Source organism: Thermococcus paralvinellae, assembly GCF_000517445.1.
Lineage (GTDB): Archaea > Methanobacteriota_B > Thermococci > Thermococcales > Thermococcaceae > Thermococcus_B > Thermococcus_B paralvinellae.
Genome location: NZ_CP006965.1, coordinates 114,938 through 223,693 on the forward strand (window position 1 = coordinate 114,938; position 108,756 = coordinate 223,693).

Sequence of the window (108,756 nt, forward strand, 5' to 3'; positions counted from 1 at the left end):
CGTTTTTAATTAAAGCGGCAATTGTGCCAAATCACTTCTGGCTTCCGGAAGCTCATCCAGCAGCACCATCACCAATCTCGGCAGTCCTCTCTGGATTAGTCGTTAACGTCGGAGTTTATGCCTTGATTAGATTCCTCTACACGGTTTACGGTGGTGAACTCACACCGGGTCTGGCAAAAATCGTTGGAACCCTAGGGACAGTAGTCATAGCCCTCGGTGCGGTTTCGGCACTTTTCGGTGCACTCATGATGAACGCCCAGAGAGATGTTAAGAAGCTCATAGCTTACTCCACCATAATGCACATGGGCTACCTCTTCATGGCTGTTGGATTAGGAACCGAACTCGGACTTCAGGCGGCATTATTCCACATTATCAACCACGCAATTGCTAAGGCTCTCCTCTTCCTTGTTGCGGGCATGTTTATCCACGCGGTTGGTTCTAGGGACATCAACGATCTGGCAGGTCTCGGCAGACAGATGCCGACGGCAACTCTCGGACTCGCAATGGCAACTCTCAGCCTCGTTGGAATCCCACCGTTCAACGTGTTCTTCAGCAAAGTCCTCCTCTTTGATGCGCTGATGGAGAAGAGCTTAGCCCTGGCGATGGTTATCGTTGTCAGCTCTGTGACAGCACTCGTTGCCTACATGCGCGTCTTCTACAAGATATGGCTTGGAAAACCAGTCAAGAACGTCACCTTGAAGGAACCGGTAAGCATGGGTCTTGTGGTTCTCCTGCTGTCGATGGCGGTTATCGTGATAGGTCTCGCTGCACCAATGGTGCTTCAAAATTACATAGAACCTGCAGTAGCTCAGACAGTGAACTATAAACTCTACATTCAAACTGCGCTTGAATATGCGTTAAGGTTAAAACTTCCCTAACTTCTTAATTTTTGGAGGTGCTGAAATGAGCATTGAGGAGGCAAAGCGAAGGCTTTTCCAGCGTATAATGGAGTTCTACGGTGACAATCTGCTCTCTGTGGTCTTCTATGGGGCGCACCTGAAGGGTGAGCTGGATGAGATTGATGTCCTCGTGATCATTGACAAACCTTATGATCCAGTCAAACTCAACCGTGTGGCGGACTTCATAGAGAAGATTAAGGAGCCTGTTGAGAAGGAGTATGGTTACTTCATAGCTTTTGAACTCTACACAAGGGAGGAGGCGGAAAACTTTCACGCATCCTATCTTGATATTGCAAAAGCCTATGATGTGGTATATGACAAAGGTGACTATTTTAAGAACCTTTTGAAGAGAATGACTCATCCAGACACATCTATGGAGCATGTAAAGTATCTCACAACTATTGAGATTTTAAAGGACGAATAATTTTCGGAATTCTTATTTCTTTGTCTTGAACCTTTAGTTAAACACCTGCCGTTTTAAAAAGCGTTAAAAATTGGCATTTTAATTCTCATTTGATAATACGAAATTTAAAATCAGTAGCACGAATGGTGGTGAAATTTATGAAGAGTAACAAAAAATTTTTGACTTTGCTTGTATTGTTGGTTTTAGTTTTCAGCGTCTTCGGTGTCGGTTGTATAAATCAGAACTACTCAACAGATACAACAAGCAAAACTACAACTAAATCTTCTCCTACTCAAAGCCTTCAGGGGCAGAAAACCGAAACAACTACTAGCAAGGCCAAATATCCAATAACAATTACAGACTTTGCTGGGAGAACCGTAACAATAGAAAAGCCACCAGAGAGAGTTATTGTCCTTACGAGCTATTGGGCAGAGATTTTATGCATTCTTGGTATTCAAGACAAGATTGTAGGTATTGGAAAGTACATCCCTTACGACCCGTACCTTCCAGATGATGTGAAAAAGAGGCCTGTAGTGGGGAGCAGCTTCAAAGGCTTAAACTGGGAAACTGTTGCAAGTTTGAACCCAGATTTGATAATCGTGGACTGGTATGGAGGCAAATACAAAGACGCTGAGACAATTAAGAAAGCTGAAGAGCTCGGGATACCTGTTATAGCTCTGAGTGCAAAGAGTGTTGAGGACAATATCAAGGTTGTTGAGCTTTTAGGAAAAGTTTTCGGAAAGAAAGAGAAAGCTGAGGAACTTGCAAGCTGGATGAAAGAAAAGCTGGATGAAGTTAACAAAATAACCAGTCAGATTCCAGTAGATAGGAAAAAGAACGTTCTTCTTATAAGCGCTCCGAAAGATGTAGGCGGTCCAATCACTGTTTATGCAAAAGGAAGCGCATGGGCAAGCATTGTTGAATTCGTTGGCGCTCACAACTTGGCTTTTGACAAGGAGTTTGACACCCAGTGGCCAAAGCTCGACTTGGAGAAGATAATAGCCTACTGGGGAGACAAGGCTGATGTTATAATTGTAACCTCTTTCAGCCAAGACAAACTAGAGAAAGCTGTGAATGACATTAAAAATGATCCAAGATGGAGAGAAATTAAGGCTGTGAAAGAAGGTCATGTTTACGGCATTTTGGCCGGCTCTAAGGGATTCTTGGACTGGGGACCGAGAATAGTCGTTGGAGTTTACCAAATGGCTGGACTAATTTATCCGGAGTATTATCCAGAGTGGAAGCTAATAGCAAAAGAGCTGCTTGAGAACTTTTATGGGATTAAATACGAAGCTCCAGTAACTGTCATGGACTCAATGGGGAGAAAAGTAACTTTTGAAAAAGTTCCAGAGAGGGTAATCGTTCTGAGTAGCTACTGGGCTGAAGTTATGTACTGCTTGGGAGTTGCAGACAAGATAGTGGGAATTGATAAGTACACACCAAAGAATCAGTTCTTGCTTGAAAGCGTTAAAGAAAAGCCTCAAGTCGGAAGCACCTATAAGAAGGGCATAAACTGGGAGACTGTAGCGGGTTTGAATCCGGACTTAATAATCATGGGCAGATGGAAGGGAAGCTTCACTTCGGGGGAGCAGGATGTTATTGAGAAATCAAAAGAACTTGGCTTCAAAGTTCTGGCCTTTGGAATTCCTGACTCTAATGTAACTGGAACAAAAATGCCCTACGAAAACATTAGGATAATCAGGGTTCTTGGAAAAGTTTTTGACAAAGAGAGAAGGGCTGAAGAGCTTGCAAGCTTCTTAGAGAAGTATTACAACGAAGCTTTAGACATAGCAAGCAAGATACCAGCTGATAAGAAGAAAAACGTTCTAATAGTCTATGGTTCATCAATAGTTGGAAAATACGCGACTGGAGCTATAGGCATTTCATACAAAGGCTCAGCTTATGCTGAAACTGCTGAGCTTGTAGGGGCGCACAACGTTGCGTTTGACTACAACTTCTCAACTCAGTATCCAAAGCTTGACTTAGAGAAACTCATAGCATACTTTGGAGATAAGACAGACGTTTTAATAGTGGTTGATTGGGACCCAGATAGGCTCAATGAAGCTGTGGAAAAGATAAAGAGCGATCCAGCATGGCAGGAAATCAAAGCTGTCAAAGAAGGGAATGTCGTTGGAATATTGGTGAGCTCATGGAGAAAAGACGCCACCGCCCTCTATGGACCAAGATTCATCACCGGAATCTATGCCTTTGGACATGCAATTTACCCAGAATATTACCCAGACTGGAAGCCGATATACGAAGAGCTTCTCAAGAAGTTCTACGGCATGGAGGGCTGATTATGAAAAGGTTCCTCTTTCTTCTTCTTTTAGCTTCTCCAGTTTTTGCATTCTTCATAAGCTTATGCATTGGAGCTTATCACATCCCTCTCTCTGCTATTGTGGATATGGTGATGCTAAAAATCCTCCAGCTCATTTCTGGAATTTTGGCTAAAATAACTTTTGGAAGGATTGATTTTGTCATCCAAATCCCCTACCCAAGTGTTTATCAGACTATTCTTTTCAAAATAAGACTTCCAAGGGTTATCTTGGCGATGATTGTTGGATCTGCTTTAGCCCTCTCTGGAGCAGTTTTGCAGGCGATATTTAGGAATCCCCTTGTTAACAGCTATATTTTAGGAATCTCAGCGGGGGCTGCTTTTGGAGCTGCTTTGGCTATAGGACTTTCTCTGAGCTTGGGTGTTACTCCTTTGGCATTTGCCTTTGCTTTACTCGCTGTGTTCTTGACAACTTCTCTGGCCAAAATCGGTGGAAGAATAACTCCCGTTTCGCTAGTTCTTGCTGGAGTAATTGTTAATGCATTCTTTTCGGCCTTAACTTCTCTGTTGAAGTTTTTGATGGAGCATGAAAAGCTGGCGAGTGTTGTTTACTGGCTCATGGGAAGTTTTGCAGATGCTGACTGGCATTCAGTTAAGGTGGCTTTTCCTGTAATCTTTCTTGGATGTATGTTAGTGTATCTAATGCGCTGGCAGCTGAATGTCTTGTCTTTTGGAGAAGAGGCCAAAATTGTTGGAGTCGAAACTGAAAAGCTGAAGTTTGCCTTTATCATAATAATCTCCCTCATAACTGCTGTTTCAGTTGCTTTCTGCGGGATAATTGGCTGGGTAGGCTTAATGATTCCGCACATTGTTAGAATGGCATTTGGTCCAGATCACAAAACACTTATACCTCTAACAATAACTGTAGGGGCTTCATTTATGGTTTTAGCTGATACATTGGCGAGGTCAATTGCCACTTATGAAATCCCAATTGGTATCTTGACAACAATCCTTGGAATTCCATTCTTTGCGTATCTGCTAAGGAAGACGGGCGGTGGTTGGAATGCTTGAAGTCAAAGGCTTATCATTCAGCTACGGTGATTTCAGCGTTGAGGATGTCTGCTTTGAAGTGAGAGAGGGTGAGATTTTAACGCTACTCGGCCCGAACGGCAGTGGGAAAACAACGATTCTGAAAAGCATTTATGGTTTGTTAAAACCAAAGAAAAAATGTGTCTTCATAGATGGCAAAGACTTTCACTCACTCTCTTTAAAGGAAAGGGCTAAGTTAGCTGGTTATGTTCCTCAGTCTCACCACCCTCCCTTCCCCTATACGGTTTTGGACGTTGTGGTTATGGGTTTAGCTTCTCAGCTTGGAGTTTTTGAGAGCCCAAGGGAAGAGCACTATCAAAAGGCTTTGGAGAAACTCAAGCTCATAGGAATGGAGCGCTTTAAGGATAAGCCCTACACACAGCTGAGCGGAGGTCAGTTGCAGCTTGTCCTCATAGCAAGGGCTCTGGTTCAAGAGCCGAAGGTTCTTCTCTTGGATGAGCCCACTGCTCACTTGGATTTTAAAAACCAGGTGAAGGTTCTCGGAATAGTGAAGAGGTTAGCGAAAGAGGAAAGCATCTCTGCTATCATGACGCTCCACGATCCAAATTTAGCCTCGATGTATTCGGATAGAATAGCTCTTGTCAAAGAAGGAAAGGTCAGGGCTATTGGAAAACCGAATGAGATTCTAAGAGAGGAAATTCTTGGGGAAGTTTATGGTGTTCCGGTTCACATTCTGGAATTTAACGGTTTCAGGCTTGTCATGCCAAGAATGGGGGTGATTCCATGATTTGCTTCATATTGGGTTATGGGGCAAGGGCTTTGCCTTTGCTTCAGGAAATCCTTAGAGAAGAAGGGATAAAGGGGATTGTGCTCACTGATCAGAACTGTGAGAAGGAGCTGGATAAGGTAGAGAGGGCTGAGGTAATCTTCATCTATGCTCACGAGCTTCCCGAAATAGTGGAGGAGAAAATTAGAGAGAGTGAAGCTAAAGTCATCGCATGTGCTGGGCTTGAAAGCCTGACCAACGTTCCAGAAGAAATCCTAATCAAAGCGAAGACATATTATGTCCTTGGAGGCGGGAAGAATCTTAGGAATATGGCCAGATTTCTAGCAAGCTTATCTGGAGAGGCAATTGAATATGAAGAACCAGAAGAAGTTCCCATGCACGGCATCTATCACCCGAATTTTGGAGTTTTTGAGAGCTTGGACGACTATTTAATGGTTTACAAGAAGAGGCCGTTAGTTGGAGTTCTCTTCTGGAGGAGTGCTTGGCTTTATAAGGAATTTAAACCAATTGGAGAGCTCATTAAAGCCCTTGAAGAAGAAGGCTTCAGTGTGATTCCTGTCTTCACTTATGGGAAAGACTCAACGACAGGACTGGGGAGAGAGAAGAGCGAGGCTGTTAAAGAGTTCTTCATGAAAAATGGAAAGCCGATTATAGATGCCCTCGTGAGCTTAATTTCCTTCGGCACGGTTGATTTAAAGAATCTGCAAAAGCTCAACGTTCCAGTTTTTGCTCCGATAAGGTCTTACTACCAGTCCCTTGAAGAGTGGGAGAAGAGCGAACAGGGCGTTGACTATATGACTCAGGTTTATGGAGTGATAATCCCAGAAGTTGCGGGAGCAATTGAGCCGATTTTCATAGCTGGAACCAGAAACATTGAAGGCTACAAGGTTGGAGAACCTTACGAAGAGCACATGAAATATTTAGCCAAAAGAGTAAAGAAGTGGATCGAGCTCAGGAAGAAGCCAAAAAGCGAAGTTAAAATTGCTATAGTCCTAATAAATCCTCCATGTAAAGGGCTTGAGGCGAACATCGGTGTTGGACTTGGTTTGGATGTTCCGGAGAGCATCGTTAGACTTCTGCACAAGCTTAAGGGGGAAGGCTACTACGTTGGTGAAGATTTGCCAAAGAATGGGGAAGAGCTGATAAAACTAATTTTGAAGAGAAAAGCGATAAGCGAGTTCAGATGGACAAGCGTTGAGGAGATAGTCAAAAGCGGCGGAGCAATTGACTTTGTAGGCTTGGAGGAGTATCTGGAGTGGTTCAACGAGCTTCCGGAGGATTTGAGGGAGAGAATCATCAAGGACTGGGGAAGACCTGAGGATGTCTTAGCTGGGAAAGTGGACAAAGCATTGGTTGGAATGGTCTACGAAGGGAGATTTGTCGTTCCCGGGATAAGGTTTGGAAACGTCTTCATAACCCCTCAGCCAAAGTTCGGCTGTGCTGGAGCTAGGTGCGACGGAAAAGTTTGTAGAATTTTGCATGATCCAACAATAGTCCCACCGCACCAGTGGTGGGCAGTGTATAGGTGGATAACGCGCAAATTTAGGGCTGATGTAATGATACACTTCGGAACCCACGGCTACTTGGAGTTCAGACCCGGAAAAGGCGTTGGGCTTTCTCCTTCATGTGTTCCTGAGGCAAGCTTAGATGACGTTCCGCACTTATACGTTTATGTAGTTTCAAATCCAATGGAAGGTGTTATTGCTAAGAGGAGAGGCTACGCAACGCTTATAGATCACATCTATCCTCCAATGGCAATGGCTGAAGTTCTGGATGATTTGGATTCTCTCCTAACCCAGTATGCGAAGGCAAAGAGCTTGGGAGATGAGGCAAGGAGAAAGAAAATTTATGAACAGATTTTAGAAAAAGCTAAGGAAAACAAGCTGAGGATAGCGAATCCAGAAGATGAAGAGCAGACGATAGAGGAAATCCACCGATACGTTGAGCTGATGAGGGGTTCTCAAATAAATCTCGGCCTTCATATCTTTGGACATCCACCAAAAGACCCCAATAGATTAGCGGAATACATTGCTACAGCAATGGCTTATGATTCTTATGCTTCCCCTTCAATTAGGCGCGTTATAGCTGAAGCAGTAGGCCTAGACTACGATGAGATAAGGAAGAACCCCTTGGGGACGACAAATGGATTTACGAACAGAGAACTGTTGGAAATCTTCCACAAGATAGCCATCAAGAGCTTAGAGCGTTTGCTTAAGGGAGAAAGCTTTGAAGTTATTGAGGAAGAGATTGAAAAGTTTGGATTTAAAGTTAAGGAGAAAGAAAAGCTTGAAGAAACGTTTAGAAAAGCCCTTGAAGTTGCAGAGAAAATAGTTGAATGTGAAAAAGAATACGACGGCTTCTTGAAGGGACTGAGCGGGAAATACATCGAGCCTGGTCCGTCGGGAGCGATAACGAGAGGAAAGTTTGAGATTTTACCGACGGGAAGGAATTTCTATGCAGTTGATCCAAGGACTCTACCAACTAAAGCAGCATGGCAGATAGGAGTTGAAACTGCTGAAAAACTTTTGAAAGCTTACAAAGAAAAGCACGGGAGATATCCGGAGAGTGTTGGACAAGTTCTCTGGAGCATAGACGGTTATAAGGCTGATGGAGAGCAGATAGCCCAAATCCTCTATTTGATTGGAGTTAGGCCGGTTTGGAAAGGAGATGTAGTTGCTGGGCTCGAGGTAATTCCCTTAGAAGAGCTCGGAAGACCAAGGATTGACGTTCTGGTTAGAATAAGTGGAATCGTGAGAGATACTCTGCCAAACTACATCTACCTAATTGACGAGGCCATAGAAAAGGTTGTTGCGCTAGATGAGCCTTTGGAGATGAACTACATTAAAAAGCACTACATTGAGCACATTAAAAAGCTCATTGAACTCGGCAAGAGTTTTGAAGAAGCCCAAAGGTTTGCACGCTTTAGAGTTTTTTCAGCTCCACCTGGTGCCTACGGGGCTGGGGTAAATTTGGCAGTTGAATCATCGGGCTGGAGGAATGACGAGGATTTAGCTAAAGTGTGGGTTCAGTGGAGCGGCTATGCTTATGGAAAAGACGCCTTTGGCGTTGAAGCTCATGAATCATTGGTTTTGAACTTAAGAGAGGTGGATGTAATCAACAGAAACCACATAAGCGATGAGCACGACCCGACGAACTGTTGCTGCTATTTTGCACATCACGGGGGCTTTAAGACGGCTGTTGATGCCTTAACAGGCAAGAACGTTGAAGTGGTTCAGACAGACACAAGGGACATAAGCGATGCCAAAATAGTTGACATGAAAGTTGAGCTTGAAAGGGTCGTTAGGGCAAAGCTCCTCAATGATAGGTGGATTGAGGAAATGAAGAAGCATGGTTACAGAGGGGCTAGTGAGTTCTCCAAGAAGATTCTTCACTTATACGGCTGGGAAGCTACAACAAAGCTCGTTGAAGATTGGGTTTTTGACGAGATAGCACAGAAATACGTTCTAGATGAAGAAATGAGGAGATGGTTCGAGGAGCACAATCCCTACGCTATTGAGGAAATTGCAAGGCGTTTGATTGAAGCTTATGAGCGCGGCTTGTGGAAGACGAGTGATGAATTAATTGAAAAGCTCATGGAGGTCTATTCCGAGATTGAGGGAATTTTGGAGGAGAGTCTTGGTGAAGGGGAAGTTCAAGGCGGGACAATTGAAATCTACACAGCTGAGGATGACAAACACTGGAGTGAAAAAATTGGGGAGGTGGATAAAATATGGAGCCTCGTGAAAAACGCTTAGTCTTTCCATTCTCTGCAATAGTCGGGCAGGAAAAGGCTAAATTAGCTTTACTTTGTGTAGCCGTTAATCCGCTGATTGGTGGTGTCTTGCTTAAAGGAGATAAGGGAACGGGGAAATCGACCCTAGTTAGGGCTTTGGCTAACGTTTTGCCAGAAATTGAGGTCGTTGATGGCTGTCCTTTCAACTGCAATCCGAGGAATCCTTTGGAGATGTGCGACAGCTGTTATGAGAGATATGAAAATGGGGAAGAGTTGCCCATAGCAAAGAGGAAGATGCGCGTTGTGGATTTGCCCTTAAGCGTTACAATAGACAGGCTGGTTGGAACTGTAGATGTCGAGAGATTTTTAAAAGAAGGGAGAAAGGCATTACAGCCCGGAATTTTGGCAGAAGCAAACAGAAACGTGCTCTACATTGATGAAGTGAACCTCCTAGATGACTACATAGCCGATTCACTTTTAGATGCTGCAGCAATGGGATGGAATACAATAGAAAGAGAGGGAATTTCCTTTAGGCATCCAGCAAGATTCATCTTAGTTGGAAGTATGAACCCAGAGGAGGGTGAGCTTAGACCTCAAATCCTCGATAGATTTGGTTTATGCGTTGAGGTAAGCGCTCCAATGAATCCAGAGGAGAGAATAGAGATAGTTAGGAGAGTTGAAGAGTTTCATGAAGACCCGATAAGCTTCTATAAGAAGTTTGAGAGCGAAGAGAAAAAGCTTACGGAGAGGGTTGTTAAGGCAAGGGAGATTCTGCCGAAGGTCGAGATAAGCGACGATTTGCTAAAGCTTTTGGCTGAAACAGTCGTTAACCTGGGAATCAAAACCAACAGAGCTGAGATAGCCACGATAAAGACAGCCAAAGCAATAGCTGCCCTAAACGGAAGGAGAAGGGTCTCACTGGAAGACTTAGAAAAAGCTATGGAATTGGCTCTACCACACCGTTTGAGGGACAAGCCCTTCCAAAAGCCGCCGCAAATGAGGCCTCCAAAGCCTAAAGACGATAAGGAGCATAATCACGACCACAAACACGACCATAAACATGAACACAAGAAGGAAGAAAAAAATGAAAGGAGAAACCAGGGGTCTCAAAGTCAAGGGATTGGGAATTTAGAGCAGAATTTTCGCTCAAGCGAAGCTAAAATCCCAAGGATAGAGAGTAAAAACTTTGATGGAAGTGAATTCACAGGATACCGCTCCTCGAGGGATGTCAGCGTCACAGTGGTAAACTTTCCGAAAGGAATTCCAGTCTCTTACGTTCCCCCCAAAGGTGAAATAAGGGATGTTGATTTTTACAACTCGGTTATTTGCGCTGTATTGAATGGAAAAAAGCCTCCAATAAGGCTTGATTTAAACGACCTCCGCGTTAGAGTCAGGAAAGCAAAGGCACCAACGCTCTGGGTTTTGCTCTTGGATTCAAGCGGAAGCATGGCTGTGCAGAAAAGAATTAGCATCGCGAAGGGAATAGCAGAGAAATTGGTTGAGAACGGGTACATCAAAAAGTCAAAGATGGCTTTGATAGTTGCAAAAGGTAATCGAGCGGAAATATTCGTTCCACCTACTAAGAACTACTGGGAAGTGCTTGAGAAAATAGAGAGCGTTCCAACTGGAGGGAGAACGCCTTTGAGTTCGGCCCTCTATAATCTTCTTCTGCTTGCCGAACGTGAGAGGAGAAAAGACAAGTCCCTGAAAGTTAGGGCATTCTTGATAACTGACGGAAAGGCCAACGTCCCACTTTTTGGAAAGCGAATTAAGGATGAGATCATTGAGCTGGCAAAAGCTCTGAGGAAAAAGGGAATAGAACTTAACATTTATGACACGAGAGGAAGAGGAATAAATCCAGGAATTTCGTATGTTCCAGTTTTGAAGGAAGTTGCAAACGCTAAAGTTTACAGGACGTGAGAGCTTGGACTTTTTAAAGCTCTACATAATTTCGATGGCCTCAATTACTTTTGGGTATATTTTAGCCGAGACTCTAAGTGAGACTAACCTGATAAAGCTCATTGGGACTAAAACTTCCAAGATAGCAAAACTTGGCATTCACCCGGCTCTGACGCCAGTTCCGGCGCTGTATTTGGTCAGCCCGAGGGTTGCCCATGCAAATGCCTCTGCCTTGTTGAAAGAAGGGTTAATTGAGCCAATTGACCTTTACATAGCTATCCTTGCTTCAAATCTCCCGTTGAGAGTTATGTATATTTATCGCTATTATTTACCCGTGCTTCTACCTCTCTTGGGAATTGTAACGCTTTATTTCATTGGTCTGAGGATTCTCTTTGATTTTCTTCTTGTTTTTGTGGTTTTGATGATTGGACGTAGGAGATACAAGGGTGTAAAACTCAACGGCGAGAATAACAAAATTAAGCTTAACTTTTCAAGGAAAGCTTTCAAAAAGGGGTTAATCAAGGGATTAAAAGCCTCACTAAACTTTGCTTTAAGTTTACGCCTCTTTTCCTCTTGGTTGTCTTTATGCTTAAGTCAGGTATCTCAGATAAGATGACCCCTGCTTTATCTCCCATACTTGGAAAGCTTGGCTTAGACTCTTTGGGTATTACTTACATTACAACCGCCATCTTCAGCCCGAGGGCTGCTTATGGAATAGCTAAGGTGATGCTGGGTTACAATTATCCAATGCAAAAAGTCTTAGGTTGCATGTTCCTTGGGAATGGGCTGTTTGTTCTTCTCAATGAAAGCTGGGTTAGGATTCTGCCGTTTTACTCTGGGCTCTATCCGAGGGAAGTGACTTTAAGGCTCCTATTCCTTCAAGTTGGATTATCTTCTCTTTACAACATCTTTTTGGCAATTGTTTTACTTAAACTCTAAAATTCTGGTCCTGTTGGTAGTTTTCTTTTGTGTTTGCTCTTCTGTACTAGGTTTTCAACGTATTCAACCTTTTCAAGCGGAATACCCACTTCTTCGGCAATTTTCTCCTTGGGCATTTTCAAGTCAACTAATCTGTAAAGAATCTCGTCCAAGAGTTTGTAACTTATGCCAAGCTCGTTTTCATCAGTTTGTCCAATCCAAAGCCCAGCAGTGGGCTTCTTCTTAATAATCCTTTCTGGAACGCCCAACCTCTTGGCAATCTCCCAAACTTCCGTCTTGTAAAGGTTTATCAATGGGGCATAATCACTCGCACCATCACCCCACTTAGTATAATAACCCGTTAAAAGCTCACTCTTATTGCTTGTCCCCAAGACGAGGAAGTTATACTGGTTTGCATGAGCGTATAGAAGAATCATTCTTGCCCTAACCATTATATTGCCTTTGGTAATTTTGTCTGGTTCAAAATCAAGGCTTTCCTCAAAAGCATCAACAATTGGCTTGATGTTGATGATTTTGTAGTTAATTCCAAGAGTCTCACAAACTAATTTCGCATCTTCTACATCTTGATTCTCGTAGTATGGCATTATCAAGCCAAGAACTTTCTCCCTCCCCAAAGCCTTCACTGCCAAAAAAGCTGTTGTTGCACTATCAACACCACCACTAATTCCAATCACAACACCATTCACATTCGCCTCATCAACCCTCTCCCGAATAAAAGAAACTAGCTTTTTAATTACATCATCATAGTCAAGTTGCCTCATTGCAATCACCTCTATGGGGTATAAAATAAAAGAAAGCTTTAAACCTTTATATTTCAGCAGCAAGTATCTTCACGTGTTTATCTCTGTTTTTTATGAGCTCCTCGAAGCCTTTCTCTACTATTTCTTCCAGTTTAACCTTTGAAGTTATTAAAGGCCTAACGTCAACCCTCTTTGATGCAACTAAAGAAATTCCCCTGCAGAAGTCATCGGCACTGTGGGAGACCGATCCAATTATACTCTTTTCTCCAACTACAAGTCCTTTAGCATCGAAAGATGTCAGACATTTAAAAACTCCCAGAGCAACTGCTTTACCACCTTTTCTTATGCTTTCCACAGCAACCTTGAACGTTTCGTTTAGTCCAACACACTCAAAGCTGACATCAGCCCCAAGTTCTGTCTCTCCTCTTATCTCTTCGATAACCTCTTCAACACTTTTTCCACTTGGATTAATTGTTATATCAGCACCGATCTCCTCTGCCTTCTTTCTCCTAGCTTTGGAAGGCTCTACAACAATTATTTTCCCTGCTCCAGAAGCTTTTGCAACTAAAAGGACACATAAGCCAATGGGTCCAGCACCAATTATCACTACGCTGTCACCGGGCATCAGCTGAGCCTTTTTAACAGCTCTAACGCCGACTGAGAGTGGTTCAACTAATGCACCCTCTTCAAATGAAACGCTCTCTGGTATTTTGTATGCCTGATATGGCCTGACTAAGGCATATTCGGCAAAACCTCCGTCTTCACTTAACCCTGTTACTCCAAAGTTTACACATAGGTTTTCCATACCTCTCTTACAAAAGTAGCACTCACCGCAGTGAATTACTGGAAAGACGGCAACCCTATCACCTACTTCAAAGCCTTTAACTCCTGCTCCAATTTCAACAACCTCGCCAGCAAATTCATGACCAATGGTGACTGGAGCAGTTTTTCCTGTGAGAGGGTGGGGCTCTTTGGTTGGTATAAAAATTGGACCATTTAGATACTCATTTAAGTCTGTCCCACAGACGCCACAGGCTTTTACTTTGATTTTAATGAAGCCTGGTTTTATACTTGGCTCTCTAACTTCTTCGAGCCTTAGGTCTCTCTTCCCGTACCATCTAATTGCGAGCATTTTTCTCACCTGGCATTCATGAACAAAAATTCATGAATTTAATTCTTTCTCTTTAATTTTTGAAGAAATGACAACTCAACTTTTTTATACTCCTTGCCATGTATGGGAATGCGAGGAAGATGATAGCGGCAGTACTGGCTGGTGGGAAGTCCCGAAGATTTGGTGAGAATAAGCTACTTTACAAAGTTGATGGAAAGCCTATTGTTATGCACACCATAGAGCGATTACTGAAAGCTGAGAGTATTGATGATGTAGTAATCGTTACATGTCAAGAAAAAAAGAGAGATTTTGAAGCATTGGGGTTTAGGGTTCTGATTGATGACCTCTTAGTTGGACCGATTGGGGGTATTTTTGTGGCTCTAAAAGAGGTTGGTGATGCCTTCATTGCTGCTGGAGACATGCCGCTGATAAATCCAAAATTTGTAGATTACATTGTTGAGCGCTTTTATGAGAGTAAATCTTTGGCATGCATCCCAATATGGGCAAATGGATATATAGAACCGTTGCATGCTGTTTACTCCAAGGATTTTCTCCCAATTTTAAAAGAGCAGATAGAGAAAGGAGAGTATATGATTCGAAAAGCGATAGAGAGGGCAGATCCTTGTTATATTATGATTGATGACCTTCCTGAAGAATTTAAAGAGAGCTTCTTTAACATAAACACGAAGCATGATTTAAAACGTCTTTTGGGTTAAGCACGGAGGCATACCAATTATAGTGTCTTCGCAAGGATGATAAATCTGTCAAGGACTTTGGGCTTGAGAGTTTGAATTTTCTCAAGGTCTTTTTCTGAGATTGAAGTCCTAATCTCTCTAAATCCCACATCCTTCGCTCTACTTCCAATCTGCAGAATGAGTTTCTCAATGTTGTCTCCCCATGCATATAACGTTGCAATGTCTTTTCCAAAGAAGCTTCCCTCAAGAATGTAATAGCTCTCTCCAATTTGTCCGCTTTCGAAGTAAAGGGTATTGTCTACCCCAGCTATTTTATCCTTAAACGCTGTAAACCAGTGATGATAAGAGCTTTGGAATTTTCCAAGAGTCATTTCTTTGTCCTTAACTTCTTCCCAGGAGAACTCCCGAATATTAAGTCCTTTGACCTCTCTATTTGGAAGCGCTGAAAGGTCGAAACTAATGAAGCAACCCTTATGAAGGATGTCTTTAATTCCAACTTTTTCGTAAAACTTTACTGCCTCTTTTTCTGGTGTCACTGTTAAAAGCTCACATTTCTCTTTTCTTGCAAGCTCTTCAGCCGCTTTTACAAGTTCCCGCCCTATTCCTTGTCCTCTAAACTCTCTGTGAACTTCAAGGACGTCTATGTGGGCTATCTTCCTGGTTCTTTCATTTATGAGCTCTTCGCTTATGAACAGCTCCAATTCTCCAATAATTCTGCCTTCAATTTCCGCTACCAGTGGAATCTGCCCGTTAAGAAGGAGGTTATTCAAATGAATGGCACGTGTTTCAATACTCATCCAAGGTCCGCCATGTAGATACCTTTCTTTGAGAGTTAAATTATCGTAGGAATCTGGTTCTCTTCTCTGTCCATTTTCGTAGTGATACCACTCTTCTACATCGGAACAGTGGACTTCTACAATCCCATTAGTATCTTCAAGCCTGGCAATCCTAATATCCATTCCATCACCAGTGAAAATTGAAAAAAGGATCAAAGCTCAGCTTCGCCTAAAAATTCGAGTAAATCAAGCAGCCTTCTGTCTTTAACTTTAAGCACGGCCTCACTTACTTCTTCTCTTCCAACCTTGCCATCTTTGAACAGTGCAATTGCTTTAATGCCCTCAAAGAAGTCCTTCAGCTCTGGAACGGCATTGGCGAACATATCAATGTTGTTGTAAATTATCTCGAATTCATCTTCGATCATGAGCTGCCAGATTACGTCAATTAGTGCATCAAATGCAATATCGAAGTACTCCCCTTCCTTAGCTTCTATCATAGCATAGAGGCACTCCTGTAGAGCAGCTTCATAGTTGTCCTGCTCTTCAAATATTTCTTCAAATGCTAAGTGAATTTGGGCTTTGAGCTGGGGTTTGTCAAGAACCTTTGGCAAAATCTCGGCTAGTTTTGCTTTTGCTGTTGGAATATCTCCCTTCTCAAAAGTTACGTATGCTCTATAAATCTGGATGTGGAGAACATCTTCCTCTCTTCCAAGTTCTTTCAGAATCTCTTCTGCTTTTTCCATTAGTTCAAGTGCTTTATCGTATTCCATTAGTTCCTCATGGATAAGTGCCATATTGTAATAAATCTTTGCAATGTTCTCCTTGTTCCCTTTCTCGATTTCTTCCTCCAGCAACTGCCTGTAAAGATCAAGAGACTTCTCGAGATTTCCAATTAGGAAGTATAAATCTGCTAGATGATATTTAGCTTCGAATGTGTCTTCCTTTTCAGCGAGCTTTTCGAATTCTGATATTTTATCAATTTCAAGGAATTCGAGATAATAGTAAACAACCAACTTGTATAGCTCAGGATCTTTACACTCTAAGGCTAATTTCTCAGCTTTTTCGAGAACCTCTTTTAAGTCCTCTTCGCCGAGCTCGTCAACCTTATAGTACAAAAGGCGTGCAACCTTTTTGCAGTCCTTTTCTTCAATTGCTCTAAGAATCTCCTCCATACTTTCACCCCTAATATTTTTGGGGCTTTAGATATTTAACCTTATGGACTAATTCTTTGAGTTGTAGTTCAGAGCTAGATAGGCGATAACCTTTTTACCTCCCCTCCCTACTCTAAATCATGCTTGAAGTTATATTTTTGGGAACCGGCGGGATAATGCCAAACAGAGAGAGAAACGTTCCTTCAATAGCCCTACGTTATAAGGGCCAGATTATACTCTGGGATGTTGGTGAAGGAACTTTAAGACAGCTTAACACTGCTAAGCTCAGTCCAATGAGGATTGAAAAGATTTTCATAACTCACTTCCATGGAGACCACTATCTTGGCTTGATGAGCTTAATTCAGACGATGACTCTTTGGAACAGACAAAGGCCCCTCCACATTTATGGTCCAAAATACACCTTTGAATTTATACAAAACTATTTGAAGAGCGGCTTTTTTGCTCCGAGCTTTGAAATTCACGTCCATGAGCTTGGTGAGACAAGGTTAAAATTTGGGGATTATGAAATCTGGAGCTTTAAGGTTGAACACGGCATTCCAGCTTTGGGCTATGTGTTTAAAGAAAAAGACAAGCGTGGAAACTTTGATTTGAAAAAGATTAGTGAGTTCGGCTTAAAACCTGGCCCTTGGATGAAAGAGCTTGAGCTTAAGGGAAAAATCGAAATTAATGGGAGGATTATTCACCTTGAAGATGTTACTGGGGAGAGGAGGAGAGGAGTTAAGGTTGTTTACACAGGAGATACAGAGCCTTGTGGGAGAGTTAAGTTATTCTCAGAGAGAGCGGATCTGCTTATCCATGAGGCAACTTACCTAAGCGATAAAGATAGAGGAGAAAGTTATCATTCAACTGTGAACGAAGCCTGTGAAGTGGCAAAGAAAGCTAAGGTTAAGCTTTTGGCTTTGTTCCATAGGGCACCTAGGTACAAATACGATGAGTATTTCCAAAAAGTGAGGCAGTTATGTAACCATAAATTTATAGTCCCAAAAGATTTCGATAAAATAAGTTTAAAGGGTGAAAGTTATGAGCTATCTTCGATACGTTAAAGTCATTGGAACAATGCATGTCTCTCCAGAAAGCAGGGAGAGGGTTAGGAAAATAATACTGGGGGAAAAACCACATGCTGTAGCTATAGAGCTTGATAGAAGGAGATTCTATGCAATACGAAATCCCCAAAAGATGGCATTCGGAGATGCAATGAAGTACGGGAGGAAAGGAATTATTCAGTATATCCTAACAAAGGTTGAGGAAAAGCTGGGAGAAGAGTTTGGTATGATACCCGGTGGGGAGATGATGGAAGCAATAAATCTGGCGGGTCTTTTGGGAGTTCCTTTATATCTCATCGATGAGGATATAAATATTATAACAATGAAGATTCTCAAAGCACCTTTTAGAGAGAAGCTTTTACTTCTTTTAGAAAGCTTGGCAGTTTTTATACCCTTACCGCTTAAACGCGAGGAAAAGGATATTATTATGGATTTTAAAGTCATGATGACTCAGTTTAAAATGAGATATCCCTATCTGTATCGTGTTCTCGTTGAGGAAAGAAATGAAATAATGGCTAGGAATTTAATCGCTATTGTGGACAGTCTAAAAGCAAAAGGGATTAAAAAACCTAAAGTCATTGCAGTCGTTGGTTTGGGACATAAGAAAGGTATAGAGAGGATATTGAACTCACACAAGGCTTTTATATCGCCAAGGTAATGTAGTTTTGGTGATAATTATGGAAAGGCAACAGTTAAGATGCCCGTTATGTGGCGGAACAGATTTTCAAGTTGAGGAAGGTAAGCTCGACAGCAAATGGGGGTTTACGGCTCATAAAGTAAAGATAGTCATCTGCAAAAACTGTGGCTATGTCATGATGTTCTACAAAGGAAGAACTATCTGGGATTTCGATTAAAGCAAGTGTTAAGGTTTATATTTAGGCATCTCAATTTACTTTGGGGATGAAAAATGATTGAACGCTTAAAGCAGATGCTCCGCGTTGATGTTATAGACGTTGAGTACTCTGGGGACAAGATTATAGTGTATGTTCCAAAGGATCAGGTGAGAATTGCCGTTGGAAGTGGAGGTTCTGCCGTAAAAGCTGCAGAGCTTGTCTTGGGAAAGAAGATTGAAATCAGGGGGAGGTAATGTTGGTTCTTAGAGATTTTAGGAAGCAAGAGCTTGAAGATTTGGCGGTTTCGTATATAGTGCTGCTAATTCTGTTTTCAAACTTTGAGCTAAAGAACATGCCCTATGTTGCTTTAGCTGTTTTTACGGCTTTTGTTTTTCATGAATTGGCTCACAGGCAGGTTGCAAAGAAATATGGCTATATAGCGTTCTACAAGCGATGGGACACTGGGATTGTAATAGCTCTCTTGCTCGGTATAGTAGGGAAGGTAATATTTGGTCATGCAATATTTTTTGCCGCATTAGGTGCTGTTTACATCTATGCGCCTTATCAGTATTGGGAAGATAAAGAAGCAGAGGGATGGATAAGCTTATCTGGACCTTTGACAAACATAATAGTTGGAATAGTTGCTTTAATTTTGCTGAAGACGTTATCACTTCCACTTCATGCAATGATATCCTTATTCTACACTGCTATAGTGAACTTCTGGATAGCGTTCTTCAACCTTTTGCCGTTTCCACCTCTCGATGGCTACAAAGTTCTCAAGTGGAACGCTGGTTATTGGGCTGTTGCAATTGGGGTAGCGTATATTCTGAGGTCTCTGGTTTGATTTCTTTTTAACACTTTCAGTGATACACAAGGGAAAAATTAAAATACTTTCTGCATAAGCTATATTAGAGGTGATGCTGATGTACAAAGAGCCTTTTGGAGTTAAGCTTGATTTTGAAACTGGAATAATTGAAAATGCCAAAAAGCTAGTGAGAAAGCTGAGCGACATGAAAGGGTATTTCCTTGATGAGGAGGCATGGAAAGAGCTTGTAGAAAAGGAAGACCCAGTTGTCTATGAGGTCTATGCAATTGAGCAGGAGGAGAAAGAGGGGGATTTGAACTTTGCAACAACTGTTCTCTATCCAGGAAAAGTTGGAAAGGAATTCTTCTTCACAAAGGGTCACTATCATGCAAAGGCTGATAGAGCAGAAATATACTTTGCTTTGAAAGGAAAAGGTGGCATGCTCTTGCAGACACCGGAGGGAGATGCGAAGTTTATTGAAATGGAGCCCGGGACAATAGTTTATGTTCCACCCTATTGGGCTCACAGGACAGTTAATACCGGAAATGAACCCTTTATCTTCTTGGCTATCTATCCAGCTGATGCTGGTCATGACTACGGAACGATAAAGGAGAAGGGCTTTTCAAAGATAGTTGTTGAGGAAGATGGGAAAGTAGTCGTTAAAGACAATCCAAAGTGGAAGGAGTGAACTGTTTTGCTCTAAATTTTTCTTACTTTTTACCTAGGGCTATAGTTAAATTGCTAATATAACAGAAATATTTATATTATGACTTCTGCATTTAGTATTAATGAAACTTTCTCTTTGGGGGGAAATGAATGCGAAGAAGAATAGTAAGTTTGATTATTGGAGTTTTGTTTTTGATTGGCTTATCACAGAATAGCAAAATTTCAGCAGATTATGCATTATGAATACAGGGGGTATAGTCCATGAAAAAGTTAATGGTAGCATTGGTTTTTGTGTTTATTATACTTTTGCCTCTAAGTTACTCTTACTTAACCTATAAACCACCGTCAATTGACAAAATGAAAGATGAATTGGATTTGATAGCCTCTAAGGATATTGTTTGCAGTGAGACGGGTAAACTAATAAATCCCAACTTAACAATAGTGTATTATCACGAAGTTAAGAAAATTGGAAGCAATTACATTGTTTATAAAGATGCGAATTTTTCAACAGGACGTAGGCTTCAACTATACTTAACTTAACTATAAACAAAGGTAGGTACTCAGGATATATCCTAGTGAATAACACTGAGAAATATCCCTTAACAGATTCCAACTTTAAAGAATTCTATTTGATTCCTCTTCAAGAATACATTTCCTATATCGAGAATAATGGATGCATAATTGGATGGAAACGTGGACTCTCAAAGTTAACTGATGTTAAAGTTGTGTCTCCATCACGTCTTCAGTCTCTTACGGGTGTTAGAGAATATAGGTTTACTGCAAAATGGGGAAGTGCCAATGTTGAAATAACGACAACATCGGAGGGTATCCCTATAAAAATTGTTCAGAGATTTCCTGAGGGTTCATATATAGTATCAAGGCTATGCCTAATTAATGATGAGTCGGGTTAGTCTTTTTAGGTTCTTATTTTTTCCTCGAGATATCTAGACCATAACCTTTAATTATTTTTGTTCTTTGTAGTAATATTTGGTGACTTCAATGAAAAAAAGCTTAAAAGAGAAAATTAGGCTCTGGAAGAGTCTTTATGTTAACGCGTTTGAGAATGCAACTAACGCATTGCCGAGAGTTAGAGGGGTTCTCTTAGCTTACAACACCAACATTGATGCAATAAAATATCTTGACAAAGAAGACCTCGAGGAGAGAGTTGAGAAAGTTGGAAAAAAGAGAGTTTTTGAGCTGATGGAAAATCCTCCTGAGAAAGTTACTTCCCTCGAAGAGCTTTTCGCTGGAATTTTGAGGAGCATTAAGCTTGGAAAGGCTATGGAATGGTTTGTCGAAGACAGAGGCGTGCGCAATTATTTGAGGGAATGGGGCTGGGATGAACTTAGAATTGGTGGACAAGCAGGAATAATGGCTAATTTGTTGGGTGGAGTTTACAGAATCCCAACTATAGTTCATGTTCCTCAGAATCCAAAGCTCCAAGCTGAGTTATTTGTTGACGGTCCAATTTATGTTCCGGTCTTTGAGGAGGGGGAATTTAAGCTTGTCCATCCTAAAGAAGCCGTGAAAGAAAATGAAGAAGAGCTAATTCACTATATCTTTGAATTTTCAAGAGGATTCCAAGTGTTTGACATAGTTGCCCCAAGAGAAAACAGATTCATAGCAAATGCTGATGACTACAACGCTAGAGTCTATATAAGGGATGAGTTTAAGGAGCACTTCAATAAGATAGTCAAGAACGTTGATTTGGCGATAATAAGCGGTCTGCAAGTTTTAAAAGAATTCTATGAAGATGGCACGACTTACAAGGATGTCCTTAATGAAGTTGAAGCTCAGCTTGATGTGCTCAATGAGAGGAACATTAAGAGCCATTTTGAGTTTGCCTACACTGCAAACAAGAAAGTCAGAGAGACCCTTATTAACTTACTGCCAAAATTCACAAGTGTTGGGCTGAATGAAGTTGAATTGGCATCTTTGATGGAAATAATTGGGGATGAGGAGCTTGCAAGAGAAGTGCTTGAAGGCCATGTGTTCTCAGTTATAGATGCAATACATCTTCTCATGGATGAGACTGGAATTCAAAGAATTCACTTCCATACCTATGGTTATTACATGGCATTGACTCAGTACAGGGGGGAGAAAGTTAGAGATGCTCTGCTATTTGCAGCATTAGCAGCTGCAGCTAAAGCAATGTACGGCAACCTAGAAAACTTAAGCCAAATTAGAGATGCTCTAAGTGTGCCAACAAACGAGAAGGCATTCTTTATTGAAGAAGAGCTTGAGAAAGAGTTTGGTGAAGTTGAAAATGGAGTAATTGATATGACTGACAGACAGTTGACGTTTATACCAACGAAAATAGTTGCGTCACCGAAGAGCACTGTTGGAATTGGAGACACTATTTCAAGCTCAGCCTTTGTGAGTGAATTTGCGATAAGACAATGATTTCTTTTTCTTCTTTGGTAAATTTTATATACGCAAATTTACTAATAATTCATGGAGTTTAATTTACAGTTTAAAGGGTCTTGATGGGATTTCATTTTGTTCTAATCATCTGGAGGTGATAATTATGCTTTTAGAAGCTCCCGTTTACAAGGAAATATTTGGAGCTGTTAAGATTTATGAGCTGCAAAAGCTCCTCAAAATGGACACTGAGACAGAGGAAGTGCCGATGTTTACTGTCATGAACATTCCGAGGGAGGACATTTACCGCACACTGGGAGAGATGGCAGTTGTTGTTCCAATGAAAAACGAAAAGCTTCATTTAGTTGATGGTGTCCTCAAGGCAATACCTCACAAGTGCCCTATAATCATAGTCTCAAACAGCAAAAGGGAAGGTCCTAACAGGTATAGGCAAGAAGTGGACTTAGTCAGGCACTTCTACAATTTGACTCACTCAAAGATTATCATGGTTCACCAAAAGGATTCTGGAATAGCCAAGGCATTTGAAAAAGTTGGCTATACTGAAATACTTGATGGGAAGGGAAATGTTAGGAGTGGCAAGGGTGAAGGAATGGTCATTGGAATTTTACTTGCAAAAGCTATTGGTGCAAAATACGTAGGATTTGTTGATGCCGATAACTACATTCCTGGAGCTGTTAATGAATATGTAAAAGACTATGCCGCTGGCTTTCTCATGAGCGAGAGTGAATACACGATGGTTCGCCTTCACTGGAGGCATAAGCCTAAAGTTACAAAGGGTAGCTTATATTTCAAGAAATGGGGAAGGGTAAGTGAAATTACAAACCGCTACCTCAATCAGCTAATCAGTGAACAAACTACCTTTGAGACTACAATAATGGTCACTGGCAATGCTGGAGAGCATGCAATGACCATGAAGCTGGCTGAGATAATGCCATTCTCAACTGGTTACTCAATAGAGCCATATGAGATAGTTTATCTTCTTGAGAGATTTGGAAGATGGGAAGGGGTTGAGGAGTATCAAGATGTCTTTGATCAGGGGATTGAGATATTCCAAATTGAAACTCTCAATCCACACTTTCATGAAGATAAGGGACAGAGACATGTAAAGGAAATGATTTTGATGTCTCTGGCAACCGTTTATCACTCGACTTTGGCTTCAGAAAGTCTCAAGAAAAGGATACTAGAAGATTTGAGGATGCATGGCATAATAGGGGAAAGTGAAGAACCACCAAGGCCAATTGTAATGCCTCCGATTAAAGACATTGATATCAAAAAATGGATGAGAATTGTTGAGAACAACTCTGAAACCTTACTCAAACTTGGTCTGTAGGTGATTAAATGAGAGTGATATTCCTTGATCTTGATAAGACTCTAATTAGAGATGACTACTCTCCAGAACCAGCTAAAGCTGTAATTGATGAACTGAAAAGAAGAGGCTTTAAGATAATCTTTAATTCGTCAAAAACCAGAGCTGAACAGGAGTACTACCGGAAAGCGTTAGATGTTGATGATCCTTTCATAGTGGAGACTGGAAGTGCAATATATATTCCAAAGAAACATTTCCCATTCAGTTTCAATTTTACGAGGGAAGTAGGAAAGTACTTTGTAATGGAACTCGGTGGGAAATATGACGTCATTAAACAAGTGCTTGATGAGCTCAGCGAAGAGTTTGGCTTAAAATACTATGGAAATTCAAGTATTGAAGAGGTTATGGAGTTCACAGGGCTTCCGAGACATTTAGCAGAGCTTGCAATGATGAGAGAATACTCGGAAACTATCTTTCGTTGGAGGGATGAACAGTTCATTGAAGCAATTAAATCTAAAGGTCTTAAGGTTTCAAAGGGAAGCAGATTTTACAACGTTCATGGAAATACAGACAAAGGAAAAGCAGCGCACTTTTTGCTCCTCCTTTACTCCAAGTTTTTTGGAGATGTAGAAGCATATGCCGTTGGCGATGGACTAAATGACTTTCCCATGTTTGAAGTTGTTGATAAAGCCTTCATAGTTGGAAATCTGAAACATCCAAATGCTGTGAATATAAATTCAATAGAAGAGCTGCTGGAGGTGGTAAAATGAAAACGCTGATATTAGCTGGAGGAAAAGGAACTCGTTTATGGCCACTAAGTAGAGAATTAATGCCAAAACAATTTATAAGGATATTTGATGATACTTCGCTCTTTCAAAAGACAATAGAAAGAGCTTTGCTTTTCTCAAAACCCAAGGAAATTTTTATAGTAACTAATAAGGAGTATCGCTTTAGAGTTTTTGATGAACTTAGGGATATGGGCATAGAGATTCCAAAGGAAAATGTTCTTCTCGAGCCAATAGGGAAGAACACCCTTCCAGCAATTTACTGGGGGCTGAAAACCATTCATGAGAACTTTGGAAAATCGAAGGTCGCTGTTTTGCCATCGGACCATTTAATTGATATAAATGAAAAATACATTAAAGCATTTAAAACAGCAGAAAAGCTTGCTGAGAACTACTTTGTAACATTTGGAATCAAACCTACAAAGCCCCATACTGGCTACGGTTACATAAAGCCCGGAGAGAAATTGGAAGGCGGTTATAAAGTTGCCGAATTTAAAGAAAAACCGGACTTAGAGACTGCGAAAAAGTATGTTGAGGAGGGCTACTACTGGAACAGTGGAATGTTCATGTTTGACACAGAACTTTTCATTGAAGAGGTCAAAAGATTAGCTCCAGAAATCTACAATGCATTTGAAGAGGCCAAAAGCATCGAGGAAGCTTATGAATTAGTTCCAGACATCTCAGTTGATTACGGGATCATGGAAAAGACTGACAAAGCCGCAGTTGTGCCATTGAATGTTTATTGGAACGATTTAGGAAGCTTTGATGCAATCTACGATGCATTCGAGAAAGATGAGAACGGGAATGCAGTTAAGATTAGAGGATTAAAGGCAGATTACATAGGAATAGACTCAAAGAATAATCTCATCATGACCGAGCGCTTAACGGCAACAGTAGGAGTGAAGGACTTAATCATAATTGACACTGGAGATGCACTGCTCGTTGCTCACAGAGGAGAAAGCCAGAAGGTTAAGGAGGTCTACAAGAAGCTCAAAGAGAAAGGCGACGAAAGGGTCATCGTTCACAGAACGGCTTACAGACCTTGGGGAAGCTATACTGTCCTTGAAGAAGGAGATCGCTACAAAATCAAGCGCTTGACAGTTCTACCTGGCAAAAAATTGAGCCTCCAGATGCACTATCACCGCTCAGAGCACTGGGTCGTTGTTAGGGGAACAGCAAAGGTCATAGTTGGAGATAAGGAAATCCTTTTGAGACCTGGCGAAAGTACATTCATCCCTGCTGGGGTTAAACATAGATTAGAGAACCCTGGGAAAGTAGTTTTGGAAGTCATTGAGACCCAGATAGGCGAGTATCTTGGGGAAGATGACATAGTAAGGTTCCAAGATGACTTTGGAAGGGATTGAGGTGGAGCTTTTTTGCTTTTAGCCTTTTTATAAACATTAAAATCTAAGAAACTGCGAAAAGGTGGTGGAAATGGGAAAGCTGTTTGGAACATTTGGAGTCAGGGGAATCGCAAATGAAAAGATAACTCCCGAATTTGCTCTCAAGATAGGAATGGCATTTGGGACTCTATTAAAAAGAGAACAGCCGGACAAGGGACTTTGGGTTGTTGTGGGAAGAGACACAAGAGTGAGCGGTGAAATGTTGAAAAATGCTCTAATCTCTGGGCTTTTAAGTGTTGGAATAAATGTTATTGATGTGGATATTGCTCCAACTCCTGCAATTCAGTTCGCATGCAGATACTTTGGAGTCGATGGTGGGGCTGTGATTACTGCATCTCACAATCCTCCGGAATACAATGGGATTAAGCTCTTAGAGCCAAATGGATTGGGCTTAAAGAAGGAGAGAGAAGCAATTGTAGAAGATCTATTCTTCAAGGAAGAGTTTGATAGAGCAGAATGGAACGAAATTGGTCGTTTGGAGAAAAGGGACATAATAAGACCCTACATTGATGCAATAAAGTCTAAGGTTGACGTGGAGGCAATAAAGAAGAGGAAGCCCTTTGTAGTGGTTGACACTTCAAATGGTGCTGGCTCGTTAGTTTTGCCTTACCTACTTAGGGAGCTTGGCTGTAAGGTTGTCAGCGTGAATGCTCATCCAGATGGGCACTTCCCAGCAAGAAATCCTGAGCCAAACGAAGAGAACCTTCAAGGATTCATGAAGATTGTCAAAGCATTAGGGGCAGATTTTGGTGTGGCTCAAGACGGAGATGCAGACCGTTCAGTGTTCATTGATGAAAATGGAAACTTCATTCAGGGAGACAAAACGTTTGCTCTCGTTGTTAAGGCAATGCTTCAAGAGCATGGTGGAGGCTTGGTTGTTACAACAATAGCAACCTCACACATAATTGATGAGCTTGCAAAGCAGTACAATGGAAAAGTTCTCAAGACAAAGGTTGGTGATTTGATAGTTTCAAGGGCTTTGCTCGAGCACAATGGTTTGGTCGGCGGAGAAGAGAACGGTGGTGTAATTTTCCCAGACCATGTCTTAGGCAGAGATGGAGCAATGACTGTGGCAAAGATAGTTGAAATCTTTGCAAAGAGCGGAAAGAAGTTCAGTGAGCTTATAAACGAGCTTCCCAAGTTCTATCAGGTGAAAACAAAGAGACACATTGAGGGCGATAGGTATGCAATAGTTGAAAAAGTTGCTAAAATTGCAGAGCGGAAGGGCTTTAGAATTGACACAACCGATGGAACAAAGATTCTCTTTGACGATGGCTGGGTTTTAGTTAGGGCAAGCGGAACAGAGCCGATAATAAGAATTTTCGCAGAGGCAAGGAGTGAAGAAAAGGCTAAAGAATATCTTAATTTGGGACTGAGTCTTTTGGATGAGGCTTTGAAGGATTAATTTTTTGCAAACTTTTTTTATTCTACCAAAAACTTTTAGGGCGTATAATCAAATCTTTTTTCATATATTGTGGGGGAGGGAATTCAATGAATGTGACTACTGTATTTATAAATGCTTTAGCTGTTGTATGTCTGGTTTTTGCTTTAATAAAGGACCCTGCAAAAACAAAACAAGCACTAAAGATGGCAGTGATCTCATTCTTTAGAATCTTCCCAACTGTTTTGGCCATAATAATCATTATAGGCTTGCTTTCTGGTTTCGTGCCAGAAAGTCAAATCTCTAAGATTGTCGGTGAAAACGCGGGGTTTAAAGGAGTGCTCACTGTTGCATTTTTGGGAGCAATACTCCATATCCCTTCGTTGATATCCTTCCCGTTGGCAGCATCTCTCCTTGAAAAAGGGGCTTCGATTACCTCAGTTGCTGTCTTTATAACCACGCTGACAATGATTGGAATGGTCACTTTGCCTCTTGAAATAAGGATATTGGGGAAAAAGCTGGCGTTGCTTAGAAATGGGTTGAGCTTTATCATTGCAATTATCATCGGGCTTATCATGGGGGCGATATTATGAAAAAGATGATGTCGAAAGAGAAACAGAAAAAGGGACTCGTAAAAGATATGCTCTTTTTAGGGATTACATTAGTGATTGCAGTGGTTTTGCTATTAATGTTTCCCGAAAAGAGAGAACCCGTAATTTCATCTTCAAAAGGGTTCTTTGTGGAGATGATTCTGATACTGCCCGCCGTGATAATATTGATGGGACTTTTTGCAGTGTTTGTTCCGAATGATGTTATCGTAAAGTATTTGGGAAGAAGTTCTGGAATAAAAGGTATATTCCTTGCTATACTCATGGGAGCATTTCCTACAGGTCCCCTTTACGTGGCTTTTCCAATAGCCGCGGCTTTACTTAAAAAAGGCGCCCGTATCTCCAACATTATTGCATCTCTTTCAGCATGGGCATGCATCAAGATTCCTCAAGAGCTAGTGGAGCTCCAATTTCTTGGACTGAAGTTTATGATAACGAGACTCCTTTTAACTGTAGTCTTTGTAATTATCATGGGAATAGCGATAGAACAAATAATTTTGTGGAGCGAAAAGACAAACAAACATGAACAAACTTCATGAAGATGTTGCAAGGAAAGTTTGTTTGTGGGGAGATTCTTCTCCCCTTTCATATCTCAACCGAAGAAAGCACCCATCATATCCATCTGCTCTTCACTGAAGCTTTTTACTTTGAACTCTGGCATTTCTGGGATTAATCTCTCATAATCAGCCGGGCTTATCTTCTCAGCTTTACCCTCTTTGACTTTGAAGTACAGTCCAATTCCCTCGCTTTTGTAGGCAACTAGGAATTCTTCACTCTCAATGTCGCTCATCTTAACAAATATTGCATTTCCACCTGTGTAAGGCTTTTTACACTTAAATGGAAAGCTTGCCGAGTTCAACATAGCATCTCCAAGAGCCATGTTTGCCTTTTTGCCGTTAATTTCTGTCCAGAACTTGACTCCCTCAAAGTCTCCCTCAACGACAATGAGGAACTTTTCTCCATCGAGTTCTATTATTGGTGCTCCCTTCTTTTCCAAAATTTCAAAGAGCTGAGCTATTGTTTCTGCATTTTTTAAGCTTGCAACAAACCCTTCAACTTTCATTTTAAAGCCTCCCTTTATTCACTCTGAGCTTTTGAGTTGAAATACTTAAAAAGTTAGCTATCTTCTCTCTGGCATCTTCGAGGCTTTTTGGAATACCTAAGTTTAAGCTGAGAAACAGCTCAATGAGAGGAGGAACGTCTAGGTTGTGAGCTTTTAAGAGTCCCACATCTCCCAAAATTTCTTCTGGAGTGCCGACCTTAATTATCTGTCCCTTATCAATTAACGCAATTCTATCGCAGAGCGTTAAATACTCGGCTTCATGGGAGGCTAGGATTATTGTTTTTTCTCCTCTAAACTGCTCAATTAGTGTTCGGACTTGTTCTTTTCCTCTAAAGTCGAGGTTTGCAAAAGGTTCATCAAAGACCAGAATTTCCGGATCCATAGCCAAAACAGTGGCTATTGCAATTCTCTTCTTCTCCCCAAAGCTTAGATGCTTTATCTCTCTGCCAGCATAGCTTTCCATTCCAACAAATCTTAATGCTTTATAAACTCTCTCTTCGAGCTCTTTACCTCTCAATCCTAGGTTATAAGGGCCGAAGGCAACATCCTCAAAAACTGTTGGTGAGAAGAGCTGGTCATTTGGGTCTTGAAAAACTATTCCTACTTTCTTCCTAACTTCTCGTGGATTTTTAACTGGATTTAGCCCATCAATCAGAATCTCTCCCTTTTTGGGCTTTAATATCCCATTTAAATGCAGAATGAGGGTCGATTTCCCAGCTCCATTGGGGCCTAATAACCCAAAAACCTCTCCCTTCTTGATTTCTAAATTTATGTCTCTGAGTATTTCCTTTTCATCATAGGAAAAATGTAGATGCCTTATTTCTATCATATCAGCACACCTATCAGCGCAATTACGCTGAAGATTAGTGGTATGATGCTTTTATGTCTTTCGAATTTTGGAAATTCACCAAAGCATCTTGAAAGCATTGCTTTGTAAATTTTGTCATTTCTAATGTAGGCTCTCATAAAAATCTCGCTGAGTAATGCACCAAGCTTTTGATAATATTCTCTTTTTCCTATGCCGAAAGCCCTTGAATCTAAGGCTCGTTTCATTCTCAGTGATTCATCTTTAAACAAGTCAAGATAGCGGTAAGTGAATGCAAGCGTTAAAATTAATATCCTTGGAAATCTGAGCTCTTCCATTTCAGCCAAAAGCTTTGAGAAGCCTAAAGAGTTAGATGTCACAACAACAGCTGAAGAAGACAAGAAAGCCCTTCCTAAAAGCAGGAAGAATGAGTGGATTCCTTCTTTTGTTATAGCTCCAATTGGTGTGCTTACTAAAGGATCACCAGGATTGAAAAGTGCAAGAATGAATAATAAGCCCTCAAACCCAAGTAAAAATCCCAAGTGTTTAAAAATGCTCTTTTTTGGCCTTAAAAAGATAATCAACCCGATAAGGACTATCCCAAAATATGCAAGCTCACTCAAACTTTTTCTCGTGACAACTGCAAGGGCATAAATTAAAAGAAAGAGCAAATACAAGTTTAAACCCCCTTTACCAACTTAGCAAGCCCATAACTGAGTCCAAAGACTAAGACTATTCCAATTATTCCCATAACTACGCTCTGTCCCCATGTTTCTCCATAGTCGAGTGGTGCTTCATAAACTGGATGCTCCTCGAGTCCAACTTTTTCCATAGTTGCTTCTAATCCGTCGGGGTTATTTGAAGCGAATGGTAAAGCTATTGCCAGCAAGATGATAATGATAATTAATCCCTTGACTATTGTTTTCATGCAGGAACACCCCCTACCTCTGGAAGTTTGGCTCTAACTGCTTGAATAATTATTATGGTCAATATGGCTTCACCTATTCCAATTATTGCGTGGTAGCTTGCCATGAGTGTTAAAACCTTTCCAAAGGGTAGACTTTTGCTTATTCCAATTTCGATTGCTGCCAGAACTGCCGCAAGAAATACTGAGAGCCATGAAGCCACTCCAATCGCTACAATTTCGTTTATGCTCTTTAGCTTAGTGTAAACTGTATATCCTAAGAATGCACCGAGTATCCCCATGTTGAGTATATTAGCTCCAAGTGTTGTAATTCCACCATCTCCAAAGAGAAGTGTCTGGATTATGAGAACAGCAGTCATTATTAACACAGCAGCATAGGGCCCGAGTAATATTGCTACAAGCGTTGCTCCAAGCAAATGTCCGCTGACTCCTCCGATTATTGGGAAGTTCACCATTTGAGCTGCAAAGATTCCAGCTGCGAAAAGTCCAAGAAGGGGAATTTTGCTCTCTGGTAGGTTCTTAAGTTTCTTTGCTGAATATGCTACCACAGCTATCATTATGGCATACGTCACAACTATCACAGGCATGCTTAAAAGTCCGTCTGGGATGTGCAATACTTCCACCTCCGTGCTAAATTGTGCTATCTAAATATTAAATAGTAGCACCATATAAAAACCTTTTTGCAACTTTGCTTTGGCAACTGAAGGTTGATAAATTGGAAAAAGACTAAAAACATGGAAAATAGAATCTTACCTTGGTGATTAAAATTACGTGGGAGAGAAGGATAATAAACATTTGCAGATTCGTGGTTTTCATAGGGCTTCTAAGCGGTCTTATGTATATGCGCATTGATCACATTTATAGAAGTGGTGTTGCACTTATAGGTCTCTTTATCCCAGATATCTTTCAGAGAAAGTTAAATCCTTCAGAAAAGTTAAAGCCCTTCCTAAGTCCACTTTATAATGACAAAATTATCACAATCTTGGCAATTTTCATCGCCATTCACGTTTCTCTTGTGAATGTCCCCTTCACAACGATTGACCTATTCCATAAAGAGTGGACAAATGCTGACATGATAAGCCATTTTCTGGGTGGATTGACAGTTTGGGTAATGGTTGCTCACGTTTTAAATGAGCTCTCAAGGAAATACCCCATAGATTCAAAGCAAGTTGTTGTGTATTCCTTTTTGATTTTGCTTGTGGTAAGCATAGGATGGGAAATTGCTGAAAAGCTCAGTGAAAGTGAAATCACTTTTATCCATGAAACATTTGCTAACAAACTTAGAGATCTAGTGATGAACACTTTGGGAGCGTTAAGTGGTCTGTGGCTTGTTAAAACGAAAAAGTATCCTTTTGAGCTAAACTAACCCTCTAAAATGGATGTGCACTGAATAAATGTTATAAGGGATTTTCATTTACTCTCTTAGGTGATTGTGATGACATCAAATGTTCTAATACCTGACGTTGATACACTCGCTTACATTATCTTCATAGTTCTTGCAGTTGGGATAGCTTCGCTTTTGATCAGCAGAAAATTCAATATTTCTTATGTTCCTCTCTTTGTGTTCTTTGGAATCCTTGTAGGTCCAGTACTTAATTTCATAAATCGTAATCTCGCTCACGAGCTTTTTGACTATGTGAGGGTCTTTGGCTTGGTAATGATTCTCTTTACGGAGGGGCATACGTTAAGCTGGAGAATGCTAAAGAAGAATATCAAAACAATAGCAATGCTTGATACTCTAGGACTTCTTATAACCGCTCTGGTTGCAGGTTCTGCTTTCTCAATGCTTTTTCATACCCCATTCATTGTTGGCTTTCTCTTTGGTGCAATTATAAGCGCAACTGATCCTGCAACTCTAATCCCCCTGTTTAGGCAATATAAGGTAAGAGAAGACATCGAAACTGTAATCGTGACGGAATCAATTTTTAATGACCCTCTAGGTATTGTATTAACCTCGGTTGCAATAGCTCTTCTTCTGCCTCAAGCTCCAAGTGCCGCAGTTCTGGAATCAATTGCAAAGTATACCTCACTGTATCCGGCAGCTGTAATCTTTTTCCTCTATGAGCTAGTTGCATCCATAGGGATAGGCATTGTTCTTGGAGTCTTCGGATACTACGTTATAAAAAAGACTGGGATTAGGGGCTTCCCAGAAATTGAAGTCTTTGCTTTAATGCTTGCTTTTGGTGGCTTTTTAGCTGGGGAGTACGTAAAAGCTTCTGGTTATTTAGTCGCAACGGTTACAGGCATTGTTCTTGGAAATCACAAGGTATTTTTCAGAGATAATCCAGAAACCGTTAAGAGAATAATGAGGGCAATAGAAAAAGAAGTTCACTTTAATGAGACCCTAGCAACATTAGCAACAATATTCATCTTCGCTTTATTAGGAGCAAGCTTGGATTTAGAGACTATAAGTTCAAATCTTCTGCAGGACGTAATCTTAGCATTTGTCATAATTTTAGTTGCAAGACCAGTTGCAGCTCTATTAATTTTGCCTTGGTGGAAGCCAAAGGAATACCTCTTTATTGCCCTTGAAGGACCAAGAGGTGTTGTGCCTTCAGCATTGGCTAGCTTTCCTCTGACCCTCGGCTTAATGTATCACAACCCTCAAATGATCCAATGGGGTGAAATAATCCTTAGTGCAACTGTAATTACGGTATTGGTTTCTGTAATAGTAGAAACGCTGTGGGTTCCAATTTTGAGAGAAAAGCTCCTTGAGGTTGAAAGCATAAGGGAAAAGATGATAAGAGCAGGTTATACACCAAAATCATCTTGACAACATTCCGATTAGATAAAACATCAGCTTTGCTCCAGTTAGTGCAGTGATGTCCCCAAGTTCAGTTCCAGCAACTTCCATTATGTCAAATCCTACAACCTCTTTTTCTTTTGTTAGCCATTCTAATGCTTCTATCACCTCCCAGAATCTCAAGCCGCCTGCTTCTGGTGTTCCTGTCGAAGGAACCATTGATAAGTCAAAAACATCAATGTCAATTGAAATATAAACTGGTTCTGGCATGTCCTTTACGATTTCTCTAAACTTCTCAAGATTGTATTCTCTTGCATGAACCCATCTTATGTTTTTTTCTTTGGCATATTCGACTTCTTCTCTTATGCCGCTTCTTATTCCAAATTCTGCAATTTCTACTCCAAGCTCTGAAATTCTTCTTGCTACGCATGCATGATTCCAAGGATTGCTCTCATATTCGTTTCTTAAATCCAGATGAGCGTCAAAGACGATGTAACTCTTTGGTTTTAGAGCTCTCACTGAGGCATATGTCATTGAGTGTTCCCCACCCAACATTATTGGCATGGCTTTTGAGTTTGCTACTTTGAGCTCTTTTATTGTTTCTATTATTCTCTTTATCGTTTCGAGGGGATTTCCAGCCGCAATATCTATATCGCCGATATCTGCAATCTTTACATCAGCTAAATCAATGTCATAATCTAAAATATAGCTCTCTAAGTTTATTGTGGCTTGTCTTATTAGTGCCGGCCCAAATCTCGCTCCGGGCTTGTAAGATGTTGTCGAATCAAACGGCACACCGAATATTACAAAGTCAGCATTTTCTGCGTCGACTAATGGAAGGGCAGTTTTTATAGTGCCATATGTATAGAAAAACTCCATTTTCCCCACCGGAAAAGTGAGCACTAATTGTAGACTTTGAAGGAATGTAGTCCCCAAAAGAAAGACAAAAGAAAAAACTCACTCACTGCCCTTAATTTTCATGATTTTGATTCTTCCCAAGGTCTCCCAGTACTCGACGTTGATTCCTTCCTTGAGCTGTCCTTTAACTTCGTCATCGACGCCTGTTTCTATTGGGACATCAAAGATTTCATAGGTTTCCATATCCATAAGCTGGACTGTATCCGGAGTTATTGCAATTATTTGACCGGTTCTCTTGTCAATTATTGGAACATCAACTTCAGCGCTTGTAGGCTTAACAATGCTCCTTACTTTTCCATCAAAAACTCCAACTGCCTCAATTCTTGCCTTTGCTGAACCGTGCTTACCTGGGGATGAAACTGTAATGTTTACGATTCTGCACGGCTCGTCCTCGATTATGATGTACCTCCCGGGTTTAAGCTTGCTAACCTGAACTTTAGTTTTATCTCCCATTTTTCAAACCTCCAATAAGCGTTCTAAGTGGAGTTTGATTTGCTTGTTTAAAAAATTTTTGAAGAAAAAAAGATTTTGTTCACGTAACTTTCGGGCCGAGGAACTGTGTTGAGCGTTGGTTCAGGACTGTTAAGGAGCGGACAAAGCGCTTCTGGAATAATTTCAGAAGCAAAAGACTGGAGGAGGATTCACTGGTTTGTTTTCCTGTTTGCCTTCTGGTATAATTTTGTTCATTCTTTTTAGTATGGTCATTAGTGCATATTAGAGGATTACATGCTCGTAACTTATCACAACTTCGTTTACTATAGTCCAAGCCATTAATGGTTCTTTGTAAAGACTTATTTTCACTCCATCAACTTTACTCTTGAAGTCTCCATGAGGAAATCCACCCACAATAACTGCTGGTTCTTTAAACTGTTTCAAAAGCTGTCCGAAGTCTTTTGGTTTCATGAATTCTCCTTGCTCGTGCATTATAAAAACAGCATCTGGTTTGATTTCTTCTAAAAGCTGGCTGAGTGTCTTTTCTTCGAGCCTCAGAAGTTCGAGCTCTGGAGGAACTACTTTATTCTTAAACAAGCTCTCCATTAATCCAACAAATCTGTTGTAATTTCTTGGTATTCTCGTTTCTGGTTTTACATATATTACTTCATCGTTTCTAGTGTGAACGTAAACCTTAAGCTTGCCTTCCTTGTTGAGTATGCTTTCTAGAGCATTTATTAGGCAGAAGTGAACTATATCTGGTCTTCCCCTTCTGTTGCCGTCTTCAAGCTTTTTCAGTGCTGAATGATGATATGTTGAATCTAAAAGGACTTCTTCCGGTCTCTTTCCTCTTTTTTTGGCATAATTTATGACAGCTGGATGTTCCAATATGCTCTTTGGTACAAGCTCAAGTTCCGAATCTGCTATTATTAAATGTAGCATCTTCACCACCTTTTTATTATGATATCCCTTTCTTTCAGCTCATTGAGTATTCTTGCAAACGTATCAGCTCTCATCCCTAAAATCTCTGGGGGGATTACACCATAAATACAGCTTCCTTCAGCAACAAGTCTAGTAATTGCGGCAGCTGTAAAGCCTGTAACTCTAGCCATGGAAGTAAATCCAGCTTTGGCTTCGTCATAAAGGAAATAATGGATTTCCTTCTCTTCCCCATTAAATGTGCCCCTACCGTAAACTTCCATTATTGAAAAGTCATCGCTTTCATACTGCATTAAAGGAGCTATTACTTTCAGTGTAAATTCTACATTTTCAGGTTTGAAAAATCCGAGCTCTCTTAAAACTTTGATCCTTTCCAAGTGACCGGGCCATCTGAGTGTCCTCTCCTCTAAGTGTTCTGCTCTTATGTTCTCTAAGAGAGTTCTAAGTCCATCGCTCACAAATTCTTCAAACTTAAAATCTTTAATTTTGACCTTTTCAATCTTTTCGAGCGGATCAACTTCGATTATTTCTCCATTTTTGATTATCCTGGCTTTTCGTGTATATTCTTCAATTAGGTCATAGGGGGACCAAGTGATTTTGTAATATAAAGGAGGTTTAGCCACTTTTGGGAGTCCTCCAACTCTGATTATCCCTTCCCTAAGTTCATCAAGCTCTTGGTAAATCCTTCCCAGTAAGATGTTGCTTAATCCTGGAGCAAATCCGGCATCAACTATTATCGTCACTTGGGCTTTTTCCGCTTCATCTCTAAGCTCCATGGGATTTTCTGGCATAAAAGATATATCCACCATATCTCGTTGGGCTTTTATAGCAGCTTTCAGTGTTGTAAATCCGAACTTTCCCGGCAGTGCTCCAACTATTAGCTCAAATTTTCTCATAGTGTCTACTAATTCGTTAAAATTTGATGCGTCAACTTTGATGGGATTTGCAAAATCTTTTATTGCATTTAACCGCTCTTTGCTCTTGTCCCCAACCCACACTTCAAACTCTTGACTTAAATCATAGGCTATCGCTTTTCCAACATTTCCAGATCCAAGTACGAGAACCTTCATGTTCTCACCCGTTTCGAAGTATATCCAATAGATATATATAAGGCTGGTTGAAACTAGCGAATAATGAGGCTTAATTTACCAAGTTTTTTACGAAGGAATAAGTTGCCAGAGGTTTTGCTTGAGAATAAAGAGCATAAGATAATGCATATAAGTGACACTCCGGACAATATTTATCCATTTATCCTAAACCTGATTAAGAGAGTTAAGCCCGACTATATAATTCATACTGGAGATTTAGTTGATAACATAAAGCTTGAGAGAAAACCAGAACTCAGAAATAAGTATGAAAACTCTCTGAAAGAACTGCTTTTAATTCTTGAAAATTCAGGGGCCAGGGTATACATTGTGCCAGGAAATGAAGATGACATTGAAATTTTGAGACAGAATGTTAGAATTTCAAAAATAGTCCCTCCCGGAAGCGTGGTGGAAATTGAAGGAGTAAAGCTCGCCTTGGGACACGATTACAAGGATGTTGTGAAAATTAATGGAGTTGATTTCAAATTGTACGGTCATAACTTTCGACTGATTCCCGGAGGAATAAATGGGGTTCTTGGGGTTAACTTTATTCTCTTGCCAAGCAAAAAGATAGTGAGTGTCAAATACCCGGAGGGTACTAACTTTGAAAGGGGTTATCGACTTGCGAGGGGATTGTAATGAGGCTGCTTAGGTTTGGACCTTCAATTTTGTTTTTGAGAACTTCTGATATTAAAAAGACAGAAGAACAGATTTCTAAAATATTTGGAGTTTCTAAAACATCAACCAATGAGGCATTAAGAAAAAGCGGGGAGTTTGAGACTATTTTATTTATTACAGGCATTGAAGAAAAGAAAACAATCCCTCATGAAAATGCATTCTTAGTAAAAAAGAGAGCTCCTCTTGTTTTAAAAGAAATTCTAAATCGTGATGTTTTCGTTGAGAGAGTGGATATAGAATGTGCAATTCTTTTGATGAGGATACCAAAGAATCTAGAAAATGCCCTAAAGGTGATTTCAGAAAAGTATAACGGACGGATTGTGAGTTTTGAAAAGGGTCTAGTCGAGGGGGAGGAAGAGGACACCTTATTAGTTTTGACAGATAAAAAGCTTTCTTCTCCTATTGAGCTGAAGGATATAAGGGGTTCGATACTAGTTTCTGCTAAATTCTTAGAGTTTTATCGAGACCTTGTAATAGATCTCCCAATATTGTTGAACAAAATACTCCCTGACTGGAATGAAATAACAATTAAGCTTTATGATACAGCCAAGAGATATGAGCAACATATTGAGAGGCTTCTTTTAGTAATTGAGGACTTAGACTTAGGCTTTATTGTAAGTGAGGGCTGGGACTGGGATTATCCAAGACCCTTTATGCGTGTTCCGATTTACAAACTTAAACTCTTGACTTGGGAAGATCCCATGCGGGTTAAATTTCTGCTGAAAGGACTGGAATATAGGGAGTACACCAGACTAGTTGACATTGATGTTTTTGTCGAAAACAAAAAGATTTCATGGACAAAAGTTGCCAAAGGGTTTGACTCCAAGTTTAAGCTTGCAAAAGTTGCTAGAGAGGAACTAGAAAAACTGTTAAGTGATGAGGCAAAGAAAAGACTTTATAGTATAGAAACTAAACTTTTACAAGGAGAAACTCTTCAGCAGAGATAATAGAGTCTTCTCTCGTGCCATAAATTTTTCTCTTAACACTTACAATCTAAAAGCTTCGCCCTTTAGAGTGGAGAGGGAATTAGGTTATTCGAGCTTCTTAATCTTCGCAACAAAGAATCCGCTTGTACTGTGCTTGTCTGGATAAAAGCGCCGTGCTTTTGCAATTTCTTCACTCAATTTAATACCAAATGGCTTAACTAAAGCGGGCTCACCGTATCTGAGAGGTAATAGCTCAACTTTAAAATTATCCAAAACCCATTGAATTATAAATTCATTTTCCTCTGGCTCAAGAGAGCATGTAGAATAAACTAAAATGCCACCTTTCTTTAGATTCTCAAGGGCAACTTTAATTAGTTTCATTTGCAAGTTTTGACAGAATTTAACGTCATCCAGTGTCCTGTTGGTTTTTCTCTCCGGATTTTTGTGGATTGTTCCGCTTCCTGTGCAGGGAGCATCTAAGAGGATTTTGTCGAACTCAATTCCGAGTTCACTTAAATAAAGTGAAGATTTATGGAATACTATTGTATTTGTAACTCCTAGCCGGGATAAGTTGAGGCGCATCTCTTTCAATCTTTCTTCTCCAACATCAAAAGCATAAATCACTCCTTTGTTTTTCATAAGTTGGGCTAAATAGCTAGTTTTTCCTCCAGGAGCAGCTGCCATGTCTGCAACAATTTCTCCAGGCTGGGGTTCGAGGGCAACAGGTGGGTACATAGAGGATGACTCTTGAATGTAGAGAAGTCCGCTTAAATATTCGGGAGTTGAAGTTATTGAGAACGGCTCTCTCGTTAAGCAGAAACCTTCTCTTGCCCAAGGGACTCTCTTAAACTGAAAGCCCTTTTTGTTCAGCAGTTTAGTGAGCTTTGGGATTTCAATGCGAAGTGTGTTCACTCTAAAGCATCTTGGCAAAGGTTTTTCCATAGCTTCAGCTATTTTAACTGCTCGTTCTCCCCAAAGTTGATAGTATCGTTCAGCAAAAGTCTTTGAATAGCCGAGGCTGAATAATTTTTCGAGCATGGTTAGGTAATCTCAGCTTTTATTTATAGAAGTTTTGGAAAAGAAAAGAAGAAAATATCAAACCTTAATGCCACCCATAACCAAGGCTAAAGCTGCCTTTTGGGCATGTAATCTGTTCTCTGCCTGATCCCAGACAACGCTGTTTGGTGAATCAATTACATCATCGGTAACCTCTTCACCCCTATGGGCGGGGAGACAGTGCATAAAGATGTAGTCAGGCTTTGCGTGCTTGACTAACTCCTTGTTGACTTGGAATGGCTTGAATATCTTCCTTCTCATCTCAGCCTCAGCTTCCTGCCCCATTGAAGCCCATACATCTGTATAAATAACATCTGCATCTTTCACAGCTTTAACCGGGTCGTGTAAGAGTTCAAAGCTTCCACCACTTTCTGCTGCATTCTTTTCAGCCCACTTGATAACCTTCTCATCTGGCTCGTATCCTTCTGGTGTAGCAACCACAACATTTGCGCCGAGCTTCGTTCCGGCTATCATGAGTGAGTGAGCAACGTTGTTTCCATCGCCAACATAAACAACCTTAACTCCTTGTATTCTGCCTTTCTTTTCCCAGATTGTCATGTAGTCTGCTAAAGCTTGACAGGGATGGGAGAAGTCACTTAAACCGTTAATCACAGGAACACTTGCATATTTTGCCAAATCTTCAACATCTTTGTGGGCATAAACTCTCGCCATAATTCCATCAACGTATCTGCTCAATACACGAGCAGTGTCCGCTATTGTCTCTCCTCTCCTTAGCTGAAGGTCTTGGGCGTTCAAATATAGAGCATAACCCCCAAGCTGGTACATTCCAACTTCAAAGCTAATCCTTGTTCTTGTTGAGGGCTTTTGGAAAATCATTGCCAAAGTTTTGCCTTCTAAAACGCGGTGAGGTTTTCCTATTTTTTGCCAAATCTTCATCATCTTTGCTGTTTCGAGAATTGTTTCGATTTCTTCTCTTGTAAAGTCTTGTAAGCAGAGAATATCCCTCCCAGCTAAGCTAACTACCATTGGCAATCACCAAAAAGTGGTTATTTTATTAAGTTAATAATGGTTTCGCCAAAAAATATGCTAATAACTCGCAAAATTTTCTGATACCACCTGCTAAACCTGTATTTATGTCTTGAGTTTGTGATCAAGGTTAGTGATTCATTTTCCTTGCACTGGCTATTAAAATCATTATCAATGCGGAGACTATTGCTGGTAGAGGAATTGGTGCTCTTGTGATGCTTGAGAAGTGCCTGGTGCATTGTAGGTGATAGTGAGTTGCATATCTATACTCTCTGGATTTACTTCCCCAAATGGATCATTATAATCGCTAACGCTCATATAGAGGTTTAATGTACTACCTTCAATCTTTACCCTATTTTTGTCTAAATTAAAACTACCCTCTTGTGGAGGATCTGTTTCTGTAAAATGAGGGGATACACTGCCAATCTTACTTAAGTAGCTGAAGCTGGAATCATAATAAAATGTTGCCATATCATCCCCAATAGCTTTTGCTTTTAGTGTTATAGTCTCAATGTTACTTACGTTGATATATTGGGGTAAGACAAATGTTACCTTATAATGACTAGCGAAGGGATTATTACTTTGTATCTCAGTCAAGGTGTAATTGTCTACAGTTATCATCTCCTGTCCAGCATATACTGTATGGACTTCAATCAGCATGATAATGTTGTAGCCTTGATAATGCTTAGTTTAGTATTTCCCTGACTTACTGTTCCCGGTTATTTATGACCTTGCCCTTTTGAAGGTTGTACAAATCCCAATTTGCATTGACAAAGAATGGAAAAGGATTATAAAATGTGCTAGTGAACAATGGAGCATGGAGGCTCATAAAAAATTAATAATTTTGAGACTCTTTCTTCTATTGGGTCTAACTTTTGGTATGTATGTATTGTTTAGACCTATCGAGCAATTTTTAGTTAGACCTGTCGCTGAAGTTTCTGCATTAGTTTTATCCTTATTGGGGTATACTGTAGAGGTCATAAATACAACACTTATTATTAAAAATATTGTCAACATTGAAATTATTGGAGCATGTACTCCATTATTGCCCTTTTTGCTTCTTGTGTCTTATGTACTTATTTTTGGAGAAGGTGATGTTAAAGATGCCCTTTTCCTTTGTATGGGGTTTGTGTTTTTGTTTATTGTAGATGTATTCAGGATTGTAGGAATTGTTGTTTTGGCAACAAATGGAATTTCTGTGGATAGTGCTCATCAAATTGTTAGTTATTTGTTGATACCATTGGCATATGTGCCACTTCTTTGGGTTTACAACCAGTTCAAAAAGAATGTCCCTTGACATGTAGGTAATAAACCCAAAACTTATAATTGCTTAATTTTTGGTAGGATACCAAATTATTCAGAATGACTTTATCATTGAGGCTTGTGATGTTGATAAGAAGAATTACATCCCAGTTTATGCTAATGATGTGTTTATAGGATACCTGGAGAGAGGTTACAACAACAGATGGTCGACAACATTAATATCAATAAGAGACAAGGGAACCATATCGCAAATATTGGAAAAGGATCCTCATACAATTACAATGAGAGTAGTTCCAGACCGTAGTGATTGGGTTAAAATTGGAGATGCCAAGTTAGTTTTGGAGTATCGTACGTTAGGTAACAAGGAGGAAGAAGAAACAAAAACAAGTGCCCCAATTCCGGTACCTGTGTATCTTGTGGTTCTAGCTATACTATTGTACTTTATGTGCAAGCAGAGAGAATGATTTTAATATACTCTTTGTCAAAATTTTATCAAAACCCTAATAAATTCTTGCTTTCCTTATTTGATGGGGATTCTGATGGATAGGATAAAAGTTAGGCTTATCAATTACACGCCAAGACCTTTGGAAACAGTAACATGGGCTGCACTAATATCCTATTGGGATAAATGGGAAAGTGAAGCCTTTGAAAGAACAACAAGGGCTGATGTAGAGAAACACTTGCCAAAAGTTCTCTCATATGGGCATGAAAGCATCTTGGAGCATGCAGTTTTCACATTTGCTATTGAAGGAATTAGCAGGGTTGCGAGTCATCAGCTTGTAAGACACAGAATAGCAAGCTATACACAACAGTCTCATAGGTATATAAAGCTAAACCCTCAAGATGTTGAGGAAACGTTTTTAATCCCAGAGAGCATCAAAGAAAAGCCAGAGTTCTATGAGAAGTGGAAGAAACTCATGAGGGAAGCAATAGAACTATATGAAAAGACCTATGAGGATGGTGTTCATCAAGAAGATGCCCGCTACATTCTCCCCCAGGCCGTTAGAACTAAAATTGTTGTAACCATGAACTTGAGAGAACTTAAACACTTTTTTGGGCTTAGAACTTGTGAGAGGGCTCAGTGGGAAATTAGGGAGGTTGCTTGGAAAATGTTGGAAGAAATAGCAAAGGTTGATGAGTTGAGGCCAATAATTAAATGGGCAAGACTAGGCCCGAGATGCATTCAGTTTGGCTATTGTCCAGAGAAGGAATTGATGCCAGAAGGTTGCTTTAAGAGAACAAGAAAGAAGTGGAGTAAGATGACTGAAATTTAGCTTTTTTCTTCCTTTAAAACTTCTTCTAGAGCCTTTTTCAGCTCATCGTAACTCTCTTCTATTGCCTGTGGAATTACTTTCACGTCAGCTAAAACTGGCATGAAGTTTGTATCACCGTTCCATCTTGGAACGATGTGTAAATGAACGTGATCATCTATACCTGCTCCAGCAACTCTGCCTAAGTTAACACCCATGTTAAATCCATCGGGATTCATTGCTTTCCTTAGGGCTTTTATCATCAATTGAGAAAGCTTCATTATTTCTAAAAGCTCCTCCTCAGTTAAATCCTCCCACTTTCCAACATGTCTATATGGAGCAATCATGACGTGACCGGGATTGTATGGATAATTATTCATAATTACAAAAGCATGCTCTCCTCTATACAAAATTAACCTTTCTCTATCACGATTTTCCTTTGGAAAATCACAGAAAATACATCCATTATGCTTTGGCGAACGAATGTACCTGATTCTCCAGGGTGTCCATATGATTTTCAATTTTTCTCACCTCCATGAGAGGCAACACTGATAGATTAAAAAGCTTTTTCCTAGAAATCTTTAAGAAATCCTACTTCTAAACTTGGAGCAAAGATGAGGTGGTTGAAATGGAGAGGAAGGGAATTTTGATTATCATAGATGGTCTCGGAGACAGACCAATAAAGGAGTTTGATGGGAAAACACCACTAGAATACGCAAACACACCAAACCTCGATAAACTCGCTAAAATTGGAATCCTCGGCTTACATGACCCAATAAAACCCGGGCAACCTGCAGGAAGTGACACAGCGCACCTCTCAATCTTTGGCTATGACCCATATAAAACATACAGAGGGAGAGGATTCTTTGAGGCATTAGGCGTTGGTTTGGATTTGGATAAAGATGATTTGGCTTTCAGAGTGAACTTTGCAACCATTGAAAATGGAATAATCGTTGACAGAAGAGCTGGAAGGATTTCAACGGAAGAGGCTCATGAGCTAGCTAGGGCAATTCAAGAGAACGTTAAGCTTCCAGTTGAGTTTATATTCAAAGGAGCAACCGGACATAGAGCCGTTCTAGTACTTAAGGGAATGGCTAGGGGTTATCGCGTGGGAGATAATGATCCTCACATTGAAGGAGTTCCGCCTCTCAAATTTACATATGAGGATGAAGAAAGCAAGCGCGTGGCTGAAATTTTGGAGGATTTCCTAAGGCAAGCTTGTGATATTTTGAAGAATCATCCGGTCAATGAGAGAAGAAAGAAGGAAGGCAAGCCAATCGCTAACTTCTTACTCATAAGAGGTGCTGGAATATATCCAAACATTCCTAAACCCTTCCCGGAGCATTGGAAGGTTAAAGCTGTTGCTATCGCAGCTGCTGCCTTGGTTAAGGGTGTTGCAAGGGCTATTGGCTTTGATGTGGTTACACCAGAGGGAGCAACTGCAGAATACGACACCGATGAAATGGCCAAGGCTAAAGCAGCTGTTGAATTATTGAAGGATTATGACTTTGTGTTCCTACACTTCAAGCCAAGTGATGCTGCTGGGCATGACAACAAACCAAAGCTTAAGGCGGAGATGATTGAGAAAGCCGACAGAATGATCGGCTACATAATTGAGAACGTTGACTTGGAAAAGACGGTTATAGCTGTGACTGGTGACCACTCAACTCCATGTGAAGTTATGAATCACAGCGGCGACCCAGTGCCTCTGTTAATAGCTGGAGGAGGAGTTAGAACAGATTACACAGAAAGCTTTGGTGAAAGGGAGTGCATGCGCGGTGGCATTGGAAGGGTCAAAGGTCATGACATAGTTCCAATGATGATGGATTTGATGGGAAGAACAGAAAAGTTTGGAGCTTGATTTGATTTCTTTGTTGAGGTTTCCGCTTCATTTTCTTTACTTTGTATTTCCTGAGTCACCACGACATGGCATAATCAGTGGCGGCGCTTTTTCACCATTGTAGATGGCACATCCTTTAATTTTAACCGTTTTGTTGCCATAATTCACATGGAAAGTGATTCTATCTTTAAAAATTTCTTTGCGATGTTCTTTTATTATTTCAGAGGACACTATCTTTCCATGTGTGCCTTTATTTTTCAAGCAATTTATGATTAAAGTTCCATTGTCAAAGTTTATTTCCTGCACAGTTGAGTTCTCGGGTGGAAGAATTATTGCTATGGTTTCAATGTTAAGGGGAGAAGCGTGATAGATGTATCGTGGCGGTACTGTTGGCTGTCCGAGACCTCTCACTACATTGCAATACTTAATGGTTCCATTGGAAATCACAACAACCTGAACTTTGTCCTCATATCCATTTGGGAATTTAACAAGCTGCCTTATTTTGGTGAGCTTTAGAGAATTGCTCCCTGAAAGTTGCTCAAATTTAAAAAGTATACCAGTATTTTTGAGTTCGTAACTTGTGTACTTCACTTCGCCCGGGTAGTATAGAAAGACAGTAAAGTAAGCTGTCTTGTATGTTTCATTACGAGAAACTGAAACTGAGAAAGTTTGAGAAGATTGGGATGTTAGAGGAGGACTCTTAGAGTTATTTTCCCCTATGCATCCTACTACAGCAGTTATGACAATTAAGAATACAATGACTTTTCTCGTAAGCTTCATTTTTAACACAAAATAAACTTAGAAAGCCCGATCATAATAAATTTTAGGGTTGAGATATTACAATGAGGTTAAACAAAAGATAGAAAAAAGCATCACATAGTTGAGAGGATCTTTGTTGTGATATCGTTTCCTTGCTTGTCGTAAATTCTATAGTAGCATCTGTATGGAAACTTCATGTTGGCTCTTCTCATTGCCTCAAGGGCGAACTTGAGGTGTTGTCTGTTGACCCAAACAGTGAGGATTTTCTGGTCTTTTTTAACCCTTGCAGCAAGTCCAATGGGCTTTCCGAATGGTCTTCTCATACCGTTTCCGTAACGGTCTGCCTTTCTTCCTGTAGCCATCGGGTTCTCTCTGAGGACTTGGAATGGGTAAACCCTAATCTTAAAGTGGTAGTTGCTCCTACCAACGTTTTTCTGGAGGTATCTGTTGAGCTGAATTCTGACTGCTTCAAGGGCGTTTTGTCTTATCTGCATGGGCTGCTCTGCGTGAAGGCTGACCTCAAACTCAAAATCTCCAGCCGGGTTTCCCATGTCAAAGATTGTGATCTTTGGACCGGGAGCACCTCTTATGTACTCTCTCCTTGTGTAAGCGGGCTTATCAACATCTCTATCAATCTTTGCTGGCCTTAATGCCATTCAACTCACCTCCATAATGAGCGTAATCTAAACTTAGGAAACCCACTCAGCTTATAAAAGTTTTGGAATGCAGAGTTCTCAAGATTTTCAATCTATATAAATTTTTTGCAATCTGAGGAGTTACTACTTCTTGTCATTTATTTTTATCGCAATCCCAAAGAGCAGAAGCGATGCTGGGGCAAATATCAGCAGTGCAGCTTTTAAAACAATCCCCAATATTACAACTTCGCCCAGAGAGTAGGCAAATCCAAAAACTAATTGCCCAGTGGTTGTTGATAAATTCCTGACAGCGTTTATTCCACCAATAGCTGCTGAAGCTCTCCTCGCTGATGCTAATATGCTCCTTGAAATTGGCCTGAAGGTCTGAGCGGCAAATATTGCCATTAAAATACCTAAGGATACAGTAATTGGATTTTTGACTGCTGCTAAAAGTGGTGAAATTCCAGCTAAAACTGATATTGTTATGATAACTTTTCTTTCATTACCTAAATCGGCAAATCTTGAGGGAATATATGCTAAAAGTGTCGCTATGAAGCCAATGAGTCCAATCAGCGTTGCTGCAGTTCCTTTATCCAAGTTCAAAGTTTCAGCAACATAAATATAGGTTATCTCACCAAAGGTGAACGCTGAGAGGAGTGAAATTAAAGCTGACAACATTAGAATTTTCTTTGGATTTATTGGAGCTTTGTCTTCTTTTCCCTCTTTTTCCTTTTTAGGAACTATCTTCTCATAGAGGAGCCAGTAGGAGATCAACATGCAGAGGGCTGTTAGGAAAAAGAAAAATGATGCAAAATACATCTGTCCTTTTAATCCAAAGCCTTGAGTTAGAGCGTAAGTGTAGTTGCCCAAAAGTCCAGCAAAGTTTCCAAAGATAAAATACAAAGCTGTTACTCTGCTCCTAATTTCTTTTGGAGAGGAAACAGCAATTACAAATTGGGCAATTGGCCACGCAAGGCCGTTTAGAAAGCCGTTCATGAGCTTAATTCCCATGACATGGAGCCATGAGGAGGTAAAGGGATACAAATTAACAGCTAAGGCATTGCCAACCATTGCCAGAGCTCCAAGATAGACTAAGCTTTTCCTCTTTTCTAGGAGCAATCCACTGAAGAGAGCTGAAAATGAGCGTGCTAAAATGAAAGAGGCAGAGATTATGGAAAGGTACGCCATTGAGGCTTTGAGGATATCTCTGGTGTAAAATGCGACGGCAGGAGTTGCTAACCTAAACGCTAAGGTCCCCGTAAAAGCTGATGCAATGAGCAGGGCTATTCCAAGATATTGCCTTCTCATTGTTTCTCAACTAATCTGATTTGGAAGAATATTAAAACTTATCTCTTTGCGTTATGATGAGAATATAAACACATCCAAGAATACCTTTTTATACAATCTTCCCACACTATTGAGTGAGGTGGGGTTCATGCAGATGCAGTTTGAGGACGCTTACAAGGAAGTTTATGAGATTGTTAAGCCGAAATACAAGCTCTTCACAGCTGGACCAGTTGCATGTTTTCCAGAGGTTCTCGAGATAATGAAAGTTCAGATGTTTAGTCATAGAGCAAAGGAGTACAAGATAGTTCACATGGACACTGTTGAAAGATTGAAGAAGTTCCTTGAGGTTGAAAAGGGTGAAGTTTTGCTCTTTCCAAGCTCTGGGACTGGAATTATGGAGGCAAGCATAAGGAATGGTGTTTCTAAGGGTGGAAAAGTTCTTGTCACAATCATTGGTGCATTTGGAAAGAGATACAAAGAAGTTGTTGAGTCAAACGGGAGAAATGCTGTTGTCCTTGAGTATGAGCCCGGAAAGGCTGTAAAGCCAGAGGACTTGGATGAAGCGTTAAAGAAAAACCCGGATGTTGAAGCTGTGACAATTACCTATAACGAGACTTCAACAGGTGTTCTCAATCCTCTCCCTGAGCTGGCCAAAGTTGCTAAGGAGCACGACAAGTTAGTTTTCGTTGATGCTGTTTCAGCTATGGGTGGAGCTGACATAAAGGTCACCAAGTGGGGAATTGATGTAGTCTTTGGAAGTTCTCAGAAAGCCTTTGGTGTTCCGCCGGGATTAGCAATTGGAGCATTTAGCGAGGAGTTCATAGAGATAGCCAATAAGGCCGAGGAGAAAGGCTGGTACTTTGATGTCCCAAAGTACATTAAGTATCAGGATAAGAAACAAGGAACACCCTCAACGCCACCAGTTCCTCAAGTTTTAGGGTTAAATGTTGTCTTGAGGATTATTGAGAAAATGGGGGGTAAAGAAGAGTGGCTCAAGATGTATCAAAAGAGGGCTGAAATGGTTAGGAATGGTGTTAGAGAAATTGGCTTAGAAGTTTTGGCTGAACCTGGTTATGAAAGTCCAACAATAACTGCTGTCTTAACTCCAGAAGGAATAAAGGGTGAAGATGTTTACAATGCAATGCGTGAAAGGGGCTTTGAGTTAGCAAAGGGTTATGGTGAAGGAATTAAAGAAAAGACATTTAGGATTGGCCATATGGGATACATGACATTTGAAGACATTGAGGAGATGCTCCAAAACTTAAAAGAAGTTATAGAAGACCTGAAGAAGAAAGCTTAGCATACCTTCTCCAGCTTTATTTTTCCTCCTTCTTCAACTACTCTATAAATTGCATTAACCTTTCTAATCCCAGTTCTTATGTCACGATAGAGCTCAATTATCAGCTCGAACCTCTTTAAGGTCTCATCGTCTATCTTAAGCCAGTGTTTAACTTCACTCACGATGTCCCTTGAAAGTATGAGTGATGAAATTATGAATGCATAATCATCTACGAGTTCTTTCAGAATCAGAGGCACGTTAATTGTGTGGAGAGTGTCTATAACAACATAGTCGGGATTGAGCTTTTTGATTTCCTCAATTACTTCATTTGTCCTTGTTCTAACGCTCTTTTTATTGAATTCAGTGTTTATAACTTCGATATTTTCTTTGAAAGGCTTAAATTCATTGTAAGCTGTTACAACTGCTATTTTCCAGTCATCAGGAATTAGATGAACTATAGCCTCAATTAGCTTTGTTTTACCTGTTCTGCTTGCCCCGACAACTAAAATGTCGCTTTTTCTCAGAAGGGCATCTTTAATAGTCTCAAGCTGTTCTTTAGTTATGTTTCCATATCTGAGCAAATCCTCCGGAGTGAAGATGTAAACTCCCATTTTTGCCACCGTAGAATACTGTGGAAACAGATAATTATAACTGTATTGGTACACCAACGTTAGAGAAGGCCTCTGGGGATGCAAATACTTTTTGAAAGTCTCTTTTAAAATATCAATTTCTATCTAATTCTTTGTCAATTATTCAAAAATTCTCATATATAAATGCCAAAATTTGTCCAAATTTCAAAGTTTTTTGCATAAAAGACATAAACCATAAAAGTAGTGTCAAAAAATAGGTGATAAATATGAACGCTGTTCAATTAGTTAAAAGAGATATTGCGCCAGCTGTAGAGGTTCAAACTAAGGTTATTGAATATATGACAGGATTTTTCGTAGATAAAGGGTTCAAGTGGTTGCTTCCAGTGATGCTTAGCTCAATAACTGACCCTCTCTGGCCAGATCCAGCGGCAACTAGAGCCCTAAAGCCTCCAGAGATAGAAGCGTATGGTGGAAAGCTTAGATTAATGCACAGCATGATTCTGCATAAGCAATTGGCTGTGGCTATGGGGATAGACAAGCTATTCATACTTTCTCCAAACATAAGACTCGAAGGGAGAGAAGCTGATGATGGAAAGCACGCATATGAGTTTACCCAGCTTGACTTTGAAATAGCTTATGCAACCATGGATGACGTCATGAGCTTAATCGAAGAGGCAATTTCTGGGCTTTTCAAAGAGGCAAGAAAGTGGGAGATTCTTGAAGAACTGGGCAGAGAAGTTCCAAAGGCTAAGCCACCGTTTAAGCGGTTCACTTTGGAGGAAATCAAAGCAGAATTTGGTGATGAAGATAAAGCAAGTGAAGCTATGGATGAACCGTTCTGGATTACTGATATTGAAAGGGAATTCTACGATAGAGAAGATCCAGAGAGACCAGGACACTTCAGAAACTATGACTTATATCTGCCTTGGGGTTACGGTGAAGTCTCAAGCGGCGGTGAGAGAGAGTGGGAATACGATATAATTGTTAGGAAGATGAAGAAGGCCGGAATAAGCCTTGAGGCATTCAAACCATACCTAGAGGTTGCCAAAGCAGGATTGCTCAAGCCTACAGCAGGAGCTGGTATAGGTATGGAGAGATTAGTTAGATTTATTGTGGGGGCAAAGCACATAGCCGAAGTTCAGCCATTCCCAAGAATTCCGGGAATTCCGGCAATTATTTAAGGTGGTTTCCAAATCTGTTTAGATGCACCCTCTCCCACATTATTTCATCTTTTCTGTGCTCTGGTTTTTCTTCAGCTGGATACCCAATACCAATGATGCAAAGAATCCTTATATTCTTGGGAATTCCCAAGAGCTCTCTGACGTAATCTTCAGCAGTCTTATTGTCATCGTGCATCCTTTCATGTATATGGCCCCAGCAGGCACCTAAACCCAAAGCGGTTGCTGCCAATTGAATATGCTCAGCAGCTATAGAGCAGTCGTAAATCCATGCACTGCTTATCTGCTCATCTCCACCGACAACTATCGCTAAAGGTGCTGTTTCGAGAAACTTTACAGCAGGTCTTGTTTCAGAAAGCTTCTTTATCAACTCTCTATCTTTAACAACCACAAAGTGCCAAGGTCTTCTGTTTCTTGAGCTTGGGGAGTAAAAAGCAGCTTCGAGGATTTTCTCAATAAGTTTATCTGGAACTTCTTTATTTTGAAATTTTCTAATGCTTCTTCTTTTTCTTACAACTTCAAAGAACTCCATATCGTTCACCAAAATTATTAGAAATAAGGAAAATTTAAAGCTAAGCTTCCTTGCTTAAATATTCATGTATTGCTCTTGCGGCTTTTCTTCCGTCTCCCATTGCTAGGATTACGGTTGCTTCTCCTCTTATTGCATCCCCACCAGCAAAAACCCCAGGAATCGAAGTCATCAAATTCTCATCAACTATTATCCTTCCCTTACTGTCAACTTTTAAATCTGGAACTGTCTGGAAGAATGTTTTATTTGGAGTCTGCCCGATGGCAATTACTGCAGTATCAAACTCCATGATGAACGTTTCCCCAGTTGGAATTGGTCTCCTTCTTCCGCTCTCATCTGGTTCTCCAAGCTTCATCTTTTCAAGCTCTATTGCCTTTAAATTACCGTGCTCATCTCCTATAAAGCGCTTGGGTGAGACAAGAAACATGAAGTTTACTCCTTCTTCTTCAGCATGGTGAATTTCCTCTATACGAGCAGTCATCTCTTTTCTTGTTCTTCTGTAGAGAATCCAGACTTCAGCGCCAAGTCTTAATGCAGAACGAGCTGCGTCCATTGCTGTGTTTCCGCCACCAATAACAGCGACTTTCTTTCCAACTTTTATTGGAGTGTCATATTCGGGGAATTCATAAGCCTTCATGAGGTTGATTCTTGTAAGGAATTCGTTAGCTGAGTAAATTCCATTCAGGTTTATACCCTCCCATTTGACGAATCTTGGCGTTCCTGCACCAGTGCCAATAAACACGGCATTATACTCTTCCCTCAGCTCATCAAATGTAACTGTTTTCCCTACTAATGTGTTTGTCTCGATTTTTACTCCAAGCTTTTTGAGATTCTCAAGCTCTTTTTTCACGATTTCTTTTGGTAGTCTGAACTCTGGGATTCCATATATTAGGACTCCTCCCGGTTTGTGGAGGGCTTCGAAGATTGTCACTTCATAACCCATTTTTGCAAGTTCTGCAGCACAAGTTAAACCAGCCGGTCCTGCTCCGATGACTGCGATTTTCTTTCCGTTCTTCTTTATTCCTTTTATTTGTTCTTCTAGTAGTTCTACATCTATTTCGTGTTGTCTTGCGTAGTCTGCTACGAATCTTTCTAGTTTTCCTATGTTTATTGGGTCTCCTACTTTGCCCATTACGCAGACTCCTTCACATTGATCTTCTTGTGGACAAACCCTACCAGTAATAGCAGGCAAAGAATTACAAGCCCAAATAACTTCCAAGGCTCCCTTAATATCTTCTTCTTTAATTTTAGCTATGAAAGCTGGAATGTTGATGTTCACAGGGCAGCCTTTGATACAGGGAGCGTAAGTTTCAGGGCATTGTAAACAGCGTTCAGCCTCTTTCTTTGCAAGTTCAAAGTCATAACCAAGATTAACTTCAAAGAAGTCTTTGTTCCTCTCTTCTGACGGTCTCTCTGGAGTGGGAATCCTCTCTTTAATGAGCTTTCTCTTTGGCATTTAAACCATCCCCCTCTCGCGCTTCCACTTCTCAAAAGAAATCTTCTCTAAATCCTTGTAATAGTCTAAACGCTTCATCAGTTCATCCCAGTTCACTTGGTGTGCATCGAACTCTGGGCCATCAACACATGCGAACTTTATTTCTCCCCCTACTGTAACCCTACAAGCGCCGCACATTCCAGTACCATCAACCATAATTGGATTCAAGCTGGCAACTGTCTTTATGTCATATGGCTTTGTGAGCTCTGCAATAAACTTCATCATTATCGTTGGCCCAACTGCATGAACTAGGTCAATCTTTTTTCCTTCATCTATGAGCTTTTGAAGCGCGTGAGTAGTAAATCCTTTCATTCCATAACTTCCATCGTTTGTGGTTACTATGACTTCATCACTAACTTGTTTTAGCTTATCCTCCCAGAACACAAGCTCTTTTGTTCTAAATCCAAGAATTGAGATCACATAGTTGCCAGCTTCTTTCATTGCTTTTGCAACTGGGTAAATCTCTGCAACGCCAACTCCACCGCCTATCATTACAACTGTTCCGAACTTATCAATGTGACTTGGCTTTCCTAAAGGACCAAGAAAATCGAGAATATAATCTCCTACTTCATAAGTTCCCAGTTCATATGTTGTTTTTCCGACTTCTTGGGCAACTATTGTAACTGTTCCTTTCTCAGGATTTGTGTCCGCTATGGTTAAAGGAATTCTCTCACCTTTTTCGTGGAGTCTGAGAATCACAAATTGTCCTGGTTTAGCCTTTTTTGCGATTTTTTCAGCCTTGATTTCAAAGAGATTTATTCCGGGAGCTAATTTTTCTTTATGCAAAATTTCAAACATTTAAGCTCACCAAACACTAAATTTGTTTTGCTGATATAAAATTCTTTTCACTATTAGTTGATAACTAACTGTTGCAAAAATCCTTAAATCTGAAATTTGACAAATATAAACGGAAAAAATAATTTCAAAGGTGATTATCTTGAGATATGTAAAACTCCCATCTGAGAATTTTGAAGAATTTTTCAATTCTCTAAAAAGCTGGGGAACAGTTTATGCTCCAGTAAAACAGGGAAACATTTACTCTTTTAAGCAAGTTAATACTTTAGGAGAAGTTTCATTAAATTACACACGCACTATGCTTCCTCCAAAAAAGTTCTTTGTCCATCCAAAAGACACCCTTTTGAAGCTAAAAAACGGTAGATGGGAAGAAAGCAAGGAAGTTGAAAAGATAGTCCTCTTTGGGGTTCATTCATGTGACATTCATGGACTTCAAATTCTTGATAAAGTATATCTAGCTGAGCCCATTGATCCTTATTACAAAAATAGAAGAGAAAATGCAGTTATTATTGGGATTAGCTGTATGCCAGATGAGTATTGCTTCTGTAAGAGCCTAGGAACGCACTTTGCAATGCATGGATTTGACCTGTTTTTGCATGAGCTTCCGGATGGCTGGCTTGTCAGGGTCGGAAGTGTAAAAGGGCATGAAATAGCCTGGGCTAATGAAAGCCTTTTTGAGGAAGTTACGGAAGAGGACTTGAAGCACTTCAAAGAGTTCGAAGATAAGCGCTCTGCCTCATTCAAGAAGCATTTGAATAAAGAAGGACTAGCCGATATGTTGGATTTAGCATTTGATAGTCCAGTGTGGAAAAAATATGAGCGCATTTGTCTTGGCTGTGGAAACTGCAACATGGTATGTCCAACATGCAGATGCTATGAGGTCTGTGACTACTGGATAAATGCTTACGAGTCTGTGAGAGTCAGAAGATATGACTCATGCTTCATGGAGACTCATGGGCTCGTTGCAGGGGGACACAATTTCAGACCAACGCGTTTGGACAGGTTTAGGCACCGATACTACTGTAAAAGTTATTTCGATCCTTCTGCGGGCTTCAACTGTGTGGGCTGTGGAAGATGTGATGAGTTCTGTCCAGCGAAGATAGAGCATGTGAAAGTTCTTGATGAAGTTAGGGAGGAATTGAAATGAACCCATTTCAAACTTATGACGCGAGGATTTTAGAAATTAAGGAGCTCACCCCAAGAGAGAAGCTCTTCACACTGAGATTCGTTGATCCAGAAATTAACAAGGAATTTACATACAAGCCTGGTCAGTTTGTCATAGTTGATATTCGGGGCTTTGGAGAGTTCCCAATAAGCCTGTGCTCTTCTCCAACCAGAACTGGATACTTCCAGCTATGTGTCAGAAGGGTTGGAAGGATGACGAAATACATGCATAAACTTAAGGAAGGGGACATTATCGGCATTCGTGGCCCCTATGGCAATGGATTTCCAATGGAAGAAATGGAAGATTCAAACCTTCTCTTAGTTGCTGGTGGCCTAGGAATGGCGCCATTGAGGAGTGTCCTCTGGTATGCACTGGATAGCGGGAAATACAAGCAGATATATTTGTTCTATGGAACCAAAAGCTATGAAGACATTCTGTTTAGAGATGAAATTATCCACCTCTTGAAGCATGGAGAGGCCATGAATTGCAGAGTGAAGCTTGCTTATGAAGTTGAAAGTCCATCATGCATTTATCTGGAAAAAGGCTTTGCTCCCAAGGTCTGTAAAGGTGTTGTAACTGATTTATTTAGAGGGGAAGAGTTAGACGTAGAAAATACGTATGCTTTAATCTGTGGGCCTCCAGTGATGTATAAATTCGTGATAAAGGAGCTCTTGGACAGAAAACTTACTCCGGGCAGGATTTACATGACATTGGAGAGAAGAATGAGGTGTGGAATAGGCAAGTGCGGCCACTGTATTGTAGGAACGAGCACATCAATAAAGTATATTTGCAAAGATGGGCCGGTCTTCACTTATTGGGAAGCTCTTTCTACAAGGGGGTTGATTTAAATGCTCAAGCTGGGAGTTTTTGAGTTGACAGACTGTGGAGGCTGTGCACTTAACATACTCTTCCTCTATGACAAGCTCTTTGATTTACTCGAGTTTTATGAGATAAAAGAATTTCACATGGCCTCAAGCTTTAAGGAGCATGATCACCTCGATGTAGCCATTGTTACTGGAACGGTATCCTCTCAAAGAGATTTAGAAGTGTTGAAGCATGCAAGAAATTACTCCAACTACCTAATTGCTTTGGGGACGTGTGCAACTCACGGTTCTGTTCAGGGGGCTGTTGAAGGGAAGATTAGGGATAAGCTTGAGAAAGTTTACGGAACGAGGGCTAATCCAATGAAGGCTTTGGATTCAAAACCTGTGATTGAATACATAGCTGTTGACTTCGCTTTGCCCGGCTGTCCATATGATAAGATGGAGCTTTACCAACTCCTCATTGACTTGGCAAAGGGCATTGAGCCAGTGAAGAAGGATTACCCAGTCTGTATTGAATGCAAGCTCAATGAATATGAATGTGTCCTTGTGAAAAAAGGAGTGCCTTGTTTGGGTCCGATAACCCTTGGTGGATGTAATGCAGTGTGCATTAGATCGGGACTGGGATGCATTGGATGCAGAGGTCCTCTGCCGAAAGAAGCGAATCCAACAAGTGAATTTGAGATTCTCAGGGAGTTGGGATATGATGAGGAATACATACGAAAGAAGTTCAAGACATTTGCAAGGGGTGAGCTGAGATGGTAATTCTTGAAGTCGGTGAGTTCACAAGAGTTGAAGGAAACGGTAAAGCAGAGATTGTCATCGAAAACGGGGAAGTTAAAGAAGTTAGAGTAAAGATAGTTGAAGGGCCAAGGTTCTTTGAATTGCTAACACTCGGCAGGTATTATTGGGATGTTCCAGATTTAGAGGCAAGAATCTGTGCAATCTGTTATTTAGCGCATTCATTTGCCTCAGTTCTTGGAATTGAGAAAGCTTTTGGAGTTGAAGTTCCTGAGGAAATTCAACTTTTGAGAGAACTAGGCTTAATTGGCGAAGTCCTTGAAAGTCATGCACTACACTTATACCTCTTAGTGGCTCCAGATTTGTTTGGCTATCCTGATGCCATTAGGATGATGAGTAAGCATGGTAAACTCGTAAAAGAAGGGCTAACTCTCAAAAGCTTTGGAAACTACATTAGGGAGATAGTTGGGGGAAGAGAGATTCACGGTATTAACATAAAACCCGGTGGATTTGGAAGATTTCCAACAGTAGAAGAGCTTGAAAAAATCGAGAGAAATTGTGATGAGCTCTTGAGGATGGCAAAGAAGGCTGTCAACATTTTTGCAACTCAAGATGTTTTTGGAGCTGTGCCAAGGTATCACATTGCTACGGATGAATATCTCTATGGAGAAAAGCTAATTGCATCTGATGGGGAGAGGTTTGATTATCTTGAGCATATCGAAGAGAAAGCTCTACCATACAGTTTTGCGAAGCAGAGCAAATACAAGGGAGAAATCTTTATGGTTGGTGCACTGTCTCGATTAATGCTCAAAGCCGATAAGCTAACACCAATAGCGAAGGAGTTATTCGAGCAACATAAAGAAAAGCTTTCTCAATGCTATGTCAGCTTAAACAACTTGGCACAGGCAATTGAGCTTGTGTATGCAGTTGAGAGGGCAAAAGAAATTGTAAGTACGCTTTTAGATAAAGGGATTAAGGGGGAGAACGTTCCAATTGAGCCTAAAGAAGGAGAGGGAATAGGCTATGTTGAGGCTCCGAGAGGAGTTTTAATTCACCATTATAAGATTGATGAAAAGGGAAACATAACCTACTCGAACATAATAACTCCGACAGCTCTAAACCACGCTTTAATGGAGCTAAGCCTCTATGAGGAAACAAAGAAAAACTACGGCACTTTAGATGAGAACTCGTTGGTACATAAATTAGAAGAGACTGTTAGGGCATTTGATCCATGTATTTCATGCTCTGTGCATCTTGTTAGGCTTTAGTCTCTTTTCCTTTTCTTCCCTCAGAAAATCAAAATTATTATAAAACACCAAATGCTTCAATATAAATTAGTGAGAGCAATGAAAAGAGTGACTGGAAGTATAAAGAGTATAAGTCGAATTATGGACTCGCTAAAAATAGGGGAGACTGTATTGGTTATCTATGAGGAATCCTTGATTCCTGAGTTTTCGTTTTTGTTTTTCGTTGAATATGCCTCCAGAAAAGGCATACCGATTATTGTGGATGATATTCTTGACTCGCTTTATGTTGTCAAGCAGCATTTGGAGTTTACAGGGATTGATACGAACTTTTTTGATGATGTTGTTGTGGTGAAAGTTGGGGGCACAAATAAAGTTGGAAATGTCTACAAACATATACCTCTTGAAGGGGCTTACAGAGAAAAGTACCGTCTAGCAGTTAAAGAGTTGTACAAGAAAAAAACAAACATTCTAAACATTGTATTGGGCATTGAAAACCTCTTTTATCTATCTACAAAACCAACTGATGTCCTTGGAGTAGTATCTGAGCTGATATCTTTCTTAGGTAAAAAGAGTCGCATAGCAATATATATGATCAACAAAAATATAGCGGAAATGGCCCCTATAAATCCACTCCCATTCTTTGAGCGAACTGCGAGTACAGTTGTATATGCAGAACCTTATCCAAGAAAAGCCGTTATAAGAATTGGCAAGTGCTCGTCTCTTGACTTGGTTGGGAAATCCTTCATAGTAGAGCTTGAAGATGTACTTCAATATTGGGATGAAAATGGGACTTTTTAGAAAACTATTCAAAAAATCAGAAAGAGACATTGAGAAAATTGAAATAGTCTCAAGAAAGCCAGTTGGCAAGTTTAGGGTTCTCCAGGTTTTCCAAATTTTAGGAAGGCAGGTTTTAAGCGGAGAAGTTCTTGAGGGTATTATATATCCGGGATACAAGGTCAAGGGAAAAGACGTTGGAGTAGTAATGGCGATTGAAAAAGAGCATAGAAGAGTTGACTTTACAGTTTCTGGAGATAGTGTGGCGCTAATTCTCGAGAATAAGATGAGAGTCGAAAAAGGAGAGGTTCTTGAAGTTTACCAGTCCTAACTTAAGGCTTAAAAGTTCATAAGCTTAGCTCTTTTTGGTGGTGGAGGATGATAATCTTTGATAATCACTTTCACGTTGACCCTTATAAAGGGCTCTTCCTTGAGGCTGTTAAGCAGTTTCACAGAGCAGGTGGAACACATCTCAATGTGGTCTACAAAACAGCTCACGATTACGGCTTTGCTGGGATGAAAGCAGAGGACTTCATGAAAGCTATAGACTTCCATATAAAACTCGTTGAGAAAATAAACAAAGATACTCCAGTGAGGGCTTTTGCTGTTGTCGGAGTTCATCCAGCTGAGTTCGTATATTTAGCTGAAAAGAAGGGCTTGGAATATGCTAAGGATGAGGTCATGAAAGCTCTGGAATATGCCCAAAAGCTGTGTCTTGAGGGTAAAGCAATAGCCATCGGAGAAATCGGCAGACCCCATTTTGAGGTTAGCGAGGAGATTTGGGATGCGAGCATTGAGCTGATGAAGTATGGGATGGCTCTTGCTAAAGAAGCTGATTGTGCTGTTCAATTGCATACAGAGAGCTTCACAGAAGAGAAGTTCAGGGAGCTTGGAAAAATAGTTAGGGAAGTTGGAATAAAGCCGTATAAAGTTGTCAAGCACTATTCCCCACCTCTTGTGAAAATTGCAGAGGAAGTTGGAGTTTTTCCCTCAATTTTGGCGAGCAAAAAGGCTATGATGGAGGCTATAATGCAGGGCAATAGGTTTTTCATGGAGACTGATTATATTGATGATAAAAGAAGGCCTGGAGCCGTGTTAGGGCCAAAGACCGTGCCAAAAAGAACGAAGGCTTTCCTCCAGCAGGGAATCTTCACTGAAGAAGATGTTTACAAAATCCATGTTGAGAATCCAAAAAAAGTGTATGGAGTGGAGATGGAAGAGTAGTTAATTCCTTATCGCTTTTTCTGTCTTAGTGGATTAATATCAAGTTATACATAGAGAAGGAAAAATGAGCTTTGGTACTATTTGATATTATAGATCACAAAAACCTTATTAACCTACATTGGTAAAACATTTATGGTGAAAGTAGGATGGTTACTGTAAAAGTTTCCTCAAAAGGTCAAATTGTTTTACCAAAATCAATTCGAGAAAAGTTTGGGATAAAAGCAGGGGATGAAGTGGAGATATTAGACCTAGGGAATGAACTGATTATAGTACCTATTAAAAAGGACATAAAGCTCAGAGGACTTGTGAAGTTTGACAAACCGGTGACAGAAATTCTCAAAGAAGTTAGAGAAGAGGAAGAAAAGCTGGAGGCAAAGAAATGAAAATCGTTCTCGATAGCTATGCTGTTCTCGCATACATTGCAGATGAAAATGGAGCTGAGACTGTTGAGCGTTATTTAATGCAGGCAAAACAAGGAAAAATTGAACTTTACATGAATGCAGTTAATTTAGGTGAGGTTTATTACATCATAGCACGAAGAAAAGGAATTGAGGTTGCGGACTTAGTAATTGCATTGCTTAAAAGGGAACCTATAAAAATTGTACATGCTGATGGAAGAATTTCCCTAATAGCTGGGAGGATAAAGGCATTCCACAAACTCAGCTATGCTGATGCCTTTGCCGTAGCAACTGCAATAGACCTAAATGCAAAGCTCATTACTGGAGATAATGAGTTTAAAAGCGTTGAAGGTAAAATAGAGATAGAATGGCTCTAAACTTTTTTCACGACCCTGACTCTTCCTGGCTTTCCTACTTCTCCTTCAACTTCAAACACTTTTCCAAAGAACTGCTCGACAACCCAGACATTCGTGACCAAATGCTTTGTAATCTCGCTCACCCATATCTCACCACCGGCAAAAGCCAAGAATGGGATGAGCTGATCTCCAAGGAACTTATCCACGGCATGCATTGGCTTGAGCTGGTCTAAAAGCTCTTTTGCTGCTTCTTCACCCACTACCTCTGCAGGCTTCCCTCTCTTTCCAAGTGCGTCCCCACCTAGACGTAAAACATCAGTGTTTGCCCATACAACAATTCCACTTCCTGGACCTAAGTGGGGGTCTTTATCTCGTTCGTAGTACTCCTCTATAATATTAATAGGTATATTGGGATAAGCGTTCTCAATCACTTGCTTTGCAGCTTTTGCCTGCCTTATTGCAACGTGAGATGGTAGCTTTACTGCGTGGCTTATTCCCTCAAAACTCTCAATTTTTGTAAATCTTGTAGCTCTGAGCTCTCTTTTCTCTTCCCAAGGTTCAACTTTTCCAACAACAATCCCTCCACCTCTGGGATAGTGACCTCTCCTTTTTATTTCAATCTCCGCTTTAAGCCCCATTTTTTCGAGGGCGAAGAGCGTAACATTTTTGAGGTAATCAACCGGTGGTGACCAAGGGACATCTGTTCCTCCGGTTATCTCAAAGGTTACCTCTTTGTCAGCAAAAGCCATTGCAGGTAATAGGGCTTGTAGAACGAGTGTTATGCTTCCGGCAGTTTTTATTGGGACTTTAATGTGCTTTGGCTGAATTTTGCCAGGATAGAACTCCAAAACTTTTGAGCCCACTTCAGCTCCTCTAACTCTGGCGTTGCAGAGTTCTTTTAGTGCTAAAATTCCATGCAGATGTTGAGGTCTTAAGCCGGGATTAGGTCTGTTTGCCCTTATGTTGATGATTTTGATTGGCTCTCCTGTGATTGCTGATAAAGCTACTGCTGTCCTTAAAATTTGACCTCCGCCTTCTCCATAACTCCCATCAATAACTTTCATGATCTTCACCAATCATTATTACCAATGCTGTCTTTAAAAGCTCTGATGTTTCTCGCTCTGGATTTCTAAGCTTAAGCTTTTCAACAAGCCTTTTTAGGTTCTTAAGAGCTTTCATAGTTCTATATTCTCCGGAAAGTTGTTTAAGGATTGAAGTTGAACATTCAATGCCAAATTCTTTTAGGAAAAACTTTTTTAGCATTTCTTCATCAAAGATAGGGAACTTAATTCTCACTGGGAATTCCAAGCCTTTGTATTTATCAGCTTCTTTGGTTTCAACAATGAGGGTAAAATTGACAGGTATTTTATATTGTTTAACTCCTATCGGAAACTTTACGTATCCTCTATGCTTTATTCTTTTGAGCTTTTTAACAAGTTCAACAGGCGGTTCTGAAAGAATTAAATAGCCATGGTAAGCTTTCAAAAAGAGGGGCGCAGAGTAAACTTTATCCTCGACTTTTTTGAATTCAAACTCTTCTGTACTATCAACATAATAGTCCCAACAAATTACAGGAGTCTTTACTAAGACCCATTCTACCTGGGAAGTTATTTTTTCATGAATTTCCTCGTCAAAAATTTGTATTATGTTATCATGAACCTCTAGGTATCGTGGTATTTTTACTCTCCCTTTGATACATTTCTTGAGTATATTAGCCAAATCAACCTCCGCTTCGTTGATTATTATTGCATCCTCTCTGAGCTCTAAAAGCATTATTGAGTCTATGAATTCTTCGGGAACCTCATCTGTTATGGATTTTACATCAATATGAGGCTCAATTTCTGTAGCTTCAGGTTTTTCTTGATTGTCTTTTTGTCTTTTAATTTTCTTTAGCAGCTCCTTACTCACAGCAGTTATCTGATAAATTTTGTCCTTTCCTTCTAAGTATAATATGCCATTAGAAAGTAGCTTTAGTCCTAATCTAGCCAAATATGCTGAAAGTTCTTCTTCTGTCCTTGTACTTATTATTCTTTTGTCTCTAACATCTTCAAATCCTTCATCAACAAGAACGAAATCTGCCGGATGGAGATTCTTTTCGTTGAGAAAAAGATTCAATATATCAAGAGTTTTTTCTCTGTCCTCTCCATAAACTTTAATGAACTCTATTGTGCCATCTCGGTACATTCCAATAAAAATGAGAGAGTCATACCTTTCTTTGGGAATTAATAGCTCTTCCATATCTCCTACCTTTTTCTGTTTTGCTCCTAAAATTTATAGCGTTTTTCACTAAAGGCTCATGAAGCCAAGGGCCTCTTCTGTGTCCAAATTGATTATCTTGATTTCTCTCTTTTTTGTGTCAAGAAATGCAATGCTTTTAACTCCAGTGAGATATCCACATACTTCTCCGGGATTTACAAGTATGCTCCGTCCTGTTTCTCTGATTTCATATTTGTGAGTGTGCCCCCTTACTATCACATCATACAGTTGACTTCTTGCAAAAGCCTCAACTATTTTTTCATTTGTTCCATGAAGAACTATGATTTTCATTCCATCTGCATTAATTTCAAGTATTTCCTCTGAGATTCCTAGGGCCTTACTTAGGCCTTTTCTCTCTCCATCGTTATTCCCAAAAACTCCTTTTAATGGTGCTTTTAGTTTTGAGAGTTCTCTTTTAACGAAGGGGGCTACATAATCTCCTGCATGAATTACCAAATCAACCTTTTCCCTATTAAAAAGCTCAACAGCTTTCGCTATAGCAGGTAGATTGTCATGAGTATCGCTCATTATCCCAATTAACATGATTACCACCTTAGTCCTATTTTTCTTCAGGGTTTATAGAGTTTCCTGTGACAATGCTGTTTATGTGGGAAAGTTTAAGAAATCTTAACATCCACATAGTAGATGACACAATAGGTGATGCTCATGCTCACGGGTAGGGCTCTAGTTGCCGTAAAGTTGCTCAAACCTTTTGGTGATTGGAAAGCTGGAGATATGGTGTTAATTGAAGACTGGAAGGCTAAAGAACTATGGGAAAGTGGAGTAGTTGAGATAATAGACGAATCCGATAAAGTGATTATTGAACTTGAAAAAGCCATCACAGAAGAGAGAGAAAATAAACCATTAGCAGATATCGATGAATCCTTATATGAACGTGCAGAATTCTATATTTACTACCTCTCAAAACTCCTTCAAGATGGTCAGTCTTTACCTCCAGAGTCTTTAAAGGCTTATTTAGCTAAACTAAGCAATCTTAAAGAAAAATACGAAGAATTAAAAACTATACGATTTGGGAAGATTTTAAAAACTGTGATGTTGAGACCAAATAGCCTTGAGGTGTTATCAAAACTAGCCCCTGAGGAGAGAGAAATCTATCTTCAAATGTCGAAAATTAGAATCAAGTGGCTTGGTGAGGGCTAATGGATAAAGAGGAAATGATTAAAGGGTTCCTTGAGTTTTTTAATAGCTACTCTGATGAGAGAGGTAATAAAGTATACCTAAATAAGATAAAAGACTTATTAACAATTATCCCCAAGCGTTCACTTTCAATAAATTGGGCACATCTTAACTCTTTTAATCCGGAGTTAGCCAAATGCCTCATAAACAATCCCGAAGAGGTTATTTTAGCAGCTGAGGATGCTATCAGGACTATTCTTCAAGAAAAATTTATGGAAGAGGATTTGCATATCCATGCACGCTTTTACAACTTGCCGAAAACTCTTCTAGTTAAGGAACTGGGTAGTGAACACATAAACAAGCTCATTCAAGTTGAGGGGATTATTACTAGAATGAGTGAGGTCAAGCCGTATGTATCTAAGGCTGTTTTTGTGTGTAAGGACTGTGGAAATGAGATGATTCGTCTGCAAAAACCTTTTGCTTCCTTAATTAAGCCCACTAGGTGTGATCAGTGTGGAAGTAAAAACATTGAGCTCGATGTTGATAAGAGCAATTTCATCAATCTGCAGACATTTAGACTGCAAGATAGACCTGAAAGCTTGAAAGGTGGACAAATGCCTCGCTTCGTTGATGCAATTCTATTGGACGATTTAGTTGACTCTGCTTTGCCGGGTGATAGGGTTATAATAACTGGCATTTTAAGGGTGATTTTGGAGCAGAGAGAAAAGAAGCCGATTTTTAAAAAGATACTTGAGGTCAACCATATAGAGCAGATAAGCAAAGAGATAGAGGAACTTGAGATTACGCCAGAGGATGAGCAGAAGATTAGAGAATTAGCTAAGAGAAAGGACATAGTTGATGCAATTGTAGATTCAATAGCTCCTGCCATATACGGCTATAAAGAAGTCAAGAAAGGAATAGCATTAGCTCTTTTTGGTGGTGTTACGAGGCAGTTGCCTGATGGTACTAAGTTGAGAGGTGAGAGCCACGTTCTGCTTGTTGGAGATCCTGGTGTGGCAAAGTGTGTTGATTATGATACAAAGATAGTTCTATCTGATGGTAGCTTAGCAAAGATTGGGGATATTGTTGAAGAGGCTATAAGAAAAGCAGAAGTCTCTGGAACACTCGGTAAAGTAAATGATGGTGTTTATGCACCAATTAATTTAGAGCTGTATGCATTGGACGCCAAAACTCTCAAAATTAGAAAAGTTAAGGCAAACATAGCTTGGAAGAGAATGGCACCTGAAAAGATGTACAAGATAAGAACAAAGAGTGGAAGGGAAATTAAGGTAACTCCGACTCATCCATTCTTTATCTTTGAAGAAGGACAGTTCAAGACAAGAAAAGCAGAGGAGCTTAAAGTTGGTGATTTAATTGCAGTCCCACGCGAGATTAAGGTAAATGGGAAGCCTGTTAAATTAAGTGGAATTCAAATTAGAGAGTCCAAGGCAAACAATGGTGTCCATCTTAAGCTCCCTGAGTTCGCTGATGAGGAGTTTTGGTATGTTATTGGATTGCTTGTTGGAGAAGGGTATGCTCAAAATCGTGATGGAAGTGCTACCGTCTACTTTACCAATGATGACAGCACATTAATATTAACGGTTTATAACTACCTTAGAAAACTCGGTCTTAATCCAACTATAAGGAACTCTCACAAAGGAAAGAGTGCTAAGGAAGTCTATGTATGTAGCATAGAGTTCTACAGCCTATTGGAGGCTTTGGGAATAGCAACAAAGTCAGCTGAAAAGGTTGTTCCACCTCAGCTGTTTGGTGCGAGGCTATCGGATATAGTTGCATTTCTTAGGGGTTACTTTGATGCTGAAGGGACTGTAGACAGGAAGAGGCCAAAGATTACTGTAGTTTCAGCGTCAAAAGAACTTATCAAAGGGATTCAGCATCTTCTCTTAAGATTGGGTGTGAAATCTCAGCTTCATGCTACTAAAGCAAGAGCCACAAATGGCAAAATGAAAGAGACAAAAACTTATTATCGCTTGTTCATAACTGGTGAGGATGTAATTAAGTTTGCTAAAAATATTGGCTTTAGCATTGAAAGAAAGAAGGAGTTATTAGAGTCTGTTATAGCAGTTGACTTTAACACGAATACTGACATTATTCCGGGAGTGGGGAGTCTATTAAAAGAAATCCGTCTCGAGCTTGGACTTAGGCAGAAAGATATGGGAATAAATCGTTCAACTTATCTTCACTATGAGAGGAATGACAGACGGCCAAGTAGGGAAAAGTTAAAGAAAATAGTTGAAACCCTAAAGCATTATCAGAATGAAAAAGTTGCTGATAAAGTAACATTGCTTGATCTTCTTGCTAATTCGGATATTTACTGGGATGAGATTGAAGCAATTGAGGAATATGCTCCTGAACATCCATGGGTATATGACCTTCAAGTTCCCGAGCATCACAACTTTATCGCAAACGATTTCTTTGTCCATAACAGCCAAATTTTACGCTATGTTGCTAATCTAGCTCCGAGAGCGATCTATACGAGTGGTAAGTCAAGTTCGGCAGCCGGTCTTACGGCCGCAGCTGTGAGAGATGAGTTCACGGGCTCTTGGGTTCTTGAAGCGGGTGTTTTGGTGCTGGCAGATGGTGGTTTCGCACTAATTGACGAGTTCGACAAGATGAGCGATAGGGATAGGAGTGCCATACATGAAGCGCTTGAGCAACAGAGCTATCATAGGGATTTCGAACTTCTCCTTGCTGACGGTAGAAAGGTGAAGATTGGTGAATTTGTAGATAAACTCATTGAGAAGAACCGTGACAGGGTTATTATTGGAAAGGATACAGAAATTCTTCCTATTGATGATATTTACCTGCTCGCCTATGATCTTAAGAGAAAGGAAGTCATAAAAGTCAAAGCCGACCGTGTGAGCAGACATAAAGCACCTGACTACTTCATCAAGCTCCGCTTTTCTAATGGACGAGAGATTGTTGTAACTCCAGAACATCCAATAATGGTTTGGGAGAAGGGTAAGATAAAGGAAAAGCCAGCAGAGAAAGTTAGAGAAGGTGATATTGCACTGGGCGTTAGAAACTATACACTTAATGCTAATGTCCAAATTGACGAGGACACGGCAAAGTTCCTTGGCTTCCTGCTCTCTGAGGGCTTCACCTATGCCAATCCTGACAACGGTTATTATGAGATAGGTTTCACAAATACGGATGAGAAACTTGTCGAGGAGTTCAAGTCTATCCTTGAGAAACTTGGCATGAAATACAACATCCACATCAGAGAGAGGCCTGGAGAGAAGAAGCTTTACACAGTGAGGGTTATCTCCAAGGAGTTCTACAGTAAGCTAAGAAAAGAGTTCCCAGAAGCTTTTCCTGAGAAGAGGGGAGAAAGACCAGCACGCAGAAAGAGAGTTCCTGCAAAGATAGTTGGAGCAAATGAAAAGGTTAAACGTGCCTTCCTTAATGCATTCTTTAAGGGGGATGGCTTCGTTGATAAATATCGCGTTGGATTGAGTACGTCTTCAAAATTAATGGCTGAAGATCTGCAGGATGTGCTCCTTAGTCTTGGAATATACTCTTATATCTTCGAGGAGAGGCGTGGAGATAAGCTTTACTACAAGGTCATAATCAGTGGTACTGAGGATATGAAGCGCTTTGCGGAAATAGTAAATGATGATCCAAAGATTGAGAAGATTAAAAAGCTCATTGAAACCTCTAAGAATAAGAGGAATTATCGTGATGTAATCCCGAGAGAGATTCTTAAAGAGCTTAGAGATATTCTGAATGTTCTTCACATCAACGATGGTAGTCTGACAACCAATATAAGACGTGGCTACAACGCTAACAGGCTCACAGCTCTTGACTACATCAGGAAAGCTGAGAAAACGATCGAGAGGTTGAAAAAAGCGTGTGAAAATAGGGACGTGAAAATGCTCAGAAAGCTTGTCAGCGTAAAAGAACTCTCTGAAAAACTCGGTGTTTCATATTCCACTCTGCTCTATAGACTCAAGCATGGACATGAGGGTAGCGTTAGAGTGCTTATCGAAGAGGCAAGAAAAAGACTTGAAGACGTTGAAAGTGATCTCAGCAAGATAAAGCCGCTAATAGAGGGTAACATCCGCTTTCTCAGAGTTGTGAAAGCTGAGAGGGTACCGAACACAGATTCGAAATGGGTTTACGATGTTACAGTTGAGCCATATCACCTCTTTATTTCCCATGGACTAATTTTACACAATACGATCAGCATCTCAAAAGCGGGCATTACAGCAACTTTAAACGCAAGAACAACAGTTATTGCCGCTGCAAATCCAAAACATGGAAGGTTCAACAAGATGAAGCCTCTTCCGGAGCAGCTTGATTTACCACCAACTCTGCTCAGCAGATTTGATCTCATATTTGTCCTCATAGATGAGCCTAATGAAAAGCTTGATTCTGAAATTGCATCCCACATTTTGAAAGTTAGAAAAGGAGAAGCTGAAGCTATAACTCCAAAGATTCCGTATGATTTGCTCAAAAAATACATAGCTTATGCAAGGAAGAATATCCATCCCGTTCTCAGCAAGGAAGCCATGGATGAAATTCTCCACTATTATGTTAAGATGAGAAAGGGTCTTAAAAAGACTACCGAGAGTGAAGGTGTAAAGCCAATTCCAATAACTGCCAGACAGCTTGAAGCATTGATAAGACTTAGCGAAGCACATGCAAGGATGCGTTTGAGTGAGGTAGTTACAAGAGAAGATGCAAGAGAAGCGATAAAGCTTGTGGAATATGCCTTAAGGCAGATAGCTGTTGATGAAGAGGGCGTCATGGATATTTCAATCCTTGAAGTTGGAAAGTCTGCGAGGAAGATAAACAAGGTTGATAAACTGTTGGAAATAATTGAGGCTCTTCAAGATCAATCAGAATACGGTGCTCCAATAGATGACATAATCAAGGAGGCTATGAGAGCGGGAATTGACAAGAAAGAAGTTAGAAGGCTTATTGAAGATCTTAAAGCTAGTTCAAGGATTTATGAACCAAGGAACGGGTACTATAAAATACTGTGAAAAGGTTATAAAGGGGAATGAATAGCTTCCTACGGAGGTGTTAATATGGGAGAGAAGTATGACTATTACGATTATGAGAAACTTTTAGAGAAAGCTTACGATGAATTACCGGAGAATGTTAAGCAACATACGTCAAGATTTGAAGTACCAGTTGCCATAGTTACAATTGAGGGTAACAAGACGATCATAGAAAACTTTAGGGACATAGCAGAGGCTATGAACAGAGATCCAAATCACCTGCTTAAGTTCATTCTGAGAGAAGTTGCTACTGCTGGAACTCTCGAAGGTAGAAGAGTTGTTCTTCAGGGTAGGTTTACCCCATACCTTATAGCAAATAAGATGAAGAAGTACCTCAAGGAATACGTCATCTGTCCAGTGTGTGGCTCACCAGATACAAAGATTACCAAGAAGGGTAGATTCCACTATCTCAAGTGTGAAGCATGTGGTGCAGAAACGCCAATTGCTCACCTGTGATGTACTTCATAGAATTCTTTATCTTTCATATTTCCTCTGCTATCCTTTTTTCTTCAGCTTTGTTCATTGAGTTTACAAAATTAATTATGATGACTTGAATTTTGATTACCTAATTCTGGCTGGCTTTCCTTATTAAGCTCTTATTTTGCAAGTATAAAAACCCTTTTAAACTTTACAAACTACAAATTTTAGACTAATGCTAATGGGGGATTTCTATGAGCATGGAAGAGAAGGTGAATGAACTATATGAAAAGAAGGAGAAAATCCTGCAAATGGGAGGGGAGGCTAAGATTCAGAAGCAGCATGAAAAGGGCAAACTTACTGCAAGAGAGAGGATTGAAAAACTCCTTGATCCAGGAAGCTTTGTTGAGATTGGAATGTTTGTCAAGCATAGAAACACTGAATTTGGCCTCGACAAGATGGAATTACCAGCTGACGGAGTAGTAACAGGCTATGGAACAATAGACGGTAGATTGGTTTTCGTGTACGCTCAAGACTTCACAGTGATGGGTGGGTCATTGGGAGAAATGCATGCAATGAAAATTAAGCGTGTAATGGAATTAGCACTAGAAGCAGGCGCTCCAATCATTGGACTCAACGATTCTGGAGGAGCAAGGATCCAAGAGGGTGTGGATTCACTCAAGGGTTATGGTGAAATCTTCAAAATGAACACAATTTTGAGTGGTGTTGTCCCACAAATTACTGCAATCATGGGGCCCTGTGCTGGAGGTGCAGTCTACAGCCCAGCAATTGGCGACTTCATACTTATGGTCGACAATCCGGCAACATTCATGTTCATCACCGGTCCCCAAGTGGTTAAGGCCGTCACTGGTGTTGAAGTCTCATCAACCCAATTGGGTGGTGCAATGGTTCATGCTCAAAAAAGCGGACAGGCTCACTTAATCGGCAAAAGTGACGAAGAAGTCCTCATGCTCATTAGAAGATTGTTAAGCTATTTGCCGTCAAACAACATGGAGAAGCCTCCGAGGGTTAAGACAAACGACCCACCATTTAGAAAGAGTGACAAGCTTTATGAGATTGTTCCAGATGACCCGAACAAGGGTTATGATGTTAGACAAGTGATTTATGAAATCGTTGATAGAGATGCAAACGGAAACCCGGACTTCCTCGAAATACTTCCTTACTTTGCTCCTAATGCTGTCGTTGGTTTTGGAAGAATGAACGGCCAGACAGTGGGTATAGTGGCAAATAATCCCATACACTTGGCTGGTGTTCTCGATATTGACAGCTCAGACAAAATAGCAAGATTTGTCAGAACTTGTGATGCATTTAATATTCCAATTGTAACTTTAGTTGATGTTCCAGGTTATCTGCCTGGAGTTCAGCAAGAGTACGGAGGAATAATTAGACACGGAGCAAAAGTCCTCTACGCTTATGCAGAGGCTACAGTCCCAATGGTTACTGTTATCCTAAGAAAGGCTTATGGTGGGGCTTACTTGGCTATGGGTTCAAAGCACCTTGGAGCGGATTTTGTCTTTGCTTGGCCAACAGCAGAGATTGCAGTTATGGGTCCAGAGGGGGCCGCAAACATAATCTTCAGGAAGGAAATTGCTAAGGCTGAGAATCCAGAAGAGTTTAGACAGCAGAAGATCAAGGAGTATAGGGAGAGGTTTGCCAACCCATACGTTGCAGCCTCAAGAGGTTACATTGATGACGTTATTGATCCGGCAGAGACGAGAGGAAAGATTATCATGGCTCTTGAGGCTTTAGAGAGCAAGCGTGTTAAGTTGCCACCAAAGAAGCATGGAAACATTCCACTGTGAGGTGTCTAATATGATCACAATGCAAGCATTCCTAGAAGGGCTTTACATAACAATCCTAGGTGTTACAGTAGTTTTTGCTGTTTTAACAATTTTAGCACTGGCAATGTATGGGATTGGTTACTTGGAGAGGCGTTTGCTTGAAAGAGAGGCACCAAAGGAAGCACCTGTGGCAGAGGTTAAGGAAGAAGCCAAGGCTGAGGAGAAGCCCAAGATTGAACCTAAAAAGCTTGCTGTTATCACAGCTGCAATTTTAGCTTATATCGCTGAGAAAAATGCTCAGCTCAGACCTGTTCCGTTTAAGCGGAAACCTTCTGATGCTTGGCGTTTATATGGTATTCAGACTCAAATGGAGGAAGTTGAGGATTTCAATTATGAGTTAGGGAAGTGGTGAAGATGAAGGGCAAAGTTAAGGTCACTGTCGATGGTATCCCTTATGAAGTTGAAGTGGAGGAACTCGGCTTGGGTAAGTTCAGAGTATCATTTGAGGGAGAAAGCTATGAAGTTGAAGCTAAAGATCTAGGAATTCCTTTAAGTGCTATGGAGATACCGGCTCAAGTGCAAGCTCCCTCAGCACCTGCACCAGCTCCTTCTGCGCCTTCAGTGGCTCCGGTACAGGCTTCGTCTGTGTCTTCAACTTCGTCGTCAGTTTCTGCAGTGGGTGGGGGTGTTGTTTCTGCGCCTATGCCGGGTAAGGTTTTGAGGATTCTTGTTAGTGAGGGGGATCAAGTGAAGGTTGGTCAGGGGTTGCTAGTGTTGGAGGCTATGAAAATGGAGAATGAAATCCCAGCACCAAAAGACGGCATCGTAAAGAAAATCCTCGTAAAAGAAGGCGACACTGTCGACACAGGACAACCACTAATAGAACTCGGGTGAGGGATATGGGATTAGAGCAGGCGATAATTGACTTCTTTGCTCACATGGGTCTGCTTAACTTAACAGTCGGTAACCTGATTATGATACTTGTTGGACTTACACTTGTCTATTTGGCAGTAGTTAAAGAAATGGAACCTTTGCTGTTGCTTCCCATTGGTATAAGTGCTGTACTTGTGAATTTGCCATTTACTGGAATAGCTGATCCTCCCCATGGTTTGTTTTATTTGATTCATCACTATCTTATTAGCACGGAGATAGTCCCTCTGTTGATATTCTTCGGTCTTGGGGCGATGACAGACTTCGGACCTATGATAGCTGATCCCAAAACCGCATTACTCGGTGCAGCTGCTCAGATTGGTGTTTTCATCGCAATGCTCACAGCAGTTGCCTTAGGTTTTACTCTTCCAGAGGCAGCGTCAATTGGTATTATTGGTGGTGCTGATGGACCTACAACGATTTATTTAACAACAAAATTAGCTCCCCACCTGCTCGGGGCAACAGCAGTTGCAGCTTACAGTTACATGAGTCTCGTCCCATTGATTCAGCCGCCAGTTATTAAGGCATTGACAACTCCAGAAGAGAGAAGAATTAGGATGGAACAGCTAAGACCAGTCTCGAAGCGTGAAAAGATCCTCTTCCCAATCGCTTCAATGCTAATCATTGGTTTGCTAGTCCCTTCAGCAGCTCCGCTAATTGGTATGCTCATGATTGGCAACCTCTTCAGGGAGAGCGGTGTTGTTGAGAGACTCAGCAAGGCAGCGAGAGAAGAGCTTATGAACATTGTTACAATCTTCCTTGGACTTGGTGTTGGTTCAACAATGAGAGCGGAGTACTTCCTAACGATGAAAACTTTAATGATCCTTGCTTTGGGTGTCGTTGCATTTGCAACAGCAACAGCTGGTGGTGTTCTCTTAGGAAAGCTCATGATGAAGCTCAGTGGAGGAAGAATCAACCCAATGATAGGGGCAGCTGGAGTTTCAGCAGTTCCTATGAGCGCAAGAGTTGTTCAAAAGCTGGCAGCCGAAGAAGACCCAGGAAACTTCATCTTAATGCACGCAATGGGTCCAAACGTTGCTGGGGTTATAGGTACAGCAGTTGCTGCTGGAGTTCTGCTCTCAGCTCTTGGTTGATTTCTTTCTTCCCTTATATATTTACCAAATTTCGAAAATAATTCAGCTTAATTTTTGGCAATCTGTCAATGAAAAGTTTAAATAGTAGGAAGGCATTTTAGTTAAGACCGGTGGTGAAAGTGAAAGTTAAAAGCATAATGACACCAGATCCTGTAGTTATTGAGCTTCCAGCTACGAGGAGTTATGCTCTTGAACTCTTTAAAAAGCACAATGTTAGGTCTTTTCCCGTTGTTAGGAGAGGGACTAAGGAATTGGTTGGTATTGTAAGCATTAAAAGGGTTCTTGTAAATCCTGACGAAGATCAACTAGCAATGCTTGTGAAAAGGAATGTTCCTGTAGTTAAGCCTGCTGATGACCTAAAGAAAGCTGTCCGTTTAATGCTTGAGTATGACTATAGGCGAGTGATTGTTGTTGATGATGAAGGTAAAGTTGTCGGAATTCTCACAGTTGGTGACATTATTAGGAGATATCTGGCAAAGAATGAAAAGTACAAAGATGTTGAAATTGAGCCTTACTACCAGAGATATGTGAGTGTTGTATGGAAGGGTACTCCATTAAAAGCTGCTTTAAAAGCGTTACTTTTGTGCAATGCAATGGCAATCCCGGTAATTGATGATGATGGGAACCTAATTGGAATAGTTGATGAGACAGATTTGCTTAAGGATAGCGAAGTTGTCAGAGTTATGAAGAGTTCTGCTTTAGCGGTCTCAAGCGAAGAGGAGTGGATTCTTGAAAGTAATCCAATTCTGCTCTTTGAAAAGGCTGAACTCCAGTTGCCTAAGAAGCCTGTTGAGGAAATAATGACAAAGAACCCGATAATTGCAACACCTCATATGAGCGTTTACGATGTAGCAAACAAAATGGCCAAATACAGGATTGAACAGCTTCCAGTCATTAAGGGGGAAGGAGACCTTGTGGGGTTAATCAGAGATATGGACTTAATAAAGGTCATTGTGAACAGAAAATGACCGAGGTTTTCCTTTCTTTTATAGGTTTTGGAAACGTGGGCAGGGGAGTTGCAAGAGTCCTTCTAGAAAAAGCAGAGCAATTTAGAATAAAATATGGTCTAAAGTTTAGAGTTGTCAGCATTTCCGATTCTAAAGCTACTATCTGGGAGGAGGGTGGAATAGATTTAAGAGAGGCGTTAATGGTTAAGGAAACTTTTGGAAGCTTGGACAGATGGGGGAATGACTATGAGGTCTATCAAATGTCCCCGATGGAAGTTGTGAAGGAAGTTGAGAGTGACGTTGTTGTTGATGTAACCAATGATGTGAACGCGTGGAAATGGCATATGGAGGCTTTCAGACATGGCAGGCATGTTGTTACTTCAAACAAACCTCCTTTGGTTTTCCATTTCATGGAGCTTACCCAGGAGGCCTACATGAGAAGAGTGAATTACAGATTTGAGGCAACTGTGATGGCTGGAACGCCGATAATAACCCTTTTACAAGAAAGCCTCTTAGGAGATGAAATTTTGAGCATTCAGGGAGTTTTAAATGGTACAACAACTTTTATTTTGAGCCAGATGGAGAGAGGACTTAGCTTTGAAGATGCATTGAAGAAGGCTCAAGAGCTTGGAATAGCTGAGAGGGATTCGAGCACGGACATTAAGGGTATAGATGCTGCTTATAAAGCTGCAATTCTCCATAACGTTGCTTTCTATCCAATAAGCTTTGAGAAGTTAAGGATTAGAGGAATTGCCGAAATATCAATGGAAGATATAGAGAGGGCTAGGAGAGAAGGTAAGGCTATAAGGTTAGTTGCTGAGGTTAAGAAAGGTGAAGTTTCCGTTGAGCCGAAAACTGTTCCAAAGGATTCACCATTAGCTGTTTATGGAACACAAAATGTTGCAGTTATTGAAACGGACTTGTTGGGAAAGCTTGTAATCAAAGGTGGTGGTGCTGGAGTTAAGGAGACTGCTTCTGCTGTTGTGAATGATGTCATCAAAGCCGTGAGGAGAGAATAACCAAATCTTTATATTTCCATAGTTGAGCTTTTCTTCGGTGAGAGCATGGAGCATGTGATTGCACTCCATCAAGTGTATGGTGAGCTCATATTTAGAGGGTTAAAGTCTCACGAAATTAGACGTTCGAGAGTTTTTAATGAGGGAGATATTGTCTTCCTTTACATAGCGAGAGGAAATCTATTCACCCTTAAGAGAACACTTGAGAAACTTGGTTTAACTGAAGAACAGTTGCTGACTAAGAGGGGAACAATTGCGGGTGGCTTTGAGGTGGGGGAAGTTATAAAAGCTGATTTTGAAACCCTTTGGGAGCTCACAAAAGATACAAGCGGCTTAACCTTCGTTCACGGAGAGGAAAGGGGTAAGCAGTGGCTCAAAGAATACGTCAAAAATTACGGGTACGCTTTTGCCATCGAAAAGCCTTTTCTCTTCAAAGAGCCTATAAGCAGAGAAGAAATGAAGGAAAAGTACGGTGTTTTTGTGGAAGGGATTATTCATCTCTCAAGCAGGACGAGGCAACCCTGGGTTAAAGCTCTGCTTGAAGATTTAATGAGCAGAGAAGCCGTCTTCATTTAGCCTCTTTGTCTTCAAGTTTTTCTGGCTCAATGACTACATAAGGTCCTGTGCTGAGCTTTTTAATTTCTTCCTTTGTCAAAAGTCTGCTCTTGACTTTTTCACCAATTAAAGCGCTGTTTCCGAAGGGATCCATAATCTTAACGGTCAGCGACTTTTTGCCTTCCTTGACATCTTCAATATAATCTAAGAGCTCATCAATCTTCTTTACTGCTTCCTTGTCGTTTTCCTGCTCTTTAAAGTCCTTTGCCATCAAAAGGGTTTCCCTAACTCTCTCTAAAACTCCTTCAACATTGCTCACAAATCCCTGACTCGCTGGACCAGGTTCAATCTTTATGCCAAGTTCTTCCAATTCAATTGTTCCACTCTTGCTTCTCACGACTCTTGTAAACAGGTCTTTTTCCTCTTCAACCTTCACTGTGTATAACTTTGGCTCCTTCTCCTCTAATATCATAACATCTGCACTTCTGTAGCCGCATTTTTCGCAGATAATCGTTGATTCCATGACTTTGCCAAAATAAGGGATGTCATGAATATACTGAAGAGCCTTAAGTGTGTTTTTACTACCACAGATTGGACAGTCTCCCAATTTAATCTCTTGAATGGCAGGTTTTTCTTCACTCATGAGCATCACCAATAGGAAAAGCCAAAAAAGAGTTTATAAAGTCATAGTAGGGAAGGAGAGAAGAGTCAGCCCCTGTATATCTTGATGTCTGGTGGAGTTACTATAAGCTTAATTTCATATTTTGAAATCTTTGCAGCATCCCCACCAAGGGCATGAACCATGCCTTTTATTTGTTCGGCCACTTTTTCTAAAACTTCTGGCTTTGATTCAAGTGGTGTTAAATCTGCAATAACAATGTTCCCTTCTTGTATTTCCTCTGAGATTCTTTCTAAATCTGTGTAACTGGTGACAACGATTTTTTTAATGTATCTTATTTCAGGTTTTACAAGTTCTTTTGCAAGTTCATCTTCTTCAAGAGGGATAACATCAATATCGGCTATTGATCCACCTTCAACGTCTTTTCTAATAGGGTTTAGTGGATTCCTTTTTGGTTCCTCTTTCTTAATAATTTTGTCAAACAATCCCATTAGTTTTCCCTCCATGAACTTTAAGCTGAATTTATTTTTATGCATTGGTATTTATATTTCTTGTGGAAGATGACGAGGGGGAAAGAATTCCCCCTCTTCTCTCTGACTTCTCCCCCTTCTTTTAAGTTCTTTTTTCTGAATCAGCCTCAGCAGAGCAGAGTAGTAAGCAATTTTAAGAGCATTCTTTTCTATGTCTTGTTCTATGAGGGCATCGAGCCTGTGGATTATTTCTCCTTCAGCTTTCTTTAGGGCTTCCTCAGAATAGCCGGCAAATTTGAGTCCCATCATGATGGCAAGGACTTCCGGCGGAATGGTTTGAGATTTTGGCTTCTCATTTATCTTCTTCCCGCTGATCTCCGCCAAGAACTGCCGGAATTCTTCAAGTTCCGGCTCGATGTCGATGCCGTTTCTCTTGAGAATACCCACAGGATCGTCTACCTCATGAAGCGCCTTTCCAATTATCTTAAGGTTTGGATGATTGGGTTCTGGCCACATTTTGTCAATAATCTTGAATATCTTTGGCAGGCCCCTTTCGATCGCTTGTTTGAGTTTTTCCTCGTCAGCTATAGGAATCTCTTTACTAACATGGTTTATTACGAACTGTGCGATCATATCGGGATTTTCTTTGAGGCGATCGTAGCTCATATTCTGGTTCAAGAACAGGCTATCTAGTGCATCTCCAATGGCATGGCCTACGGATGGGTGATAAGTGCTCTCATGATTGGCGACCAAGAGTGCAAGGAACCCGTGAATGAGCGAATACCCCTTCAGCCGCGCATCCTCTTCCATTATGATGTAGTCAGAATATTTTTTTGCCGATGGAGTGTATTTTGTGTTCATTTATCTGCGTGTCGTATTCAGCGTCCATAAGTTTCTTTATCTTTTCTAGGTCGCCCTCCGGGTCTGTACGCGCGAGGAGCAGCAAATATCCTTTTTTTGGATACCCTGTGACTGAGTACTCGCTGGAGTATTCGAAATCTATTTTTGGGAAGTCCTTCTTGACTTCTCTCCTCTGCTTTTTCCGTTTTTTCTCCTTCTTTCCCCCGAATATGAACATGCCAGCCAAAGCGAAAAGCGACAAAGCCCACCACCCTTCAAACTTCACCCTCAAAAGAAATAAGCCTTTTCCTACTCCTTGACGGGGGTGAGGGGCGTAGCCCCCGATAGCTAAGAAAAAAGGAAGGGTGAGGGAAACATGGTTTCCCCAGTAATAAAGAGAGGGAGTAGGTAAGATAGGAGATGGAGAAGATTCTTTTCCCCTCTCCCGCATTGCAAAAATTTTTCACATCTCAAAGACAGAAAAAGGGTGGAAGGGTTCGAAAGTCTTTTAAATACTTTCCTTTTACTCCATCACAGCTTCCCTATGTGTATAAGTGAAGGATGAGCAAAAATGGCCCTACATATCTTTATTCCAGATTCGCTCCTTGAAGAAACACCCGACCCGAAGATAAGGACATACAAGGTTGGGCAGATAGCAAGGGCAGCTGCAATATTCGGCGTTGAGCACATATGGATTTACAAGGCTGGCGGCAAGGATGGAAAGTTCATAAAACTAATCCTTGAATATGCAGAAACTCCCCAATATCTCCGCAAAGCATTGTTTCCTATAAGGAAAGAACTCAAGTATGTTGGTGTAATCCCTCCCTTAAGAACTCCCCATCATAAGCTCAAGGGAAGACCCGCGCTGGGAGAGATTCGGGAAGGCATAATCATTAAAAAGGGAAAGAGGCTTTACGCAGACATTGGCCTTGACGAACTTGCTATCGTTGAAGGCTCTGGAGAAGGACGAATGACGTTCAAAATAGTCTCAGTAAAGCCTTTGAAAGTGGTTTCAGCAAAACCCGTTGAATACTGGGGATACAGAGTTCATCTCACGAACAAAACACTAGCAAAAACACTTAAAAAGGCAAGGCTTGACTTAGCAATCGCGACCTCACGTAAAGGTGAGGATGTAAGAAAAGTTAAACTCCCTCCGCTGGAGGGGGAGATTGGATTTGTGTTCGGGTCGCCGAGAAAGGGTGTGATGGAAATCCTGAGAGACTTCAATGAGGATTATCCCTTTGATTTAATCCTCAATACCATTCCAAATCAAAAGACGAAAACCGTTAGAACTGAAGAAGCCGTGTTGGCGACTTTGGCCGTGTTTAATTTCATAAGGAGGGATTGATATGGGTAAGATTAGCAAGCCAAGAAGAGGTTCATTGGCATATTCCCCAAGAAAAAGGGCTAAGAGCATAGTCCCTAGAATTAGAAAGTGGCCTCAGGAAGATGAGGTAAGGCTACTCGGATTTGCTGGCTACAAGGCAGGAATGACTCACATACTCATGATAGATGACAGACCAGGGCTTACAAAGGGCAAAGAGATATTCATGCCAGTTACAATAGTTGAAGCTCCACCAATGGTTGTCTTTGGAATCAGAGCATACAAGCAGGGTTATCTTGGCCTTGAAACAGCAACAGAGGTCTGGATTCCAAATCTCAATCCAGACCTGAAGAGAAGAATTAAGACACTTCCAAAGAACTATAATGAAGAGGCATTCCAGCAGAAGCTTGGCGAGCTTGAAGACCTAGTTAAGAGCGGTGAAATAGTTGAGGTTAGAGCTTTGGTTCACACTCAGCCAAGACTGATCAAGCTCAAGAAGAAGCCAGAAGTCATGGAGTACGCTGTTGGTGGAAAGAGTGTGGAAGAGAAGTTTGCCTATCTCAAGGAGAAGCTTGGAAAAGAAATCAGGGCAAAGGAGGTTCTCAAGGAGGGCGAGCTCTTAGACGTTATAGCTGTCACAAAGGGTAAGGGAACTCAAGGTCCAGTTAAGAGATGGGGAATCAAGGTTCAATTCCACAAGGCTCAGAGAGCTGGAAAAGGAAGACACGTTGGTAACTTAGGTCCATGGCACCCAGCAAGGGTTATGTGGACAGTTCCACAAGCCGGTCAGATGGGCTTCCACCACAGGACAGAGTTCAACAAGAGGTTGATCGCTATTGGTGAGAATGGAGCTCTCGAGCTTGATGGAAACAAGATTGAGATTACACCAAAGGGCGGCTTCCCACACTATGGAATCGTTAGGAGTGACTTCCTAATGATTGCAGGTTCAATCCCCGGTGCAATTAAGAGAATCATTAGAGTTAGACCAGCAATCAGACCACCAGCTAAGAAGCCACCTGTTGAGAGACCGCAGATTACATACATTAGTAGGGAATCAAAGCAATGAGGTGAGTTAGATGAAGGTTAAGGTGTTCTCACTCAACGGCGAGCCAATTGAAGAGATTGAGTTGCCCAAGGTATTTGAAACCCCATTCAGACCAGATTTGATTAGGAGAGCGGTCATTGCTTCATGGACACACAGAATTCAGCCTCAAGGTAGAGACCCCATGGCTGGTAAGAGAAGGGTCACAGAAAACATTGGTAAAGGTCACGGAATGGCAAGAGTTGAAAGAATAAAGACCGCTCCAAGGTTTGCTGCATTCGTTCCATTTGCAAGAGGCGGTAGAAGGGCTCACCCACCAAAGGTCGAGAAGATAATCTGGGAAGACATCAATAAGAAAGAGAAGAAGCTCGCTCTCATGAGTGCAATTGCAGCAACAGCAAACTATGATTTGGTCAGAGCGAGAGGTCACATAATTGACAACATTCCACAGATCCCACTCATCGTTGAGGATGAGCTCGAGAAGATAGGCAAGACAAGGGAAACAAGAGAGATATTCAAGAAACTTGGCATTTGGGACGACATTGAGAGAGCAAAGAAGAACACAAAGGTTAGAGCTGGGAAAGGTAAGATGAGAGGAAGGAGATACAAGAAGGCTAAGGGTCCACTAATCGTCGTTGCAAAGAACGAAGGAATACTCTTAGGCGCAAGGAACCACCCAGGTGTTGATGTTGTATTAGTTGACAACCTTGGAGTTGAGATGCTTGCTCCAGGTACACATCCCGGAAGGCTAACCGTGTGGACAAAAGGTGCAATTGAGAGATTAAGGGAGATTTACGGGTGATGAAAAATGGATCCGTACAAGGTTATTATCAGACCTGTCGTTACAGAAAAGGCAGTTTCATTGATTGAAAAAGAAAATAAGCTCACATTCATCGTTGACAGAAGAGCCACAAAGCAAGATATCAAGAAAGCCGTAGAGGAAATCTACAATGTTAAAGTTGAAAAAGTCAATACACTTATTACAATGAAAGGCGAGAAGAAGGCATATGTTAAGCTTAAGCCTGAGTACAATGCAAGTGAAATTGCTGCTAGAATAGGATTGTTCTGAGGTGGGTGAGAATGGGTAAGAGTTTGATTCAACAGAGGAGAGGTAAAGGAAGCACAACTTTCAGAGCTCCATCTCACAGGTATAGGGGAGCTGTGAGATACGTTCCCCTTAACCTGACAAAGGAGAAGACACTCGTTGGTAAGGTCGTTGAAATCCTCCACGACCCTGGAAGAACAGCACCAGTTGCAAGAGTTAAGTTTGAGAACGGTCTTGAAAAGCTCATCATAGCTCCAGAAGGACTTCTTGTTGGGGATGAAATAGCAATTGGGCCAAACGCACCAATCAAGATAGGCAACACACTTCCACTGGCAATGATTCCTGAGGGAACTTACGTTTATGACATTGAGGGAGTCCCAGGAGATGGAGGAAAGTTCGTCAGAGCTGGCGGTAGTTATGCACTGGTTGTTTCAAGAGAAAAGGACAAAGTCATTGTTCAACTGCCGAGCGGTGAGCTTAAAGCCTTCAACCCAATGTGTAGAGCAACAATCGGTGTCGTTGCTGGTGGTGGAAGGTTAGAGAAGCCACTCGTCAAAGCCGGTAAAGCCTACTACGTCATGAAAGCAAGAAACAGGTTCTGGCCAAAGCCAAGAGGTGTCAAGATGAACGCTGTAAACCACCCACACGGTGGTAAGGAGCACCACATCGGTAGACCAAGTACAGTTTCAAGGAGAGCTCCACCTGGAAGAAAGGTTGGTCATATCGCTGCGAGAAGAACTGGTAGGAGAAAGTGAGGTGATTTGAATGGCAAGAAAAGAGTTTAGATATCGCGGTTACACCCTTGAAGAGCTCTTAAATATGCCTCTCGATAAAGTGGCTGAGCTTTTCCCTGCAAGACAAAGAAGAAGCTTAAAGAGAGGCTTTAGTCCAGAGCAGAAGAAGCTCTTAAGGAAGATTAGGCTGGCTAAGAAGGGCAAGTACAAGAAGCCGATCAGAACACACTGCAGAGACATGGTAATCCTCCCAGAGATGGTTGGAATAACAATCTATGTCCACAATGGAAAAGAGTTCGTGCCTGTTGAAATAAAGCCAGAGATGATAGGACACTACTTGGGTGAGTTTGCATTAACAAGAAAGAGAGTCCAGCACGGTTCACCTGGTGTTGGTGCAACAAGATCATCAATGTTCGTTGCAATCAAGTGAGGTGGTATGAATGCCTAGAGGAAGATTTGGCTACTCTTTCCAAAATTTTGATCCAGAGAGGATGGCAAGGGCTAGTGGGAGAGATTTAAGAATCTCACCAAAGTTCTCCGTCGAGATATGCAGAGAGATTAGGGGAATGATGCTCAACGATGCAATAAAATTCCTTGATGATGTAATTGCAATGAGAAGACCAGTTCCATTGAGAAGATTCAATGACTCACAGGGACACAAGAGAGGAAAGGGCTTCGGGCCAGGAAGATATCCAGTCAAGGTTGCAAAGGCAATCAAGAAAGTCCTCTTGAATGCAAAGAACAATGCAGAGCAGAAGGGCTTAGACCCAGACAAGCTTAAGATCATCCATGCAGCAGCTCACAGGGGTCCAGTGCTCAGAGGATACATTCCAAGAGCTTTCGGAAGAGCTACACCATTCAATGAAGAGACAACACACATTGAGATAGTTGTTGAAGAGGTAAGGAGGTGAGCTCATGGCTATTGAGAGATACTTCATTAGAGAAGCAGTTAGAGAAATGCTCATCGACGAATACCTTGAGAAGGAGTTGAGAAGGGCTGGTTACGGTGGATTAGATATCAAAAAGACACCTCTCGGAACAAAGGTTATAATTTTTGCAGCAAATCCAGGTTACGTTATAGGTAGAGGTGGAAGAAGAATCAGAGAGCTCACAAGAGTTCTTGAGAGACAGTTTGGAGTTGAGAACCCACAGATTGAAGTTGAGGAAATTAAGAATCCCTATCTAAACGCAAAGGTTCAGGCAGTTAGACTTGCCCAAGCTTTAGAGAGGGGAGTTCACTTCAGAAGGGCAGCTTATGCAGCAATTAGAGCAATTATGAGAAACGGTGCAAGAGGTGTCGAGATCAGGCTCAGCGGAAAGCTTACAGGTGAGAGAGCAAAGAGCGTTAGATTTTACCAGGGTTATCTCGCAAAGGTTGGAAATCCAGCTGAAACTTTGGTTAGCAAGGGATATGCCCAAGCTTTGCTCAAGCTTGGTGTTATAGGTGTTAAAGTTGCAATAATGCCACCAGAGGCAAAGCTTCCAGATGAAATTGAAATTATCGAGAAGCCAATTGAGGAAGAGGTGAGCGAACAATGAAGCCTAGCGAAATTAGAGAGATGAGTTTGGAAGAGATTGAGCAGAAGATTAGAGAGCTCCGCCTTGAACTTGCTAAGGAGAGAGGAATGCTCACAATGGGGACATCTTTAGAGAACCCGATGGTTATTAGGAATCTAAGACGGGATATAGCCCGTTTGTTAACAATTAAGAGGGAGAAGTTGAGAGAAAGAAGGTGATGTTTGGTGCCAAGGATCGTAAACCCTCTGGATGAGATGTTATTTAAGGAGGTATTGAAGGAGCAGCAGAGGATTAGGGTGTATATTGAGCGTGCAAGATATGGAAAGCTGAAGACCATAATTGAGGGCATAGATGAGAAAGAATTTGACCTTGAGGAGATTGCAAAAAAGCTGAAGGCGAAGCTGGCATGCGGAGGAACAGTAAAGAAAGGGAGAATAGAGCTTCAAGGGGATCACAGAGAAAAGGTCAAGCAATTGTTGGCAGAGTATGGATTTTCAGAGGACTTAATAGAAATCGAGTGAACAAGAAAACATTAATATGGCACGAGCTAATAGGGCTGAAAGTGAAAATCAAGAGAAGCTCTCATCCAGAGCTGGTTGGCATTGAAGGTTACATAATAGATGAGACCAAAAATACGCTCACAATCGTTGGGGAGAAAGTTTGGATAATTCCTAAGAACGTTGCTGAGTTTGAGTTTGAAGTTGGCGATAAAAAAATCGTGATTGATGGAAAGGAACTGATTGGAAGACCCGAGATGAGATTGAAAAAGAGGTGGAAAAGATGAGAGACATTGGGTTGAGAATTCAACCTCCCGCTGAAAAGTGTGATGATCCCAAGTGCCCTTGGCATGGGCACCTAAAAATCCACGGTAGAGTATTTGAGGGAATAGTGGTCAGCGATAAGCCAAGAAGAACTGTTACAGTTGAAAGACAGTACTACCACTACCTTAGAAAGTACGAAAGATACGAGCTCAGAAGAAGCAAAATACACGCACACAATCCGCCATGCATCAATGCAAAAGTTGGCGATAAAGTTTTGATTGCTGAGACAAGGCCATTGAGCAAAACAAAACACTTTGTCGTTGTTGCAGTTTTGCAGAAAGCTGGTGAGAGGTGATTGTGATGGCAAAGAGAGGAAAGAAGGGTGCTGGTGCAACTAGAGGTGTTTCACCTGTAAGGCCTACAAGGGCTTTACCCGTTGGTGCTTACCTTAAGGTTGCTGACAACAGCGGTGCAAAGGTCATCCAGATTATTGGTGTTGTTGAGTACCACGGCGTTAGAAGAAGACTAGCTTCAGCTGGCGTTGGAGACATGGTAGTTGCAACAGTCAAGAAGGGAAGACCAGACATGAGACACCAAGTCGTTAGAGCAGTCATTGTTAGGCAGAGAAAAGAATACAGAAGATTGGATGGCATGAGGGTTAAGTTTGAGGACAATGCAGCTGTCATTACAACAGAGGATGGCGTTCCAAGAGGAACTGAAATCAGAGGCCCAATCGCAAGAGAGGCAGCTGAGAAGTGGGTTAGATTGGGTGGTATTGCGAGCATAGTATTGTGAGGTGAGAGAAATGAGACTCAAGAGTAAGCAACCGAGGAAGCAGAGAAAGTTTTTATATAATGCTCCTCTCCACTTAAGACACAAAATAATGAGCGCCACTTTGAGCAAGGAGCTCAGGCAGAAGTATGGAGTAAGGAACTTGCCAATAAGAACTGGTGATAAGGTTAGAATTATGCGCGGAGATTACAAGGGTGTCGAGGGTAAAGTGGTTGAAGTTGACTTAAAGAGATACAGGATTTATGTTGAGGGGGCTACACTTAAGAAAGTCAATGGAACTGAAGTATTCTATCCGATACACCCATCAAATGTTATGATTGTTGAGCTTAACCTTGACGATGAGAGAAGGAAAAAGATAATTGAGAGGAGGGCTTGAATATGGCAAGAAAAGGTGCTAAGAGGCATTTAAAGAGACTTGCTGCTCCAACTCAATGGTATATTGAGAGAAAAACCTACAAGTGGGCTGTGAGACCAAGGCCAGGACCACACAATATGAGAACATCAATTCCGCTCCTCTACATCGTTAGAGATTATCTTGGCTATGCAAAGACGGCAAGAGAGGCGAGAAAGGTACTTAACGAGGGTAAAATCCTTGTAGATGGAAAGGTAAGAAAGGACTACAAGTTCCCTGTTGGGATTATGGATGTTGTCTCAATCCCAGAGACCGGTGAGCACTACAGGGTTTTACCAAACAGAATTGGTAAGCTAATCCTTCATCCAATAAGCGAGGAAGAAGCTAAGATAAAGCCACTCAGAGTTACCAGGAAGGTCATGGTCAAAGGAGGAAACCTCCAGATTGGCTTCCATGATGGAACAAACCATCTCATAAAGCTCAGCTCACTCACCGATGAAGTCAAAGACCGTTTCAAGACATCATACACCGTCCTCATGAAGATGCCGGAGAGAGAAATCGTTGAGATACTTCCGTTTGAAATCGGTGCATACGTCTTCGTTACACAGGGTAAGAACGTTGCAAGAATTGGTAAGATCGTTGAGGTCAGACACTTCCCAGCGGGCTGGCCAGATGTTGTTACAATTGAAGACCAAGAAGGCGAGCTCTTCGACACACTCAAAGAGTATGCCTTCGTTATTGGAAAGGACAAGCCAGAGATTTCACTGCCATGAGGTGAATTGAGATGATAGCAAATAGAGAGCAAATTTTAGCTGATTGGGAAGCTCACCCAATGAGAAGACCAAGAATAGCTAAAGTTACAATCAACATTGGTGTTGGTGAGAGCGGGGAGAGGTTAACCAAAGCAGAGACAATGCTCCAGCAACTTGTTGGACAGAAGCCAATTAGGAGAAGGGCAAAGAAAACAAACAGAGACTTTGGAATTAGAAGAGGAGAGCCAATAGCTGTAAAAGTTACACTCAGAGGGAAGAAGGCTTATGAGATGCTTAAGAGACTTTTGGCAGCGGTTGACAACAAGTTAAAGGCTTCAAACTTTGACGAACACGGAAATGTCTGCTTTGGAATTGAGGAGCACATAAACATCCCAGGTGTTGAGTACGACCCAGAGATCGGTATCTTTGGTATGGACGTATGTGTAACACTCGAAAGGCCAGGATTTAGGATTGCAAGGAGAAGGAGAAAGAGAACAAAGATACCTACAAGACACAAGCTCACAAAGGAAGAAGGTATGGTTTTCATGCAAGAAGAGTTTGGCGTTGAGATTGTGGAGGGATGATGAATGGCAAAGGCAGACTACAATAGGAGAAAGCCAAGAAAGTTTGGTAAGGGTGCGAGAAGATGCATTCGTTGCGGACAATTTGGACCAATCATCAGAATCCACGGGCTTATGTTGTGCAGGCACTGCTTTAGAGAGATAGCTCCAAAGTTAGGATTTAGGAAATACGAGTGAGGTGAGAGGAGATGACTTTACTTGACCCGTTGGCAAATGCTCTATCACATATTACAAACAGTGAGAGGGTTGGGAAAAAAGAGGTTTACATAAAGCCAGCCTCAAAGCTCATTGGAGAAGTTTTGAGAGTTATGCAGGAGAATGGTTACATCGGTGAATTTGAGTTCATTGACGACGGAAGAGCTGGAATTTACAGAGTTCAGCTCATAGGTAAGATAAACAAAGCTGGTGCAATAAAGCCAAGATTCCCGGTTAAGGCAAGAGATTATGAATACTGGGAAAAGAGATTCCTCCCAGCATTCGAGTTCGGAATATTGATAGTCTCAACGTCACAGGGCGTAATGACTCACAAGGAAGCAAGAGATAAGGGAATTGGTGGAAGGTTGATAGCTTACGTCTACTGAGGTGAGAGAGATGCCAATTGATGCGTGGGTAAGAGAAGAGGTTGAAATTCCAGAAGGAGTTGAAGTCACCGTTGAAAATAACCTTGTCAAAGTAAAGGGTCCAAAGGGAGAGCTTGAGAGAGAACTGAAGTATCCTGGAATTAAGATATTCACCGAAGATGGAAAGGTTGTAATATACAAGGACTTTCCAAGGAGGAAGGACATAGCAATTGCAAGAACATTCAAGGCTCACATAAACAACATGATTAAGGGTGTAACAGAGGGCTTCACATACAAGCTAAAGGTTGTCTACAGCCACTTCCCAGTTACCGTTAAGGTTCAAGGAGACAAAGTTGTCATTGAGAACTTCCTCGGTGAAAAAGCCCCAAGAATAGCCCAAATCTTGCCAGGAGTTAAAGTCAAGGTCATGGGACAGGAAATTATTGTTGAAGGAATTGACAAAGAGAAAGTTGGACAGACGGCTGCAAATATTGAACAGGCAACAAGAATTACAAAATGGGATAGAAGAGTGTTTCAAGATGGAATTTACATTGTTGAGAAGGCTGGCAAGCCTATAAAGTTCTGAGGTGTGAGAAATGAATGAGAAAGCGAGACTCTTAAGAATTAGGGCAAAGCTCAAGAGAAAGAAGCCAAGATTCCTCAGGCAAGAATGGTGGCGCTTTCCAAAGTTCAAAAACGATCCAAAGTGGAGAAGACCAAAGGGAATTGACAGCAAGATGAGGCTCAAGAAGAAAGGTAAGCCAAGATCACCAAGCATTGGATGGAGCTCACCCAAACTTGTTAGAGGATTACATCCAAGTGGGTATGAGGAAGTGTTAGTTCACAACGTCAAAGAGCTTGAAGCCCTTGACCCAGCAAGACAGGCAGCGAGGATTGCAAGAACAGTCGGAAAGAAGAAGAGAATCACGATAATTGAGAGAGCAAAAGAGTTGGGTATTAAAGTGCTTAATGGGTGAGGATAATGAGAATGCAGAGAAGGATTGCTGCTGAGATTTTAAAATGTGGCGAGAACAGGATCTGGATTGATCCTGAGAGAATTGAGGACGTCAAATCCGCAATCACGAGAGAAGATATCAAGCGTCTAATAAAAGAAGGAGTTATCAAGAAAAAGCCAATCAAGGGACAGAGCACTTACAGAGCCAAGATAAGGCACGAACAGAGAAAGAAGGGAAGGCACAGGGGACCAGGAAGCAGAAAAGGTAAGAAGACAGCAAGAATGGGCAAAAAGGAAAGATGGATTATGACCATCAGAGCATTGAGAAAAGAGCTCAGAAAGCTCAAGGCAGAGAAAAAGATAGATGTTCACACCTACAGGAGATTGTACATAAGAGCGAAGGGTGGACAATTCAAGAACAAGCACCAGCTCTATCTGTTCCTTGAAGAGAGAGGAATATTGAAGAGGTGATATAAATGGCACATGGGCCAAGATATAGGGTTCCATTCAGAAGGAGAAGAGAGGGTAAGACAAACTATCACAAGAGGCTTAAGCTCCTCAAATCAGGCAAGCCTAGGTTAGTGGTTAGAAAGACACTCAATCATCACATTGCCCAAATTATTGTTTATGATCCAAAGGGCGACAGGACTTTAGTTTCAGCTCATACAAGGGAATTGATGAGAGACTTTGGCTGGAAAGGACACGGAGGAAACACTCCAAGCGCTTATCTCTTGGGTTTACTTATTGGCTACAAGGCACTGCAGAAGGGCATAGACGAAGCTATTCTTGACATAGGATTGCACCCACCAACAAAAGGTTCAAGCGTCTTTGCAGTCCTCAAAGGTGCAGTTGACGCTGGTTTAAATGTTCCGCACAGCGAGGATATTTATCCAGAGGACTATAGAATCAGGGGGGAACACATAGCTGAATACGCTAAGATGCTCAAAGAGGAAGATGAGGAAAGATATAGAAGACAGTTTGGCGGTTACCTCCTTAAAGGTCTCGAACCTGAAAAGCTTCCAGAGCACTTTGATGAAGTCAAAGCGAGAATAATTGAAAAGTTTGAGGGGGCGAGAGAATGAGTCAAGACTGGAGGGAATACGCTCAAAGAGTATTGGAAGAATGGCAGCCCAAGACTAAGTTAGGTATGCTCGTTAAGGAAGGGCAGATTACGGACATTCACGAGATCTTCAGAAAAGGTTACCAGATTAAGGAGCCAGAAATTGTTGATGTCCTTATTCCAGAAGTTAATGCAAGAGAAAACCAGCAGGTTCTTGACATAGCTCTGACAGTTAGAATGACTGACAGCGGTAGGAGAGTAAGATTCAGGGTTTTGGCAGCAGTTGGTAACAGAGATGGTTATGTTGGATTGGGCATTGGCCATGGAAAGGAAGTCGGTATAGCAATTAGAAAAGCAATAAACTATGCTAAGATGAATATCATTGAAATTAAGAGAGGTTGTGGTTCATGGGAGTGCAGATGTAGAAGGCCGCACTCAGTTCCATTCACAGTTGAAGGAAAAGAGGGAAGCGTCAGAGTCAGGCTCATGCCAGGACCAAGAGGTCTTGGACTTGTCATTGGTGACGTCGGCAAGAAGATACTCACCTTGGCAGGAGTTAAGGATGTATGGTCACAAAGCTTTGGTGAGACTAGAACAACAGTTAACTTTGCAAAGGCAGTGTTTAATGCACTATACAACACAAACAAAGTTGCTATTAAACCAGATATGATTGAAAAGTACGGCATCATCGTTGGTAGAGAGATGCCACAGAACTTTGAGCTGTGAGGTGAGCAAAGATGGCAAAGATAGCAATAATTAGGATTAGAGGAAGAGTTGGAGTTAAGAGACCAGTAAGGGATACACTCGCAATGCTTAGACTTCACAAGGTTAACCATCTCGTCATAGTTGACGACACACCAAGCTACAAGGGAATGATTCAGAAGGCAAAGGACTACATTACATGGGGCGAAATTAACGCTGAAACCCTTGCAAAGCTCATAAGAAAGAGGGGTAGACTAATCGGGAACAAGAAGGTTACAGATGAATACGTTCAGGAGAAGCTTGGAATGACAATTGAAGAGTTTGCCGAAAAAGTCATTAACGGAGAAATGAAGCTCAGTGATTTGCCCAACCTCAAACCAGTCTTTAGGCTTCACCCACCAAGAGGTGGCTTCAAGGGAAGCAAGAAGAGGACATTCAAAGAGGGTGGAGCTTTGGGTTATAGAGGCGAGAAGATTAACGAGCTTATAGAGAGAATGCTGTGAGGTGCTTGCGATGATTAGGAGAAGGAAGAAAGTGAGAAAGCTTCGTGGTTCCCACACTCATGGCTGGGGATGCAAGAAGAAGCACAGGGGCGGAGGACATAAGGGCGGTAGAGGAATGGGTGGAACTGGAAAGAGGAACAAGACAAAATGGACTTGGGTCATCAAATACATGCCCGATCACCTTGGTAAGAGAGGGTTCAGTAGACCAAAAGCAGTTCAAAGGGAAATTATTGCCGTAAACTTGAAGTTCATTGACGAACATTTAGACGAGCTCATGCAAATGGGAATTGCATATGAAGAGAACGGAAAAATTATCGTTGACACAACACAGTTCGCTGACAAGGTTTTGGGAACTGGAAAGCTCACAAGACCTTTGGTCATCAAGGCTTATGCCTTCTCCCCCAAAGCCCAAGAAAAGATTGAAGAAGCCGGAGGAGAGGCAATCCTCGCTTGATCTTTTTATTTTAAATTTTGGTAGGTGTTAATCATGGGTGCAAGGGATGTAGTTTATGCATTAGAGAGATGGTTTCCAGAGATTGAAAGACCAAAGAGACATGTGCCTTTAAAAGAAAAATTTGCCTGGACCGGAATTGTATTGTTACTGTATTTCATCTTGTCAGAGATCCCACTGTTTGGTCTGCCACCAACTGTTCAAGACTATTTTGAGACCTTAAGAGTTGTTCTTGCTGGTAGGAGCGGTAGCATTCTCACTTTAGGCATTGGTCCAATTGTTACTGCTGGAATTATCATGCAGCTTTTAGTAGGTTCTGAGATAATAAAACTCGACTTATCAAACCATGAAGATAGGAGATTTTATCAGGCATTGCAGAGAGTGTTTGCAGTATTCATGTGTTTCTTTGAGGCGGCTATCTATGTATTAGCTGGTGCATTTGGAAACCCAGCTTTGAGCATAAAAGTCCTCTTAATCCTTCAGCTTGCAATTGGTGGGATACTCCTTATAATCATGGATGAACTCGTTAGCAAATGGGGAATTGGAAGTGGTATCAGCTTATTCATTGCTGCTGGTGTTTCACAGACAATAATTACAAGAGCATTCAATCCGTTAACTACAACTCAAGTGATTGATCCTCTCACAGGAAAACCTGCAATAATTGGTGCAATTCCTGCATTTATTCAGCATTTAATCAATGGTGATTTGACTGGTGGATTTTACAGAGGAAATTTACCAGATATGAGCAATGTGCTTGCAACATTGGTTGTTTTCCTAATAGTCGTTTACTTGGAAAGCATGCGTGTTGAGATCCCACTCAGCTATGGAAGAGTTACAGTTAGGGGGAGATATCCAATTAGATTCATGTATGTTTCAAACATCCCAATCATCTTGACTTTTGCACTCTATGCAAACATTCAGCTCTGGGCTAGATTGTTGCAGAGACTTGGACATCCTATCCTAGGACAGTTCGATCCTCAAACTGGGGCTGCAATTTCGGGATTTGTTAGATACACAATTCCTCCGAGGGATATTTTCCATGTTACATCAGATCCAGTAAGGGCATTAATCTACGCAGTTATGACTATCTTTTGGGCTTTAATCTTTGGATTTCTCTGGGTTGAGCTCACGGGTTTAGATGCAAAGAGTATAGCAAGGCAGTTACAAAGAGCAGGACTTCAAATCCCAGGATTCAGAAGAGATCCAAGAATTCTCGAGAGAGTACTGCAAAGGTATATTCCATACGTTACTTTCTGGGGCTCATTTACATTAGCAGTAGTTGCAGTGTTGGCTGACTTTCTTGGTGCATTAGGAACTGGAACTGGAATACTGCTGACTGTTGGAATTCTTTACAGATTCTACGAAGAGATAGCAAGAGAGCAAGTGAGCGAAATGTTTCCAATGCTTCGCAGGTTCTTTGGTTGACATCTCTTTTTCCAAAAAATCTTTAAACCCCTGACTTCTTTTATTCTTTGACAGCAAAATGACCTTAGCTCCAATTTAATTTCATCAGGGTGATATCAAATGCCGTTTGTAGTTATGATTACAGGCATTCCGGGAGTGGGTAAAAGCACTATTACGAGACTGGCTCTAAAGAGAACACGGGCTAAATTTAGGCTTGTCAACTTTGGTGACTTAATGTTTGAAGAAGCAGTAAAGCTGGGTTGGGTCAAGCATAGGGATGAGATGAGAAGATTAGATCTGTCGAAGCAGAGAATTCTCCAGCAAAAAGCTGCAGAAAAAATCGCTGAAATAGCTAAAAAGGAACCTGTTCTTTTAGATACTCATGCAACAATTAGGACCCCCCTTGGTTACCTGCTTGGATTTCCAAGAAAGGTCATTGAAACTATCAATCCAAATTTCATCGTAATAATTGAAGCGACTCCAAGCGAAATCCTTGGAAGAAGATTAAGGGATTTGAAAAGAGATAGAGACGTTGAAACTGAAGAACAGATTCAGAGACATCAAGATTTAAATAGGGCTGCAGCAATAAGTTATGCAATTCATTCCAATGCACTTATAAAGATAATTGAGAATCATGAAGATAAAGGTTTGGAAGAGGCTGTTAATGAACTTGTAAAAATACTTGATCTGGCGGTGGAGGAATATGCTTGAGCCGATATATGCTGTGTTGGACAAAATATTTGGGCCATTATTAGTGTCAACTCATCCATTATGGGTAGTGACAATTTCAGGCATAATACTAGGTTCGTTCTTCACATTAGTGAACTATTTCCTAGTTGACCAGGAAAAGATGAAAAGACTTCAAAAGCTAAGTAAAGAATTCCAAAAAGAGTGGAAGGAAGCGCAGAAAGCAGGAGATGAGAAAAAGCTTAGAAAGCTTCAACAAAAACAGATGGAGCTCTTGAGACTCCAAAATGAGGTTATGAAGGATACATTCTTTAAGCCTATGCTGGTAACAATGCCAGTGTTTATAATTTTCTTTAACTGGATGAGAAGATGGTATCTTGAGGTAGTTGTCGTAAAGCTGCCATTCAACTTTTTCCTAGCCGACTTTTTCCACAAGGCATCCTCTCTTCATGCAAATGAACTCGGTTATATTGGATGGTACATCCTGACTTCAATGGTAGTAGGACAAGTTTTAAGAAAGGTATTGGACATGGCTTAGTTAAGTTTAAAAATGCTGAACAAAAATGCTAAGCGAGGTGGAGAAAAATGAAACCAATGTATAGGTCAAGGTCATGGAGAAGGAAATACGTTAGAACTCCCGGAGGAAGGACTGTCATACACTTTGAGAGAAGAAAGCCAAAGATTGCTCACTGTGCAATGTGTGGAAGACCACTCAATGGCATTCCAAGGGGAAGACCGAGTGAAATGAGAAAGTTGCCAAAGACCAAGAAAAGACCAGAGAGACCATTGCCACATCTTTGCCCAAGCTGCATGCGTAAGGTTATGAAAGCCCAGGTTAGGGCACAAATTTCCTGATTTCTAAAAATTTTATTGAGTGGTTGAAATGCCAAAAAGCTGTCTAGTGATAACAGTAAGCGGTTTAGCAGGTTCAGGAACTACAACTTTATGCCGCAATATTGCCAGACATTATGGATTTAAGCATATTTATGCTGGTTTAATTTTCAGACAGATGGCCAGAGAAATGGGCATGACTTTGCAGGAGTTTCAGAAATATGCTGAGCTTCATCCAGAGATTGACAGAGAAGTTGATAAGAGGCAGATTGAGGCCGCTAAGGAGTGCAATGTTGTTATTGAGGGCCGCTTGGCTGGATGGATGGTCAGGAATGCTGATCTTAAAATCTGGCTCGATGCCCCAATAAAAGTTAGAGCTGAAAGGGTTGCAAGGAGAGAGGGCATTAGTGTTGAGGAAGCATTTATGCAGATTGCCGAGAGAGAAAAGCAGAATAGGAAAAGATATTTAAACCTTTATGGTATTGACATCAACGACCTTTCGATTTATGATTTAGTTATAAACACTTCGAAATGGTCGCCCGATGGGGTCTTCGCTATTGTGAAGGCCGCCATCGACCACCTGTACCCCGATGGCGACACGGGGTTTAGGAAGAAAAAATGAGGGGGTGGGATGAATGCCAGCAATTGATATAGGAAGAATAGCTGTTGTTATTGCCGGAAGAAGAGCTGGACAAAAGGTTGTTGTAGTTGATATAATTGACAAGAACTTCGTCCTCGTTACTGGAGCAGGCTTGAACAAGGTTAAGAGAAGAAGAATGAACATAAAGCACATCGAGCCACTTCCAGAGAAGATTAACATCCCAAGAGGAGCAAGTGACGAGGAAGTTAAGGCTGCTCTGGAGCAAGCTGGAATCAGCTTGGCTTGAAGCTAAGCCAAGCTTTTTGACTTCTTTTTTCTAATTCTTAACTTAGGTGAAATTTATGAAAAATGCACTTGTTACTGGGGCTTCCGGTGGAATTGGAAAGTTAATTGTAAAAAGATTGATTGAACAGGATTATTTTGTTATTGGAGTTGGCAGGAATGAAAAAACCCTGAGAGAGCTTAGCTCACTTGAAAATTTTGACTACATTATTATGGATTTAAGTGAAAAGGGAGCGGCAAAGAGGATTAGAAAGGCGCTGGAACAAAGGAGTATTGGAAGGCTTAACCTTCTCATTAACAACGCGGGCTTTGCTATAGCTAAACCTCTCCTTGAGCAAAATGAGGAAGAACTCGAGAAACTTTTCAAGGTAAATGTAATAGCCCCAATTGTGCTTACGAAGGAGCTTCTGGACATGATCCCCAGAGGTGGGAAAGTCGTGTTTGTTATAAGTGCTGCAGCATTTGTTAACACCGTAGAGCTGCCATCTTATGGAGCTGCAAAAGCTTCTCTCCACTATATGGTTGTTAATCTTGAAAAAGAGTTGAAAGAAAAAGATGTTCATATAATTAAGGTGTATCCGAGACAAGTAGCAACTCCTTTCTGGCATGGAAAAGTCCCTAAAGGTTCTGTCAGCCCAGAAGAAGTTGCAGACGTAATTTTAAAAGCTATTAAGAAAAACAAAAGCGAAGTGTTTGTCCCTGCTTACGTCAAGCTCGTTAAGTATCTCCCAAGATGGCCAGCGTTTGATTATAAGTTTAAATTCTGAGGGCAGATTTATAAAGCAAAATTCTGAGATTCTTACATGGCAATCATTTAGGTGATACTCATGGCGAGAGATGAAGTTAGAAGAATCCTTCCTGCAGACATCAAGAGGGAAGTGTTAATCAAAGATGAAAAAGCTGAGACCAATCCAAAGTGGGGCTTTCCGCCCGAGAAGAGGCCAATGGAAATGCACATGCAGTTTGGCATAATCAATCTCGATAAGCCTCCGGGACCTACAAGCCACGAGGTTGTAGCATGGATTAAAAAGCTCTTTAACTTAAAGAAAGCGGGTCATGGAGGAACACTTGATCCAAAGGTTAGTGGTGTTTTACCGGTTGCCCTTGAGAAAGCAACTCGTGTAGTTCAGGCTTTGCTCCCAGCTGGAAAGGAGTATGTAGCTTTAATGCATCTTCATGGTGATGTTCCAGAGGATAAGATCTACAGAGTTATGAAGGAGTTTGAGGGGGAAATCATCCAGAGGCCTCCTCTAAGAAGTGCCGTTAAAAGGAGGTTGAGGACGAGAAAAGTGTACTACATTGAAATTCTGGAAATTGATGGTAAAGATGTTCTCTTCAGAGTTGGCGTTGAGGCTGGGACTTACATACGTTCACTTATTCACCATATTGGGCTAGCTTTGGGAGTCGGTGCTCACATGGCCGAGCTGAGAAGAACGAGAAGCGGACCGTTTAAGGAGGATGAAACTTTAGTGACTTTGCATGACTTAGTTGACTACTATCACTTCTGGAAGGAAGATGGAATTGAGGAATACTTCAGGAAAGCAATCCAGCCGATGGAGAAGGCAGTGGAGCATCTGCCGAAGGTCTGGATTAGGGATTCAGCAGTTGCCGCTGTGACTTATGGTGCTGATTTAGCAGTTCCTGGAATTGTTAAGGTGCATGCTGGCATAAAGAAAGGAGATTTAGTTGCTATAATGACACTCAAGGATGAACTTGTTGCGTTAGGAAAAGCTATGATGACAAGCCAAGAGATGCTCAACAAGAGCAAGGGAATAGCTGTTGATGTCGAAAAGGTGTTCATGCCGAGGGATTGGTATCCGAAGATGTGGTGATTGTGGGCTTTTCATAGACTTCTTTTTCCACTGTTGCGCTCATTTAGATATCGCTTTACTCCCTCTTAATATAGTCCAAATAGGCTAGTGAAACTATGGTTGGAATACCTCAATTCTACAAAAAAGCGGAAATAATTACGTTTGGTAAAAGGAAAGGTTATAAGGGATTGAACATTAATTTTAGTGACCACTATGGAGATGTGGTAATATGATGTCATGGGACAAACTAGGAGTCTATGCTGGTATGTTTATTGGCTCATTGTATTTTCTTTTCCTTTTAGTGTATCAGAAGAGGATAAGTAGAAAGCATTGGCTCTTAAATATTGAAATAGCGTTGTTTGTTTTGTCCATAAGCATTGCAAATTATATGTCTCTTCGGGATATACAGGGGCAACTGTCTCTGGAGCTCTGTCTTGGGCATGGTTAATCATCATAGCTTTGACCACGCTGTATGTAGTTAAATCTGGACATTGACAGAGGGATAAGTTCGTGTCTCTCAAAAATGTCTCCCCTCATAGATAGTTGTTGGGGTGGTCGCTAGCTTTCTGGATCTCTTCATAATATCTCGACTCTGGGGTGAAGGCCAGTTTCCATTAGTTGCATACGTTGGATTCTTTAGGGGATGGATAATAATTGGAACACATTGTCTCATAGGAGGCAGGGACGAGTCAGTGAATCACAATAGCTATTGGTATAACGTTAGAGCCATCTTTTTAAACCTTCTCAGCGAATCTTCAACTATGAGCCACTACTACTCCGAAAATCCCAATGTTCCACTAAAAACTAAGACAATTGAGGTATTTATTAGAGGACAGTATTTTAAGTTCATCACAGCGAGCGGAGTCTTCTCTTTCGGGAAATATGATGAGGGTACTCGATTATTGGTTGAAAATGCTATCCTTGAAAAAGATTGGCGTGTTTTGGATTTGGGCTGTGGGTATGGTGCAATTGGCATTGTGGTGGCTAAATTTGTTGATTACGTTGTGATGACTGACATTAACAGGAGAGCAATAAGCATAGCAAAGAAAAACTTAAAAATCAACAATGTGAAGAATGCCGAGGTTAGATGGGGTAACCTTTATGAACCCGTCAAAGGAGAAAAGTTTCACAGCATAATTACAAACCCACCAGTGCATGCCGGCAAGGAAGTTTTAAGAGAAATAGTTATAAATGCTCCCAAGCATCTCTACGATGGAGGTCTGCTCCAGCTGGTGATAAGAACTAATCAGGGCGCAAAGTTTATTAAAGCCCTAATGGAGCAAACCTTTAAAGATGTGAGAGAATTAGCTAAAGGAAGTGGCTATAGGGTGTATGCCGGGATCGCCTAGCCTGGGATGGCGCGGGCCTTGAGAGCCCGTGGGCGTTTGCCCGCCGGGGTTCAAATCCCCGTCCCGGCGCCAAAATCCTCTTTGAAGGATTAATCTGGAGGTGTATTTATAATGGCAGAATTTAGGCATATCGTCCGTGTTGCGGGAGTAGATTTGGATGGAAATAAACAGCTCAGATGGGCGCTCACAGGAATAAAAGGAATTGGCATAAACTTTGCAACAATGGTGTGCAGAGTTGCTGGATTAGACCCATTCCAGAAGGCAGGTTATCTAACAGACGAACAAGTTAAGCTCATTGAGGAAATCCTTGAGGACCCAGTTAAGCATGGAATTCCACCCTGGGCAGTGAACAGACCAAAGGACTACGAGACTGGAAGAGATATGCACCTCATTGGTGCAAAGCTTGTCATGGCATGGCGTGAGGACATCAACAGGCTCAGGAGAATTAGGGCATACAGAGGTATTAGACACGAGCTTGGCTTGCCATTAAGAGGACAGAGAACGAGATCGAACTTCAGAAGAGGAACAACAGTCGGTGTAAGAAGAAAGAAGAAGTGAGGTGATATAAATGGGAGACCCTAAGAGACAAAGGAAGAAATACGAAACTCCCTCTCATCCATGGATTAAGGAGAGGCTTGACAGAGAGAGAGTTTTAGTAAAGAAGTATGCCCTCAAGAACAAGAAAGAGCTCTGGAAGCATGAGACTCAGCTTAAGGAGTTCAGAAGAAGAGCAAGAAGGCTGCTTGCAGCAAGAGGAAAGCAGGCAGAGATTGAAAGACAGCAACTGCTTCAGAGGTTGGCAAGACTTGGAATCCTTCCAGAAAATGCTGTGTTAGATGATGTTCTTTCACTTACGATTGAGGACATCTTAGAGAGAAGACTCCAGACGCTTGTCTACAGAAAAGGCCTTGCAAGGACAATCAAACAGGCAAGACAGTTAATTGTCCACGGTCACATCGAAGTCAATGGACAGATAATCAGATCACCGAGCTACCTCGTCCTTAAAGAAGAGGAAGATGGTATAACTTACGCAAAGACATCACCTTTCGCTAAGGAATCACACCCTGAGAGAGTTGTTATTGAGCAAGCTAAGCAGGCGGGTGAGGCTCAATGACTGAGGAGGTAAATATTAAGAAGAAGGAGAAATGGGGTGTTGCTCACATTTATTCCTCATACAACAACACCATAATTCACATAACCGACCTCACCGGTGCAGAGACAATTTCAAGATGGAGCGGTGGTATGGTTGTTAAGGCAGACAGAGATGAACCATCTCCATACGCAGCCATGATTGCCGCTAAGAGGGCAGCTGAAGAAGCTTTGGAAAAGGGTATTGTTGGTGTGCACATTAAAGTTAGAGCTCCTGGCGGAAGTAAGAGCAAGACCCCAGGACCAGGTGCTCAAGCTGCAATTAGAGCTTTAGCTAGAGCTGGTCTTAAGATCGGCCGTGTTGAAGACGTTACACCAATACCTCACGACGGTACAAGGCCCAAGGGCGGCCGTAGGGGTAGAAGAGTTTAGCTTTCTTTACAACTTCTTTTTTGGTGAGAAAAAATGAAAATTAAAATTCTTGAAAAAAGGGAAGATGCGATTCGTTTTATCTTAGAAGGTGTTGATGCGGCTTTTGCAAATGCATTAAGGAGAGCAATAATTGGGGAAGTACCGACTTTTGCAATTGATGAGGTTGAGTTCTATGAAAACGATTCAGCTCTCTTTGACGAGATTATTGCTCACCGCTTAGCCATGATTCCTCTCACCACTCCACATGACAGATTTGAGCTTGATGCTCTTGAGCTTGATGAATATACAGTTACTTTAAGCTTAGAGGCTGAAGGACCAGGCATAGTTTACTCAGGTGATTTAAAGAGTGATGATCCTGATGTTAAGCCTGTGACACCAAACATACCAATTGTAAAACTAGCAGAAGGTCAAAAGTTGACCTTTAACGCTTATGCTAAGCTTGGAAGAGGAAAAGACCATGCAAAGTGGCAACCGGGATTTGCCTACTACAAGTATCTCACAAAGATCCATGTGAGTAAGGAAGTCCCAAACTGGGAGAAAATAAAGAAGCTGGCAAAGAAGAGAAAACTTCCCGTTGAGGAAACTGAAAATGAGTTTATCATCACAACGATCACAGCCTTCTATCTTCCAAGAGAATTTGAGCAATATATGGGTAACTTGATTAGAGAAGAGATTGTGCCGAATACATTCGTATTCACAGTAGAAAGCAACGGAGAGCTCCCTGTTGAGGAAATGGTAAGCATAGCGCTCAAGATTTTGATGAGAAAGAGCGATAAATTTATAAACGAGCTTCATAAATTAGCCGAATAGCTTTAGTGCGGGGGTTGCCGAGCCTGGTCAAAGGCGCGGGATTCAGGGTCCCGTCCCGTAGGGGTTCCGGGGTTCAAATCCCCGCCCCCGCACCATAATGATCACCCCGTCCCTCGGCGCGAGAAGGAATTAAGGAGGAATGCTCATGAAGAGAACAGGCCCAACTGATATCAATTTGAGAAGGCTTATAAGGTATTTAAGGAAGAAGTCGAATGAGGAAGGAGTTAAGATATGGAAGGACATAGCTTGGCGTCTTGAAAGACCAAGAAGGCAGAGAGCTGAGGTAAACGTCAGCAAAATCAACAGATACACAAAGGATGGAGATGTTGTTATAGTTCCAGGAAGCGTTTTGGGTGCAGGAAATCTCGATCACAAAGTTATCGTTGCTGCATGGAAGTTCAGCGAGAAAGCTAGAGAAAAGATTATCAAAGCTGGTGGAGAGGCAATAACAATTGAGGAACTAATCGAGAGAAATCCAAAGGGTAGTGGAGTAATCATAATGGAGTGATGAGCTATGAGGATTATTAACGCTGAAGGTCTCATATTAGGAAGACTTGCATCAAAAGTTGCCAAGATGCTCCTTGAGGGAGAAGAGGTTATCATTGTCAATGCTGAAAAGGCTATAATCACAGGAAACAGAGAGGACATCTTTGCAAAGTACAAGCAGAGAACTGAGCTTAGAACAAGAACAAACCCAAGAAGAGGTCCATTTTATCCAAAGAGAAGCGACGAGATCGTTAGAAGAACAATCAGAGGAATGCTTCCATGGAAGACTGACAGAGGAAGGAAGGCTTTCAAGAGACTCAAAGTTTATGTCGGTGTTCCAAAGGAGTTTGAAGGAAAAGAGTTTGAGACAATAATGGAAGCACACATGTCAAGGCTTAAGACGCCCAAATATGTGACAGTTGGTGAGGTTGCAAAGTATTTGGGTGGAAAGTTCTGAGGTGATAGTAATGAGAGTTATTCAAACTGCTGGAAAGAGAAAGACTGCAATTGCGAGAGCAACAATTAGAGAAGGTAAGGGTAGAGTTAGGATCAACAACAAGCCAGTTGAAATTATCGAGCCTGAGATCGCAAGATTCACAATCCTCGAGCCACTCATCTTAGCTGGTGAGGAAATCGTCAGCAAAGTTGACATTGATGTCAAAGTGCAAGGCGGAGGATTCATGGGACAGGCCGAGGCTGCAAGAGTTGCAATTGCAAGGGCTTTAGTAGAGTGGACTGGAGACATGAATCTCAAGGAAAAGTTCATGAAGTACGACAGAACAATGCTTGTCGGTGACAGCAGAAGAACTGAGCCACACAAGCCAAACAGGTCAACAAAAGGTCCAAGAGCAAAGAGACAAAAGAGCTATCGTTGAATTGGTTTGCTTTCCTTTAACACTTTAGTTTGGAGTTAAAACTTTAAAAGGTGATTTGGTTGATAGTTCCTGTGAGATGCTTTACATGTGGAAAGGTCATAGGTGATAAATACTACATCTTTAAAGAGCGCGTTGAGAAGGGTGAAGACCCTGAGAAAGTGCTCGATGACCTTGGATTGGAGAGATACTGCTGCAGAAGAATGCTCCTTACTCACGTTGAGTTAATTGACGACATCATGCAGTATAGAGTGTATTGAAAAACTACATTTCTTTGGAGGGGCCGTGGGGTAGCTTGGTCTATCCTCCCGGCCTGGGGCGCCGGAGACCCGGGTTCAAATCCCGGCGGCCCCACCAAAATTGGCATAGGTGATAAACATGTTCAAGTACACGAGATTTGAAAAGGCGAGAATTATTGGAGCAAGGGCACTACAGATAGCAATGGGTGCTCCTGTCTTGATTGACGTTCCAGAGGGCATAACCCCGTTAGATGCTGCGATAATGGAGTTTGAAAGAGGGATAATACCAATAACGGTTATAAGGCCGAGCTGATGAAAGATGACGATAATAGAGAACGTTGTGGGTAGGGTTGCAATCCTCAAAGGGGGCAAATACTCAATTGAAGTTGACGTTATAACTAGCTCTGGCTTTGGAAGATTTGCAGCTCCCATTGACGAGAACCCTTCTTTATACGTTGTTGAAGCCCATAGAGCTGTTAGTGAAGTAGATGAGATCATAGGGCCCGAGCTCATTGGTTTTGATGCACAAGAACAAGAGTTAATTGACAGCTACCTGTGGGAAATTGACGGAACAGACAATTTGAGCCACATCGGCGCCAACACTGCGTTGGCAGTCTCAATAGCCGTTGCAAAGGCTGCAGCTAACGTCAAAAAGATGCCACTTTACAGCTACATTGGCGGAACATTTACAACGGAGCTTCCGGTTCCGCTTATCGGCTTTGCAAGCGATGAAGCTTTTGACTACTACGTCATGGTCAGGGATTTGATGGAGATAACAGATGTTGTTGATGCAATGGTCAAGATTGAAGAACATGCAGAAAAAATCAGCGTTGAGGAACTTTCAAAAGCTTCAGAGATTGCAAGTGATGAGCTTGGCCTAGATGTTGCAATAGGGCTTGTCCAAAAAAGACCACTTGAGCTTGAAGAGGTCCTCAGGCTTGTAGAGGACAACAACATAGCTTACATAAAGCCTATTGGGGGGGAGGAGCTTTTCCTCGAGCTCATTGCCAGCACGCACGGAGTTTTTGTTGACGGTGAATACCTCTTTAAAGAGAAGGACATACTTGATAGGAGATACTACAACGCGCTTTCAATAAAGCCTATAAACCTCGGCACACTCACCGATTTATACAACCTTGTGAATGATGCGAAATCCGAGAGGATTACGCCCATATTGGCTGAGGCAAAGTTTGAGTCTGCTGATGAAGCTTTGCCTCACATAGCTGTTGGGCTCAAATGCCCGGCTATAGTGCTCTACAAAGATTCGCTCGTTAAAATAAACGAACTGATTAGGATAGCTGAAGATTTGGGTGAAAGAGGAAGGATAATAACATTTGAGGGGTGAAAAAAATGGAAGAGTATTTAGTTCCACTCGACCAATATTTAGCAGCTGGAGTTCACATCGGAACACAGCAAAAGACTAAGGATATGAAGAAGTTTATCTATAGGGTCAGGCAAGATGGTCTCTACGTTTTGGATGTTAGAAAAACAGATGAGAGGCTCCGCATAGCTGGTAAGTTCCTTGCAAAGTTCGAGCCAGACAAAATCCTAGCGGTTAGCGTTAGGCTCTACGGTCAAAAGCCGGTTAAAAAGTTCGGTGAAGTTACAGGTGCAAGGGCAATGCCTGGAAGATTTCTCCCCGGAACAATGACAAACCCAGCAGTCAAGAACTTCTTTGAGCCAGATGTTCTCATTGTCACAGACCCAAGGGCTGACCACCAAGCACTCAAGGAAGCTGTTGAGGTTGGAATTCCAATTGTAGCTTTAGTCGACACTGAGAACTTGCTCAGCTACGTTGACTTAGCAATACCCACAAACAACAAGGGTAGAAAGGCTCTGGCTTTGATTTACTGGATACTTGCAAGGGAAATCCTCTACAACCGCAAAGAAATCGAGAGCAGAGAAGACTTCAAAGTTCCAGTTGAAGACTTTGAGATGAGGATTGTTAGGACTTGAGCTCTCTTTTCATTTTCCAGCTTCACTTTACCTTGCTATTTTTAACCAAAATCCTATAAGCTCTTCTGCATAATCTTCTTTTGGGTGGTGGTGATGACTAGATATCCTGCCGTAGCTGGCAGTTTTTATCCCGCTGATGAAGAGCTGGTGATAATGCTTGAGCGCTTTTTCAGGGACTTAGGAGAGCTTGGCAGTGAGAGGAGAATAGCAGCTGGGGTTGCTCCTCATGCCGGTTATGTCTTTTCAGGCTATACAGCTTCAAGAACATACAAAGCGATTTATGAAGACGGTCTTCCAGAGACATTTGTCATAATAGGGCCTAACCATACAGGCTTGGGCTCACCTGTTGCTGTATATCCAGAGGGGGAGTGGCTTACTCCGCTAGGAGAAGTTGAAGTTGATGCCGAATTAGCCAAAGCAATTGTTAAGAATTCCAGCATCGCTGACTTGGATGAGCTGGCTCACAAGTATGAACACTCCATAGAGGTTCAACTGCCATTTATACAGTACATAGCTGATAAGGCTGGTAAGGAAATCAAAATAGTGCCAATAGCTTTAGGGCTACAAGATGAAGAAGTTGCTGAAGATTTAGGAAAAGCCATTTTTGAAGCTTCCCATGAGCTTGACAGAGATGTTGTTGTAATTGCTAGCACAGATATGATGCACTATGGCTACATGTACGGCTATATTCCTTTCAGAGCAAGGGGAGAAGATCTGCTCGGCAGAATTAAGGAATGGGACTTCAGGATTATTCAGAAAATCCTAGAGTTTGACTACAAGGGCATGTTCGATGAGATAAGGAAAATGGATCATACGATGTGTGGCCCAGGTGGAGTTGCTACTGCAATAGTGTTTTCAAGATTAGCTGGAGCCCTTGAAGCAGAGCTTTTGCACTACACTACCAGCTTTGAAGTCAGTAGAAGTACAGATGCAATAGTTGGCTATGCGTCGATTGTTATGAGAAAGCCTTGACACCTCTCTCTTACTATTTTGAGACCAAAAGGAAAATAAATCTTGGGCTTTAAATTTCTTAGGGGTAAATTTCACTGGATTTAATGGAGGGTTCAAAATGAGAGTTCTTGCATCAGCTCCTGCTAAAATTATTCTTTTCGGTGAGCACAGCGTCGTTTATGGGAAACCTGCCATAGCGGCGGCTATTGATTTGAGGACATACGTTTGGGCTGAGTTCAACAAGAACGGAAGGATTAGGATTGAAGCAAAAGACATTAGAGTACCTGGCTTAACTGTTTCGTTTTCTGACAAGGAAATCTATTTCGAAACTGATTACGGAAAAGCTGCAGAGGTTTTGAGCTATGTAAGGGAGGCAATAAATCTGGTAATGGAAGAGGCTGGACAAAAGAAGGGAGTTACTGTTTCAATTACATCTCAAATTCCTGTTGGTGCCGGTTTAGGTTCCTCAGCTGCTGTAGCAGTTGCAACAATCGGTGCGGTTTCAAGGCTTTTGGGTCTGGAGCTCACAAAGGAAGAAGTGGCAAAGCTTGGGCATAAAACTGAGCTTTTAGTCCAAGGAGCTTCGAGCGGAATTGACCCGACGGTTTCAGCAATTGGTGGCTTCCTCTATTACGAGAAGGGAACTTTTGAGGAACTACCAGCAATAGAACTGCCGATCGTTGTTGGATACACTGGTTCAAGCGGCAGCACCAAGGAATTAGTTGCAAAGGTAAGGAGGAGTTTTGAAGAGATGCCAGAAATTATAACTCCAATCTTGAACTCAATGGGTAAGCTTGTTGAGAAAGCTAGGGAAGTTATTCTGGCAGACTATGATAAAGAACTTAAATTCCAGCTTCTTGGAAGGCTTATGAACATAAATCATGGCTTACTTGATGCTCTTGGGGTCTCAACAAAGAGCTTAAGCGATTTGGTGTATGCTTCAAGGGAAGCTGGTGCTTTGGGGGCAAAGATTACGGGCGCCGGTGGTGGGGGATGTATGTATGCATTAGCTCCAGGAAAGCAGAGTGAAGTTGCTACGGCAATAAAGATTGCCGGTGGAATGCCCATGATAACAAAGATCAGCAGAGAGGGTCTTAGAATAGAGGAGGTTGAGGAATGATAATCATCAAACTTGGTGGAAGTGTAATAAGTGACAAAGAGAAAGAATACTCATTCCACAGGCATATAGTCGAGCAGATAGCTGAAGAAATTGCTCAGTTTTACCCAGATGAGAGCTTCATATTGGTTCACGGTGGTGGAAGCTTTGGACATCCAAATGCTAGGGAATATAAAATCACTGAAGGGCTTGTTGGAGATGTTGATAGAAAAAGGATTGGTTTTTCAAAGACGCATCAGGCAATGCTCAAGCTTAATGATTTGATAATTCAAACTTTCTTAGAGAAAGGTTTGCCTGCTTATTCTGTCTCATCATCCTCAATATTTTTACTTGAAAACAAAGAGGTAGTTTATGGGGAACTTGAAATACTGAGAAAACTCCTTGAGCTTAAATTTATCCCTGTTTTGTTTGGAGACACAGCAATAGCCCTTGATAAGGGCATTGACATTCTCTCTGGCGACCAAATAGTTAGCTATTTAGCAAAGATGCTCAAGCCGAGCAAAGTGATCTTTTTGATGGATGTTGATGGCATTTATGACAGGAATCCGAAGGAAAGAGATGCAAAGCTAATTGAAGAGCTTAATGTTGAAGAAATAAGACATTTACTGGAAAGTTCAGAATCAGCTGGAATTGATGTAACTGGAGGAATTGGAAACAAGCTGAGAGAGGCTCTAAAAATAGCAAAGCACAGTGAGGTTTATTTCATTAATGGGAAGGTTAAGGAAAATCTGGGCAAGGCAATACGAGGAGAGAAAGTTGGCACAAGGCTTAGAAAACTTGAGCATCCAAAAATCTCTTAACTTATTCCTTCACCTTTCATTTAGGAGGTGCTTTTATGGATAAGGAGGAGCTCACGATAATCAGGAAGTTTGAGCATATCGAGCACTGTTTAAAGCGGCAAGTTGAGGCTCATGTAACCAATCAATTTGAGAACATTCACTTTGTCCACACTTCTCTCCCAGAAATAGATAAAGATGAGATTGATTTGAGCGTTGAGTTTCTTGGGAGGAAATTTGACTATCCGATAATGATTGCTGGAATGACAGGTGGAACAAGAGGCTCTCAGCTTGCTGGAAAGATAAACAAAACTTTAGCTAAAGCTGCTCAAGAGCTGAACATCCCCATGGGGGTTGGAAGTCAAAGGGCAATGATTAGGAAGCCAGAAACCTGGGAAAGCTATTACGTTAGGGATGTTGCACCAGATATCTTCCTTGTTGGAAACTTAGGTGCTCCTCAATTTGCTGAGACAATGCCAGATCGCTATGGTATTGAAGAGGCACTAAAAGCTGTTGAGACAATTCAAGCTGATGCTTTAGCTATTCACATGAATCCTCTCCAAGAGAGCGTCCAGCCTGAAGGAGATACTCAATACAGAGGAGTTCTCAAAGCGCTAGCTGAACTTAAGAGTGAATTCCCCTATCCTATAATAGCAAAGGAAACGGGTGCTGGAGTTTCAATGGAAGTTGCAATAAAGCTTGAGAGCATCGGAATTGATGCCATTGACGTTGGCGGTCTTGGAGGCACGAGCTGGAGCGGCGTTGAGTACTACAGGGCAAAGGACGAGAGGAGCAGAAATCTGGCCTTAAAGTTCTGGGACTGGGGAATCCCCACAGCAATTAGTGTTGTGGAAGTTAGATATGCAACTGACTTGCCAATAATAGCGACAGGTGGAATGAGAGATGGCATCCAAATAGCTAAAGCTTTGGCTTTAGGAGCAAACTTGGCTGGAGTTGCTTTACCGCTTTTGAAGCCTGCTGTCAAGGGAGATGTTGAGGCAGTAATTAAGATCCTCCAGCGATACATTGATGAGCTCAGAAATGCCATGTTCCTCGTTGGAGCAAGGAATGTGGAAGAGCTTAGAAAAGTTCCACTGGTGATTACAGGCTTTGCAAGGGAGTGGTTGGAGCAGAGAGTTGACTTAGCTGAGTTTCTCAGAGTAAGCAGGAGAAAAGCTTAGCTTTTTAAACCTTGCCTTCAATTATTACTTAGCTTGGCCTTATGCTCGTGAGAGCTTAGAGGTCAAACACGGGAGGAAAAGAAATGATAAATATTTACACTTTAGGCGGTTACGAGGAAGTGGGTAAAAACATGACAGCTGTTGAATACAACGGGGAAATTGTGATAATCGACATGGGCATTCGCTTGGATAGGGTTCTCATTCATGAGGATGTTAATTTGCAACAGATGTCCTCTAAAGAGTTAAGAAAGATAGGTGCAATTCCAGATGACACTCCAATTAGGAATAAAAAAGTTGTTGCAATTGCCTTTTCTCATGGTCATCTTGATCATATTGGTGCAGTGGCAAAGTTAGCTCCTCACTATCCAGATGTCCCGATTTATGGAACCCCGTATACGATAAAGCTTGCAAAGAGTGAAGTCAAGAGCGAACAGTATTTTGAAGTTAAAAACCCAATGTATGAGACTCAGTATGGCGAAATTGTTCAAGTTAGTGAAAATCTGGCAATTGAATTTGTTCAGATAACTCATTCAATTCCCCAATCTTCGATAGTTGTTGTTCACACTCCAGAAGGTGCTGTGGTTTATGCATGCGATTACAAATTTGACAATAATAGCCCTTTGGGAGAAAAGCCTGATTACAAGAGGCTTAAGGAAATTGGTAAGGAAGGGGTAAAAGTTTTAATTGCGGAATCCACAAGGGTTGCCGAAGAAACAAAGACTCCAAGTGAAGCGGTTGCAAAGATGCTCCTTGAGGATTTCTTTTATTACGATGGTATAGAGGAGAAAGGTTTGATAGCCACAACATTTGCTTCTCATATAGCTCGTCTTCAGGAGCTTATAGAGATAGCTAACAATATGGGAAGGCAAGCTATTTTGGTTGGTCGTTCCTTGGCAAAATACACCGGTATAGCCAAGCAGCTTGGACTGATAAAAATGAAAGGCTCGAGGGTTTTAAGAAGCCCCAATGCAGTTCAAAAAGTTCTTAAGGAAGTTTCTCAGGCAAGAGAGAATTATCTTTTAATTGTCACTGGACATCAAGGAGAACCTGGTGCCATTCTTACAAGAATGGCTAATGGGGAGCTTTATGATATAGGCAAAGATGATACTGTTGTCTTTTCTGCAGGAGTTATTCCAAACCCTCTTAACATAGCCCAGAGATATGCCTTAGAAACCAAGTTGAAGATGAAGGGTGTTAGAATGGTAAAGAATCTTCACGTTTCTGGTCATGCCTCAAGGGAGGATCATCGTTATCTGATTAAGATGCTTAATCCAGAGAATATTGTACCAGCTCACGGAGAATTTAGAATGTTGACTCATTATGCTGAGCTTGCGGAGGAGGAAGGATATTTAATTGGTAGAGATGTGTTTGTCTCAAGAAATGGATATAAGGTTGAGATCTCGAGGTGATAATATGAGCAAGTTTGACATACTCTTCAAATCAATAAAAGAAAAAGCAAAGGTTGTTGATGAAGTAATCTTTGAACTTTTGCCTGAAAAAGAACCAAAAGAACTGTATGGGGCAACGAGACACTACCCTCTAGCTGGAGGAAAAAGAGTCAGACCTTTCGTTGTTCTCACTGCTGCAGAAGCTGTTGGTGGAGACTGGAAAAAAGCCCTCTATCCAGCAGCTGCTATAGAGATTCTTCACACTTATACGTTAATTCATGATGACATCATGGATATGGATGAAACAAGGAGAGGCAGACCAACAGTTCACAAAGTATGGGGCATCAATATGGCAATCCTAGCTGGAGATTTAATGTA

General features: G+C 41.2%; 135 protein-coding genes, 3 tRNA genes and 1 pseudogene (2 of these 139 only partly in view). 108 read left to right on the plus strand and 31 right to left on the minus strand.

The genetic code is table 11. The features are described 5' to 3' along the window. From TES1_RS00555 to TES1_RS11060, 9 genes are all read left to right on the plus strand, one after another. A protein-coding gene (locus TES1_RS00555; RefSeq protein ID WP_042679252.1) for a proton-conducting transporter transmembrane domain-containing protein crosses the window boundary here: on the plus strand, positions 1–878 show its 3' portion. It extends 688 nt beyond the left edge of the window; 878 of the gene's 1,566 nt are visible here — the last part of the coding sequence; its start codon lies off the left edge, out of view; it ends in the stop codon at positions 876–878. Between the two features lie 25 nt (positions 879–903). Next, positions 904–1,323 carry a nucleotidyltransferase gene (locus tag TES1_RS00560; RefSeq protein ID WP_042679254.1) on the plus strand — a complete coding sequence of 140 codons (420 nt, stop codon included), beginning with the start codon at positions 904–906 and terminating at the stop codon, positions 1,321–1,323. Positions 1,324–1,460: 137 nt separating this feature from the next. Beyond that, positions 1,461–3,599, plus strand: coding sequence for an ABC transporter substrate-binding protein (locus TES1_RS00565; protein WP_042679256.1), 2,139 nt, complete (start codon positions 1,461–1,463; stop codon positions 3,597–3,599). 2 nt (positions 3,600–3,601) lie between these two features. Then, positions 3,602–4,648: a FecCD family ABC transporter permease gene (locus TES1_RS00570; protein ID WP_042679258.1), complete on the plus strand. Its 1,047-nt coding sequence runs from the start codon at positions 3,602–3,604 to the stop codon at positions 4,646–4,648. Beyond that, the gene (locus tag TES1_RS00575) at positions 4,641–5,414 is read left to right on the plus strand and encodes an ABC transporter ATP-binding protein (RefSeq protein WP_042679260.1); all 774 of its coding nucleotides are present in this window, start codon (positions 4,641–4,643) and stop codon (positions 5,412–5,414) included. Before TES1_RS00570 ends, TES1_RS00575 begins: the two co-directional genes overlap by 8 nt. Then, positions 5,411–9,169, plus strand: a complete 3,759-nt coding sequence (gene cobN, locus TES1_RS00580) for a cobaltochelatase subunit CobN (RefSeq protein ID WP_042679262.1) — start codon at positions 5,411–5,413, stop codon at positions 9,167–9,169. The genes TES1_RS00575 and cobN overlap by 4 nt, the downstream gene beginning before the upstream one ends. Next, positions 9,145–11,067, plus strand: a complete 1,923-nt coding sequence (locus TES1_RS00585; RefSeq protein ID WP_042682616.1) for a VWA domain-containing protein — start codon at positions 9,145–9,147, stop codon at positions 11,065–11,067. The genes cobN and TES1_RS00585 overlap by 25 nt, the downstream gene beginning before the upstream one ends. Positions 11,068–11,101: 34 nt before the next feature. Then, positions 11,102–11,662: a hypothetical protein gene (locus tag TES1_RS11055; protein ID WP_227738495.1), complete on the plus strand. Its 561-nt coding sequence runs from the start codon at positions 11,102–11,104 to the stop codon at positions 11,660–11,662. Then, a complete protein-coding gene (locus tag TES1_RS11060; protein WP_227738496.1) occupies positions 11,632–11,985 on the plus strand; it encodes a hypothetical protein in 354 nt (117 codons plus the stop codon). Before TES1_RS11055 ends, TES1_RS11060 begins: the two co-directional genes overlap by 31 nt. Here TES1_RS11060 and TES1_RS00595 read toward each other — a convergent pair. Then, complete coding sequence (locus tag TES1_RS00595) at positions 11,982–12,746, minus strand: NAD+ synthase (RefSeq protein ID WP_042679264.1); 765 nt, start codon at positions 12,744–12,746, stop codon at positions 11,982–11,984. The two genes, TES1_RS11060 and TES1_RS00595, sit on opposite strands and share 4 nt — an antisense overlap. Positions 12,747–12,792: 46 nt before the next feature. Next, positions 12,793–13,857 carry a 2,3-butanediol dehydrogenase gene (locus TES1_RS00600; RefSeq protein ID WP_042679266.1) on the minus strand — a complete coding sequence of 355 codons (1,065 nt, stop codon included), beginning with the start codon at positions 13,855–13,857 and terminating at the stop codon, positions 12,793–12,795. A gap of 119 nt (positions 13,858–13,976) precedes the next feature. Between TES1_RS00600 and mobA the strand changes: the two genes are divergently transcribed. After that, on the plus strand, positions 13,977–14,552 hold the full coding sequence (gene mobA, locus TES1_RS00605; protein ID WP_042679268.1) for a molybdenum cofactor guanylyltransferase MobA: 576 nt from the start codon (positions 13,977–13,979) through the stop codon (positions 14,550–14,552). A gap of 17 nt (positions 14,553–14,569) precedes the next feature. Here the strand turns inward: mobA and TES1_RS00610 are convergent, their stop codons facing one another. Beyond that, the gene (locus TES1_RS00610) at positions 14,570–15,490 is read right to left on the minus strand and encodes a GNAT family N-acetyltransferase (protein ID WP_042679270.1); all 921 of its coding nucleotides are present in this window, start codon (positions 15,488–15,490) and stop codon (positions 14,570–14,572) included. Between the two features lie 29 nt (positions 15,491–15,519). Next, entirely contained in the window at positions 15,520–16,479 is a 960-nt protein-coding gene (locus TES1_RS00615; protein WP_042679272.1) for a tetratricopeptide repeat protein, read from the minus strand. A 119-nt stretch (positions 16,480–16,598) separates the two neighbouring features. Here TES1_RS00615 and TES1_RS00620 point away from each other — a divergent pair, with 119 nt between their 5' ends. From TES1_RS00620 to TES1_RS00685, 14 genes are all read left to right on the plus strand, one after another. Continuing rightward, the gene (locus TES1_RS00620) at positions 16,599–17,522 is read left to right on the plus strand and encodes a ribonuclease Z (RefSeq protein ID WP_042679274.1); all 924 of its coding nucleotides are present in this window, start codon (positions 16,599–16,601) and stop codon (positions 17,520–17,522) included. After that, on the plus strand, positions 17,500–18,180 hold the full coding sequence (locus TES1_RS00625) for a TraB domain-containing protein (RefSeq protein ID WP_042679279.1): 681 nt from the start codon (positions 17,500–17,502) through the stop codon (positions 18,178–18,180). Before TES1_RS00620 ends, TES1_RS00625 begins: the two co-directional genes overlap by 23 nt. Positions 18,181–18,199: 19 nt before the next feature. Next, positions 18,200–18,376 carry a zinc ribbon domain-containing protein gene (locus TES1_RS10900; RefSeq protein ID WP_227738523.1) on the plus strand — a complete coding sequence of 59 codons (177 nt, stop codon included), beginning with the start codon at positions 18,200–18,202 and terminating at the stop codon, positions 18,374–18,376. Between the two features lie 53 nt (positions 18,377–18,429). Next, on the plus strand, positions 18,430–18,609 hold the full coding sequence (locus TES1_RS00630; protein WP_042679281.1) for a KH domain-containing protein: 180 nt from the start codon (positions 18,430–18,432) through the stop codon (positions 18,607–18,609). Then, a complete protein-coding gene (locus TES1_RS00635) occupies positions 18,609–19,199 on the plus strand; it encodes a site-2 protease family protein (RefSeq protein WP_042679283.1) in 591 nt (196 codons plus the stop codon). The genes TES1_RS00630 and TES1_RS00635 overlap by 1 nt, the downstream gene beginning before the upstream one ends. Positions 19,200–19,278: 79 nt before the next feature. Next, positions 19,279–19,848, plus strand: a complete 570-nt coding sequence (gene pgiA / locus TES1_RS00640; RefSeq protein ID WP_042679285.1) for a glucose-6-phosphate isomerase — start codon at positions 19,279–19,281, stop codon at positions 19,846–19,848. Positions 19,849–20,087: 239 nt separating this feature from the next. Continuing rightward, positions 20,088–20,366, plus strand: a complete 279-nt coding sequence (locus tag TES1_RS00645) for a hypothetical protein (protein WP_042679287.1) — start codon at positions 20,088–20,090, stop codon at positions 20,364–20,366. Between the two features lie 459 nt (positions 20,367–20,825). After that, positions 20,826–22,229 carry an ADP-specific glucokinase gene (locus tag TES1_RS00655; protein WP_042679290.1) on the plus strand — a complete coding sequence of 468 codons (1,404 nt, stop codon included), beginning with the start codon at positions 20,826–20,828 and terminating at the stop codon, positions 22,227–22,229. A 124-nt stretch (positions 22,230–22,353) separates the two neighbouring features. Continuing rightward, positions 22,354–23,538, plus strand: a complete 1,185-nt coding sequence (gene mpgS, locus TES1_RS00660; protein ID WP_042679292.1) for a mannosyl-3-phosphoglycerate synthase — start codon at positions 22,354–22,356, stop codon at positions 23,536–23,538. An 8-nt stretch (positions 23,539–23,546) separates the two neighbouring features. Continuing rightward, positions 23,547–24,284, plus strand: coding sequence for a mannosyl-3-phosphoglycerate phosphatase (gene mpgP / locus TES1_RS00665; RefSeq protein ID WP_042679294.1), 738 nt, complete (start codon positions 23,547–23,549; stop codon positions 24,282–24,284). Continuing rightward, positions 24,281–25,663, plus strand: coding sequence for a mannose-1-phosphate guanylyltransferase/mannose-6-phosphate isomerase (locus TES1_RS00670; RefSeq protein WP_042679296.1), 1,383 nt, complete (start codon positions 24,281–24,283; stop codon positions 25,661–25,663). Before mpgP ends, TES1_RS00670 begins: the two co-directional genes overlap by 4 nt. A 70-nt stretch (positions 25,664–25,733) precedes the next feature. Next, positions 25,734–27,107, plus strand: coding sequence for a phosphoglucosamine mutase (glmM, locus tag TES1_RS00675; protein ID WP_042679298.1), 1,374 nt, complete (start codon positions 25,734–25,736; stop codon positions 27,105–27,107). Between the two features lie 86 nt (positions 27,108–27,193). Then, the gene (locus TES1_RS00680) at positions 27,194–27,676 is read left to right on the plus strand and encodes a permease (protein WP_042679302.1); all 483 of its coding nucleotides are present in this window, start codon (positions 27,194–27,196) and stop codon (positions 27,674–27,676) included. After that, the gene (locus tag TES1_RS00685; protein WP_096325219.1) at positions 27,673–28,230 is read left to right on the plus strand and encodes a permease; all 558 of its coding nucleotides are present in this window, start codon (positions 27,673–27,675) and stop codon (positions 28,228–28,230) included. Before TES1_RS00680 ends, TES1_RS00685 begins: the two co-directional genes overlap by 4 nt. Before the next feature lie 53 nt (positions 28,231–28,283). Here TES1_RS00685 and TES1_RS00690 read toward each other — a convergent pair whose 3' ends face one another. From TES1_RS00690 to TES1_RS00710, 5 genes are read right to left on the minus strand one after another with little or no spacing between them, the layout of a single operon-like run. Then, complete coding sequence (locus TES1_RS00690; RefSeq protein ID WP_042679305.1) at positions 28,284–28,754, minus strand: hypothetical protein; 471 nt, start codon at positions 28,752–28,754, stop codon at positions 28,284–28,286. 1 nt (position 28,755) lies between these two features. Continuing rightward, positions 28,756–29,583, minus strand: a complete 828-nt coding sequence (locus TES1_RS00695) for an energy-coupling factor ABC transporter ATP-binding protein (RefSeq protein ID WP_051408152.1) — start codon at positions 29,581–29,583, stop codon at positions 28,756–28,758. Then, the gene (locus TES1_RS00700) at positions 29,580–30,236 is read right to left on the minus strand and encodes an energy-coupling factor transporter transmembrane component T family protein (RefSeq protein ID WP_042679307.1); all 657 of its coding nucleotides are present in this window, start codon (positions 30,234–30,236) and stop codon (positions 29,580–29,582) included. The genes TES1_RS00695 and TES1_RS00700 overlap by 4 nt, the downstream gene beginning before the upstream one ends. Before the next feature lie 2 nt (positions 30,237–30,238). Next, positions 30,239–30,487: a PDGLE domain-containing protein gene (locus TES1_RS00705; RefSeq protein WP_042679309.1), complete on the minus strand. Its 249-nt coding sequence runs from the start codon at positions 30,485–30,487 to the stop codon at positions 30,239–30,241. After that, positions 30,484–31,098, minus strand: coding sequence for an energy-coupling factor ABC transporter permease (locus tag TES1_RS00710; RefSeq protein WP_042679312.1), 615 nt, complete (start codon positions 31,096–31,098; stop codon positions 30,484–30,486). The genes TES1_RS00705 and TES1_RS00710 overlap by 4 nt, the downstream gene beginning before the upstream one ends. 143 nt (positions 31,099–31,241) lie before the next feature. Here TES1_RS00710 and TES1_RS00715 point away from each other — a divergent pair, with 143 nt between their 5' ends. Beyond that, positions 31,242–31,850 carry a hypothetical protein gene (locus tag TES1_RS00715; protein WP_042679314.1) on the plus strand — a complete coding sequence of 203 codons (609 nt, stop codon included), beginning with the start codon at positions 31,242–31,244 and terminating at the stop codon, positions 31,848–31,850. Between the two features lie 69 nt (positions 31,851–31,919). Then, positions 31,920–33,257, plus strand: a complete 1,338-nt coding sequence (locus tag TES1_RS00720) for a cation:proton antiporter (RefSeq protein ID WP_042679316.1) — start codon at positions 31,920–31,922, stop codon at positions 33,255–33,257. On the opposite strand, the gene speB is transcribed toward TES1_RS00720, so the two are convergent. Together speB and TES1_RS00730 are read right to left on the minus strand one after the other, a co-directional pair. Next, entirely contained in the window at positions 33,249–34,106 is an 858-nt protein-coding gene (gene speB / locus TES1_RS00725; RefSeq protein WP_042679318.1) for an agmatinase, read from the minus strand. The genes TES1_RS00720 and speB overlap by 9 nt on opposite strands. Positions 34,107–34,184: 78 nt before the next feature. Next, a complete protein-coding gene (locus TES1_RS00730) occupies positions 34,185–34,598 on the minus strand; it encodes a translation initiation factor IF-5A (RefSeq protein ID WP_042679320.1) in 414 nt (137 codons plus the stop codon). A gap of 71 nt (positions 34,599–34,669) precedes the next feature. Between TES1_RS00730 and TES1_RS10775 the strand changes: the two are divergent. Next, positions 34,670–34,829 (plus strand): annotated as a pseudogene (locus tag TES1_RS10775) (IS6 family transposase); the annotation flags it as partial. 30 nt (positions 34,830–34,859) lie between these two features. Here the strand turns inward: TES1_RS10775 and TES1_RS00735 are convergent. Then, on the minus strand, positions 34,860–35,519 hold the full coding sequence (locus tag TES1_RS00735; RefSeq protein WP_042679322.1) for a 16S rRNA methyltransferase: 660 nt from the start codon (positions 35,517–35,519) through the stop codon (positions 34,860–34,862). Positions 35,520–35,521: 2 nt separating this feature from the next. After that, positions 35,522–36,586: a saccharopine dehydrogenase family protein gene (locus TES1_RS00740; protein WP_042679324.1), complete on the minus strand. Its 1,065-nt coding sequence runs from the start codon at positions 36,584–36,586 to the stop codon at positions 35,522–35,524. A gap of 63 nt (positions 36,587–36,649) precedes the next feature. Here TES1_RS00740 and TES1_RS00745 point away from each other — a divergent pair, with 63 nt between their 5' ends. After that, positions 36,650–37,240 carry a metallophosphoesterase family protein gene (locus TES1_RS00745; protein ID WP_042679326.1) on the plus strand — a complete coding sequence of 197 codons (591 nt, stop codon included), beginning with the start codon at positions 36,650–36,652 and terminating at the stop codon, positions 37,238–37,240. Then, positions 37,240–38,226 carry a hypothetical protein gene (locus TES1_RS00750; protein ID WP_042679328.1) on the plus strand — a complete coding sequence of 329 codons (987 nt, stop codon included), beginning with the start codon at positions 37,240–37,242 and terminating at the stop codon, positions 38,224–38,226. The genes TES1_RS00745 and TES1_RS00750 overlap by 1 nt, the downstream gene beginning before the upstream one ends. Before the next feature lie 84 nt (positions 38,227–38,310). On the opposite strand, the gene TES1_RS00755 is transcribed toward TES1_RS00750, so the two are convergent. The 3 genes from TES1_RS00755 to TES1_RS00765 all read right to left on the minus strand — a co-directional run bounded on the left by TES1_RS00755 (position 38,311) and on the right by TES1_RS00765 (position 40,908). Beyond that, entirely contained in the window at positions 38,311–39,243 is a 933-nt protein-coding gene (locus tag TES1_RS00755; protein ID WP_042679330.1) for an NOL1/NOP2/sun family putative RNA methylase, read from the minus strand. Between the two features lie 57 nt (positions 39,244–39,300). After that, positions 39,301–40,248, minus strand: a complete 948-nt coding sequence (gene argF, locus TES1_RS00760; protein WP_042679332.1) for an ornithine carbamoyltransferase — start codon at positions 40,246–40,248, stop codon at positions 39,301–39,303. Positions 40,249–40,431: 183 nt separating this feature from the next. Then, a complete protein-coding gene (locus TES1_RS00765) occupies positions 40,432–40,908 on the minus strand; it encodes a hypothetical protein (RefSeq protein ID WP_144080583.1) in 477 nt (158 codons plus the stop codon). Between the two features lie 157 nt (positions 40,909–41,065). Here TES1_RS00765 and TES1_RS00770 point away from each other — a divergent pair, with 157 nt between their 5' ends. The 3 genes from TES1_RS00770 to thyX all read left to right on the plus strand — a co-directional run bounded on the left by TES1_RS00770 (position 41,066) and on the right by thyX (position 42,785). Then, positions 41,066–41,545 (plus strand): archaeosortase/exosortase family protein, encoded by a 480-nt coding sequence (locus TES1_RS00770; protein WP_042679335.1) that lies wholly within the window; start codon positions 41,066–41,068, stop codon positions 41,543–41,545. Between the two features lie 40 nt (positions 41,546–41,585). After that, positions 41,586–41,975, plus strand: coding sequence for a hypothetical protein (locus TES1_RS00775; protein ID WP_042679336.1), 390 nt, complete (start codon positions 41,586–41,588; stop codon positions 41,973–41,975). 75 nt (positions 41,976–42,050) lie between these two features. After that, positions 42,051–42,785 carry an FAD-dependent thymidylate synthase gene (gene thyX / locus TES1_RS00780; RefSeq protein WP_042679337.1) on the plus strand — a complete coding sequence of 245 codons (735 nt, stop codon included), beginning with the start codon at positions 42,051–42,053 and terminating at the stop codon, positions 42,783–42,785. Here thyX and TES1_RS00785 read toward each other — a convergent pair. Beyond that, entirely contained in the window at positions 42,782–43,282 is a 501-nt protein-coding gene (locus TES1_RS00785) for an HIT family protein (RefSeq protein WP_042679339.1), read from the minus strand. The genes thyX and TES1_RS00785 overlap by 4 nt on opposite strands. A gap of 107 nt (positions 43,283–43,389) precedes the next feature. Between TES1_RS00785 and TES1_RS00790 the strand changes: the two genes are divergently transcribed. Then, positions 43,390–44,622: a 2,3-bisphosphoglycerate-independent phosphoglycerate mutase gene (locus TES1_RS00790; RefSeq protein WP_042679341.1), complete on the plus strand. Its 1,233-nt coding sequence runs from the start codon at positions 43,390–43,392 to the stop codon at positions 44,620–44,622. Positions 44,623–44,658: 36 nt separating this feature from the next. On the opposite strand, the gene TES1_RS00795 is transcribed toward TES1_RS00790, so the two are convergent. The 3 genes from TES1_RS00795 to TES1_RS00805 form a co-directional block, all read right to left on the minus strand. Next, positions 44,659–45,390 (minus strand): hypothetical protein, encoded by a 732-nt coding sequence (locus tag TES1_RS00795; protein WP_144080584.1) that lies wholly within the window; start codon positions 45,388–45,390, stop codon positions 44,659–44,661. Positions 45,391–45,473: 83 nt separating this feature from the next. Further along, positions 45,474–46,016 carry a 50S ribosomal protein L16 gene (locus TES1_RS00800; RefSeq protein WP_042679345.1) on the minus strand — a complete coding sequence of 181 codons (543 nt, stop codon included), beginning with the start codon at positions 46,014–46,016 and terminating at the stop codon, positions 45,474–45,476. A gap of 123 nt (positions 46,017–46,139) precedes the next feature. Continuing rightward, positions 46,140–47,303 carry an MFS transporter gene (locus tag TES1_RS00805; RefSeq protein ID WP_042679347.1) on the minus strand — a complete coding sequence of 388 codons (1,164 nt, stop codon included), beginning with the start codon at positions 47,301–47,303 and terminating at the stop codon, positions 46,140–46,142. A 133-nt stretch (positions 47,304–47,436) separates the two neighbouring features. Here TES1_RS00805 and TES1_RS00810 point away from each other — a divergent pair, with 133 nt between their 5' ends. After that, positions 47,437–48,582 (plus strand): pyridoxal-phosphate-dependent aminotransferase family protein, encoded by a 1,146-nt coding sequence (locus TES1_RS00810; protein WP_042682622.1) that lies wholly within the window; start codon positions 47,437–47,439, stop codon positions 48,580–48,582. On the opposite strand, the gene TES1_RS00815 is transcribed toward TES1_RS00810, so the two are convergent. Beyond that, positions 48,579–49,172, minus strand: a complete 594-nt coding sequence (locus tag TES1_RS00815) for a P-loop NTPase family protein (RefSeq protein ID WP_042679350.1) — start codon at positions 49,170–49,172, stop codon at positions 48,579–48,581. The two genes, TES1_RS00810 and TES1_RS00815, sit on opposite strands and share 4 nt — an antisense overlap. Before the next feature lie 245 nt (positions 49,173–49,417). On the opposite strand from TES1_RS00815, the gene TES1_RS00820 reads away from it, so the two are divergent. Continuing rightward, positions 49,418–50,332: an asparagine synthetase A gene (locus tag TES1_RS00820; RefSeq protein WP_042679352.1), complete on the plus strand. Its 915-nt coding sequence runs from the start codon at positions 49,418–49,420 to the stop codon at positions 50,330–50,332. On the opposite strand, the gene TES1_RS00825 is transcribed toward TES1_RS00820, so the two are convergent. Genes TES1_RS00825 through TES1_RS00835 form a run of 3 tightly spaced genes read right to left on the minus strand, consistent with a single transcriptional unit; the run spans position 50,325 to position 53,151 of the window. Next, positions 50,325–50,861: a nitroreductase family protein gene (locus TES1_RS00825; RefSeq protein WP_042679354.1), complete on the minus strand. Its 537-nt coding sequence runs from the start codon at positions 50,859–50,861 to the stop codon at positions 50,325–50,327. The genes TES1_RS00820 and TES1_RS00825 overlap by 8 nt on opposite strands. A gap of 40 nt (positions 50,862–50,901) precedes the next feature. Further along, the gene (gltA, locus tag TES1_RS00830; RefSeq protein ID WP_042679356.1) at positions 50,902–52,314 is read right to left on the minus strand and encodes an NADPH-dependent glutamate synthase; all 1,413 of its coding nucleotides are present in this window, start codon (positions 52,312–52,314) and stop codon (positions 50,902–50,904) included. After that, positions 52,315–53,151 carry a sulfide/dihydroorotate dehydrogenase-like FAD/NAD-binding protein gene (locus tag TES1_RS00835; RefSeq protein WP_042679358.1) on the minus strand — a complete coding sequence of 279 codons (837 nt, stop codon included), beginning with the start codon at positions 53,149–53,151 and terminating at the stop codon, positions 52,315–52,317. A gap of 139 nt (positions 53,152–53,290) precedes the next feature. Here TES1_RS00835 and shyB point away from each other — a divergent pair, with 139 nt between their 5' ends. The 9 genes from shyB to TES1_RS00880 all read left to right on the plus strand — a co-directional run bounded on the left by shyB (position 53,291) and on the right by TES1_RS00880 (position 59,895). Beyond that, a complete protein-coding gene (shyB, locus tag TES1_RS00840) occupies positions 53,291–54,295 on the plus strand; it encodes an NAD(P)-dependent hydrogenase/sulfhydrogenase 2 subunit beta (RefSeq protein ID WP_042679359.1) in 1,005 nt (334 codons plus the stop codon). Continuing rightward, entirely contained in the window at positions 54,292–55,161 is an 870-nt protein-coding gene (gene shyC, locus TES1_RS00845; protein ID WP_042679361.1) for an NAD(P)-dependent hydrogenase/sulfhydrogenase 2 subunit gamma, read from the plus strand. Before shyB ends, shyC begins: the two co-directional genes overlap by 4 nt. Then, the gene (gene shyD / locus TES1_RS00850) at positions 55,162–55,899 is read left to right on the plus strand and encodes an NAD(P)-dependent hydrogenase/sulfhydrogenase 2 subunit delta (protein WP_042679363.1); all 738 of its coding nucleotides are present in this window, start codon (positions 55,162–55,164) and stop codon (positions 55,897–55,899) included. Beyond that, positions 55,893–57,143: an NAD(P)-dependent hydrogenase/sulfhydrogenase 2 subunit alpha gene (gene shyA / locus TES1_RS00855; RefSeq protein WP_042679365.1), complete on the plus strand. Its 1,251-nt coding sequence runs from the start codon at positions 55,893–55,895 to the stop codon at positions 57,141–57,143. Before shyD ends, shyA begins: the two co-directional genes overlap by 7 nt. 120 nt (positions 57,144–57,263) lie before the next feature. Further along, positions 57,264–57,920: a DUF257 family protein gene (locus TES1_RS00860; protein WP_158505945.1), complete on the plus strand. Its 657-nt coding sequence runs from the start codon at positions 57,264–57,266 to the stop codon at positions 57,918–57,920. Further along, positions 57,907–58,227 carry a tRNA-binding protein Pbp11 gene (gene pbp11 / locus TES1_RS00865; protein ID WP_042679367.1) on the plus strand — a complete coding sequence of 107 codons (321 nt, stop codon included), beginning with the start codon at positions 57,907–57,909 and terminating at the stop codon, positions 58,225–58,227. The genes TES1_RS00860 and pbp11 overlap by 14 nt, the downstream gene beginning before the upstream one ends. 47 nt (positions 58,228–58,274) lie before the next feature. Beyond that, complete coding sequence (locus tag TES1_RS00870) at positions 58,275–59,120, plus strand: TatD family hydrolase (protein ID WP_042679369.1); 846 nt, start codon at positions 58,275–58,277, stop codon at positions 59,118–59,120. Between the two features lie 146 nt (positions 59,121–59,266). Then, complete coding sequence (locus TES1_RS00875) at positions 59,267–59,503, plus strand: AbrB/MazE/SpoVT family DNA-binding domain-containing protein (RefSeq protein WP_042679371.1); 237 nt, start codon at positions 59,267–59,269, stop codon at positions 59,501–59,503. After that, on the plus strand, positions 59,500–59,895 hold the full coding sequence (locus TES1_RS00880; RefSeq protein ID WP_042679373.1) for a type II toxin-antitoxin system VapC family toxin: 396 nt from the start codon (positions 59,500–59,502) through the stop codon (positions 59,893–59,895). Before TES1_RS00875 ends, TES1_RS00880 begins: the two co-directional genes overlap by 4 nt. Here the strand turns inward: TES1_RS00880 and rtcA are convergent. Genes rtcA through TES1_RS00895 form a run of 3 tightly spaced genes read right to left on the minus strand, consistent with a single transcriptional unit; the run spans position 59,892 to position 62,673 of the window. Beyond that, positions 59,892–60,938: an RNA 3'-terminal phosphate cyclase gene (rtcA, locus tag TES1_RS00885; protein ID WP_042679375.1), complete on the minus strand. Its 1,047-nt coding sequence runs from the start codon at positions 60,936–60,938 to the stop codon at positions 59,892–59,894. The two genes, TES1_RS00880 and rtcA, sit on opposite strands and share 4 nt — an antisense overlap. Next, entirely contained in the window at positions 60,925–62,112 is a 1,188-nt protein-coding gene (locus TES1_RS00890; protein WP_042679378.1) for a hypothetical protein, read from the minus strand. The genes rtcA and TES1_RS00890 overlap by 14 nt, the downstream gene beginning before the upstream one ends. 48 nt (positions 62,113–62,160) lie before the next feature. After that, the gene (locus tag TES1_RS00895; RefSeq protein WP_042679379.1) at positions 62,161–62,673 is read right to left on the minus strand and encodes a metallophosphoesterase; all 513 of its coding nucleotides are present in this window, start codon (positions 62,671–62,673) and stop codon (positions 62,161–62,163) included. A 123-nt stretch (positions 62,674–62,796) separates the two neighbouring features. Here TES1_RS00895 and TES1_RS00900 point away from each other — a divergent pair, with 123 nt between their 5' ends. The 10 genes from TES1_RS00900 (at position 62,797) to TES1_RS00945 (ending at position 75,076) form a co-directional block, all read left to right on the plus strand. Then, positions 62,797–63,291, plus strand: a complete 495-nt coding sequence (locus TES1_RS00900; RefSeq protein ID WP_042679381.1) for a Gins 23 protein — start codon at positions 62,797–62,799, stop codon at positions 63,289–63,291. After that, positions 63,291–68,276, plus strand: coding sequence for an LAGLIDADG family homing endonuclease (locus tag TES1_RS10780; protein ID WP_084340003.1), 4,986 nt, complete (start codon positions 63,291–63,293; stop codon positions 68,274–68,276). The genes TES1_RS00900 and TES1_RS10780 overlap by 1 nt, the downstream gene beginning before the upstream one ends. Positions 68,277–68,321: 45 nt before the next feature. Then, positions 68,322–68,750, plus strand: coding sequence for a translation initiation factor IF-2 subunit beta (locus TES1_RS00910; protein ID WP_042679383.1), 429 nt, complete (start codon positions 68,322–68,324; stop codon positions 68,748–68,750). Between the two features lie 215 nt (positions 68,751–68,965). Beyond that, complete coding sequence (locus TES1_RS00915) at positions 68,966–70,534, plus strand: carboxyl transferase domain-containing protein (RefSeq protein ID WP_042679386.1); 1,569 nt, start codon at positions 68,966–68,968, stop codon at positions 70,532–70,534. A gap of 10 nt (positions 70,535–70,544) precedes the next feature. Next, entirely contained in the window at positions 70,545–70,925 is a 381-nt protein-coding gene (locus TES1_RS00920) for an OadG family protein (RefSeq protein WP_042679389.1), read from the plus strand. 2 nt (positions 70,926–70,927) lie between these two features. Then, positions 70,928–71,407, plus strand: a complete 480-nt coding sequence (locus tag TES1_RS00925; protein ID WP_042679390.1) for an acetyl-CoA carboxylase biotin carboxyl carrier protein subunit — start codon at positions 70,928–70,930, stop codon at positions 71,405–71,407. A gap of 5 nt (positions 71,408–71,412) precedes the next feature. Next, positions 71,413–72,537 carry a sodium ion-translocating decarboxylase subunit beta gene (locus TES1_RS00930; RefSeq protein WP_042679392.1) on the plus strand — a complete coding sequence of 375 codons (1,125 nt, stop codon included), beginning with the start codon at positions 71,413–71,415 and terminating at the stop codon, positions 72,535–72,537. 119 nt (positions 72,538–72,656) lie between these two features. Continuing rightward, positions 72,657–73,505, plus strand: coding sequence for a CBS domain-containing protein (locus tag TES1_RS00935; protein WP_042679394.1), 849 nt, complete (start codon positions 72,657–72,659; stop codon positions 73,503–73,505). Beyond that, the gene (locus TES1_RS00940; protein WP_042679396.1) at positions 73,502–74,503 is read left to right on the plus strand and encodes a homoserine dehydrogenase; all 1,002 of its coding nucleotides are present in this window, start codon (positions 73,502–73,504) and stop codon (positions 74,501–74,503) included. Before TES1_RS00935 ends, TES1_RS00940 begins: the two co-directional genes overlap by 4 nt. Before the next feature lie 45 nt (positions 74,504–74,548). Then, on the plus strand, positions 74,549–75,076 hold the full coding sequence (locus TES1_RS00945; protein ID WP_042679398.1) for an ASCH domain-containing protein: 528 nt from the start codon (positions 74,549–74,551) through the stop codon (positions 75,074–75,076). On the opposite strand, the gene TES1_RS00950 is transcribed toward TES1_RS00945, so the two are convergent. From TES1_RS00950 to TES1_RS00965, 4 genes are all read right to left on the minus strand, one after another. Next, positions 75,069–75,698, minus strand: a complete 630-nt coding sequence (locus tag TES1_RS00950) for a ZPR1 zinc finger domain-containing protein (RefSeq protein ID WP_042679400.1) — start codon at positions 75,696–75,698, stop codon at positions 75,069–75,071. The two genes, TES1_RS00945 and TES1_RS00950, sit on opposite strands and share 8 nt — an antisense overlap. A gap of 65 nt (positions 75,699–75,763) precedes the next feature. After that, positions 75,764–76,165, minus strand: a complete 402-nt coding sequence (gene sepF / locus TES1_RS00955; protein WP_042679403.1) for a cell division protein SepF — start codon at positions 76,163–76,165, stop codon at positions 75,764–75,766. 51 nt (positions 76,166–76,216) lie between these two features. Further along, complete coding sequence (locus TES1_RS00960) at positions 76,217–77,005, minus strand: hypothetical protein (RefSeq protein ID WP_042679405.1); 789 nt, start codon at positions 77,003–77,005, stop codon at positions 76,217–76,219. Further along, the gene (locus TES1_RS00965) at positions 76,965–77,435 is read right to left on the minus strand and encodes a hypothetical protein (protein ID WP_042679406.1); all 471 of its coding nucleotides are present in this window, start codon (positions 77,433–77,435) and stop codon (positions 76,965–76,967) included. Before TES1_RS00965 ends, TES1_RS00960 begins: the two co-directional genes overlap by 41 nt. A 120-nt stretch (positions 77,436–77,555) precedes the next feature. On the opposite strand from TES1_RS00965, the gene TES1_RS00970 reads away from it, so the two are divergent. From TES1_RS00970 to TES1_RS01235, 54 genes are all read left to right on the plus strand, one after another. Then, positions 77,556–78,332: a putative RNA uridine N3 methyltransferase gene (locus tag TES1_RS00970; RefSeq protein ID WP_042679408.1), complete on the plus strand. Its 777-nt coding sequence runs from the start codon at positions 77,556–77,558 to the stop codon at positions 78,330–78,332. A gap of 1 nt (position 78,333) precedes the next feature. Then, entirely contained in the window at positions 78,334–79,374 is a 1,041-nt protein-coding gene (locus tag TES1_RS00975; RefSeq protein ID WP_042679410.1) for a 50S ribosomal protein L3, read from the plus strand. Positions 79,375–79,384: 10 nt separating this feature from the next. Then, positions 79,385–80,152: a 50S ribosomal protein L4 gene (rpl4p, locus tag TES1_RS00980; protein ID WP_042679412.1), complete on the plus strand. Its 768-nt coding sequence runs from the start codon at positions 79,385–79,387 to the stop codon at positions 80,150–80,152. Between the two features lie 6 nt (positions 80,153–80,158). Next, entirely contained in the window at positions 80,159–80,419 is a 261-nt protein-coding gene (locus TES1_RS00985; protein ID WP_042679414.1) for a 50S ribosomal protein L23, read from the plus strand. An 11-nt stretch (positions 80,420–80,430) separates the two neighbouring features. Further along, on the plus strand, positions 80,431–81,150 hold the full coding sequence (locus TES1_RS00990; protein WP_042679416.1) for a 50S ribosomal protein L2: 720 nt from the start codon (positions 80,431–80,433) through the stop codon (positions 81,148–81,150). A gap of 10 nt (positions 81,151–81,160) precedes the next feature. Then, positions 81,161–81,559, plus strand: coding sequence for a 30S ribosomal protein S19 (gene rpsS / locus TES1_RS00995; protein WP_013466371.1), 399 nt, complete (start codon positions 81,161–81,163; stop codon positions 81,557–81,559). A gap of 10 nt (positions 81,560–81,569) precedes the next feature. After that, positions 81,570–82,040 (plus strand): 50S ribosomal protein L22, encoded by a 471-nt coding sequence (gene rplV, locus TES1_RS01000; protein ID WP_042679422.1) that lies wholly within the window; start codon positions 81,570–81,572, stop codon positions 82,038–82,040. A 4-nt stretch (positions 82,041–82,044) separates the two neighbouring features. Continuing rightward, positions 82,045–82,668, plus strand: a complete 624-nt coding sequence (gene rpsC, locus TES1_RS01005; RefSeq protein ID WP_042679424.1) for a 30S ribosomal protein S3 — start codon at positions 82,045–82,047, stop codon at positions 82,666–82,668. Next, positions 82,665–82,865 carry a 50S ribosomal protein L29 gene (gene rpmC, locus TES1_RS01010; RefSeq protein ID WP_013466374.1) on the plus strand — a complete coding sequence of 67 codons (201 nt, stop codon included), beginning with the start codon at positions 82,665–82,667 and terminating at the stop codon, positions 82,863–82,865. The genes rpsC and rpmC overlap by 4 nt, the downstream gene beginning before the upstream one ends. A gap of 3 nt (positions 82,866–82,868) precedes the next feature. After that, entirely contained in the window at positions 82,869–83,168 is a 300-nt protein-coding gene (gene yciH, locus TES1_RS01015; RefSeq protein ID WP_173391280.1) for a stress response translation initiation inhibitor YciH, read from the plus strand. Beyond that, positions 83,054–83,431: a ribonuclease P protein component 1 gene (locus tag TES1_RS01020; RefSeq protein ID WP_084340004.1), complete on the plus strand. Its 378-nt coding sequence runs from the start codon at positions 83,054–83,056 to the stop codon at positions 83,429–83,431. The genes yciH and TES1_RS01020 overlap by 115 nt, the downstream gene beginning before the upstream one ends. After that, positions 83,428–83,763 (plus strand): 30S ribosomal protein S17, encoded by a 336-nt coding sequence (locus TES1_RS01025; protein WP_042679429.1) that lies wholly within the window; start codon positions 83,428–83,430, stop codon positions 83,761–83,763. The genes TES1_RS01020 and TES1_RS01025 overlap by 4 nt, the downstream gene beginning before the upstream one ends. Before the next feature lie 5 nt (positions 83,764–83,768). Then, positions 83,769–84,203 carry a 50S ribosomal protein L14 gene (locus TES1_RS01030; RefSeq protein ID WP_013466378.1) on the plus strand — a complete coding sequence of 145 codons (435 nt, stop codon included), beginning with the start codon at positions 83,769–83,771 and terminating at the stop codon, positions 84,201–84,203. A gap of 10 nt (positions 84,204–84,213) precedes the next feature. Continuing rightward, on the plus strand, positions 84,214–84,576 hold the full coding sequence (gene rplX, locus TES1_RS01035; protein ID WP_042679432.1) for a 50S ribosomal protein L24: 363 nt from the start codon (positions 84,214–84,216) through the stop codon (positions 84,574–84,576). A 2-nt stretch (positions 84,577–84,578) separates the two neighbouring features. Next, positions 84,579–85,325 (plus strand): 30S ribosomal protein S4e, encoded by a 747-nt coding sequence (locus TES1_RS01040; RefSeq protein WP_042679433.1) that lies wholly within the window; start codon positions 84,579–84,581, stop codon positions 85,323–85,325. 11 nt (positions 85,326–85,336) lie between these two features. Further along, on the plus strand, positions 85,337–85,888 hold the full coding sequence (locus TES1_RS01045) for a 50S ribosomal protein L5 (protein ID WP_042679435.1): 552 nt from the start codon (positions 85,337–85,339) through the stop codon (positions 85,886–85,888). A gap of 3 nt (positions 85,889–85,891) precedes the next feature. Continuing rightward, positions 85,892–86,062: a 30S ribosomal protein S14 gene (locus TES1_RS01050; protein ID WP_042679437.1), complete on the plus strand. Its 171-nt coding sequence runs from the start codon at positions 85,892–85,894 to the stop codon at positions 86,060–86,062. A gap of 11 nt (positions 86,063–86,073) precedes the next feature. Then, positions 86,074–86,466: a 30S ribosomal protein S8 gene (locus TES1_RS01055; protein ID WP_042679439.1), complete on the plus strand. Its 393-nt coding sequence runs from the start codon at positions 86,074–86,076 to the stop codon at positions 86,464–86,466. A 10-nt stretch (positions 86,467–86,476) separates the two neighbouring features. Further along, complete coding sequence (locus tag TES1_RS01060) at positions 86,477–87,031, plus strand: 50S ribosomal protein L6 (protein WP_042679440.1); 555 nt, start codon at positions 86,477–86,479, stop codon at positions 87,029–87,031. Positions 87,032–87,041: 10 nt separating this feature from the next. Further along, a complete protein-coding gene (locus TES1_RS01065) occupies positions 87,042–87,422 on the plus strand; it encodes a 50S ribosomal protein L32e (RefSeq protein ID WP_042679442.1) in 381 nt (126 codons plus the stop codon). Between the two features lie 5 nt (positions 87,423–87,427). Next, on the plus strand, positions 87,428–87,871 hold the full coding sequence (locus TES1_RS01070; protein ID WP_394296077.1) for a 50S ribosomal protein L19e: 444 nt from the start codon (positions 87,428–87,430) through the stop codon (positions 87,869–87,871). Between the two features lie 5 nt (positions 87,872–87,876). Next, on the plus strand, positions 87,877–88,482 hold the full coding sequence (locus TES1_RS01075; protein ID WP_042679444.1) for a 50S ribosomal protein L18: 606 nt from the start codon (positions 87,877–87,879) through the stop codon (positions 88,480–88,482). Continuing rightward, the gene (gene rpsE / locus TES1_RS01080) at positions 88,479–89,186 is read left to right on the plus strand and encodes a 30S ribosomal protein S5 (protein ID WP_042679446.1); all 708 of its coding nucleotides are present in this window, start codon (positions 88,479–88,481) and stop codon (positions 89,184–89,186) included. Before TES1_RS01075 ends, rpsE begins: the two co-directional genes overlap by 4 nt. An 11-nt stretch (positions 89,187–89,197) precedes the next feature. Next, complete coding sequence (locus tag TES1_RS01085) at positions 89,198–89,665, plus strand: 50S ribosomal protein L30 (protein ID WP_042679448.1); 468 nt, start codon at positions 89,198–89,200, stop codon at positions 89,663–89,665. Between the two features lie 10 nt (positions 89,666–89,675). Next, positions 89,676–90,119 (plus strand): uL15m family ribosomal protein, encoded by a 444-nt coding sequence (locus TES1_RS01090; RefSeq protein ID WP_042679450.1) that lies wholly within the window; start codon positions 89,676–89,678, stop codon positions 90,117–90,119. A gap of 33 nt (positions 90,120–90,152) precedes the next feature. Beyond that, a complete protein-coding gene (gene secY, locus TES1_RS01095; RefSeq protein ID WP_042679452.1) occupies positions 90,153–91,541 on the plus strand; it encodes a preprotein translocase subunit SecY in 1,389 nt (462 codons plus the stop codon). A gap of 99 nt (positions 91,542–91,640) precedes the next feature. Further along, complete coding sequence (locus TES1_RS01100) at positions 91,641–92,231, plus strand: adenylate kinase (protein WP_042679454.1); 591 nt, start codon at positions 91,641–91,643, stop codon at positions 92,229–92,231. After that, positions 92,224–92,745, plus strand: coding sequence for a DUF106 domain-containing protein (locus TES1_RS01105; RefSeq protein ID WP_042679456.1), 522 nt, complete (start codon positions 92,224–92,226; stop codon positions 92,743–92,745). Before TES1_RS01100 ends, TES1_RS01105 begins: the two co-directional genes overlap by 8 nt. Before the next feature lie 47 nt (positions 92,746–92,792). Next, positions 92,793–93,062 (plus strand): 50S ribosomal protein L34e, encoded by a 270-nt coding sequence (locus tag TES1_RS01110; RefSeq protein WP_042679458.1) that lies wholly within the window; start codon positions 92,793–92,795, stop codon positions 93,060–93,062. Between the two features lie 28 nt (positions 93,063–93,090). Then, positions 93,091–93,660 carry a (d)CMP kinase gene (gene cmk, locus TES1_RS01115; protein WP_042679460.1) on the plus strand — a complete coding sequence of 190 codons (570 nt, stop codon included), beginning with the start codon at positions 93,091–93,093 and terminating at the stop codon, positions 93,658–93,660. A gap of 13 nt (positions 93,661–93,673) precedes the next feature. Then, positions 93,674–93,925, plus strand: a complete 252-nt coding sequence (locus TES1_RS01120; RefSeq protein WP_042679462.1) for a 50S ribosomal protein L14e — start codon at positions 93,674–93,676, stop codon at positions 93,923–93,925. 55 nt (positions 93,926–93,980) lie between these two features. Beyond that, the gene (locus tag TES1_RS01125) at positions 93,981–94,688 is read left to right on the plus strand and encodes an SDR family NAD(P)-dependent oxidoreductase (protein ID WP_042679464.1); all 708 of its coding nucleotides are present in this window, start codon (positions 93,981–93,983) and stop codon (positions 94,686–94,688) included. 60 nt (positions 94,689–94,748) lie between these two features. After that, positions 94,749–95,753 (plus strand): RNA-guided pseudouridylation complex pseudouridine synthase subunit Cbf5, encoded by a 1,005-nt coding sequence (locus tag TES1_RS01130; RefSeq protein ID WP_042679466.1) that lies wholly within the window; start codon positions 94,749–94,751, stop codon positions 95,751–95,753. A 740-nt stretch (positions 95,754–96,493) separates the two neighbouring features. Further along, entirely contained in the window at positions 96,494–97,081 is a 588-nt protein-coding gene (locus TES1_RS10785) for a class I SAM-dependent methyltransferase (protein WP_084340054.1), read from the plus strand. Next, a tRNA-Ser gene (locus TES1_RS01140) sits at positions 97,067–97,153 on the plus strand. Before TES1_RS10785 ends, TES1_RS01140 begins: the two co-directional genes overlap by 15 nt. 39 nt (positions 97,154–97,192) lie before the next feature. Further along, positions 97,193–97,639: a 30S ribosomal protein S13 gene (locus TES1_RS01145; protein ID WP_042679471.1), complete on the plus strand. Its 447-nt coding sequence runs from the start codon at positions 97,193–97,195 to the stop codon at positions 97,637–97,639. Positions 97,640–97,649: 10 nt separating this feature from the next. Beyond that, complete coding sequence (locus TES1_RS01150; protein WP_042679472.1) at positions 97,650–98,195, plus strand: 30S ribosomal protein S4; 546 nt, start codon at positions 97,650–97,652, stop codon at positions 98,193–98,195. Continuing rightward, positions 98,192–98,602 (plus strand): 30S ribosomal protein S11, encoded by a 411-nt coding sequence (locus TES1_RS01155; protein ID WP_042679474.1) that lies wholly within the window; start codon positions 98,192–98,194, stop codon positions 98,600–98,602. The genes TES1_RS01150 and TES1_RS01155 overlap by 4 nt, the downstream gene beginning before the upstream one ends. A 33-nt stretch (positions 98,603–98,635) precedes the next feature. Beyond that, positions 98,636–99,412 carry a DNA-directed RNA polymerase subunit D gene (locus TES1_RS01160; protein ID WP_042679476.1) on the plus strand — a complete coding sequence of 259 codons (777 nt, stop codon included), beginning with the start codon at positions 98,636–98,638 and terminating at the stop codon, positions 99,410–99,412. A 7-nt stretch (positions 99,413–99,419) separates the two neighbouring features. Continuing rightward, positions 99,420–99,507: transfer RNA gene (locus TES1_RS01165), tRNA-Leu, on the plus strand. A 50-nt stretch (positions 99,508–99,557) separates the two neighbouring features. Beyond that, positions 99,558–99,920, plus strand: coding sequence for a 50S ribosomal protein L18e (locus tag TES1_RS01170; RefSeq protein ID WP_042679478.1), 363 nt, complete (start codon positions 99,558–99,560; stop codon positions 99,918–99,920). Positions 99,921–99,926: 6 nt separating this feature from the next. After that, positions 99,927–100,355, plus strand: a complete 429-nt coding sequence (rplM, locus tag TES1_RS01175) for a 50S ribosomal protein L13 (protein WP_042679480.1) — start codon at positions 99,927–99,929, stop codon at positions 100,353–100,355. Between the two features lie 10 nt (positions 100,356–100,365). Next, entirely contained in the window at positions 100,366–100,773 is a 408-nt protein-coding gene (locus TES1_RS01180) for a 30S ribosomal protein S9 (RefSeq protein ID WP_042679482.1), read from the plus strand. A 59-nt stretch (positions 100,774–100,832) separates the two neighbouring features. Further along, positions 100,833–101,030 carry a DNA-directed RNA polymerase subunit N gene (locus TES1_RS01185; protein WP_042679484.1) on the plus strand — a complete coding sequence of 66 codons (198 nt, stop codon included), beginning with the start codon at positions 100,833–100,835 and terminating at the stop codon, positions 101,028–101,030. 19 nt (positions 101,031–101,049) lie between these two features. Beyond that, a tRNA-Pro gene (locus TES1_RS01190) sits at positions 101,050–101,127 on the plus strand. 21 nt (positions 101,128–101,148) lie between these two features. Continuing rightward, entirely contained in the window at positions 101,149–101,322 is a 174-nt protein-coding gene (locus TES1_RS01195; protein WP_042679486.1) for a DNA-directed RNA polymerase subunit K, read from the plus strand. Between the two features lie 6 nt (positions 101,323–101,328). Next, entirely contained in the window at positions 101,329–102,354 is a 1,026-nt protein-coding gene (locus tag TES1_RS01200; RefSeq protein WP_042679487.1) for a hypothetical protein, read from the plus strand. 5 nt (positions 102,355–102,359) lie between these two features. Beyond that, on the plus strand, positions 102,360–102,965 hold the full coding sequence (gene rpsB / locus TES1_RS01205; protein ID WP_042679488.1) for a 30S ribosomal protein S2: 606 nt from the start codon (positions 102,360–102,362) through the stop codon (positions 102,963–102,965). Between the two features lie 93 nt (positions 102,966–103,058). After that, positions 103,059–103,937: an MEMO1 family protein gene (locus tag TES1_RS01210; RefSeq protein WP_042679491.1), complete on the plus strand. Its 879-nt coding sequence runs from the start codon at positions 103,059–103,061 to the stop codon at positions 103,935–103,937. A gap of 97 nt (positions 103,938–104,034) precedes the next feature. Then, complete coding sequence (locus TES1_RS01215; protein WP_042679492.1) at positions 104,035–105,036, plus strand: mevalonate kinase; 1,002 nt, start codon at positions 104,035–104,037, stop codon at positions 105,034–105,036. Then, positions 105,033–105,833 (plus strand): isopentenyl phosphate kinase, encoded by an 801-nt coding sequence (locus TES1_RS01220; RefSeq protein ID WP_042679494.1) that lies wholly within the window; start codon positions 105,033–105,035, stop codon positions 105,831–105,833. Before TES1_RS01215 ends, TES1_RS01220 begins: the two co-directional genes overlap by 4 nt. Positions 105,834–105,868: 35 nt before the next feature. Then, positions 105,869–106,990 (plus strand): type 2 isopentenyl-diphosphate Delta-isomerase, encoded by a 1,122-nt coding sequence (fni, locus tag TES1_RS01225; protein ID WP_042679496.1) that lies wholly within the window; start codon positions 105,869–105,871, stop codon positions 106,988–106,990. Positions 106,991–107,073: 83 nt separating this feature from the next. Further along, the gene (locus tag TES1_RS01230) at positions 107,074–108,399 is read left to right on the plus strand and encodes an RNase J family beta-CASP ribonuclease (RefSeq protein ID WP_042679498.1); all 1,326 of its coding nucleotides are present in this window, start codon (positions 107,074–107,076) and stop codon (positions 108,397–108,399) included. 4 nt (positions 108,400–108,403) lie between these two features. Beyond that, positions 108,404–108,756, plus strand: partial view of a polyprenyl synthetase family protein gene (locus TES1_RS01235; protein WP_042679500.1) — the beginning only. 676 nt of this gene lie beyond the right edge of the window; only the first 353 of its 1,029 coding nucleotides appear in the window; the start codon lies at positions 108,404–108,406; the stop codon falls past the right edge of the window.

Bases quoted from the DNA above. Each gene is read 5' to 3' on its own strand.
- rpl4p (WP_042679412.1), top strand. From the start codon at position 79,385: ATGAAGGTTAAGGTGTTCTCACTCAACGGCGAGCCAATTGAAGAGATT.
- TES1_RS00875 (WP_042679371.1), top strand. From the start codon at position 59,267: ATGGTTACTGTAAAAGTTTCCTCAAAAGGTCAAATTGTTTTACCAAAA.
- TES1_RS00945 (WP_042679398.1), top strand. From the start codon at position 74,549: ATGGAGCATGTGATTGCACTCCATCAAGTGTATGGTGAGCTCATATTT.
- TES1_RS00740 (WP_042679324.1), bottom strand. From the start codon at position 36,586: ATGAAGGTTCTCGTACTTGGATCTGGAAATGTTGGAAAAGCGATAGCC.
- TES1_RS00655 (WP_042679290.1), top strand. From the start codon at position 20,826: ATGAAAAAAAGCTTAAAAGAGAAAATTAGGCTCTGGAAGAGTCTTTAT.
- TES1_RS01220 (WP_042679494.1), top strand. From the start codon at position 105,033: ATGATAATCATCAAACTTGGTGGAAGTGTAATAAGTGACAAAGAGAAA.
- TES1_RS00920 (WP_042679389.1), top strand. From the start codon at position 70,545: ATGATCACAATGCAAGCATTCCTAGAAGGGCTTTACATAACAATCCTA.
- TES1_RS00800 (WP_042679345.1), bottom strand. From the start codon at position 46,016: ATGGCATTAAGGCCAGCAAAGATTGATAGAGATGTTGATAAGCCCGCT.
- TES1_RS01155 (WP_042679474.1), top strand. From the start codon at position 98,192: ATGACTGAGGAGGTAAATATTAAGAAGAAGGAGAAATGGGGTGTTGCT.
- fni (WP_042679496.1), top strand. From the start codon at position 105,869: ATGGATAAGGAGGAGCTCACGATAATCAGGAAGTTTGAGCATATCGAG.
- TES1_RS01045 (WP_042679435.1), top strand. From the start codon at position 85,337: ATGATAGCAAATAGAGAGCAAATTTTAGCTGATTGGGAAGCTCACCCA.
- cmk (WP_042679460.1), top strand. From the start codon at position 93,091: ATGCCAAAAAGCTGTCTAGTGATAACAGTAAGCGGTTTAGCAGGTTCA.
- rpmC (WP_013466374.1), top strand. From the start codon at position 82,665: ATGAAGCCTAGCGAAATTAGAGAGATGAGTTTGGAAGAGATTGAGCAG.
- TES1_RS00790 (WP_042679341.1), top strand. From the start codon at position 43,390: ATGGAGAGGAAGGGAATTTTGATTATCATAGATGGTCTCGGAGACAGA.
- gltA (WP_042679356.1), bottom strand. From the start codon at position 52,314: ATGCCAAAGAGAAAGCTCATTAAAGAGAGGATTCCCACTCCAGAGAGA.
- TES1_RS01215 (WP_042679492.1), top strand. From the start codon at position 104,035: ATGAGAGTTCTTGCATCAGCTCCTGCTAAAATTATTCTTTTCGGTGAG.
- TES1_RS01170 (WP_042679478.1), top strand. From the start codon at position 99,558: ATGAAGAGAACAGGCCCAACTGATATCAATTTGAGAAGGCTTATAAGG.
- TES1_RS00685 (WP_096325219.1), top strand. From the start codon at position 27,673: ATGAAAAAGATGATGTCGAAAGAGAAACAGAAAAAGGGACTCGTAAAA.
- shyD (WP_042679363.1), top strand. From the start codon at position 55,162: ATGCTCAAGCTGGGAGTTTTTGAGTTGACAGACTGTGGAGGCTGTGCA.
- TES1_RS01150 (WP_042679472.1), top strand. From the start codon at position 97,650: ATGGGAGACCCTAAGAGACAAAGGAAGAAATACGAAACTCCCTCTCAT.
- cobN (WP_042679262.1), top strand. From the start codon at position 5,411: ATGATTTGCTTCATATTGGGTTATGGGGCAAGGGCTTTGCCTTTGCTT.
- TES1_RS00585 (WP_042682616.1), top strand. From the start codon at position 9,145: ATGGAGCCTCGTGAAAAACGCTTAGTCTTTCCATTCTCTGCAATAGTC.
- rpsE (WP_042679446.1), top strand. From the start codon at position 88,479: ATGAGTCAAGACTGGAGGGAATACGCTCAAAGAGTATTGGAAGAATGG.
- TES1_RS01145 (WP_042679471.1), top strand. From the start codon at position 97,193: ATGGCAGAATTTAGGCATATCGTCCGTGTTGCGGGAGTAGATTTGGAT.
- TES1_RS00570 (WP_042679258.1), top strand. From the start codon at position 3,602: ATGAAAAGGTTCCTCTTTCTTCTTCTTTTAGCTTCTCCAGTTTTTGCA.
- TES1_RS00565 (WP_042679256.1), top strand. From the start codon at position 1,461: ATGAAGAGTAACAAAAAATTTTTGACTTTGCTTGTATTGTTGGTTTTA.
- TES1_RS00970 (WP_042679408.1), top strand. From the start codon at position 77,556: ATGGCCCTACATATCTTTATTCCAGATTCGCTCCTTGAAGAAACACCC.
- thyX (WP_042679337.1), top strand. From the start codon at position 42,051: ATGGATAGGATAAAAGTTAGGCTTATCAATTACACGCCAAGACCTTTG.
- sepF (WP_042679403.1), bottom strand. From the start codon at position 76,165: ATGGGATTGTTTGACAAAATTATTAAGAAAGAGGAACCAAAAAGGAAT.
- rplV (WP_042679422.1), top strand. From the start codon at position 81,570: ATGCCTAGAGGAAGATTTGGCTACTCTTTCCAAAATTTTGATCCAGAG.
- TES1_RS01065 (WP_042679442.1), top strand. From the start codon at position 87,042: ATGAATGAGAAAGCGAGACTCTTAAGAATTAGGGCAAAGCTCAAGAGA.
- TES1_RS00925 (WP_042679390.1), top strand. From the start codon at position 70,928: ATGAAGGGCAAAGTTAAGGTCACTGTCGATGGTATCCCTTATGAAGTT.
- mobA (WP_042679268.1), top strand. From the start codon at position 13,977: ATGATAGCGGCAGTACTGGCTGGTGGGAAGTCCCGAAGATTTGGTGAG.
- TES1_RS00975 (WP_042679410.1), top strand. From the start codon at position 78,334: ATGGGTAAGATTAGCAAGCCAAGAAGAGGTTCATTGGCATATTCCCCA.
- TES1_RS00835 (WP_042679358.1), bottom strand. From the start codon at position 53,151: ATGTTTGAAATTTTGCATAAAGAAAAATTAGCTCCCGGAATAAATCTC.
- TES1_RS00960 (WP_042679405.1), bottom strand. From the start codon at position 77,005: ATGAACACAAAATACACTCCATCGGCAAAAAAATATTCTGACTACATC.
- TES1_RS00735 (WP_042679322.1), bottom strand. From the start codon at position 35,519: ATGCTACATTTAATAATAGCAGATTCGGAACTTGAGCTTGTACCAAAG.
- TES1_RS00615 (WP_042679272.1), bottom strand. From the start codon at position 16,479: ATGGAGGAGATTCTTAGAGCAATTGAAGAAAAGGACTGCAAAAAGGTT.
- TES1_RS01040 (WP_042679433.1), top strand. From the start codon at position 84,579: ATGGCAAGAAAAGGTGCTAAGAGGCATTTAAAGAGACTTGCTGCTCCA.
- TES1_RS00610 (WP_042679270.1), bottom strand. From the start codon at position 15,490: ATGGATATTAGGATTGCCAGGCTTGAAGATACTAATGGGATTGTAGAA.
- rplM (WP_042679480.1), top strand. From the start codon at position 99,927: ATGAGGATTATTAACGCTGAAGGTCTCATATTAGGAAGACTTGCATCA.
- shyC (WP_042679361.1), top strand. From the start codon at position 54,292: ATGAACCCATTTCAAACTTATGACGCGAGGATTTTAGAAATTAAGGAG.
- TES1_RS00805 (WP_042679347.1), bottom strand. From the start codon at position 47,303: ATGAGAAGGCAATATCTTGGAATAGCCCTGCTCATTGCATCAGCTTTT.
- TES1_RS10780 (WP_084340003.1), top strand. From the start codon at position 63,291: ATGGATAAAGAGGAAATGATTAAAGGGTTCCTTGAGTTTTTTAATAGC.
- pbp11 (WP_042679367.1), top strand. From the start codon at position 57,907: ATGGGACTTTTTAGAAAACTATTCAAAAAATCAGAAAGAGACATTGAG.
- TES1_RS00595 (WP_042679264.1), bottom strand. From the start codon at position 12,746: ATGAGGCAACTTGACTATGATGATGTAATTAAAAAGCTAGTTTCTTTT.
- TES1_RS00930 (WP_042679392.1), top strand. From the start codon at position 71,413: ATGGGATTAGAGCAGGCGATAATTGACTTCTTTGCTCACATGGGTCTG.
- TES1_RS01055 (WP_042679439.1), top strand. From the start codon at position 86,074: ATGACTTTACTTGACCCGTTGGCAAATGCTCTATCACATATTACAAAC.
- TES1_RS00815 (WP_042679350.1), bottom strand. From the start codon at position 49,172: ATGGGAGTTTACATCTTCACTCCGGAGGATTTGCTCAGATATGGAAAC.
- TES1_RS00720 (WP_042679316.1), top strand. From the start codon at position 31,920: ATGACATCAAATGTTCTAATACCTGACGTTGATACACTCGCTTACATT.
- TES1_RS01110 (WP_042679458.1), top strand. From the start codon at position 92,793: ATGAAACCAATGTATAGGTCAAGGTCATGGAGAAGGAAATACGTTAGA.
- TES1_RS00705 (WP_042679309.1), bottom strand. From the start codon at position 30,487: ATGAAAACAATAGTCAAGGGATTAATTATCATTATCATCTTGCTGGCA.
- TES1_RS00745 (WP_042679326.1), top strand. From the start codon at position 36,650: ATGAGGCTTAATTTACCAAGTTTTTTACGAAGGAATAAGTTGCCAGAG.
- TES1_RS00825 (WP_042679354.1), bottom strand. From the start codon at position 50,861: ATGGAGTTCTTTGAAGTTGTAAGAAAAAGAAGAAGCATTAGAAAATTT.
- TES1_RS01125 (WP_042679464.1), top strand. From the start codon at position 93,981: ATGAAAAATGCACTTGTTACTGGGGCTTCCGGTGGAATTGGAAAGTTA.
- TES1_RS00950 (WP_042679400.1), bottom strand. From the start codon at position 75,698: ATGAGTGAAGAAAAACCTGCCATTCAAGAGATTAAATTGGGAGACTGT.
- mpgS (WP_042679292.1), top strand. From the start codon at position 22,354: ATGCTTTTAGAAGCTCCCGTTTACAAGGAAATATTTGGAGCTGTTAAG.
- TES1_RS00695 (WP_051408152.1), bottom strand. From the start codon at position 29,583: ATGATAGAAATAAGGCATCTACATTTTTCCTATGATGAAAAGGAAATA.
- TES1_RS01180 (WP_042679482.1), top strand. From the start codon at position 100,366: ATGAGAGTTATTCAAACTGCTGGAAAGAGAAAGACTGCAATTGCGAGA.
- TES1_RS00670 (WP_042679296.1), top strand. From the start codon at position 24,281: ATGAAAACGCTGATATTAGCTGGAGGAAAAGGAACTCGTTTATGGCCA.
- rpsB (WP_042679488.1), top strand. From the start codon at position 102,360: ATGGAAGAGTATTTAGTTCCACTCGACCAATATTTAGCAGCTGGAGTT.
- TES1_RS01100 (WP_042679454.1), top strand. From the start codon at position 91,641: ATGCCGTTTGTAGTTATGATTACAGGCATTCCGGGAGTGGGTAAAAGC.
- rpsS (WP_013466371.1), top strand. From the start codon at position 81,161: ATGGCAAGAAAAGAGTTTAGATATCGCGGTTACACCCTTGAAGAGCTC.
- TES1_RS00690 (WP_042679305.1), bottom strand. From the start codon at position 28,754: ATGAAAGTTGAAGGGTTTGTTGCAAGCTTAAAAAATGCAGAAACAATA.
- TES1_RS11060 (WP_227738496.1), top strand. From the start codon at position 11,632: ATGCTTAAGTCAGGTATCTCAGATAAGATGACCCCTGCTTTATCTCCC.
- TES1_RS01075 (WP_042679444.1), top strand. From the start codon at position 87,877: ATGGCACATGGGCCAAGATATAGGGTTCCATTCAGAAGGAGAAGAGAG.
- TES1_RS01200 (WP_042679487.1), top strand. From the start codon at position 101,329: ATGACGATAATAGAGAACGTTGTGGGTAGGGTTGCAATCCTCAAAGGG.
- TES1_RS00630 (WP_042679281.1), top strand. From the start codon at position 18,430: ATGATTGAACGCTTAAAGCAGATGCTCCGCGTTGATGTTATAGACGTT.
- glmM (WP_042679298.1), top strand. From the start codon at position 25,734: ATGGGAAAGCTGTTTGGAACATTTGGAGTCAGGGGAATCGCAAATGAA.
- TES1_RS00680 (WP_042679302.1), top strand. From the start codon at position 27,194: ATGAATGTGACTACTGTATTTATAAATGCTTTAGCTGTTGTATGTCTG.
- TES1_RS01085 (WP_042679448.1), top strand. From the start codon at position 89,198: ATGGCAAAGATAGCAATAATTAGGATTAGAGGAAGAGTTGGAGTTAAG.
- TES1_RS00915 (WP_042679386.1), top strand. From the start codon at position 68,966: ATGAGCATGGAAGAGAAGGTGAATGAACTATATGAAAAGAAGGAGAAA.
- TES1_RS01195 (WP_042679486.1), top strand. From the start codon at position 101,149: ATGTTCAAGTACACGAGATTTGAAAAGGCGAGAATTATTGGAGCAAGG.
- TES1_RS00860 (WP_158505945.1), top strand. From the start codon at position 57,264: ATGGACTCGCTAAAAATAGGGGAGACTGTATTGGTTATCTATGAGGAA.
- TES1_RS00750 (WP_042679328.1), top strand. From the start codon at position 37,240: ATGAGGCTGCTTAGGTTTGGACCTTCAATTTTGTTTTTGAGAACTTCT.
- TES1_RS01020 (WP_084340004.1), top strand. From the start codon at position 83,054: ATGCGGAGGAACAGTAAAGAAAGGGAGAATAGAGCTTCAAGGGGATCA.
- TES1_RS00895 (WP_042679379.1), bottom strand. From the start codon at position 62,673: ATGTTAATTGGGATAATGAGCGATACTCATGACAATCTACCTGCTATA.
- speB (WP_042679318.1), bottom strand. From the start codon at position 34,106: ATGGAGTTTTTCTATACATATGGCACTATAAAAACTGCCCTTCCATTA.
- argF (WP_042679332.1), bottom strand. From the start codon at position 40,248: ATGGTAGTTAGCTTAGCTGGGAGGGATATTCTCTGCTTACAAGACTTT.
- TES1_RS01120 (WP_042679462.1), top strand. From the start codon at position 93,674: ATGCCAGCAATTGATATAGGAAGAATAGCTGTTGTTATTGCCGGAAGA.
- TES1_RS01060 (WP_042679440.1), top strand. From the start codon at position 86,477: ATGCCAATTGATGCGTGGGTAAGAGAAGAGGTTGAAATTCCAGAAGGA.
- TES1_RS00870 (WP_042679369.1), top strand. From the start codon at position 58,275: ATGATAATCTTTGATAATCACTTTCACGTTGACCCTTATAAAGGGCTC.
- TES1_RS01025 (WP_042679429.1), top strand. From the start codon at position 83,428: ATGAGAGACATTGGGTTGAGAATTCAACCTCCCGCTGAAAAGTGTGAT.
- shyA (WP_042679365.1), top strand. From the start codon at position 55,893: ATGGTAATTCTTGAAGTCGGTGAGTTCACAAGAGTTGAAGGAAACGGT.
- TES1_RS10785 (WP_084340054.1), top strand. From the start codon at position 96,494: ATGAGCCACTACTACTCCGAAAATCCCAATGTTCCACTAAAAACTAAG.
- TES1_RS00890 (WP_042679378.1), bottom strand. From the start codon at position 62,112: ATGGAAGAGCTATTAATTCCCAAAGAAAGGTATGACTCTCTCATTTTT.
- mpgP (WP_042679294.1), top strand. From the start codon at position 23,547: ATGAGAGTGATATTCCTTGATCTTGATAAGACTCTAATTAGAGATGAC.
- rplX (WP_042679432.1), top strand. From the start codon at position 84,214: ATGAGACTCAAGAGTAAGCAACCGAGGAAGCAGAGAAAGTTTTTATAT.
- TES1_RS01105 (WP_042679456.1), top strand. From the start codon at position 92,224: ATGCTTGAGCCGATATATGCTGTGTTGGACAAAATATTTGGGCCATTA.
- TES1_RS00940 (WP_042679396.1), top strand. From the start codon at position 73,502: ATGACCGAGGTTTTCCTTTCTTTTATAGGTTTTGGAAACGTGGGCAGG.
- TES1_RS01230 (WP_042679498.1), top strand. From the start codon at position 107,074: ATGATAAATATTTACACTTTAGGCGGTTACGAGGAAGTGGGTAAAAAC.
- rtcA (WP_042679375.1), bottom strand. From the start codon at position 60,938: ATGAAAGTTATTGATGGGAGTTATGGAGAAGGCGGAGGTCAAATTTTA.
- TES1_RS00910 (WP_042679383.1), top strand. From the start codon at position 68,322: ATGGGAGAGAAGTATGACTATTACGATTATGAGAAACTTTTAGAGAAA.
- TES1_RS00810 (WP_042682622.1), top strand. From the start codon at position 47,437: ATGCAGTTTGAGGACGCTTACAAGGAAGTTTATGAGATTGTTAAGCCG.
- TES1_RS01050 (WP_042679437.1), top strand. From the start codon at position 85,892: ATGGCAAAGGCAGACTACAATAGGAGAAAGCCAAGAAAGTTTGGTAAG.
- TES1_RS00600 (WP_042679266.1), bottom strand. From the start codon at position 13,857: ATGCTCGCAATTAGATGGTACGGGAAGAGAGACCTAAGGCTCGAAGAA.
- TES1_RS00965 (WP_042679406.1), bottom strand. From the start codon at position 77,435: ATGCGGGAGAGGGGAAAAGAATCTTCTCCATCTCCTATCTTACCTACT.
- TES1_RS01130 (WP_042679466.1), top strand. From the start codon at position 94,749: ATGGCGAGAGATGAAGTTAGAAGAATCCTTCCTGCAGACATCAAGAGG.
- TES1_RS00755 (WP_042679330.1), bottom strand. From the start codon at position 39,243: ATGCTCGAAAAATTATTCAGCCTCGGCTATTCAAAGACTTTTGCTGAA.
- TES1_RS00880 (WP_042679373.1), top strand. From the start codon at position 59,500: ATGAAAATCGTTCTCGATAGCTATGCTGTTCTCGCATACATTGCAGAT.
- TES1_RS01210 (WP_042679491.1), top strand. From the start codon at position 103,059: ATGACTAGATATCCTGCCGTAGCTGGCAGTTTTTATCCCGCTGATGAA.
- TES1_RS00645 (WP_042679287.1), top strand. From the start codon at position 20,088: ATGAAAAAGTTAATGGTAGCATTGGTTTTTGTGTTTATTATACTTTTG.
- TES1_RS01160 (WP_042679476.1), top strand. From the start codon at position 98,636: ATGAAAATTAAAATTCTTGAAAAAAGGGAAGATGCGATTCGTTTTATC.
- TES1_RS00985 (WP_042679414.1), top strand. From the start codon at position 80,159: ATGGATCCGTACAAGGTTATTATCAGACCTGTCGTTACAGAAAAGGCA.
- secY (WP_042679452.1), top strand. From the start codon at position 90,153: ATGGGTGCAAGGGATGTAGTTTATGCATTAGAGAGATGGTTTCCAGAG.
- TES1_RS01070 (WP_394296077.1), top strand. From the start codon at position 87,428: ATGAGAATGCAGAGAAGGATTGCTGCTGAGATTTTAAAATGTGGCGAG.
- TES1_RS00635 (WP_042679283.1), top strand. From the start codon at position 18,609: ATGTTGGTTCTTAGAGATTTTAGGAAGCAAGAGCTTGAAGATTTGGCG.
- TES1_RS11055 (WP_227738495.1), top strand. From the start codon at position 11,102: ATGGCCTCAATTACTTTTGGGTATATTTTAGCCGAGACTCTAAGTGAG.
- TES1_RS00625 (WP_042679279.1), top strand. From the start codon at position 17,500: ATGAGCTATCTTCGATACGTTAAAGTCATTGGAACAATGCATGTCTCT.
- TES1_RS00575 (WP_042679260.1), top strand. From the start codon at position 4,641: ATGCTTGAAGTCAAAGGCTTATCATTCAGCTACGGTGATTTCAGCGTT.
- TES1_RS10900 (WP_227738523.1), top strand. From the start codon at position 18,200: ATGGAAAGGCAACAGTTAAGATGCCCGTTATGTGGCGGAACAGATTTT.
- TES1_RS01030 (WP_013466378.1), top strand. From the start codon at position 83,769: ATGGCAAAGAGAGGAAAGAAGGGTGCTGGTGCAACTAGAGGTGTTTCA.
- TES1_RS00820 (WP_042679352.1), top strand. From the start codon at position 49,418: ATGAACGCTGTTCAATTAGTTAAAAGAGATATTGCGCCAGCTGTAGAG.
- TES1_RS00990 (WP_042679416.1), top strand. From the start codon at position 80,431: ATGGGTAAGAGTTTGATTCAACAGAGGAGAGGTAAAGGAAGCACAACT.
- TES1_RS01090 (WP_042679450.1), top strand. From the start codon at position 89,676: ATGATTAGGAGAAGGAAGAAAGTGAGAAAGCTTCGTGGTTCCCACACT.
- TES1_RS00730 (WP_042679320.1), bottom strand. From the start codon at position 34,598: ATGGGAGATAAAACTAAAGTTCAGGTTAGCAAGCTTAAACCCGGGAGG.
- pgiA (WP_042679285.1), top strand. From the start codon at position 19,279: ATGTACAAAGAGCCTTTTGGAGTTAAGCTTGATTTTGAAACTGGAATA.
- TES1_RS00765 (WP_144080583.1), bottom strand. From the start codon at position 40,908: ATGCTGATTGAAGTCCATACAGTATATGCTGGACAGGAGATGATAACT.
- TES1_RS00770 (WP_042679335.1), top strand. From the start codon at position 41,066: ATGGAGGCTCATAAAAAATTAATAATTTTGAGACTCTTTCTTCTATTG.
- rpsC (WP_042679424.1), top strand. From the start codon at position 82,045: ATGGCTATTGAGAGATACTTCATTAGAGAAGCAGTTAGAGAAATGCTC.
- TES1_RS00560 (WP_042679254.1), top strand. From the start codon at position 904: ATGAGCATTGAGGAGGCAAAGCGAAGGCTTTTCCAGCGTATAATGGAG.
- TES1_RS00900 (WP_042679381.1), top strand. From the start codon at position 62,797: ATGCTCACGGGTAGGGCTCTAGTTGCCGTAAAGTTGCTCAAACCTTTT.
- TES1_RS00620 (WP_042679274.1), top strand. From the start codon at position 16,599: ATGCTTGAAGTTATATTTTTGGGAACCGGCGGGATAATGCCAAACAGA.